The organism is Paenibacillus motobuensis (assembly GCF_039521865.1).
GTDB lineage: Bacteria > Bacillota > Bacilli > Paenibacillales > Paenibacillaceae > Fontibacillus > Fontibacillus motobuensis.
The window spans coordinates 1-115,343 of record NZ_BAAACX010000017.1 but is presented as its reverse complement, the minus strand read 5'-3'; the positions used below and the strand labels follow the sequence as shown (position 1 = coordinate 115,343).

Annotated in this window: 80 protein-coding genes and 1 CRISPR repeat array (1 of these 81 running past the window's edge); of the genes, 63 read left to right on the top strand and 17 right to left on the bottom strand. The window is 44.9% G+C overall.

What is annotated here, in order from left to right; translation table 11 throughout:
* Positions 1 to 724: the 3' end of a glycoside hydrolase family 3 protein gene (locus ABD014_RS19495; protein WP_343863923.1), read on the top strand. The gene continues 2,123 nt to the left of window position 1, outside the view; only the last 724 of its 2,847 coding nucleotides appear in the window; its start codon lies off the left edge, out of view; its stop codon occupies positions 722 to 724.
* Between the two features lie 71 nt (positions 725 to 795).
* On the opposite strand, the gene ABD014_RS19490 is transcribed toward ABD014_RS19495, so the two are convergent.
* Positions 796 to 1,704 carry an AraC family transcriptional regulator gene (locus ABD014_RS19490; RefSeq protein ID WP_343863921.1) on the bottom strand — a complete coding sequence of 303 codons (909 nt, stop codon included), beginning with the start codon at positions 1,702 to 1,704 and terminating at the stop codon, positions 796 to 798.
* 137 nt (positions 1,705 to 1,841) lie between these two features.
* Between ABD014_RS19490 and yicI the strand changes: the two genes are divergently transcribed.
* The 6 genes from yicI (at position 1,842) to ABD014_RS19460 (ending at position 12,559) form a co-directional block, all read left to right on the top strand.
* Positions 1,842 to 4,160 carry an alpha-xylosidase gene (yicI, locus tag ABD014_RS19485; RefSeq protein ID WP_343863919.1) on the top strand — a complete coding sequence of 773 codons (2,319 nt, stop codon included), beginning with the start codon at positions 1,842 to 1,844 and terminating at the stop codon, positions 4,158 to 4,160.
* Positions 4,161 to 4,328: 168 nt separating this feature from the next.
* Positions 4,329 to 6,095, top strand: a complete 1,767-nt coding sequence (locus ABD014_RS19480) for a sensor histidine kinase (protein ID WP_343863958.1) — start codon at positions 4,329 to 4,331, stop codon at positions 6,093 to 6,095.
* 133 nt (positions 6,096 to 6,228) lie between these two features.
* Positions 6,229 to 7,212 (top strand): ABC transporter permease, encoded by a 984-nt coding sequence (locus ABD014_RS19475; RefSeq protein WP_343863917.1) that lies wholly within the window; start codon positions 6,229 to 6,231, stop codon positions 7,210 to 7,212.
* Positions 7,213 to 7,223: 11 nt separating this feature from the next.
* Positions 7,224 to 8,126 (top strand): carbohydrate ABC transporter permease, encoded by a 903-nt coding sequence (locus ABD014_RS19470; RefSeq protein ID WP_343863915.1) that lies wholly within the window; start codon positions 7,224 to 7,226, stop codon positions 8,124 to 8,126.
* An 89-nt stretch (positions 8,127 to 8,215) separates the two neighbouring features.
* Positions 8,216 to 9,961 (top strand): ABC transporter substrate-binding protein, encoded by a 1,746-nt coding sequence (locus ABD014_RS19465; RefSeq protein ID WP_343863913.1) that lies wholly within the window; start codon positions 8,216 to 8,218, stop codon positions 9,959 to 9,961.
* 120 nt (positions 9,962 to 10,081) lie between these two features.
* Positions 10,082 to 12,559, top strand: coding sequence for a glycoside hydrolase family 95 protein (locus ABD014_RS19460; protein ID WP_343863911.1), 2,478 nt, complete (start codon positions 10,082 to 10,084; stop codon positions 12,557 to 12,559).
* Between the two features lie 266 nt (positions 12,560 to 12,825).
* Here ABD014_RS19460 and ABD014_RS19455 read toward each other — a convergent pair whose 3' ends face one another.
* Positions 12,826 to 13,680 carry an AraC family transcriptional regulator gene (locus ABD014_RS19455; protein WP_343863909.1) on the bottom strand — a complete coding sequence of 285 codons (855 nt, stop codon included), beginning with the start codon at positions 13,678 to 13,680 and terminating at the stop codon, positions 12,826 to 12,828.
* 136 nt (positions 13,681 to 13,816) lie between these two features.
* On the opposite strand from ABD014_RS19455, the gene ABD014_RS19450 reads away from it, so the two are divergent.
* The 4 genes from ABD014_RS19450 (at position 13,817) to ABD014_RS19435 (ending at position 21,812) form a co-directional block, all read left to right on the top strand.
* Positions 13,817 to 15,844, top strand: coding sequence for a beta-galactosidase (locus ABD014_RS19450; protein WP_343863907.1), 2,028 nt, complete (start codon positions 13,817 to 13,819; stop codon positions 15,842 to 15,844).
* Between the two features lie 100 nt (positions 15,845 to 15,944).
* Entirely contained in the window at positions 15,945 to 16,913 is a 969-nt protein-coding gene (locus ABD014_RS19445) for a phosphotransferase family protein (protein ID WP_343863905.1), read from the top strand.
* Positions 16,914 to 17,274: 361 nt separating this feature from the next.
* Positions 17,275 to 18,498: an S-layer homology domain-containing protein gene (locus tag ABD014_RS19440; protein WP_343863903.1), complete on the top strand. Its 1,224-nt coding sequence runs from the start codon at positions 17,275 to 17,277 to the stop codon at positions 18,496 to 18,498.
* A gap of 608 nt (positions 18,499 to 19,106) precedes the next feature.
* Positions 19,107 to 21,812 (top strand): DUF5704 domain-containing protein, encoded by a 2,706-nt coding sequence (locus tag ABD014_RS19435; protein ID WP_343863901.1) that lies wholly within the window; start codon positions 19,107 to 19,109, stop codon positions 21,810 to 21,812.
* A gap of 271 nt (positions 21,813 to 22,083) precedes the next feature.
* Positions 22,084 to 22,645: a CRISPR direct-repeat array (repeat unit 32 nt; unit sequence GTCGCATCCTACATGGATGCGTGGATTGAAAG).
* Positions 22,646 to 22,778: 133 nt separating this feature from the next.
* Here ABD014_RS19435 and ABD014_RS19430 read toward each other — a convergent pair.
* A complete protein-coding gene (locus ABD014_RS19430) occupies positions 22,779 to 25,130 on the bottom strand; it encodes a M13-type metalloendopeptidase (RefSeq protein ID WP_343863899.1) in 2,352 nt (783 codons plus the stop codon).
* Between the two features lie 407 nt (positions 25,131 to 25,537).
* Between ABD014_RS19430 and ABD014_RS19425 the strand changes: the two genes are divergently transcribed.
* A complete protein-coding gene (locus tag ABD014_RS19425; RefSeq protein ID WP_343863897.1) occupies positions 25,538 to 28,873 on the top strand; it encodes a family 10 glycosylhydrolase in 3,336 nt (1,111 codons plus the stop codon).
* A 95-nt stretch (positions 28,874 to 28,968) separates the two neighbouring features.
* A complete protein-coding gene (locus ABD014_RS19420; protein ID WP_343863895.1) occupies positions 28,969 to 30,177 on the top strand; it encodes an alpha amylase family protein in 1,209 nt (402 codons plus the stop codon).
* A gap of 626 nt (positions 30,178 to 30,803) precedes the next feature.
* Here the strand turns inward: ABD014_RS19420 and ABD014_RS19415 are convergent.
* Positions 30,804 to 30,947 (bottom strand): hypothetical protein, encoded by a 144-nt coding sequence (locus ABD014_RS19415; protein WP_343863893.1) that lies wholly within the window; start codon positions 30,945 to 30,947, stop codon positions 30,804 to 30,806.
* A gap of 521 nt (positions 30,948 to 31,468) precedes the next feature.
* Between ABD014_RS19415 and ABD014_RS19410 the strand changes: the two genes are divergently transcribed.
* Entirely contained in the window at positions 31,469 to 31,792 is a 324-nt protein-coding gene (locus ABD014_RS19410) for a pyrophosphohydrolase domain-containing protein (protein ID WP_343863891.1), read from the top strand.
* Positions 31,793 to 32,211: 419 nt separating this feature from the next.
* Here the strand turns inward: ABD014_RS19410 and ABD014_RS19405 are convergent, their stop codons facing one another.
* Complete coding sequence (locus ABD014_RS19405; protein WP_343863889.1) at positions 32,212 to 33,078, bottom strand: lipoate--protein ligase family protein; 867 nt, start codon at positions 33,076 to 33,078, stop codon at positions 32,212 to 32,214.
* Positions 33,079 to 33,469: 391 nt separating this feature from the next.
* On the opposite strand from ABD014_RS19405, the gene ABD014_RS19400 reads away from it, so the two are divergent.
* The 14 genes from ABD014_RS19400 to ABD014_RS19335 all read left to right on the top strand — a co-directional run bounded on the left by ABD014_RS19400 (position 33,470) and on the right by ABD014_RS19335 (position 45,089).
* Complete coding sequence (locus ABD014_RS19400; protein WP_343863887.1) at positions 33,470 to 35,659, top strand: ADP-ribosyltransferase family protein; 2,190 nt, start codon at positions 33,470 to 33,472, stop codon at positions 35,657 to 35,659.
* Positions 35,660 to 35,670: 11 nt separating this feature from the next.
* On the top strand, positions 35,671 to 36,285 hold the full coding sequence (locus ABD014_RS19395) for a pentapeptide repeat-containing protein (RefSeq protein ID WP_343863885.1): 615 nt from the start codon (positions 35,671 to 35,673) through the stop codon (positions 36,283 to 36,285).
* Between the two features lie 121 nt (positions 36,286 to 36,406).
* Positions 36,407 to 36,742 (top strand): hypothetical protein, encoded by a 336-nt coding sequence (locus ABD014_RS19390; protein WP_343863883.1) that lies wholly within the window; start codon positions 36,407 to 36,409, stop codon positions 36,740 to 36,742.
* A 20-nt stretch (positions 36,743 to 36,762) separates the two neighbouring features.
* Positions 36,763 to 36,927 (top strand): hypothetical protein, encoded by a 165-nt coding sequence (locus ABD014_RS19385; protein ID WP_343863881.1) that lies wholly within the window; start codon positions 36,763 to 36,765, stop codon positions 36,925 to 36,927.
* Between the two features lie 38 nt (positions 36,928 to 36,965).
* On the top strand, positions 36,966 to 37,331 hold the full coding sequence (locus tag ABD014_RS19380; RefSeq protein WP_343863879.1) for a hypothetical protein: 366 nt from the start codon (positions 36,966 to 36,968) through the stop codon (positions 37,329 to 37,331).
* Between the two features lie 11 nt (positions 37,332 to 37,342).
* On the top strand, positions 37,343 to 37,969 hold the full coding sequence (locus ABD014_RS19375) for a deaminase domain-containing protein (protein WP_343863877.1): 627 nt from the start codon (positions 37,343 to 37,345) through the stop codon (positions 37,967 to 37,969).
* Positions 37,970 to 37,988: 19 nt separating this feature from the next.
* On the top strand, positions 37,989 to 38,363 hold the full coding sequence (locus ABD014_RS19370) for an Imm3 family immunity protein (RefSeq protein WP_343863875.1): 375 nt from the start codon (positions 37,989 to 37,991) through the stop codon (positions 38,361 to 38,363).
* A gap of 899 nt (positions 38,364 to 39,262) precedes the next feature.
* A complete protein-coding gene (locus ABD014_RS19365; RefSeq protein ID WP_343863873.1) occupies positions 39,263 to 39,697 on the top strand; it encodes a hypothetical protein in 435 nt (144 codons plus the stop codon).
* A 504-nt stretch (positions 39,698 to 40,201) separates the two neighbouring features.
* Positions 40,202 to 40,762, top strand: a complete 561-nt coding sequence (locus tag ABD014_RS19360; protein ID WP_343863871.1) for a guanylate kinase — start codon at positions 40,202 to 40,204, stop codon at positions 40,760 to 40,762.
* A complete protein-coding gene (gene dgt / locus ABD014_RS19355) occupies positions 40,749 to 41,210 on the top strand; it encodes a dGTP triphosphohydrolase (protein ID WP_343863869.1) in 462 nt (153 codons plus the stop codon). The genes ABD014_RS19360 and dgt overlap by 14 nt, the downstream gene beginning before the upstream one ends.
* Positions 41,211 to 41,341: 131 nt before the next feature.
* A complete protein-coding gene (locus tag ABD014_RS19350) occupies positions 41,342 to 41,974 on the top strand; it encodes a hypothetical protein (protein ID WP_343863867.1) in 633 nt (210 codons plus the stop codon).
* A 258-nt stretch (positions 41,975 to 42,232) separates the two neighbouring features.
* Positions 42,233 to 43,312: a hypothetical protein gene (locus tag ABD014_RS19345; protein WP_343863865.1), complete on the top strand. Its 1,080-nt coding sequence runs from the start codon at positions 42,233 to 42,235 to the stop codon at positions 43,310 to 43,312.
* 82 nt (positions 43,313 to 43,394) lie between these two features.
* Positions 43,395 to 43,916 carry a hypothetical protein gene (locus ABD014_RS19340; protein WP_343863863.1) on the top strand — a complete coding sequence of 174 codons (522 nt, stop codon included), beginning with the start codon at positions 43,395 to 43,397 and terminating at the stop codon, positions 43,914 to 43,916.
* A gap of 216 nt (positions 43,917 to 44,132) precedes the next feature.
* The gene (locus tag ABD014_RS19335; protein WP_343863861.1) at positions 44,133 to 45,089 is read left to right on the top strand and encodes a helix-turn-helix transcriptional regulator; all 957 of its coding nucleotides are present in this window, start codon (positions 44,133 to 44,135) and stop codon (positions 45,087 to 45,089) included.
* A gap of 12 nt (positions 45,090 to 45,101) precedes the next feature.
* Here ABD014_RS19335 and ABD014_RS19330 read toward each other — a convergent pair whose 3' ends face one another.
* Positions 45,102 to 45,761, bottom strand: coding sequence for a 3'-5' exonuclease (locus ABD014_RS19330; protein WP_343863859.1), 660 nt, complete (start codon positions 45,759 to 45,761; stop codon positions 45,102 to 45,104).
* A gap of 178 nt (positions 45,762 to 45,939) precedes the next feature.
* Between ABD014_RS19330 and ABD014_RS19325 the strand changes: the two genes are divergently transcribed.
* From ABD014_RS19325 to ABD014_RS19280, 10 genes are all read left to right on the top strand, one after another.
* The gene (locus ABD014_RS19325) at positions 45,940 to 48,837 is read left to right on the top strand and encodes a PD-(D/E)XK nuclease family protein (protein WP_343863857.1); all 2,898 of its coding nucleotides are present in this window, start codon (positions 45,940 to 45,942) and stop codon (positions 48,835 to 48,837) included.
* Complete coding sequence (locus ABD014_RS19320) at positions 48,830 to 52,135, top strand: UvrD-helicase domain-containing protein (protein WP_343863855.1); 3,306 nt, start codon at positions 48,830 to 48,832, stop codon at positions 52,133 to 52,135. The genes ABD014_RS19325 and ABD014_RS19320 overlap by 8 nt, the downstream gene beginning before the upstream one ends.
* Before the next feature lie 521 nt (positions 52,136 to 52,656).
* Positions 52,657 to 55,629, top strand: a complete 2,973-nt coding sequence (locus ABD014_RS19315; protein ID WP_343863853.1) for a helicase-related protein — start codon at positions 52,657 to 52,659, stop codon at positions 55,627 to 55,629.
* Positions 55,626 to 56,282, top strand: a complete 657-nt coding sequence (locus tag ABD014_RS19310; protein WP_343863850.1) for a DUF4391 domain-containing protein — start codon at positions 55,626 to 55,628, stop codon at positions 56,280 to 56,282. Before ABD014_RS19315 ends, ABD014_RS19310 begins: the two co-directional genes overlap by 4 nt.
* A gap of 23 nt (positions 56,283 to 56,305) precedes the next feature.
* Positions 56,306 to 58,240, top strand: coding sequence for a site-specific DNA-methyltransferase (locus ABD014_RS19305; RefSeq protein ID WP_343863848.1), 1,935 nt, complete (start codon positions 56,306 to 56,308; stop codon positions 58,238 to 58,240).
* Between the two features lie 15 nt (positions 58,241 to 58,255).
* Complete coding sequence (locus ABD014_RS19300; RefSeq protein WP_343863845.1) at positions 58,256 to 61,309, top strand: type III restriction-modification system endonuclease; 3,054 nt, start codon at positions 58,256 to 58,258, stop codon at positions 61,307 to 61,309.
* A 269-nt stretch (positions 61,310 to 61,578) separates the two neighbouring features.
* The gene (locus ABD014_RS19295) at positions 61,579 to 62,640 is read left to right on the top strand and encodes a restriction endonuclease-related protein (protein WP_343863843.1); all 1,062 of its coding nucleotides are present in this window, start codon (positions 61,579 to 61,581) and stop codon (positions 62,638 to 62,640) included.
* Positions 62,637 to 65,753 carry a pPIWI_RE_Z domain-containing protein gene (locus ABD014_RS19290; RefSeq protein ID WP_343863841.1) on the top strand — a complete coding sequence of 1,039 codons (3,117 nt, stop codon included), beginning with the start codon at positions 62,637 to 62,639 and terminating at the stop codon, positions 65,751 to 65,753. The genes ABD014_RS19295 and ABD014_RS19290 overlap by 4 nt, the downstream gene beginning before the upstream one ends.
* Positions 65,719 to 68,184 carry a pPIWI_RE module domain-containing protein gene (locus ABD014_RS19285; protein ID WP_343863838.1) on the top strand — a complete coding sequence of 822 codons (2,466 nt, stop codon included), beginning with the start codon at positions 65,719 to 65,721 and terminating at the stop codon, positions 68,182 to 68,184. Before ABD014_RS19290 ends, ABD014_RS19285 begins: the two co-directional genes overlap by 35 nt.
* Positions 68,185 to 68,197: 13 nt before the next feature.
* The gene (locus ABD014_RS19280; protein WP_343863836.1) at positions 68,198 to 68,377 is read left to right on the top strand and encodes a hypothetical protein; all 180 of its coding nucleotides are present in this window, start codon (positions 68,198 to 68,200) and stop codon (positions 68,375 to 68,377) included.
* 17 nt (positions 68,378 to 68,394) lie between these two features.
* Here ABD014_RS19280 and ABD014_RS19275 read toward each other — a convergent pair whose 3' ends face one another.
* The gene (locus tag ABD014_RS19275; RefSeq protein ID WP_343863834.1) at positions 68,395 to 68,967 is read right to left on the bottom strand and encodes a Uma2 family endonuclease; all 573 of its coding nucleotides are present in this window, start codon (positions 68,965 to 68,967) and stop codon (positions 68,395 to 68,397) included.
* 197 nt (positions 68,968 to 69,164) lie between these two features.
* Between ABD014_RS19275 and ABD014_RS19270 the strand changes: the two genes are divergently transcribed.
* From ABD014_RS19270 to ABD014_RS19255, 4 genes are all read left to right on the top strand, one after another.
* Positions 69,165 to 75,038 (top strand): anti-phage protein ProA, encoded by a 5,874-nt coding sequence (locus ABD014_RS19270; RefSeq protein WP_343863832.1) that lies wholly within the window; start codon positions 69,165 to 69,167, stop codon positions 75,036 to 75,038.
* Between the two features lie 264 nt (positions 75,039 to 75,302).
* Positions 75,303 to 77,015, top strand: a complete 1,713-nt coding sequence (locus ABD014_RS19265) for a DUF262 domain-containing protein (RefSeq protein ID WP_343863830.1) — start codon at positions 75,303 to 75,305, stop codon at positions 77,013 to 77,015.
* 397 nt (positions 77,016 to 77,412) lie between these two features.
* Complete coding sequence (locus tag ABD014_RS19260) at positions 77,413 to 78,264, top strand: MBL fold metallo-hydrolase (protein WP_343863828.1); 852 nt, start codon at positions 77,413 to 77,415, stop codon at positions 78,262 to 78,264.
* A gap of 164 nt (positions 78,265 to 78,428) precedes the next feature.
* Positions 78,429 to 78,551, top strand: a complete 123-nt coding sequence (locus ABD014_RS19255; RefSeq protein WP_343863826.1) for a YjcZ family sporulation protein — start codon at positions 78,429 to 78,431, stop codon at positions 78,549 to 78,551.
* 152 nt (positions 78,552 to 78,703) lie between these two features.
* Here ABD014_RS19255 and ABD014_RS19250 read toward each other — a convergent pair whose 3' ends face one another.
* The 3 genes from ABD014_RS19250 to ABD014_RS19240 form a co-directional block, all read right to left on the bottom strand.
* Positions 78,704 to 79,930, bottom strand: a complete 1,227-nt coding sequence (locus ABD014_RS19250) for a chromate transporter (protein ID WP_343863824.1) — start codon at positions 79,928 to 79,930, stop codon at positions 78,704 to 78,706.
* A gap of 121 nt (positions 79,931 to 80,051) precedes the next feature.
* Positions 80,052 to 80,672 carry a bis(5'-nucleosyl)-tetraphosphatase (symmetrical) YqeK gene (yqeK, locus tag ABD014_RS19245; protein WP_343863822.1) on the bottom strand — a complete coding sequence of 207 codons (621 nt, stop codon included), beginning with the start codon at positions 80,670 to 80,672 and terminating at the stop codon, positions 80,052 to 80,054.
* 151 nt (positions 80,673 to 80,823) lie between these two features.
* Positions 80,824 to 81,897, bottom strand: a complete 1,074-nt coding sequence (locus tag ABD014_RS19240; RefSeq protein ID WP_343863820.1) for a M42 family metallopeptidase — start codon at positions 81,895 to 81,897, stop codon at positions 80,824 to 80,826.
* 537 nt (positions 81,898 to 82,434) lie between these two features.
* On the opposite strand from ABD014_RS19240, the gene spoVAC reads away from it, so the two are divergent.
* The 15 genes from spoVAC (at position 82,435) to ABD014_RS19165 (ending at position 95,258) form a co-directional block, all read left to right on the top strand.
* Positions 82,435 to 82,935 carry a stage V sporulation protein AC gene (gene spoVAC, locus ABD014_RS19235; RefSeq protein WP_343863817.1) on the top strand — a complete coding sequence of 167 codons (501 nt, stop codon included), beginning with the start codon at positions 82,435 to 82,437 and terminating at the stop codon, positions 82,933 to 82,935.
* Position 82,936: 1 nt separating this feature from the next.
* Complete coding sequence (gene spoVAD, locus ABD014_RS19230) at positions 82,937 to 83,959, top strand: stage V sporulation protein AD (RefSeq protein WP_343863815.1); 1,023 nt, start codon at positions 82,937 to 82,939, stop codon at positions 83,957 to 83,959.
* The gene (gene spoVAE, locus ABD014_RS19225) at positions 83,956 to 84,306 is read left to right on the top strand and encodes a stage V sporulation protein AE (RefSeq protein ID WP_343863812.1); all 351 of its coding nucleotides are present in this window, start codon (positions 83,956 to 83,958) and stop codon (positions 84,304 to 84,306) included. The genes spoVAD and spoVAE overlap by 4 nt, the downstream gene beginning before the upstream one ends.
* Before the next feature lie 157 nt (positions 84,307 to 84,463).
* Positions 84,464 to 85,420 carry an AAA family ATPase gene (locus tag ABD014_RS19220; RefSeq protein WP_343863810.1) on the top strand — a complete coding sequence of 319 codons (957 nt, stop codon included), beginning with the start codon at positions 84,464 to 84,466 and terminating at the stop codon, positions 85,418 to 85,420.
* A gap of 11 nt (positions 85,421 to 85,431) precedes the next feature.
* Entirely contained in the window at positions 85,432 to 86,676 is a 1,245-nt protein-coding gene (locus ABD014_RS19215; protein WP_343863808.1) for a DUF58 domain-containing protein, read from the top strand.
* Positions 86,673 to 88,904 carry a DUF4129 domain-containing transglutaminase family protein gene (locus ABD014_RS19210; RefSeq protein WP_343863806.1) on the top strand — a complete coding sequence of 744 codons (2,232 nt, stop codon included), beginning with the start codon at positions 86,673 to 86,675 and terminating at the stop codon, positions 88,902 to 88,904. The genes ABD014_RS19215 and ABD014_RS19210 overlap by 4 nt, the downstream gene beginning before the upstream one ends.
* A gap of 129 nt (positions 88,905 to 89,033) precedes the next feature.
* Positions 89,034 to 89,561, top strand: a complete 528-nt coding sequence (locus ABD014_RS19205; protein WP_343863804.1) for a YqeG family HAD IIIA-type phosphatase — start codon at positions 89,034 to 89,036, stop codon at positions 89,559 to 89,561.
* Positions 89,558 to 90,685 (top strand): ribosome biogenesis GTPase YqeH, encoded by a 1,128-nt coding sequence (gene yqeH, locus ABD014_RS19200; protein ID WP_343863802.1) that lies wholly within the window; start codon positions 89,558 to 89,560, stop codon positions 90,683 to 90,685. Before ABD014_RS19205 ends, yqeH begins: the two co-directional genes overlap by 4 nt.
* Positions 90,686 to 90,754: 69 nt before the next feature.
* Positions 90,755 to 91,621: a shikimate dehydrogenase gene (gene aroE / locus ABD014_RS19195; RefSeq protein ID WP_343863800.1), complete on the top strand. Its 867-nt coding sequence runs from the start codon at positions 90,755 to 90,757 to the stop codon at positions 91,619 to 91,621.
* Positions 91,622 to 91,683: 62 nt separating this feature from the next.
* Positions 91,684 to 91,974, top strand: coding sequence for a ribosome assembly RNA-binding protein YhbY (gene yhbY, locus ABD014_RS19190; RefSeq protein WP_068782179.1), 291 nt, complete (start codon positions 91,684 to 91,686; stop codon positions 91,972 to 91,974).
* 20 nt (positions 91,975 to 91,994) lie between these two features.
* Entirely contained in the window at positions 91,995 to 92,591 is a 597-nt protein-coding gene (locus tag ABD014_RS19185) for a nicotinate-nucleotide adenylyltransferase (protein WP_343863796.1), read from the top strand.
* The gene (gene yqeK / locus ABD014_RS19180) at positions 92,572 to 93,153 is read left to right on the top strand and encodes a bis(5'-nucleosyl)-tetraphosphatase (symmetrical) YqeK (RefSeq protein WP_343863794.1); all 582 of its coding nucleotides are present in this window, start codon (positions 92,572 to 92,574) and stop codon (positions 93,151 to 93,153) included. The genes ABD014_RS19185 and yqeK (ABD014_RS19180) overlap by 20 nt, the downstream gene beginning before the upstream one ends.
* A 35-nt stretch (positions 93,154 to 93,188) precedes the next feature.
* Positions 93,189 to 93,536 (top strand): ribosome silencing factor, encoded by a 348-nt coding sequence (rsfS, locus tag ABD014_RS19175; protein ID WP_343863791.1) that lies wholly within the window; start codon positions 93,189 to 93,191, stop codon positions 93,534 to 93,536.
* Positions 93,533 to 94,435 (top strand): CvfB family protein, encoded by a 903-nt coding sequence (locus ABD014_RS19170; protein ID WP_343863789.1) that lies wholly within the window; start codon positions 93,533 to 93,535, stop codon positions 94,433 to 94,435. Before rsfS ends, ABD014_RS19170 begins: the two co-directional genes overlap by 4 nt.
* A gap of 49 nt (positions 94,436 to 94,484) precedes the next feature.
* Entirely contained in the window at positions 94,485 to 95,258 is a 774-nt protein-coding gene (locus ABD014_RS19165) for a class I SAM-dependent DNA methyltransferase (RefSeq protein ID WP_343863956.1), read from the top strand.
* A gap of 116 nt (positions 95,259 to 95,374) precedes the next feature.
* On the opposite strand, the gene ABD014_RS19160 is transcribed toward ABD014_RS19165, so the two are convergent.
* Positions 95,375 to 98,173 carry a glycoside hydrolase family 3 C-terminal domain-containing protein gene (locus tag ABD014_RS19160; protein ID WP_343863787.1) on the bottom strand — a complete coding sequence of 933 codons (2,799 nt, stop codon included), beginning with the start codon at positions 98,171 to 98,173 and terminating at the stop codon, positions 95,375 to 95,377.
* A 307-nt stretch (positions 98,174 to 98,480) separates the two neighbouring features.
* Between ABD014_RS19160 and ABD014_RS19155 the strand changes: the two genes are divergently transcribed.
* Together ABD014_RS19155 and ABD014_RS19150 are read left to right on the top strand one after the other, a co-directional pair.
* Positions 98,481 to 100,187, top strand: coding sequence for a ribonuclease J (locus ABD014_RS19155; RefSeq protein ID WP_343863785.1), 1,707 nt, complete (start codon positions 98,481 to 98,483; stop codon positions 100,185 to 100,187).
* Between the two features lie 490 nt (positions 100,188 to 100,677).
* On the top strand, positions 100,678 to 101,640 hold the full coding sequence (locus ABD014_RS19150) for a sugar kinase (protein WP_343863783.1): 963 nt from the start codon (positions 100,678 to 100,680) through the stop codon (positions 101,638 to 101,640).
* Between the two features lie 667 nt (positions 101,641 to 102,307).
* On the opposite strand, the gene ABD014_RS19145 is transcribed toward ABD014_RS19150, so the two are convergent.
* The 6 genes from ABD014_RS19145 to ABD014_RS19120 all read right to left on the bottom strand — a co-directional run bounded on the left by ABD014_RS19145 (position 102,308) and on the right by ABD014_RS19120 (position 108,875).
* Positions 102,308 to 104,035, bottom strand: a complete 1,728-nt coding sequence (locus tag ABD014_RS19145) for an adenine deaminase C-terminal domain-containing protein (RefSeq protein WP_343863781.1) — start codon at positions 104,033 to 104,035, stop codon at positions 102,308 to 102,310.
* Positions 104,036 to 104,052: 17 nt separating this feature from the next.
* Positions 104,053 to 105,108 (bottom strand): ABC transporter ATP-binding protein, encoded by a 1,056-nt coding sequence (locus ABD014_RS19140; protein WP_343863779.1) that lies wholly within the window; start codon positions 105,106 to 105,108, stop codon positions 104,053 to 104,055.
* Between the two features lie 16 nt (positions 105,109 to 105,124).
* Positions 105,125 to 105,913 (bottom strand): ABC transporter permease, encoded by a 789-nt coding sequence (locus ABD014_RS19135; RefSeq protein ID WP_343863777.1) that lies wholly within the window; start codon positions 105,911 to 105,913, stop codon positions 105,125 to 105,127.
* Between the two features lie 4 nt (positions 105,914 to 105,917).
* On the bottom strand, positions 105,918 to 106,739 hold the full coding sequence (locus ABD014_RS19130) for an ABC transporter permease (RefSeq protein WP_343863775.1): 822 nt from the start codon (positions 106,737 to 106,739) through the stop codon (positions 105,918 to 105,920).
* A 341-nt stretch (positions 106,740 to 107,080) separates the two neighbouring features.
* Entirely contained in the window at positions 107,081 to 108,157 is a 1,077-nt protein-coding gene (locus tag ABD014_RS19125) for an ABC transporter substrate-binding protein (protein WP_343863773.1), read from the bottom strand.
* A 367-nt stretch (positions 108,158 to 108,524) separates the two neighbouring features.
* Complete coding sequence (locus ABD014_RS19120; RefSeq protein WP_343863771.1) at positions 108,525 to 108,875, bottom strand: DUF2294 domain-containing protein; 351 nt, start codon at positions 108,873 to 108,875, stop codon at positions 108,525 to 108,527.
* A gap of 302 nt (positions 108,876 to 109,177) precedes the next feature.
* Here ABD014_RS19120 and ABD014_RS19115 point away from each other — a divergent pair, with 302 nt between their 5' ends.
* From ABD014_RS19115 to ABD014_RS19100, 4 genes are all read left to right on the top strand, one after another.
* Complete coding sequence (locus ABD014_RS19115) at positions 109,178 to 110,110, top strand: ABC transporter permease (RefSeq protein ID WP_343863769.1); 933 nt, start codon at positions 109,178 to 109,180, stop codon at positions 110,108 to 110,110.
* 11 nt (positions 110,111 to 110,121) lie between these two features.
* Positions 110,122 to 111,030 (top strand): carbohydrate ABC transporter permease, encoded by a 909-nt coding sequence (locus tag ABD014_RS19110; protein ID WP_343863767.1) that lies wholly within the window; start codon positions 110,122 to 110,124, stop codon positions 111,028 to 111,030.
* Positions 111,031 to 111,206: 176 nt separating this feature from the next.
* Positions 111,207 to 112,841, top strand: coding sequence for an extracellular solute-binding protein (locus ABD014_RS19105; protein WP_343863765.1), 1,635 nt, complete (start codon positions 111,207 to 111,209; stop codon positions 112,839 to 112,841).
* Between the two features lie 107 nt (positions 112,842 to 112,948).
* Positions 112,949 to 115,186, top strand: a complete 2,238-nt coding sequence (locus ABD014_RS19100; protein WP_343863763.1) for a helix-turn-helix transcriptional regulator — start codon at positions 112,949 to 112,951, stop codon at positions 115,184 to 115,186.
* The last annotated feature ends 157 nt before the right edge of the window (positions 115,187 to 115,343 follow it).

Sequence of the window (115,343 nt, the reverse complement as noted above, 5' to 3'; positions counted from 1 at the left end):
CCTGGATCAGATGACGATTCAAGCAGACGATGCTGTGTGCATATCTGTGAGGATCAGGAATACGGGAGAATGGGCCGGGGATGAAGTAGTTCAGCTCTATGTTAGAGCGAATGATTCTCGCGTGGTTCGTCCGCTTAAGACACTCAAGGGCTTTCGGCGAATCCATCTTGAAGCTGGAGCCTCGCAGACTGTTCGCTTCGAATTGAAGGCGGAAGATCTGGCTTTCTGGGACGTCACGCGCGATTGTTACTGTGTGGAGAGTGGTGAATATACGATTGGAATTGGCCCTTCCTCGCAAGATATGAAGCTGTCTACCCAACTGAGAGTAGAGGGAGATACCATTCCGCCCCGTTCGCTTCGCGAGCCGGTCAGAGCAGTTAATTATGATGATTATAACGGCGTCTATATCGATGAATGCCGCGAGGGGGGAGAGAGCCTTGCTCTTCGGCAAGAAGAGGGCTGGATTGCATTTTACGATGTAGATCTAGGATCAGGGGCTTCCTTATTAGAAGCGAGAGTATCAGGAAATATCAAGGGCGGAGAGATCATCCTGACACTGGAACGCCCTGGCGGATCAGCCGTAGGCAGCGGCAAGGTGGTAGCTACAGGCGGTCGTCAGGCATGGACAACAGTGACGATTCCTATAGAACAATGCAGCGGCCGACATAATGTTTATCTGACACTAAGGGGTGAGGTCCAGTTAAGCTGGTTCCGGCTAGTTTAGCATAGGGCCTTCATCGGGTCATAGATCCCGCTTAGCATACTATAGAAGCTTGGCTATGGAGGGGAGGATCGTTACACTGGCCCCTCCATCGAGTCTTGCAGCTTCTTGCGGAATTCGGAAGGGGAGCAGTTCATTGTCTTCCGGAATACACGAATGAAATAGCTGATATTGTCATAACCGACCTCCAGCGCGATATCGGATATTTTCCGATCGGTCCGTCTAAGCAGTTCGACCGCCTGACGAATCCGGTAGGAGTTAATGTAATCAACCGGCGTCTGCCTCGTCATCGATTTGAAGAAACGGCAAAATTGCCCTTCGCTCATCGGAATCAGCGCCGCCAACTCGGATAGTCGGATCGGCTGCCCATAATGGTCCTGAATATATTGAATGACCGTTTTCAATCTTTCGATTTTGGAAGATTCACTGCGATTGCTGCTCGTCCGGCTGCAAGCCCGGTTTCTGCTGTGCAATCCAGACAGCATTAGATAGAGATGTCCTTTGACAGCCCCTTCATATCCGGTCCGTCGATCTTCACAGCATTTCTTAATCGCAGTAATGTGGTCAAGCAGCTCAAGCTCGTAATCTTCTTGCGGCTTAATCCATCGCGGCAGCGTCGCTCTTCGCTCCTGCAGAGGGATAATGATATTCTCCTGAACCGCGTCATATTGGGCACTAGCCAGTAGATTCGTATTAAAGACGAAGGAGAAGAAGCTGCAGCCTTCATCACCGTAAGCATGTGCTGCATGGATATCTCCAGCGTCGATATAGACGGCTTCCCCAGCTTGGACCAGAAAATAGTCAGTGTCGACCTGGAACAATGTACAGCCCTGAGCACAATAGAAAATCTCGGCTTCATCATGCCAGTGACAGTCTATCACATGCTCGCCGGGCCCATAGCTGTACCAGTAAGTGCCGAAAGGAAGCAGTTCACTTCCGTGTGTCCTGACCTCTTTGAGAGAACGGCGTAGTGCTTGATCCATGATTCCTCACCTCATCAATATAGTGTTATATATGAAGCGGATTATATAAGTTTATTTCTATTGATATCAGTATAATGCAACTAGAATCTTATTTGAAGCATCTAACGATGCTATGGACAGAAAGGCGGGCAAACTTTATGAAATTTACAGATGGCAATTGGTTGATCCGCAAGGAGTATACGCTGGATCCAGCCGTACAGGCTCATGATTTTATAGTGGATGAGGATAGATTAACGGCTTACGCATCGACAACGCCGATTCGCGGGCGCGGAGATATGATTAACACTACGCTGCTAACTGTGCAGTTTCACTCTCCCCAGCCGGGAGTGATCGGCGTTAAGCTGGTTCATTTTGCCGGCACAGTAGACCATGGTCCTCATTTTGAGCTGATGCAGGGCGCCAAGCATAGCATGATTACGGAGACGAATGAATACGCCGAATTAAAGAGCGGAAATTTAAGTGTACGGATTGGCAAAGGGGATGAATGGTCCGTTGATTTCTACCGGGATACGCAGCGGATCACAGGCAGCCGCTCCAAATCGATGGCGCATATTACGGAGAATGGTGGACAGACCTATATGCGCGAGGAACTGGATTTATCGGTAGGCGAACTCGTATATGGGCTTGGTGAACGGTTTACGGCTTTTGTGAAGAATGGTCAGGCCGTTGATATTTGGAATAAGGACGGCGGCACAAGCTCTGAGCAGGCTTATAAGAACATCCCCTTCTATATCACGAATAAAGGATATGGCGTCTTTGTCAATGACCCGGGCGCAGTCTCGTTCGAAGTCGCCTCGGAGAAAGTAAAAAAGGTGCAGTTCAGCGTTCCCGGTGAATCGCTGGAGTACTTCATTATCGACGGGCCTGATCCTAAGGGCGTGCTCAGCAAATATACGTCATTGACTGGGCGACCGGCGCTGCCTCCGGCCTGGACATTCGGGCTTTGGCTGACGACCTCTTTTACGACGAATTATGATGAGGCGACCGTCAATTCCTTCGTGGATGGTATGGCGGAGCGGAATTTGCCGCTGCATGTATTCCATTTCGACTGTTTCTGGATGCGAGGCTTTAACTGGACGGATTTCAAATGGGATGAGGACGTATTTCCCGATCCAGCCGGGATGCTTGGGCGCTTGAAGGAGAAGGGATTGAAAATTTGCGTCTGGATCAATTCCTATATCGCCCAGCGCTCCCGCTTGTTCGAGGAAGGCAGAGAACGAGGTTATCTCGTCAGGAAAGCGAATGGCGATGTGTGGCAGTGGAACCTGTGGCAGCCGGGCATGGCGCTGGTTGATTTTACAAACCCGGACGCTTGTGAATGGTATAAGGGCTACTTGCGCGAGTTGATCGATATGGGCGTGGACAGCTTCAAGACCGACTTCGGTGAACGGATTCCGACGGATGTTGTCTATTACGACGGCTCTGACCCTGTGAAAATGCACAATTATTATACTTATCTGTACAATAAAGTAGTATTTGAAGTGCTGGAGGAGAAGCTAGGTAAGAATGAGGCCGCATTGTTCGCCCGTTCAGCGACAGCCGGGGGACAGCAGTTCCCAGTCCATTGGGGCGGCGACTGCTATGCCGACTACGAGTCGATGGCGGAGACACTGCGCGGCGGTCTGTCCTTGGGCTTATCGGGCTTCGGCTTCTGGAGCCATGACATTGGCGGCTTTGAGAATACTGCTCCGGCCCATGTGTTTAAGCGCTGGCTCGCCTTCGGGCTACTGTCCAGTCACAGCCGACTGCATGGCAGCAGTTCTTACCGCGTGCCTTGGGCGTACGATGAGGAAGCGGTGAACGTAACAAGACATTTCACCCAATTGAAATGCCGTTTGATGCCGTACCTGTACGATACAGCGATGCAAGCGACAGAACAGGGACTTCCATCGATGCGCGCCATGCTGCTGGAGTTCCCGGATGATCCGGCGGCTGAAGTGCTGGACCGCCAGTATATGCTTGGCGATTCTCTACTGGTAGCTCCTGTATTTAGCGAAGAGGGCGAAGCATCTTATTATTTGCCGGAAGGCAAATGGACCCATTTCCTGACAGGCCAGACTGCGGAAGGTGGTAAATGGCGCAAGGAAACTTACGATTTCTTCAGCTTGCCGCTGTATGTGCGTCCCAATTCGATCCTGCCTATTGGCGCTAACGATGCTCGTCCGGACTATGATTTTGCAGATGGCGTAGAGCTCGGGATTTATCAGTTGGAGGATCATGCGACGGTTACGAGGACTGTAAGAAATAGGAATGGCAAGACTGAGCTGTCTGTGAGTGTTGCACGTACAGGCGCTACTGTGTTGCTGCAGGCTGAAGGAGCAGGTAAAGCCTTTAAAATATCTCTACATGGAGTAGGTGAAGTTGCAGAAGTACGAGGTGCCCATTGGAACGGGCAGGGCATCATTGAAGTTCCTGCTTACTCCGGGAAGGTCGAAGTCTCTATACAATTAAAATAATGGACATCGCTCACGGCGGTGCAGTAATCTTGAAGTATATACACAATTTCTAAAATACGCTAGTGTAAGCCCTGACTAGTTCAGGCCCGAAATATCCCCTCTTCGAAGAAGACAGGGGATATTCGGCTTTTTAGGAGGCGATGATTTGTGTTAAGCAAGGCGATTCGTATGACCAATAATTTGAAGCTGAAGCATAAGCTGATTATTTCATACCTTGTCGTCGTCATGATTCCTGTGCTGCTGGTAGGCGGTGGGGTCGTTAGTTATTTCAGGGCCCAGGCGATGGATCGGGCGATTGCCCAGACGACCAACAATGTTCAGAAGATCAAGACTCAGCTCAGCAATATGATGCGCATGCCGAATGATGTATCGAATACGCTGCTCCTGGACGAATCGTTGGAGAAGGTCGCCTCTACACATTACCCTAGTGTGCTCGAATTGACGAAGGCCTATCTCTCTTTTGACAGCTTCCACCGTTACATTAACATGTATCGCGAGATTGCCGAGATTCGCTTCTATTATAGGAATCCGACCTTAATCAACAATCTGGAGCTTGTTCCAGTCGATGCTCAGATTGAAGCTACGAATTGGTACAGGGAAGCGATGGAGAGCCGAAGAGCAATCTGGCAATACATCGATGATGAGGAAGAAATTCCGATCCGCAAGCTCAGCCTGGTTAGGCAGGTGAACTTCCCTGAGACTCATACCAGCGGTGTACTTATTGTCTCGTTGGATCAAGAGGAATTGAACCGGATGCTGCGTCAGGAGCCGTTCGAGACACTGATTGCTGATGAGCGGGGATATATTGTCGCTGCCAAGAACCCGGCACTGGTCGGCTCAACTCTGAATGATCTGGATTATGGAGTGAATTTGAATGAACAGGGGAAGGGGGCTCACAAGCTAGATATTCATGGTGAATCCTCCTATATGATCGTAGATCAGCTTATGCCTGAAGCAGGGACGAGCATTCTGAAAATCGTCTCTATCTTCGATACGGCTTCCATTATGGAGGATGCCAACAAAGTCAGCATCATCGGCCTGCTGATCATTTTTCTCGTCCTTATTATAGCCTTGTTCTTCGTCTATATCGTATCCTTCTTGACGACGAATCGGCTGCTCCAGTTAAGCCGCCAGTTCAACCGTCTGGCACTGGGGAATATGAACGTCGTATCCAGAATCGATGGCAATGATGAGATCGGGCAATTATCCCGTCAGTTCAACTACATGGTCGACAGCATCCGGCAGCTGATGGACCAGATCGTAGAGAAGACGGAGCAGAATAATGCGCTGGAGCTGGCACAGCGGGAGATTAAGCTGAAAATGATGGCCAGCCAGATCAATCCGCATTTCCTGTTCAACGCGCTTGAATCGATCCGCATGAACGCCCATATGAAGGGGGACAAGGAGATCGCCAATGTCGTCCGTCTATTAGGGAAGCTGATGCGCAAAAATCTGGAGGTCGGCAGGGAGCAGACCCCATTGAAGGAAGAGATCGAAATGGTTCGCTCCTATTTGGAGATCCAAAAATTCAGATATGAGGACCGACTCAGCTTCGAGGTGAAGGTGGACCCGGCGGCAAGTAACATGATGATTCCTCCACTAGTGATTCAGCCGCTCGTTGAGAACGCGGTCGTTCACGGTGTCGAAGGCAAGATAGAGGGCGTTCACGTCCAGCTTACTGTTGAGCTGTGCGATCAAGCTGTGCGTGTAACGGTCCAGGATGACGGACTGGGGATGACCCCGGAACGGCTGGCGGAAGTAATCCAATCGACGGTGAATCCCGAGGAATCGGAGCAGAAGCGAATTGGCCTGCGGAATGTGCATCAGCGACTGGTCCTGTCTTTCGGCGAAGATCATGGCCTAGTGATTTCTAGCGAGCATGGAAAGGGGACGCAGATTACATTCACGGTACCGCTGTTGAACGATGCAGTATAGGCCATTTGAAGGGAAATATCTTAGAGGATTAATTGGGATGTCTAATTATTATATGGTTTTGTCTGAAATCTATCGGGTATTTCCTCTCTGGTCGGTATATTATCATTGGCTTATACAGAGGAGGAATGGATAGATGGAAACGCTGTCAGCTAGAGTGGATACGGAAAAAGAGAAGTCAATTACCACTCCTAAGCCGCCCCGAAAACGGATGAAAAGTGTATGGCAGAGCATCGTTCAACAGAAATATTTATACCTGATGTCCATGCCGTTCATCGTCTGGGTATTTGTGTTCAGCTATTTGCCCGTATGGGGGTGGACGATGGCTTTTCAGAATTATAAGCCAGCGAAGTCTTTCTCCCAGCAGAAGTGGGTCGGCTTCAAAAATTTCGTAGAGCTATTCCATGACGAGAGATTCTATTTGGTATTAAGGAATACTTTGGCGATGAGCCTGATGGGTCTAGTAGCCGGCTTCATTATTCCGATTCTGTTCGCAGTGCTGTTGAATGAATTGCGCGGCAAATATTTCAAGCGAACTGTACAGACAGTTTCTTACTTGCCTCACTTCGTCTCCTGGGTCGTTGTGGCCGGAATCATTACGAAGATGCTATCGATGGACGGCATCGTGAATGAGCTTCTCATTCAGCTTCATGTGATAGATGGCCCGATTCAGTTTATGGCTGAGGGCAAATATTTCTGGGGAATTGTAACCGCTTCCGATGTGTGGAAGGAGACCGGCTGGAACGCGATCATTTATTTGGCGGCCATTACGGGTATAGACAGGGAGCTCTATGAAGCTGCACGGGTTGATGGGGCGGGCCGGTTCCGACAAATCTGGAATATTACGCTGCCAGGCATTCGCACGACGATCTCAGTGCTCCTGATCATGTCGATCGGCCATTTGATTGGCATCGGCTTCGAGAAGCAATTCCAGCTGAGCAACTCGCTTGTCACGGATTACTCTGAGGTGCTGGATTTATACGCTCTGAAATACGGCATTCAGATCAGCCGATTCTCCTACGGTACCGCGATCAGTATGTTTACTTCGGTGGTGAGCATTATTCTGCTGCTTACGGCTAACGGGATCATGAAGAAAACGACGAAAGAAAGCATCATGTAGGGGGGAGCAGAATGGCTGCGACAAGAGCATTTAATTCCACAAGATCAGATAAAACCTTCGACATTATTAACGTAGTTCTTCTCAGTCTCGTGTTGATTATTACGTTATATCCATTTCTGAATGTGCTTGCTGTTTCACTAAATGATTCTACAGACACCGTTCGGGGCGGGATCTATATATGGCCACGGGAATTTACGCTAGAGAATTATCGCACGATATTCAGCTACTCCAGCTTGCAGCAAGGCTTCCTGATTACGATATTGAGAACATTATCAGGCACGCTGCTCGGACTGATCAGCTCTTCTATGCTGGCTTACACGCTGAGTCGTCCTGACTTCAAGGCACGTAGATTCGTCTCGGTCTTCCTGGCTCTGACGATGTATTTCTCCGGCGGCATGGTTCCGACCTATATGCTAATGCGTCATCTGCATCTGATCGGGACGTTCTGGATCTATATCCTGCCCGGGATCGTTAGTGCATTTAACGTATTCATCATCCGTTCTTTCATCGATGGTCTACCTTATGCATTGCAAGAATCAGCCAAATTGGATGGGGCTAATGACTTTAAAATTTATTACAAGGTCATCCTCCCGTTATGCAAGCCGGTATTAGCAACGATCTCACTGTTCTTGGCTGTAGGCCAATGGAACTCCTGGTTCGATACTTATCTGTACAACGGAAATAAGCCTCATCTAACAACGCTGCAATATGAGCTGATGAAGATTCTGCAGAGCACCAATCAGGGGGCGAGCATGGTTAATGCCAATGATCTCGCCAATCAGATGGCCCAGGTATCGCCTGAATCGATCAAGATGGCGATTACGATTGTCGTTACCGTTCCGATTCTGGTCGTATATCCGTTTCTGCAGCGTTATTTTGTAGATGGTATGACATTAGGTGCGGTTAAGGCTTGATTCGTGATAGTGGAGCGGTAGAACGGTATTTGCAGGCTGAAGCCTGTTATACGATATAACTTCTAATTTCCAAGAGGGGGATTGCAGAAATGAGATGGAGAAGTCCTAAAATGTTCGCGGCGCTTCTGCTGGCGACGACGCTGCTGATTGGAGGCTGCGGTAATTCTGGAAGCAATAACAATAGCAAAGCGCCTGATAATGCAGGAAATAATGGGGGAGCAAATGCAGCGCAAAACACCGAAAGTGCCATGGACACCAGTCCGATTACCTTCACGTTCTTCGGTGCCGATGCCAGCCCGAACTGGAACAATATGCAGGATGATGTCGGCAAATTGATTACGGAGAAGACCGGGGTTACGATCAATGCCGAGTACGATGTAGGCAGCGGCGGTGGAGATCAGAAAGTTGCGATGATGGCGGCGAGTGGCGAGGTACCAGATATTATTTTTGCCAAGGGCAGCTTGTCCAAGTTGGTGGATGCGGGTCTCATTATTGATCTAACGAATTTAATTGATCAGCATGCGCCGAATATTAAGAAGATTTTCAGTGAAAATATGAACCGTTTGAAATACAGCAATGAAGATCAAGCGATCTATGAGCTTCCTACGAATGTCGGTGTGGATCAGCAGTACTTCGATGCCGGCGGCGGATTCGAAATTCAGCAGCGCGTGCTTAAAGAACTCGGTTATCCGCAGGTCCGTACGGTTCAGGATTTTGAGAATGTACTGAAGCAGTATGTGGAGAAGAACCCAACGACAGACGGTCAGCCGACGATTCCGCTCACGTTGAATGCCGATGATTGGCGAATTATGATCAGCGTGACGAACCCGGCATTCCTGGCTACAGGCGCACCGGATGACGGCGAGTACTATGTCAACCCTGAAACCTATGAAGCAATGCTTCACTACAAGCGTCCGGAGGAGAAGGAATATTTCCGTTGGCTGAACCATATGTACAATGAAGGATTGCTGGATAAGGATACGTTTGTGCAAAAGGATGATCAGTACAAAGCGAAAATCGCCAGCGGACGCGTACTCGGTCTGATCGACCAGGAATGGGGCTATCAGGATGCAGAGAATGCGCTCAAGACAGCGGGCAAGGATGCATACACTTATGCGCACTTTCCGGTCACACTGACGGAAGAGTATAAGGATCATTCCTTCCAGTCCGCTGGAGTTGACGGCTACGGAATTGCGATTACAACGGCCTGCAAGGATCCCGTCAGGGCGATTCAGTTCCTTGACTGGATGTCTTCTGATGAAGGTCAGGTGCTTCGGAACTGGGGGATTGAAGGCAAGCATTATACGGTTGATGGGAATGGAACGCGTGAGATTCCGTCGGAAATTCAAGAACGCAAAGTGAATGATTCGACGAACTTTACGAAGGAGTCGGGGATCAGTTTATACTTGACCTTGGGTGCACGTTATGGCGACGGGGTGAAGGATTCAACCGGCAATTATTATACCACCAACTTCCCGGAACAGATTATCGCTGGATATACTGCAGCTGAGAAGGAGACTCTGGCCGCTTATCAAGCAACAACCTGGAAGGATCTCTTCCCGCAGGAGAGTGACTTCCCAGCCAAGGAATGGGGCGCTCTGTACAATATGCCGGTTCCTACGGATGGCGACTATCAAGTCATCTACCAGAAGACGCAGGATATTATCCGTAAGAAAATCCCGGAGGCTGTTCTGGCTAAGACAACGGACTTCGATAAGATCTACGATGATTTCCTTGCCGATTTAGATAAGGCGGGAGCAGAGAAGATGGAGGCCGAATATACGGAGCTTGTAAAAGCACGGGTTGCACTCTTTACAGGTAAAGATATTCAATAGTAGTTCGGGCGGCCTATATAATGCGAGTAAGGACCTCAAATTCCACGTTTTTGTGGAGGATGAGGTCTTTTCTACAGGGATCAGTGATGGCATGAAGAATTAAATATGGATTAGCTGTTGATGAAAACAATGAGGGCGGTGACCGTGTTGACGATAAACAGTGACAGAGAGACTTCATGGAAATTATGGTATAAGCAGCCGGCTTCCTGTTGGGAGGAAGCTTTGCCGGTTGGAAATGGCCGGATCGGTGGTATGGTCCATGGCGGGGGGCAAAGTGAGCTTATTTGTTTGAATGAGGACACGTTATGGTCCGGATATCCGCGTGATCCGCAAAATTATGAGGCACTGCGGCATTTGCAGCCGGTCAGGGAGCTTATATTTTCCGGGAAATATAAAGAAGCTGAGGCTTTGGTGGAGAAAGGCATGCTCGGCCCACGCTCGGAAGCCTATTTACCGCTCGGAAATCTGCATATCGATCATCTTGGCATTGGAGAAGTGACAGACTATGAGCGTGAATTGAATCTGGATACGGGAATGGCCTCCGTTCGCTTTCGAAGCGGGGGAACAACGATGACTCGTGAAGTGTATGTCAGCGCCGTTGATCAGGTGTTGGTGGTACATATATACTCCGAAGATCACTCTCCACTCTCGATGACCGTATCGTTGGACTCACCGCTTAAGCATTTAACAGAAGCAACAGAGAAAGATGGATATCTTATGATGCGCGGCTCATGTCCAAGCCATATTGCAGACAATCATAGGGGAGACCATCCGCAGTCTGTTCTATATGAGGAAGGTCGTGGATTAAGCTTCGCGGCACAGGTCAGTGTCAGGCATGAAGCAGGCAGACTTATGGCTACAGATGACCATAAACTGCGAATAGAGGATGCGCGGAGCATTACGCTTCTATTGGCAGCATCTACTGATTTTCAAGGTTATGATGTGATGCCTGGACAGGGGCAAGGAGTATGCTCAACACCGGAGGAGTGTTGTAAATCTGTGATGCAATCGGCATTAGCTCTCCATGATGCTGATCTGCGCAGTAGGCATATCGAGGAGCATCGAGGGTTGTTCCGCCGGGTGGAGCTGGAATTAGGGAAGGATCAGGAGTCAGCGTTACTGGCTGAGGATGCTTCGGATACAGAGTCTATTCCAGTAGTGGATAAGGATATGATGGCATTAGCCGCATCCAAACCAACAGATGAACGGCTGATTGCGTACCAGGCAGGAGCGAGTGACCCGGAGCTTGAGGCGCTATATTTTCATTATGGACGTTATTTATTGATGGCTAGCTCCAGGCCGGGGACGCAGCCGGCTAATCTGCAGGGGATCTGGAATCCACATATGCAGCCGCCCTGGAACAGCAATTATACGACGAATATTAATACGGAAATGAACTATTGGCCTGCTGAAGTATGCAATTTGAGCGAATGCCATGAACCATTGATCAATATGGTGCAGGAGATCAGCGAAGCTGGCGCCCGAACTGCAAGAATACACTATGGCTGCAATGGTTGGGCGGCTCACCATAATGTGGATCTATGGCGGGTAACGACGCCTTCGGATGGAAGTGCAAGCTGGGCCTGCTGGCCGATGGGTGGAGTATGGCTTAGCCGTCATTTGTGGGAGCACTATGCTTATACATTGGATAAAGTCTATCTGAAGGAAACGGCCTATCCTGTACTAAAAGGAGCTGCCGAATTCTGTATCGATTGGCTCGTTCCAGGACCGGACGGTACGCTGGTTACGGCCCCTTCGACTTCTCCCGAGAATATGTTCCTGACGGAGAGCGGGGAGCCTTGCAGTGTCTCGTATGCGTCAACGATGGATCTGTTCTTGATTCGCGAGCTGTTCGGGCATTGCATCGAGGCCGCGCAGCTTCTTGAAGTGGATGAAGCGTGGGTGGAGCTTCTTAAAGATACGATGGAGAGAATGGCTGAGCCACAGATCGGGGCAGATGGGCGATTGCTCGAATGGATCAGTCCTTATGCCGAGAGTGAACTGGGGCATCGGCATGTATCTCATCTGTATGGTCTATACCCTGGTTCAGCAATAACTCCGGAGGGCACTCCGGAATGGGCTGAAGCAGCACGTCGCTCACTTGATTACCGCATTGCGAATGGAGGCGGCCATACCGGATGGAGCTGTGCCTGGTTGATTAACCTATACGCCAGGTTAAGAGACGGGAATGAGGCCTATCATTATGTCAGGACATTACTGTCACGCTCGACCTATCCTAATTTATTCGATGCCCATCCTCCATTTCAAATCGATGGCAACTTTGGAGGAACGGCTGGCATTGCCGAGATGCTGCTGCAAAGTCATCAGGGAAGCATAGATTTGCTGCCGGCGCTGCCCGCGGCTTGGTCTTCAGGGCGTGTGACAGGCCTTAAAGCGAGAGGAAACTTCACGGTTGATATTGCTTGGGAGAATGGCATGTTAAGCATTGCCTCCATCCTTGCGGCCGAATCGGGTTGGTGCAAGGTAAGCTATGCCGAGCGTTTGAGCATTTCAAGTTTGGATGGAGAGGCGAGGATTGACGGCGAGCGTGTTTGGTTTGAAGCGGGCACGCGTTATTTGGTGAAGTGTGGTAATTAATTGTAAATACTACAGTTATTTCGCTAGTCTATTCAGAACGGGAAAAACAGTTGTAAAAACTACAGTTAAATTCGCTGAATTGATCTTTTCAGGGTAGCGTCGAGAAATTAACTGTACAAAATGCGTCTACTTGTTCCAGAAAAATTGAAATTTAACTGTAGGAAATACAGTTTGTTCTGTTATGGCGTTCTTCTAAGAAAAGAGTAAAGGCAGAGTAAGGCAGGATAAAGCTCATAGGATTATCCTGCCTTTTTGCATCAATGGGGTTAGTGGAGCTTGCGAAAATGCTGTGGTGTCATGCCGGTGTGCTTGCGAAATGTAGCGATAAAATGGCTCGCATCGCGGAATCCGGTATGATGAGCGATTTCTGCGACGGTTTGCATGGAATCCGCTGCCAGCTTTTCTTTGGCTTTATGAATTCTCATTTGCACTAAATAGGCGTAAGGCGAGAGATCAAAAGTATTTTGGAACAGCTGACTTAAATGCCGCCCTGACACATCCAGCACATGGGCCAGATCATTCAGCCCAATATCGGCATTGTTATAATTGCTCTCCATCCATCTGAGCAGAGGGGCCAGCTTCTCCATATTTCGCGTCACAGACGAATTGCTGACTTGTCCAAATTTACTGAGCAGGCCGAGGAAACGATATGCATTCACGGAAGCCTCCAGACCGAATAAATCAGGACCTGTCCCAGTATTCTCGATCATTTCACCGAGAAAATAGGCCAGGGGGGAATCCTTCTCCCAACGAAAAAAGTTCGATTCACGAATGCCGAAGGCGGATAGGATCGCTCCGGCTGCTTCTCCGCCGAAAGTTAAGTAGAAGGTGGCCCATTTAGCATCACCAATCGATTCATAGGCATGGGGAATGCCGGGCGGAAGCAAGACGCCGCTGCCGCGAGTTAGCGTGAAGCTACCTTGGCCATAAGATAGTATGCCTTCGCCTGCCTCTGTTTGCAGCCAATGATAGCAAGGGTAGCCTTCCGGCCGATTGATTTTCTCTTGATTCGGATTGCATCCGACGCTCTCGACTTGGAGCGGAAGCTGCAGATTTCCAGATGGGGCGAAGACAAACCTCCGCCAAGCAGGTTCATCAGCAAGCCATGCAGGTCTATTCATAAAGTCACCTCACTTTAACAAACTCTTGTAGTTCCATATTATTATATTTAGTTACAATTATATTATATATAAAGCGGAAAGTAATAACGGTACAATTGAAATATAATTATATTTCTGGATAAAGGATGTGCTTGCAATGATCAATAACAAACTTCCGAAGATTTGGTACGGTGGAGATTATAATCCTGAGCAATGGGACCCGGAGACCTGGAAAGAGGACGAGCGCATGTTCAAGCTGGCCGGGATCGATGTAGCCACCATCAATGTATTCTCATGGGCGATGCTTCAACCGGACGAAATCACCTATGATTTCTCAGCCCTTGATGCAACAATAGATCGCTTGTACAAGAGCGGGGTATATGTATGTCTGGCAACGAGCACCGCTGCTCATCCGGCATGGATGGCCAAGAAGTATCCAGATGTAACAAGAGTAGATGTGCAGGGGAGAAAACGCAGCTTTGGTGGACGCCACAATTCCTGCCCCAACTCGCCTAGTTATCGCAAATATGCAGCCCTTATGGCTGGGAAGTTGGCAGAGCGTTATAAGGATCACCCGGGACTGCTCGTGTGGCATGTCTCTAATGAATATGGCGGCTACTGCTATTGCGATAACTGTGCAAAGGCCTTCCGCGTCTGGCTCAAAGAGCGTTATGGAACGATGGATCGATTGAATCATGCCTGGAATACCCGGTTCTGGGGACACACCTTCTATGATTGGGATGAAGTCGTTCCACCGAACGAACTGAGTGAGGAATGGGATGGCAACCGCACAAATTTCCAAGGGATTTCACTGGATTACCGGCGTTTCCAATCGGATAGTCTGCTGGATGCCTATAGGCTGGAGTATGAAGAAATCAAGAAATATACACAGGATATTCCGGTAACGACGAACATGATGGGATTGTATCCTGAGCTTGATTATTTTAAATGGGCCGAGTATCTGGATGTCATCTCTTGGGATAACTACCCTGCTCTTGATACTCCAGTCAGCTATACGGCGATGACGCATGATTTGATGCGCGGATTGAAGAGCGGCCAGCCGTTCATGCTGATGGAACAGACGCCAAGTCAACAGAACTGGCAGGCGTACAACTCTCTGAAGCGGCCTGGCGTAATGCGTCTCTGGAGCTATCAGGCTGTCGCGCACGGTGCGGATACAGTGATGTTCTTCCAGCTGCGCCGCTCGATAGGGGCCTGCGAGAAATACCATGGAGCGGTCATTGAGCATGTCGGTCATGAGCACACCCGCGTCTTCAGAGAGTGCTCAGAGCTTGGGCAGGAATTGCATGTGTTGTCTGATAAGCTGCTGGATGCTCGGGCTCATGCCAAGGTTGCGATTCTGTTCGATTGGGAGAACCGTTGGGCGGTCGGGTTGTCTAGCGGGCCATCCGTAGCTCTCGATTACGTGAAGGAAGTCCATAAGTATTATGACGCTCTTTTTGAGATGAATATTGAAGTAGATATGGCAGGTGTTAATGAAGATCTGAGCAAGTACGATATCGTTATCGCCCCAGTGATGTATATGGTGAAAGAAGATTTTGCGAAGAAAATAGAGGATTATGTAGCCGCCGGGGGGACCTTCGTAACTACATTCTTCAGCGGGATCGTGAACGAGAATGATCTGGTTACGCTTGGTGGTTATCCGGGAGAACTGCGTCCTCTACTCGGTATTTGGGCAGAAGAGATTGATGCTTTGTTCCCGGATCAGCATAATCAGATCGTGATGAAGCAGACTTGGGGAGAACTGCAGGGGGAGTATGAATGCGGCTTGCTCTGTGACTTGATTCATTCAGAGGGGGCCGAGGTCTTGGCCGAGTATGGTTCGGACTTCTATCAAGGCATGCCGGTTCTGACCGTGAATAAATATGGCAAGGGCAAAGCTTATTATGTGGCAAGCAGTCCGGAAGCTGCGTTTCTTAAAGGATTCCTGGCTAATCTGTGTGCGGAGAAGAACATTGAGCCGCTTCTGAATGCCCCGGCAGGAGTTGAGATCACCCGCCGTGTGAAGGATGGCACCTCTTATCTGTTCTTGTTGAACCATAACGCATCGGATGTCGAGGTGGATCTTGGCAATAAGGAAGCTGTGGATCTACTAACTACTGAGAGAGTAAGCGGCAGGATTGTTGTTCCAGGCCGAGGGGTCAGAATATTGGAGCAACACTAAAATATATTGAAAAATCTATTAGAAAGAAGTATTATCCGTATACACCGATAAGCCACTCGTCATCCTGCGAGTGGCTTCATCTATATGGGGAGGAATGAAGTTGGAGAATGCAATTCGGAGAACTATGGCGCGAAGTGAACTTAATCAGGCTATCAGAACAGCATTTGCAGGGACAAAAAGTATAGCTTATGCGGAAGAGTTGACGGATGGAATGTATAATACGGCGTACACATTAACCTTGAGCGATGGAATGAAGGTTGTACTCAAGCTTGCCCCCGATTCTTCCATACCGTCGATGCGCTATGAAAAAGGAATGATGCAATGTGAGGTGGAGGTGCTTCGCCTTTTGCGGGAGCGGGGAGATATTCCGGTTCCCGAGGTGTATTACTACAGTGGCGATCAGACGAATCTGGAGTATTTTATTATGGAATATATGTCCGGCGAAACCTTCGTTAAGGTGAAGAAATCCCTGCCTCAGGAAGAGAGGGAAGCGATTGAGGCTGAACTGGGCCGTCTTAATCGCTTAATTAACGATATCGAGGGGGAACGATTCGGCTACTATGCTCTGCGAGAGCAGCAGGGGACGGAATGGCCGGATGTGTTAAGATCCATGTTCGATGGAATTCTAGCGGACGCCCGTGATGCTGGGGTGATCTTGCCCATGACAGAGGATGAAATCTGGACAGTGCTTGATCAAGCGCAGGCCAGTTTGGCAGAGGTTAAGACGCCTTGTCTAGTGCACTGGGATTTGTGGGATGGCAATGTATTTGTCCAGGACGGCTGCATTACAGGCTTGATTGATTGTGAGCGGGCACTCTGGGGTGACTATTTGCTGGAATATAACTTTCGAGCAGTATCGGGCCAATCCGCAGCTTTTTTACGGGGCTACGGTATTGAGCAATTAACCCCGTCCGAGAAGACTCGGAGCCAAATCTATGATTTGTATTTGGTTCTCATTCTACATATTGAATGTGCTTATCGAAAATACGAGGATCAGAGGCATATCGAATGGGTTGCTAATCTTCTGCAGACGACCTGGGATGGATTCACTAGAAGCGAAGACAAGTAGTTTTAGTTAAGTTTTCTATTTACTAAATACCCATAACTGTTATATACTGGAATCAGTGAGGCACACTTCTACTTATTGTTTTAATAATAGGAGTGTGCTTTTTTGTTACATAAATAGGCCCTGGACGGGTTTATTAAGTTAGGCATTCATAGAAGCTTGTTCAAAAAGACCAGTTTTCAGCACCGAGAAGTTTGGATGAAGTTAGGGCGTGAGGAGCAGAGCGTACGTAGTTTGTACGTGAGCACCGGAAGGCCCGGCTGAATTCAAGATTCGACGCCGAGATTATTTCTTGGTTCACTTCGTGATCAAAAGTGGACTTTTTGAACTACCTCTAAAAAGAAGATTAGGAGAGTGATTAGTGATGAAGAAATGGTTACCCATTCTGTTGAGTGGAGCAATTGGATTAGGGGCAATCAGTGTGCCTGCGTCGGTTAATGCAGCTGGCGGCTTCATGGATGTTAAAGCAGATCATTGGGCAAGAAGTGCAATAGAATCCGCAGCGAGTAAAGGATATTTCAAAGGATATGCCGACGGTACATTTAAACCGAACGCTACTCTGACCCGTGCTGAATTTGCCGCGACATTAGCACGGCTTTCAAAGGTAGGGGCTACGGACACAACAGAGAAAGTCTTCGCGGATCTATCTGGACATTGGAGTGAAACTGAGGTTAATCGCGCGGTAACGTTAGGATTTATCGATCCTAAGGATTATCCAAATGGATTCAAACCGAATACTCCGATTACACGCTTTGAAATTGCCAAATGGATGACCTCCGGTCTGGCTGCTATAGATGGGGATTATAAGCAGGCATTGGAAGATACAAAGACAACAGTAATTCCAGTAAAAGAATATTTTACGCCTGGCATTCCTGAATCAAAGGCCCCTTATGTAGCGGTGGCTATGGGAACGAAACTGCTCGGGGGTTATCCCGATGGGACATTTGGGCTTAATAGCAATGCAACCCGCGCAGAAGCTTCTACGATTCTATTAAGATATGAGTCTGTTAGTGGCAAAAAGGCGGATGAATTCTTGGGGTTAAAAGAGCTGCGCCAAGTCGGCACGGAGCGGACGAATATGGAGACGATTAGTCCGTTTACTACTAAACATAATTCTTTTAATAATGTAGTGGAAAAGAATTATACGCTCCGTAATAATGCTGGAAGTCTAAAGTTGCATAATTATATTGTAATTGATACACAGGATTTCAAGAATATTGAAAGTATTTATGCTCAGTTATTTATTGGTAAGAATAGTAAAGTAGCTTGGATCGATAAGAAAGGAATGTATACAGTATTATTTCAAATAACGATTTACCCTAAAACTAATAATTTTGGAATTGGTCATTATATAAATGGTGTTAAGGATAGTCTTATACTTGGATCTAGGATGAATAGCGCAAGTTTATCGAATAAATATGGATATCTTACTTTACCAAATGAGAACATAGAACAGTTTTTTCGTGATCATCAAGATCGCGATGGTGGAGTTACTGTGTGGGCTCAAAGATATATAGATTACGATAATGTAATTGGTCAACTGACCACGGATGATAATTCATTTATTAGTATCTTTACTAAAGAGTAAATGGAGTATTCAAAATGTTAAAAAGATGGATTAGTAGTTTGGTTATAATCTTGTTACTATTTAATATTTTTCCCATTTCTATCTACTCAGCTTGGAGTAATGGTTATCCAACATCGGGATATAAGATAAGTTCACCATCCTATATGCAAACTTTGGAAGTTGAAGTAGCGGGTGAAGCACCAGCTACTCCCAAAGTGGTTTGGGTACAGTCTGATTCGGAAAAGTGGAGTGCTAATTTTAATAATGGAGCAACAATGATATACACGACAACTGTCTACACAGACCCTAAAGACCCAAGAACCGCAGTGCCTAAATCCGAAAAAACTTCAGAAGTAATAGATATGACTGTATATGCACCAGCTTCAATGATAGATACTGCTGGAAATGCGTATATGAAACAATATATTAAGGGTTTAGGTATACAAGATATGACGTGGGATAACAGCAATGAGTATGCGCCTGTTGATAAAAAGCCTGATTTCAAAGTGGGAGCTAAAACTGCAACTATAAGGGTTATAACTGGTAACGAACAGAGTTATCATGAAAAACCTCAATATTCAAATAAACCAAATGGAGACCCTAAGTTTACAGCTCATTATTGGATTTATATGAGTGTAAAATTCCAAGGTACTATTGTCGAAAAGAAGCAAATCCGTGTACTAGAGTCTGCGGCTTTGAAGGTGAATGAGACGAAGGATATGATCGCTCAAGTCAGAACCATGGAGTATACCATGTCCGATTGGAATGATAAATGGGTTAACGTATCCTCAGCTTCTGAGACCAAGTGGGAGTCCAGTGATCCGGGTGTTGCCACCATTGACGCTAAAGGTAAAGTTACTGCGAAGAAGCCCGGGAAGACTACAATTAGCGCGGAATGGAAAAAAGGACCCTACCAATTAAAGTCCACGGCTATCATTACAGTGGGTGATGAACCGAATCCATGTCTAGTAGATCCGAAGGCTCCTGGATGTGGTGACGGTGGAAATGGGGGCGGCGGTGACGGTGGAAGTGTAGATTGCTCAACTCCAGATCCTGGTCAGTCCATGTCCGGTGAAGACTTTTATCCTAATGTGAGTGCAGTTATTAAAGCGGACAGCCGCGGAAACGAACATTTCAATGTTCTTGACGGCATTCCAACAACAGAAAGTTTATACGGTAATGTGTGGACGAAAGACTATCTAAGTAAATTTGAGTATCAACAAATGATAGGTAAGTGTACTTTTGAAGTGAATGTGACGGTTATGCCTCCACCTCCTGATCCGAGTGAACCAGCTCCTGCACCTGGGGCAGATCCAGGGGAAGGTGGCGAAGAGTCAGGGACTACTGTTCAGGTCACTGTTGAAAAAGACTATTCTTACTGGACGATTCAAGACATCAAGGTTTATCAAATTAAGGAATCCGCGCTCTGGAACTATGCCTTTGATAATAGCGGCATTAGGATTCAGCCAAGCGGGTACAATGCTCCGTATTATTCAACAGCGAAGACTGCAGGTTATGAACCGTCTTCCGTTCCTGAAGATATAACGGTCAATTTCGATGCAGATCCTCAGGTCGCAGCAGAATCGGCTGTGTATGTTAATGTGAGCAATGATACTTTCACATTTTATAATCAGACATTGATGAGCGGATCAACCACAAGTAGTCACGGGTCAACACCTAGATCGATTCCCATAGCTCCCATGACAGGAGACAATGTTCTCTATAGCCCTAATAACGTAATTCCAATGAGCAAGACAAATAAAGCTAATGAACCTAGTTCAGGGACCATTTTTTATGAGAAAGTTAATGGGTCTGATACGATGAACTTTGCCATCTATGGTATTAATCCGGTTACCGTACATACACCGGTCGTCATTTATCCGGGAGTATCGGATGATCAGGCTCATAACCAGAAGACGAATCCGGCTTTGAACCGTTCGGCGATCATTCTGGAGCGTCCCTTTACGGTACAGATGCCGAATAGCGGGCAGCATGCCAATTATCTGGGGTATGGGGATCGCAATTATTTAAAATACATAGGAAGTAAACAGATTCGTTTTCCATTTGATGTGTACAACGAGGCGAAGACGAAGTTTTATCCGAAGAACACCTGGATTGAGGTGGAAAAGTCCCAAGAGTCCTTTACCTTTTATTTGCCGGTATGGGTGGATGAAGGTTTCTACGATGTGGAGTTTCGAACGATTGCCCATAACGCTCCATTCGGGGCCACTCATGAGACGAATGCGAACCTGAATTTATCGCATCATATCGCCTATGCTACGGTACCTGTAGATGCAATTGGGCGCGTGTACGATTTTCATGTTACGGACATTGCCGATTACAACTGGGAAAGTGTCTTTCGGACGGAGATAGGAAAAGCTGAGCCTACAGGGACCTCCTACTGGGTCGGACTTAACGGCATAGATGGGGCATCGCGTGGCAATACGGAGAGGTATACGCTGCCGATTCGCCCTGGAAGCCATCCTATTTATAAAAATGCGGTGATTAAACCAGGTTATCATTTCAAGTTTGATTTGAAGACGAAGGGCAATATGTTCGGCACTCAGGATCAGATCACCATTACTCCAACTTTCTATTTCATTAGTGCCCAGGATGGAAGGCGGACCTTAGTGGACTTGTATTATCATACCGGACGCAGTAGCTACGTGAAGATCGGCTCGCCGCTGGATGAGGTGGAGCGCTATGTCATCTTGAATGAGCGGCTACGGAATGTTCCAGATGAGGAATTAACAGATACGGCGCTCTATAAGTATGATCACGAGTATACGTTTGGGCAGATCGCCAATATTGGGCGCGCTCAGTACGTTCAGTACTATAAGGAGAAGATGACAAAGCAGAAAACAATGATCGGTCGTCTTAGTCTGTTACAGCTTCCTGCGAACGTTCGTACCTTGCTTGGACCGAAGAGCGGCCTGCCGGAAGGCGTGGACGCAGCACGGTCTAATGCATCGATTCAGCGATGGTATGGGGAGTATAGCCTACCTGCTGAGCTGTTTGCGGTAAAGTCAGGAACAAATGTGGCGGAATACGGACGGACGCATCAAGGGTTAACGGATAAATCTCCGATTTTTCTAAGGGATGGGTATATCGTCGTGAATTTTAACATAGAGACGGTGCGTGATGGGCAGACAGACAAGCCGTATCTGCAATATATACACGCGCCGCTGATGAACCAGTGGCAGCAGATGGAAGGGTTCAGGCGCAAGATTACGGACCCGTATGGTCGCACCTTTACTCTGATGGATGGGGATGTGGTATTCTATCAGGCAGACCAGTCTAGTCGAGATGATTTTCAATCGATGGTAACACATTGAACAGGATGATATACTTCTTCATTACTACTAATATGGTGAATTAGAGGAGAATCGAGTTGTTTGGTTGAATATTGTTCTAAATACTGTGTAGTGATTTTGCATAATAATTTGGTGCGAACCCCAAGTGAACATGAAAACCCCGGGGGATTCGCACCATGAATCTCTTGATTCACATCCAATAATGGATGCGAATGGGTATTTCTCAAAACGTTACAGATCTAATTTCAGTAAGAAAGTACCGACTTTTGGACGTTTTCTCCCGAAAATCGGAGTCGCATCCTACATGGATGCGTGGATTGAAAGAACCGCATTAAGTAAGTTCTCATACCCGTCTCTTGTCGCATCCTACATGGATGCGTGGATTGAAAGATGACCATCCCAAGGCCCTAGAAGCCGAGCGTAGGTCGCATCCTACATGGATGCGTGGATTGAAAGCCCTCTTTCATAACTCGTGAAACCTCAGTCTCAGTCGCATCCTACATGGATGCGTGGATTGAAAGAAGGGGTACGAGGAAAGTGGAGTAGTCGCAACAGTCGCATCCTACATGGATGCGTGGATTGAAAGTACATCGGTAAAGTTGATAACAATGATGACGGTCGGTCGCATCCTACATGGATGCGTGGATTGAAAGGGGTGTGATTTCATCTTGGAAAATCCAACGAGACAGTCGCATCCTACACGGATGCGTGGATTGAAAGTTTCAGGCTGGCCAGTGTATCGGTCTCTGCCTTTGTCGCATCCTACGTGGATGCGTGGATTGAAAGCGCGATAACCTGGCGTTTGTGATCGTCCTGTGCGCCGTCGCATCCTACGCGGATGCGTGGATTGAAAGTAGTGTCAATGTCCGTCCCGATCCTACACGATGTTGATTACCCAGCCACTTCAAACAACAAAAAAGCTAACGTCCGTAATATACGACGATAGCCTTTTTATTGTTTACAATCGAAACTTGATTTCGTCTAGAATTACCAGATGCTCACGCGATTCTCAGGAGCAACATACATAGCATCTTTCTCGGTTACTTCATAGGCTTTATAGAACTCTGGGAAGTTCGAGACGGTGCGGTTCACACGTACTTTGTTCGCAGAATGTGTGTCAACGGTTGACATATATGCAGCGATCTCTTTATTCATTGTGGTACGCCAGATTGTTGCATAGCCTTCAAAATAAGCTTTGTAATCCGGATTTTTCATTTTGGACAACACTTGAAGTGAAGCAGCCATACCACCGAGGTCGGCAATATTTTCGCTTACGGTCAGTTTACCATTGTTGTATACGCCTGGAACGACTTCAACGCCGTCGTAATAAGCGATGACTTGCTCACATTTTTCCTGGAATTTCTTATAATCCTCTGGTGTCCACCAGTCGACTGCATTTCCGTTCTCATCATAAGCGGAGCCTAGATTATCAAAAGCATGGCTGATCTCATGCGCAATGACCATGCCGATCGCACCCAGATTTGTCTCATGCTCAGCCTTCAGATCATAGAATGGAGCCTGCAAGATTCCTGCCGGGAACACGATTTCGTTGTTCAACGGGTTGTAATAAGCATTTACGTCGTAGACGCTCATCATCCAGCTATTCTTGTCAACAGGCTGGCCGAGTGAGGCAACCGCACGTGCTTTGCTAGCCTTGGAGATGGCAACGATATTTTCGAACAACGATCCGCCATCCTCGTAGGATTTAATAGTTACGTTATTCAGCGAGTCGTCCCATTTATCCGGATAACCGATTTTGATCGTCATTTTATCCAGCTTCTTAATGGCTTTGGCTTTGGTTGTCTCGGACATCCAGTCCAGAGCCTGAATCCGTTCTTTATAAACTTCAATAAACTGTTTGACCATTTGCTCGACATCTTGTTTAGCTTCTTTGCTGAAGTAGCGTTCTGCGAACTCTTGGCTAAGATAATCGCTCATCACCCCTTGAGTGATCATCAGGGCGATTTCCTCATTTGTTTTTTCGCCTTCTACACCGAACATTTCAGACTGGAACTCTTGGCTGATTTTAATGAAATCTTCTGACAGCATACTGCCTGTATTCATCAATAATAATGCTTTGGTATAGGTTTTGAGCGTGTCGAGATTTTTGTCAGTTAATATTTCAGCTGATTTATTCACCAATCCGATGTCAGTTACAATCACTTTATCCGTGTTGTCAAGGTGAAGCTCTTTCATCAATTTAGCCATATCAAATGACTTGAAGAGTGCAACAAACTTGTCTTTGCTGTAAGCATTGTAGAAGTTATTTACGTTTCCTTGATCCTGAATGTCCATGGTCGCTGTGGCCAACTCTTTTTCGAAGGAATACATTGCTTCAGCCTGCGCTTTTGCAGATTTCTCATCTACTCCAGACAGCTTGAACAATTTCGTTAAATAACCAGTATACACATTCTTGGTCCGCTCATCTCCGGAAACATAACTGTTCTTATCGAGTACGGTGCCTAAGCCCGAGAAATACAAAGTGTTAACATTGCTGTCCTTGGCATCTCCCATAACGGCAAAAGAAAGCAGGGAACCGTTCGACATAGCACTTTCAATTTCTAAAGTTGTATCGAGCAATTGTTGAATGGAAGAAGCTTTATCAATGGCTGCCAAATAAGGAGCAATCGGCTTGATTCCCTGTTGGTTACGATGCTCTACATCGAGCGCGGTTTTGTAAAAATCGGCAATTTTCTGCTCTTTGGAGCCTGTTTGCTGCGGTTTCTTCACGATTTCATCAATGATTGTTTTGACTCGTTCCTCGTTCAAGGTTGCCAGTTCATTAAATACACCGTTGGTCATCTCTCCAGCTGGGATGGTAGATTTATTCAGCCAGGTTTTATTCACGAATTCATAATAATCATCGCGTGGATTCGATCCTTTGAGGGCCATCAAACGTTTCGTTAAAGTGCTTAATTGCTCCATGGTAATGTGGTCGGAGGCTCCCAGCTTTCCGCCCGGATAACCGTTAATGATGCCCGTTGCTGTTAGCTTGGCGACTTCCTTCTCTGCCCATTTTGGGATATCCGTGAACTCAGCTGAGTTGTTGGAAATACGCAGATCATTGCCTTTTGGCTCAGGCAGTTCTGAGAACGCCCGACTCAGCATAATTAATGCTTCAATTCGGGATACATCCTGATCTTCCTTCGCATCTCCTTTGCCATAGCCTCTCAGAATATCTTCCTTCTTGACACCAGGGTTGTAATCATCGGCAGCATTCAATAGGTAATTCACAACTTCTCCCCGTGTTACATTAGGCTCTGCTGCTTGGGCCAGTCCAGTTGGAAGTGTGCTTAATAAAATGGATGAAGATAGTAATACTGCTGCAAGTTTTTTCACGCTTTCTCCTCCTATAGGTTCATGCAAACTATGTAATTCGAGTGAATAAGTAAACAGGATACGAGCTCCTGTAAGGGATTATTCTCCTTATTATATACGAAATAGATGCTTGGAGGATTCAAGAAATGAAAATTATCATAAATTTTCGGTAATATTTCTGAAAATAGATATTCCTTTTTCTATGTCTAAAAAACCTTGTTAGATTTAGGCATATGATTTATGATATCTCGTAAAGGAGGAATATTCCACCGAAAACATAATATAAAGAGGAATATTCCATAATTACAGTGGGAGGTGATGCTTGTAAGAAATATTCGGCAAAAAAGAGAATTGTAGACTAGATAAGTTATATAAGAGGGAGTGCTTGGGAAGCTGTTTTTTCATGAACAATTTGGGGAGGTACGATAATGAGATTAAAGAATACGCTGTCTTTCATCTTATGTTTTGCTCTCATTTTTTCAGGAATGACGTTGGGGGTGTCGGCCGATGGAGCCATCACGGCGAAAGCTTCAAATGGCAACACCATCAGCATTACAGCAGTGAATCGAGCCATCGGAGCTTCAGATGAAATGATTTTGTTTACAAGGGAAAACAGTAGTAAGCTCACCGATTCGAACCCTTACGCAGCTGCTGCAGTCGTGGACTACCATGAAGGTACTTACAGCGTTACAGACGTCACTTATCGTGAAGGAGCTGTACAAATACCGACGAATGGCTTTGTACTATTTGGTCACGGATCGAGTGAACAGTGGATTAAAGACAATATGAGTCCGGGAGACCCGGTTGAGATTGTTGGCTACACGCTACCTGATCCAATAGTCGGAGGCCCACAGCTCATCACAGAGCAGGGCATTATACCGATCGACGTTGTAGATGAAGATCAACCGACCAATACGATCGCAGTCTATACACGCCATTTTGGTGAGATGACAAGCCCATTCTCTGAAGATACCGTTCAATATATCATCACCAATGATGTGGTGGTTGTGAAAAGCACCTATGATGTTCATGGTCAGAGTGCAACCTACATTCCTGCGAACGGTTATGTTATATCGGCTTCTGGCAACGCTTCGTCATCCTTGAATTTGGTCGTGGGGCAGTCCGTACAAGCGATTAATGTAGATATTCCTATTCTGCCTAGCAAATATTTGAAAGTGAATGGTATTGCGGTAGGCATCGATAAAATAAATGGACCGCGTGGAGAGCGAGAAGTGGTGTTATACCAGCCTGCTTATGGCGCAACCACTAATCAGAATGCTTGGGGAATGGAGCTTACAGTTGTTGGCAATAAGGTAACGGGCGTTGTGGAGATTGCATACGATCCCAACACTGGGGCTTATCTTGATAACAACTCTTCCATTCCATCGGATGGATATGTACTGTCGATTCAAGCGTCAAGTCCATTCTATAACCAACTAGCAGGACATGTGAGCATCGGCACAGAGGTTGAGCTCGTGACGGATAGTTTAATTTACCAGGCCGCTAGAACCTCTTTTGATGCATTTAATCCGAAAGTAAAAGAAGATAATCCCGCAGGCTGGGACAATGTTGGCAATGTGCCTTATCCAGGCTTTCGTGGAGCGGATCAGTTGATCGTCTATGATCGTAATTATGGCGTGGAGACGGGCACAAACCCATGGGGCAATGAAATCATTGTTAATGCGGACGGATATGTGACCAACAACGGCGGGAACAACAGTAAAATTCCTGAAGGTGGCTATGTATTATCCGGTCATGGGGTTAAAAATACATGGTTAAAGAACAACGCACTAGTCGGAGCCAAATTGAGTCTGGATTTTGCTAAAAAAGAAGTGCTGGTTATTTTTACGCCGGAATCTTACTTAGATAAAGCATCGATAAGTATCGATAGCGCAGAGAAGGCGCTCCAGTTATCCAAGAATCAATTTATGGATGTGCCTTATGCCGATATTGAACAGAAGATTGTAGAAGCGAAGGCCGTTTATGAATTGGCCAAACAACGCCTGAATGAAAGCGGTACCAATGGGTTAATGGATTTACTGAATGACTTGGATCAGAAAGTTACGGAAGCAAGTTACATGAATTTTGAGTCTCCGAGAGTACAGACTCGAGGTCTCTGGATGAGGCCGAAGGAAAAGAACCTGGAGCAGGTTCGAGAACATGTGAAGAAAATCAAAGAGACCGGGATCAATGCCATCTATCTGGAAACGTGGTGGAATGGATATACGACTTGGCCAACGTCTTTGCCAGATAGTGAATTAAATCCTTTGTATGAAGGCTTTGATGTACTTGGAGCATTCATCGATGAAGGTAAGAAACAGGGGATTGAAATTCATGCCTGGGTGGAGAACTTCTTTGTCGGCGGACCAGTTGTGGTGAATCATCCGGATTGGCGTATGATCAGCAGACAAGGTATTGATTATGAAGTGGGCATTAACAATGCCAAGTGGTATTGGCTTAATCCAGCGCTCCCGCAGGCTAGAGATTTCGTTGCCTCTGTATACAATGAGCTCATCACAAAATATGACATTGCATCACTGCATTTGGATTATGCGAGGTATCCAGATTCCAAGGATTACACGAATGACTTTGGTTATGACACGTATACCCGCAATTTGTTCAGCGAGAAATATGGCGTTGATCCGCTTGACCTTCATCCAGGAGATCGCTACTGGGATGAATGGCTGCAATTCCGTGCGGATATTATCAATACCTGGGTCGTTCGGGTAGTAGACGAGGCGCATCAAATCAAACCAAAGCTACAAATTACAGCAGCGGTATGGCCGAATTATGAAGAAGCACCGAAATCGCACGCACAAGAAACGAAATACTGGTTAGATCATAATTTAATCGATCACTTGTACCATATGTCTTATGCGCCGGGTTCGGAATTAACGGTAGCTGACTTGAGAAACTCGATGGCATTAGCAGGGGACAATGCATTCGTCTCATCGGGTCTAGATACGTTCCAAGGCAATCCTACATCGACGGTTGTGGATCAAATTATCGAAGCAACAAAGAATGATGGAGCTGGAGCCGCATTATTTGAATTCGAAGGACTATTTAATTATAAGTATGACAAGGTGCTGAAGATTGGGGTGTATCGCAATCAAGCCATTTTGCCTCAATATGATACGACCAAGCCTCTAGCGACCGTGATGGAAGAAATGATCCGTAAAATCAATGAGATTTACGTTCCCTTCCAAGGGATGAGCCATAAAGAGGGCGAGAAACTAATACAGAAACTTGAATCCGCTATAAAGGTTCTAAATGTGAATCCCAATATGACGGATGAGACTGCAAGTGACATCAAACAGAAGATCGACAGCATAAGCAAACTTCTTGCAAGCAACTCGATCAATACAGAAGTGAAGAATCGAATGAAGCATGATTTGGACTATGGCAGCAAAATGATAGACATCTATTTCTCCAAAACAGCGAAAACGCAATTAAGTAATTTGACGGTGAACTCGGGGAAGAAGTTAATGAAGTTAACGCCTTCCTTCTCACCATCGACGTATGATTACAGTGTAAAGGTCGGTCATTCGTTTACACAAGTAGACATTACGGCGAGTACAAGTAATCAGAATTCAGTGATTTCCGTAGGGGGCAAGCTTGTTGAGAATGATTCGGTCATTCCCGTACAACTTCGAGTAGGATTGAATCTGGTTACTTTACAAGTGAAGTCCGAAGATGGATTAACGAAGAACTACACGGTGACGATTCACCGCGCTGGAAATGAGAAAGAGAACCACGAAGAATGACGATAGGCTCTATCCATTCCTAATGAATTCACGGGGTGCCGTAGATCAATTTGGCACCCCGAATTATAAAACTTATATAGTTGAGGTGACCCATTATGAGTATTTCCATGGAAAAAGGTGCAAATGTGTTGTGGGTTGATTTTATCGCGAATGGGGTTCGACTAGCGGATCGTGCAGAGAGGCAGCGCCTTGTGAATAGTGCGAAACAAGCAGGAGTAACCCACTTGGTGGTGGATGCCAAAATCCCCTATGGACATACGACATTTCCGAGTTCTTATGCATATCATGTAAGCCGCTGGTCAGACGGACGTTATGACGTATGGGAAGGAAGAGACTTTCTTGCGGAAATGATAGAGGAAGCGAGTGCTGTCGGGCTGCAAGTCATTGCCAATATGGATGTATTCGCGGAAGGTACGACGCATTCAAGAGACGGTATCGCTTATGACAAGAAGGATTGGCAGGTCATGCTGTATAATCCGAGCCTTGCTTCAGAATCGGTAGCAGCTGAAAATGCGGATGATGATACGATCTTTGTGAATCCGATTCATGAAGAAGTTCAACTGCACGAGCTTGGGATTCTGAAGGAGATTGCCTCGAACTATAAAATTAGTGGTATTGTGCTGGACCGCTGCCGCTATCCGAATGTCTATGGTGATTTTAGCGAGTTAAGCAGGAGAGCATTCGAACAATATATTGGGCAGCCAGTAGCACAATGGCCACAGGACATTTTCACCTTACAAGAAGGTACGAAACAAATCGAGTATGGGCACTGGTTCGCGAAATGGACGGAATGGCGTGCGCTGAACATTAAGAAATTCGTGCAATCTGCTAAGCAAGTGGTTAAATCCACTAATCCAAGTCTGTCCTTCAGCATTTATGTCGGATCATGGTATCCGTTATATTACAACGAAGGTGTCAATTGGGCCAGTGAAACCTATCGTTCGAACTTGCCATGGGCATCAGAAGAATATCATATTTCCGCGTATGCCGATGAATTGGATTTCATTATGACAGGTTGTTATTATCCCGAAGTGCGAATTGAAGAAGCTGTACATAACGGTAGGCCTGCGGAATGGTACAGCGTAGAAGGCGCGATCCAAATGAGCCTAGAGGCCATTAACGGGCAGATCCCAGTCATCGCGAGCTTATATTTGAAGGATTACGAAGGAAACATTGATCAATTTGAAAAAGCGGTCCGGATGTGCCAAGAACGTACGCACGGTGTCATGTTGTTCGATGCGAGCCATTTGGAAGACTATAGTTGGTGGGAGCAGCTGGATTCTGTGTTGTCTGTGAAGTCTTAATGGGTGGGAAGAAATGAGCTTGATAAACCTTCATGTACGGATTTAACATGTAGGGCTACCCAGTGCTGAATGAACCCATCATTCAACAAATATCACACATAACTTATGTAATACCATATGAGGATTTCTTCCTTTTGATTGCTTTGAATTCTGAAATTATAAGAATCGACAGTCGGTTGTTCACTCAGAATTAACGAAGGTTCACCTGAACCAATATATAACGTACGATTGCTTGAATCATAATTTATGTCATAAGCTCTCCGAGTAAAAAAGCCCCTCGATAATCGAGAGGCTTCTTCGGCAGCGTGACGCAGCTGCTATTTTGGTAAAGAGTTTTACTTTGATTTTCTCTTATGAAATTCCCATCTGATTACGTTTGTAATGGCGTATACGATATACATTCCTATAAATACGGATAGAATAACATGCCATCCTGATTTAATACCTTTCACAAATAACTCATTCGCGAATATTGATCCATAATCTAACCTCATGAACAGGTATTGAAAGCCGATTATAAGAATGGTTGAAGCCCCTGAGGACAGCAAAGGCTGAATCACAAAATTGTGGGTTCTACCTTTCGATTTCATATGGTTAAATGAGTTATTTCCTGTTCCCATGATATTCTAATTCCATGAGCTTTGTCTTAAGAACTCAGTAAAATCGAAAATAAAACCTAATTTCCCAGCGCCAGTGAGTAATTGAGTTGATTCTCCTGGGCAATTGACAACATCTTCTTCAATAAGATCGTCTATTTGAAATCCTGTCATTCTTACACACTCCTAATCATTTTTTTAGTTTACCTAACTGAAAGTAGAATCCCCTTTCTGCTTAGTTAGAAAAAGAATAAAACCATTTTTCCATTAAATGTAGTTTCACCCTTTATTAAAATCATTGGGTACCACTTAAATCTGCTAATACTCTACCATTGATTCCATATTTTATGAATATTTATAGACTAGTTTAATAGATACATTTTTAGTTTGATCGGATATTTTCTATTATTGTGAAATCGCTGGCTAGTATATGGGGGGATTTCCACTGACGGTATTTGGATGCAGGATGTTTATGAACCTAAGTGGTATTTTGCCATGTATCCAGATGAGGAGATTCAACGTATCATCAAGTGTCATTTTCAAATTGAAGACTTTCATACAAGAGACATGGGTGAAGGAAATCCCCATTTTCAGGCGATGCTGATCAGAAACAATTAGGTTTAGTCACGGTAAAATCTAGACATATGAGGAGCCTAAGAAATACTTCTATAATAGGAGAGGAGAATAACAACATCATGCCAGTATATAACAAGCTTGTCCGGGATTTAATCCCGAATATCATCGGAGCACAGGGAAAGAAGTATACCATTAAGACATTGGACATGGAGACATATATTATAGAACTTAGAAAAAAACTGCAGGAGGAGCATCAGGAATACATATCAGCGGAAACGGATCAGGAGGCTTCCGAAGAACTTGCGGATATGCTTGAAGTTATTTATGCTTTGGCAACCGTTCATGGAGTTACAGAGCAAGAATTGAATCAGTTGCGTAGTGAAAAAGCGCAGAAACGGGGTAGATTTAAGGAACGTATCATATTAATTGAGGCGGAAGTATAAATGCCGGATATTCGACTAGTCACGGAGAATTTGGCGGCAAAGATGTCTCAAATGGAAGAGGCGGAGCTAACCCCTTTTTCCGGAGACGAATAGAATGGTTATTTGGATGATACACCACTGGAGAGTATCGCTCTAAAGGCCCGCGCTGCACAAGAAATTGGGAGAAAGAAAAAGATCGGTTAAACAAGTATACATATGATCTAGATGACCTTTGATTAGTTCTGATACCAATGCGTCGGGTGAACAGCTCCTTTCACAAACAACGACTACTCTTTGTACTGGTCGAGGCAGATACGCCCGAAAAGCTGGAGCGTTTAGGAACTTTGCTACTAATCATGTATTTCTGGTGATCCATGCGGATGACTGCCCCGTGGCTACAAGCAAATGAAATCAAAAGGGTACTATTCACCTATTCATCCTCACGCTTTGATTCCGTAACGTTCACGCAGTGTATGGATGAAGGCATGCACTTGTTCTGGCTCTGGGAGCCATAATCCTGAGGCAGCCTGTTCGAGACAAAGTTTGGATTGGCGCTCCCGGATCACTTGTTTTATAGACTCTGTGAATACCTGCGCCGCACCGCTGCCAACACTGCTGCCGAGCGAAGCTAGTTCTTCCAGACTGCCCGTCTTATCTTCGGTGACGATTGGATGATTCGCTTGCACCACGCCTAACGCAGCACGATCATAGAAGGAGCGGACGAGCTCGGCGCTCTCTTTGCCCGAACCTTCGCATATGACGAAAGCCTGTACGACAAAGGCATGAGCTTGACGACGCTGCGCAATGCCGCAAAATTTGATGCCACCTATGCTGAGGTCATAATCGCCAGGGCAGTATGCTCCATCAATTTCACCTTTGTCGACCGTGTAGCTCGTATTCTGCAGGGCAAGTTTGATTAGCTGATACATACGCTCATAGTCCGAGCGGAAGCATTTGTCGCCAAGACCTTCCTTCGGAAGGATTAAGGAAATATTCACAACACCTAAATCGAGCGGTACGGCAGCCCCGCCCGTGCTACGGACAGCCGTCGAGTAGCCAAGCGATTCCAGCCATTTCTGCGCCTCTGCTGCATGCGGCAGTCTGCTGTCACGAAGTCCCATCACGAAGGCTCTCGGATGGCGCCATAGATGACATACAGCGGGACCTCCCTTGCCTGTATGTCTGCACAACAGCTCATCCAATGCAAAAGGATACAGAATATCAGGCTCCTCCAGACGTTGCGTGCGATCTAGCACTATGATATTGTCTAGTCCTTCCAAATGAAATGAAGTCGTACATTCCGCCAATTTGCATCCCCCTTATAAATCATAAAACATAAATCCAATCTATACGTATCTTAACACGGATAAGTTCGTTACGGAAAACAAGAGACTCATCGTAAAGTCCTCTGGCGACATTGATTAATATCTCGTTTTTATATTTTTGAAGTAGTGTTGTAGGGGGGATATCCTGTTCAGGGAAATATTGTAAGATTAAATACTTATTGATAGAATAGATGTAATATAACTCCTTTTAATCCTCGTATAGCCATCACCTTTAACCTACTTTCTTTTACATCATGTGAATCCAGAAAATATGGAGTAATTGTGAGTGTAATGGAGGTGTCTTTCAATTCAAAAAATAGACCTTGATCGACTCGAGAATTTGGCTAGAGTAGTGGAGCATTTGCGACAGACCATGGAACAAGAAATTAGCGGAATGGCTAAAGATGTGAACCGTTTGCTCCAAAATACAGAAGCGAATTATTCCGAGTATTATGTTCGCACTGCCACTCAAGAAACTGCAAGCCGTCTTCGCGAGATCGAAATCCTAGCTAGGCAACTTGATGAGCAGTTGAGAGAGAAGGTAAGCGGTCTAAAATATGCTGCGAACCAATACGCAGACACTGACAAGCAAGTGGAAAAATTAGCTCAAACTCAGCCGCCTTCGTTCATGTTCGATCATAAAACTCCGCTTCTAGCCAGGCAGTGGGCTGATATTACAGGAAATCGTTTGTATGGTCCCGCGAAGTCCTATGCATCAGAGTCACCCGAGTTTCCTAACATTTTCGAACAACTTCAAGCCTTTCAGCAGCAAGGCATTATCGATCGTCTAGCTCCCTTCCAAGAAGACCCGCGTATTGCCAGCCTTATACTAACAATGCAAAACAAAGACTCCTTTGCCCACAAACTAGCCCAAGAAGAATTAAAGAAAATCGCTGAGGCATTTACAGAAATCGCCCGCAGTCAGAAGGCTTACGCTGTCTATCAGGCCTATGGCCAACATGAATATATGGAAGCGGCACATAAATACGCCGAAGCCCAGCGAAAAAAGCTCGAAAAAATGGGCGTCTCGGACGAATGGTTTAAGGAAGGAATCGACCTGGCGTATTTTTATCAAGGCGGATACCTGGAGGCGTGTAAATATAATCCGTTAAAAAATGACCGATCGCTATTACTGGACGATGAAGAGATTAGATCCCTGCTAGAGGAAGGTTTGCGGGGAGAAAAAAATCTGAATGAACTCCGTCAGAAATATGACGAACTGGAAGTGAAGGTTCTTCGTCGGATGCAGCTAGAGCAGCAGTTAAAAGAATACGATCAATTAGTTGCTGAGGAAGATATCCGAAAGATGCAGCAGCTTCTTAAAGATATGAATCTGTATCACGGGGAAATTACCGGGAAATACGATCAAGATTTACTAGTTGCTGTAGCGGGATATCAGTATATCGCTAATAACTACAGTACGATGTTCGCCGTCTGGCGAGAATTAAGTGGGTATCATAACGGTAAGGAATTTGAAGTCGATGGATTGATCACGAAGGAGCTTCTGGAGCTGGCGAATTCGGAAAGAGGGTTGGGATATTGGAATAATCCAAATGTGAAAGCAGGCGGATTAGGGATAGCGATGACATCGGTAGGAGTCGGGGATGGAATCGTAAGTCAGATTTGGGATGAAGGAAGTGGGCTTTTGAAGCAGGCCTGGTCCGTAAATCCGACTAATCCGAAGTTCTGGACAGAGACGCTGCCAGGATATTATGATTTAGCCAAGGCGATCACGAGTGGAGATATTACCCTAGAAGATATCAAGGAAGTGCTGAAGGAAGGAGCCGCAGAAGAGTTCGTCGTTCCATTCCAGGATATCTGGGATTTACAGGGGAAAGTACTTAGTGGAAAAGCCAGCTATGAAGAGAGCCAACGTTATGGACGAGCCTTGGTGAAGGCTTTTCTGGCGCTGACACTAGTGGAAGGAGCAGTTAAGTCAGGTGTCAAGATATCTGGCAAACTGAGCAGGCAGCTCTCCGAGCTTCTGCCTAAGCTAAATGGCGGAGCCGTGGCGGTTACTGAGAGTGGAATGAAAATTCAGGTTCCGAACAATTATCGTATCGAGACTCCGGAGAATCCAAATATTCAGAGAAGGCAAAATGAGGTCGAAAAAGGTATTGAGGGGACGCCAAAAGCTCAGACTGGTTACACTGGAGGAAGAACTCAAAAGGAACTGGACGATTTAGCAGGCGACCCTTCACATGGTGGTAAAATTAGGGATCAAGGTTTGAAAGAAAGAGAGATAGGACTAGATTTGGAACAACAAGGAAAACTAGGGAAGATAGTACGTGACCCACAAGGAAACGGAGGATCTGAATTTATTGATACAACAAATAACGTTAAATGGGACGTTAAAAGTTTCGTATCTTATCCAAATGGTCATACTTCACCCAAAAAAGGCGCATTCACAGTAAGCAACGGGATGAAGGCAATTAATAAAGAACTAGATAAAAATTACAATGTAATAGTGGATAAAAGAGACATGATTCCTGAACATGTTGAACAGTTAAAAGAGGCAATTGAAAAAGCTGGGATATCAGATAGGGTTATTTGGTATCCATAGGAGGGTTGGGTATGACAACTGATATCAAAGAAATTATGACTCAATTAGAATCACACCGTCTTTGGATTGAAACTGTTGGAGAACAAGGCGAAAAACTAGGTATAGATGAAATTGATTTGCGAAATGTGGATTTGTCACAATACCCATTAGACCAAGCATATATAACAGCTTGTATCTTTGATGGCATGAACTTAAATCACAAAGATTTCTCTTCATCCTTACTAAGTTCATCAACTTTTGTATCTACAAATTTAGAAGGGGCAGACTTTTGTAAATCTAATGTTTCGTATGTGGACTTCACAAATGCCAATGTTAAAGCTGCTAGACTTGCTGATAGTGAATGTATTGAGACGGTGTTTGTTCAAGCTGATTTATCAGATGCTAATTTAGTAGCTGGTCTTTTTGATGAGACGGATTTTCGTAATGCAATATTATTTAATGCTGATGTGCGGTTAGCTACGTTTGAAAGAGTATTGCTAGAAGGAGCTAAATTAACTGGGGTTCGGGGGCTAGAAGAGGCTTTTATAAAAAGCATCAATATTGGGACGCCAGAACAACCAAATATTGTAGTAGGTGAAGAAGCTAGACAGTGGCTCATAATCAACTCGAAGGTTAACTTGAAATAATGAGACTAGAACTGATAGATCGTTATTATTTTACTATTGGAGATGGGAACTTTCTTTAATTTAATACCCTAAATATCACTTTCCCTTACATCTAACAGGTCGAATATGGTCAGATAGCGCCATGATCGACCTGTTTTTTCTTGAGGACATCCGTTTCCTGACATTGCAAGGTAAGGAGTTTGAACAACGACAAAGCGGCGGTATTCTGTACAAGAAACAAGAACTGTTAGAGCTGTCTGCTGTACCTGTATCGGCAAATCCAGAAGTTCTACAACTCGCCAAGATTAAAGGATTTGTTACGAGTGCAACAGAGAAGTTCTTTGGTGACGACGAAATCGTAATTGAAATCGTGGATGAGGAAATTGAAATTCAAGGAATCGGCTCTAGAGAAGAGTTGGTATCTACCATTCAAAACGCAGTACAGGAAACGCTCAACAGAGCTACAGGAAAAGTGTAACCCAAAGAGGGATGAACGTTATGGTGAAATTAAGCCCGGAAGCATTGGAAGCACGTCGGGAATATAGAAGACAGTATGAGCGTGAGTATCAGCGCAGATGGCGGCAGAAGCCTGAGAATAAAGAGAAGCAGATAGAATACGAACGTAGATATTGGGAGCGCAAGGCACAGCAGGCTAAGGAATAATCCATGCAGCCCGACGCTCTTGGGTGACGCACCCATGATTGATCACGAAGGAGCTTCTGGAACTGGCGAATTCGGAAAGAGGGTTGGGATATTGGAATAATCCAAATGTGAAAGCAGGCGGATTAGGGATAGCGATGACATCGGTAGGAGTCGGGGATGGAATCGTAAGTCAGATTTGGGATGAAGGAAGTGGGCTTTTGAAGCAGGCCTGGTCCGTAAATCCGACTAATCCGAAGTTCTGGACAGAGACGCTGCCAGGATATTATGATTTAGCCAAGGCGATCACGAGTGGAGATATTACCCTGGAAGATATCAAGGAAGTGCTGAAGGAAGGAGCCGCAGAAGAGTTCGTCGTTCCATTCCAGGATATCTGGGATCTACAGCCGAGCTTCTGCCTAAGCTGAATGGTGGGGTATTGGCGGCTACTGAGAATGGAATGAAAATTCAGATTCCAAATACTTATCGTATCGAAACTCCGGAGAATCCGAATATTCAAAGGAAACATAATGAGTTTCAGGATAAAAAAGAATTTGTAGAAACTAAGGGGACGGGTAGACGTACAACTAGAGTCCTTGACGAGTCAGTTGATGCGACACTTATTAGTAGAGTTAAAAACATAAGAAATAGCTTACCAAGTGATCTTAGCCGTAGTGGAAATGTTGGCTTGGCTGAAGTTGATATACCCGGATTAAAAAAAGAATTCTATGCTCATAGTGGTATAGATGTTCTATCGGATGCTAGGTCATCGACGAGTATAGTATCAGATATTTCGTTGAAGCCGACAAACCCAACATTTAAAGCTTCGACTGATATAACAATTGATGGTAGGGATTTACTTAGAGATATTGACACAGAATATAAAATACTGAATGATGTGGCTAGTCAGTTAGGGAGTAAATTTGATATAAAGGGAAATCTGACCTTATTCACAGAAAAACCACCATGTGCAAGTTGTAGTAAAGTGATTGATGAGTTTATGACGAGATACAAAAACATTACCATTGAAGTTGTGCACAATAACCACCAAAGAATATTGCCATAAAAGTATACGGAGGGGTAAAATGAGAGATTTTACAGTAATGGAGGTATCTGAATTTGTCGGTGACTTTTTTGAAAAAGTACGAACAAGAGATTACAATAGTAGCTCCATTGAAGCAGCCACGAGATGTTTTTATGAGTACGAACCTATTATGGACGATGGCATTACCGAAAAAATCGTGTTCACTTTATACATTATGGAATCAATGTTAAAGGTAGATAGAAGAATCTATATAGGTCAACATGATTTAATTTCTGATGCGATAGAAAAGGTACTAGGCGGTGGGGTTGAGTTAGATTTAAGTGTAGAAGAGAAAGAGAAAATCATACTATTGGCAAACAAATTAAAAGAGCAGCTGTCACAAATGGAAATCATATATGACCCAAATGAGAGGTAGACCGGTACTAGCCATAATAAGAAAATCTAGTGCCAAAAGAGCTCATTATTCAATTACTACATATATAACTCACGTTATATCCGTATAAAGATTTCTCTATTAAGTTTATACTACATCAATGCTTGAATTTTATACTCTAAATAACGCTTTACCGTTAAATCGAACAGGTCGGTATGGTCAAATACCACCATAATTGACCTGTTTTTTCTGGAGAACATTTTCCTGGCTTAGGTCTGTCAGTACTTTTATATTTACCAGTATTATGCAGTGGTTAGAGTAAGGAACTGAATAATCTTATATACAGATCTACCTACGAACGACGATGACTGATGCGTTAAATCCTAAATTTATGGGAAGTGAGATTTAATGGCGGTTTTTGTGATAATGCTTAAGGATTATGAGGACGAGGAAAGAGTTGTATACTGTTAAGACCAAATGAAGAAATAATGGGTAAAATTGAATATGATAAAAAAATGGTGTTATAAATCAACTATTTCCAATTGATTCTGACAATTATCCAGATGATTTCTTTTTTTAAAGAGCTGGAAGAAGACTGGCGAGAATGATTATTAAAGAAAATAACAACTTTGTTGAGAGAACAACTATTGAATCTTAGATAGTGTAAATGAAATTCCTCTTGACCAACACGCTTAGACTAACTATTAAAGACTTATTCCAACTTGAACGTAAGGAGGAATAAGCCTTTTTTGCGATTTGAAGAAGCGAGAACGTATTGCTGGAGAACGCAGTGCAAACTCCGTTCAGATTACTACTGAACGATATGCCCTTGGCGATGGTCTACTGACATTAAAGCAGTGGAAATACCAACTTTAGATGAGCTAATTATTATTAAAGATGGACAAATAACAAGATTAAACCGTAGACAAGGAGAAAAAATCATGTTTTGTAATTTTTATTTTGGAGGTTATTCTGATTTCAGTGAAGTAAAGTTTTCAGTAACAAGACTATTGCAAGATGTTGAGATAACTGAAACTGATGATAATCTCACAGTCTCTAGTGATGGATTTACGCTATCCATTAATGAGGGTGGGCATAGTGCAATGTTTGCGAGTGAGGATTATGATATTGAATTAAAGTTTAGTTGCTACATTGATATTATAGTTTCCCATACTAATTGGGCGTATGAGCTAATGGTCTTCATTGGAAAATTACTTAATAATATGGACGGAGACTGCATTCTTGAGCTAAATGATAAGCCAATATTATTACGAAAGAATAATGTAATAACTGTTGACGATAAGAAGTTGAGTGGAGCAGTGGAGTTTCCTTTTTATGGGTTGGGACTAGACTATCAGGTTGGAGATATAGTTTGAGGAATCTGTTGGTTTGTGTTGCTCGAAAGTATTTTGTAAGGCTATCCCGTGCCGAATGAACCCATTATCAAACTTTTTTAGTTTTTTCATTAAACAACTCAAACACTTGATATACTTTGAAAAGCTCTTCCCACTTGAATGATAAGTAGGTGTGAGCTTTTCTTACATGTCCAAAATCAAAGGAGGATATAATGAATGGCAAAATAATTGCAAGCAGTGGATATTTAAGCGGAAGCAGGGGGTATCAGGTAATCGTAGAGGAAGTGAGAGATAACCAGAAAGTACGAGAGTTATGGCATTAGACTGACGAGCACGGGGATTTGGAAGATAGAAATGAATGGACTATGAATTGATTTTAGGATTTAGTTTAGTGCTTATTCCATAGGCACTAGAAACTAGTAGTTTCTATAGTAAACTCTAAGACATTGATGAAGTATAAATACATTTAAGGTATATTAATTTTAGGATTGTATGCATGACTGGAATTGTGGGGTGAAGGATATTATGTCAATATTGTTAGTCGTTCTTCAAGGACCAAGTGCGTCAGGGAAAAGTACAATTCAGAGTAAATTGGGACTTCCCCGCGTTGTGACTTGGACTTCACGTCTGCCGCGCGAAGGTGAGATTGACGGAGTTGATTATTTTTTTAGAACAAAAGAAGAAATGCAGCGACTGTATGAACAAGGTCAAATGATAGAAATGACACGCTATCACGGGAATTTTTACGGTACTCCAATACAGTTGCTTGAAGATATTTTCCACAAGTCGGAGCGAAGATCAGTTATTTTGGATGAGGCCGGAGCTAAAAAGATTAAACAGTTTTTCAATGACAAAATACTGATTATAGGGGTAAAGGCAGAACGACATGAATGTGCGCAGCGTCTTGAAGCTCGTGGCCATAGTACCTCGGATATAAATGCACGTCTCGAAACATTCGAAGTAGAAATCGATGCGTTGTCGCACTGTGATCTCGTTTTGAACAATACATATTGGAATAGGGAAAAGATTGATCAAATTGTTCAATATCTTAAAGAAGGGTTGGAGAAACAACATGGCACATTATGATGAATTAACTATAGATTTTGTTAAGCAGTGGAACGAGAAATTAGATGGAATGGATTTTCGGCTGAATGAGGTGGATGGAGACGATCGTGGACGCGATGCCTATGCACGGGATTATGCTCGTATTTTGTACTCATCTTCTTTTCGTCGTCTTCAAGGTAAGATGCAACTACTTGGTATAGAACGATATAACTTTATACGAAACCGTTTGACTCATAGTATGGAGGTTGCGCAAATCGCTCGCGGCATTGCTTCTGATATGGGGGTAGAGCATACTTTTGTTGTTGAGGCTAGCGCTTTAGCACACGATTTGGGTAATCCACCAATCGGTCATCATGGTGAAACGATATTGAATGAACTCGTACAGGATATCGGTGGATTTGAAGGCAATGCTCAAACCTTGCGTATATTGAGAAAGCTGGAGAAAAAGCACCACGCCTTCCGGGATTGAATTTAACGTTTCGTACACAACTCGGAGTGGTAAAATATTTTCGCAAGTATGAAAATGGTAAAAACAAAAAATTTATTTACGACGAGGACTATCAAGAAATTTATAATGTGCTCGAGGAGCATAAAATTGACTTGCCCGAAGTAGCTACTATTGATATGCAAATTATGGATTTAGCTGATGAAATTGCTTATGCCGCTCATGACTTGGAAGATTGCCTCAGTCAAAACTTATTCACCATAGACGATTTGCTATATGAGTTTCAAATTAATGTGAAATATGGAGAGGCATATGACGAACTTAATGCAATTGTGAATCAGTGTAGGGATTTTGCGAAGAAGGGGGCTTATTTCCAATCTTCGGAGGAGTATTCGTTCCTCTTTCGGAAGGAACTGACATCAAAGATTGTCAATCGATTAATCCGTGATATATTTTACGATCAAGAGAAAAACAGATTATTCTACAGAGAACACAATAAATTGGCGGAAGGCTTAAAAATGCTCGTATTCTCTCTTATTATGCGGCGTCCGTCCATTCAATTGTATGAGAAAAAAGGGGAGAAAGTACTCCGGGGGCTCTACGAGGTGTATAAGGATGAACACTTAAACGAAGACTTGAAGTTACTACCACCTGAGTACCGTATTTTTAAGGACGATACTGAGCGCAGACGTAATATTATTGATTTTATCTCTGGTATGATGGATCAATTTGCAATGCATGAGTATGAAAAATATTTTGGGACTGGGGAAATAAAAAAATTAAGGTAAATCAGATTTATTTAGGGCGAGTTATTGTTTTGTCCCTATACGACGTGAATTGATTTGATAATGTATAAAGTCAAATTAGTTCACGTTTTTTGTTATGGAACAAAAATTCACGTTATATCACGTTGTATAGTGACTATCTTAAATTTCCACTTAAGGTTCTCTTTAGAATTCTACTAAATGCCTGTGTATATATAAAACATAGAGGGAGGAAAAAGTTTCATAAAAGGTTTTTCGTCGAAGAATAGGAGGTTGAAATGCATGAAGTATAAGTGGCTTATTGGAACTTGGATTATTTTAATTATTTTAACAGGATGTGAGGCTGATAATTCATTCGAGGATACAACTCTCGTTCCTGATCAGATTCAGGAATCACAATTGAATGAGGATAATAACTTCAAGCCATTAGATTCTGAGACAACAAATGTTGCCTCAACTGTTGTCACTGAAGAAAATGAACAGAATAATTCTAAGCTGCCTGAAGATTTATTAATTGAAGGGTGGAAGGTAGGTGTGCCATTCTCTGAAGTTGTTGGAAACCTACCGGAAGATTTAGAAATCGATGATAGTTATATGCGATATAGATTCAAGTCGAAGGATTTTGATCTATATTTTACAGGAGGAGGTGTTCTGGACTATATCGTAACCGATGAGTCAGGTAAAGGATTGAATGTAAACTTACATGTTGGAGATGATGAGCAGAAGATTGAGAATGTTCTTGGAAGAACCGTAAAAAAGGAAAGTGTAAAGGATGGTTACTTAGGTTATACATTTTCTTTTGATGATTATGACATTATCATTTTCACTAGAGATAATACAGTTCAAGGTATTGGAATGCAACTTACTGGAAGTCCAACAATCTATGAGCCAGAGGAAATCAGCAACTATTATAGTAATTATATCGATACTATGAATAACAATACATCACAAACCAACTCAAATGCGCCCCAGAAGGAAACGGTGCAGTATACTACCCGTGAGGAACTGATCGCGTTGCGAGATGATTTTTTTAATCGTTATAAGAATTTGCTTGAGGTTTTAAGTAACGATTCTTCTAATAGTAAAAAAATAGATGCTATTTTTTCAGATATTGATTTTAACCAGGTTGAACTAGATTTGGAAAAAGCATCGACTTATTGGTCTAGTAAAGACAAGATGCTAGCACAATTGATAACTGAATTTGTTGAATCGGTGCTTGATATTTACCAATGGCAAATGATCGAGAACAACTCTGACGACGATCAAATCAGGTCAGCTGCCGCATATCAAATAAGGGATTCAGCTGTAAAGGCACAAAAAACAAATCAGAAAATTCTGATTATGATTAATTACAAAGAATAAATATTGTTACGGTAAATGTTAGCTATAAAGAGATCGGAATGTCAAATTTGAAAGCTTTAATTTAATGAAGGAGATGTTCTCAATGCAAACTGTTAAATTGACCGATAAAGTGCTGAAATCCCAAGGATGGGCATACCAATTTGATTTAACCATATTAGCTAATCAAAGTGATGAATCGATTAACGAACATATCCGAAATGTATATTTATCAGCGATTGATACACTTTCCAAGCAGAGATCCCCAAAAATATTGATAGGCCCCTTTTACCTTTGGATTTGCCAGAAAAAGCTGTTAAGCAATAATTATCAATGGGTTGATGGTTTTGCACTAATTGTTACACCTCTATTTCAAAAGGTTGTAGGTAGAGATGTAAACCCGATCGTGGAGTCGATGTGGCAGCATAAAGGATATCTCAGAACGGAGACTGCGGTTCCTATACTAGAAGGAGCCATTCCTGCTTGTATTTTTAAGGATGGACAGGCCGTTCCGATTGAGTTGGATGATGAGTTGCTAACTAGATTATCGGACATGTTTGAAGAACATCAATACATGTTGTCGATTATGAATCCAGGAATGAGTCTTAGATCTAATCCTTATAAATAGGTTCTTCTTTGGTCTAAAGGATCTAATTTTGATACTAGATTTTTATGAATACTGAGCTGTTGAGCGTTGGGGATGTTCCATCAGCGCTCTTTTTTTATTTCGGATCTGAATATAAATCTATTATTGACTAATGATCTCCAGTACTTTGGAAGGACATATATAGTAATCGTCGAAGTATGTATATAATAACGAAACTCGAAATAGGAGATTTGAACTATGTCAGACAAATTGTTCAGATGGTTTAAGATAATTTACGCTATTCAAGCAAGGCCTGGAATTAATGCCAAGGAACTAGCGGACAGATGTGAGACGGATGAGAGGACGATCTATCGGGATCTGCGTTCACTCGATGTTCTAGCACCAATTACGAATAACGGATATGGAAAGGGATATACATTCGCAGGGGATTTTGCCTTATTTCCGTTTAACTGGACACAGCAGGAGGCGATGGTGTTTTCTTTGCTGCCTTCTTTTGTTGATCAGAGTAATATGCCGCCTGGATTCGATACAGCTTATGACAAGGTGATGGCGGCTCATCTTCGACAGAAGAGCAGAGACCGGGAAATTTTACAGCAAGTTACAGACATTATTCAGATGGGTTCTCCGGCATATCGGGAAGATGCGCCCAATTATCTCTTTCAAGTGATCCAAGCGATTGTCGAGGAGAAGACCATTACGGCTATTTACCATACGCAGAGCCGAAATGAGCAAACTGAACGTGAAATTGATCCATACTACCTTGTTCCAAGAGAACAGCGCTTCTATTTAATAGGGTATTGTCATCAGGCGGAGAATATCCGTACATTTCGACTAAGCAGAATTCGTTCTATGGAGATCACCAGTCGCAAATTTAATCGTGGAGATTTCAATATTAAGAGTTATCTGAAGAATACTTGGTCGATTGAACGTAGGGATCAGAATATCCAATTCAAAGTGAAATTCTCACCGAATGTAGCACGTTACATAAAAGAAGAGGAAATGTTCGTACGACCAAGAATGACAGATTTACCGGATGGAAGCCTTCTGTTCGAGGTGACATTGAATCATGACCGGGAGTTTATCAATTGGGTCAGCCAGTACGGGCCAGATGCTGAGATATTGGCGCCAACGTCCTACAGGAAGTTTATGAAGGAACGGTTGAGCCAATGGGGGAAGTTATATGAGCAAGAATAAGGAATGACGCTATCACGCCATTCCTAGCAGCTTAGCCAGTTGACTGAATGGAAGGTTCTCCTCCTGGCCCGTTGAATACACCAGTTCCGAGACGTACAGTTGTTCTTTCGCAGCATTGTTCTCAACTATGATGATATTAGGAAAGATTGAAGAGAAGATGACTGCTGTATTAAAGGCATCATTCAATGCACGGTGGGGTTCTCCGACAAATGGAAGTTGCAGTAGATCCAGAGCTCTCTTCAGTCCGAACCTCTGTCTATGATCGGGACTGTGAAGCCGAGTGAATGCGAGCTGAATGTCGTTATATTTTTGTAGACAATCCAAGGGGATATTGTGATAACGGCAATGCTGGATCATCTGGTATTTATCGTCTGGTCCCCATGCACAGAGATAATAGACGTCGTCCCCAATCCATTCTAGAAAGGCTTCCAACATTTCAGGAAAAGAGGGGGCTTGATCCACCTGCTCCTGAGTAATTCCTGTAAACGGTGTGGTCTCCGGTGTTAACTTATATTGCCGGGATGGCTTTACATAAGATTGAAATCTGTCGGTTATAACGGGCGTGCCATCTCGTTCTCTACACTTGATTGCCCCGATTTCAATAATATCTGCTAGATGATGATGGTTGCGAACGACCGTAAATTCTAAATCGAATATGATGTACGTTGACATATGGGGTACTCCTCTCATGATTTATTAAGGGCAGCTTAACAAAGAGGAGTGTAAGAGGGTTGTCAGAGAATGGGTGTTCGTCTTGAGCACAACTCCTTCTAGAACGTACATTCGCTGACACGTTACTGCCAATAGGAAGCTGTAACATAAGACTATGTTAATCATAGGGGGAACAGATATGGATTTGATAGATCGGTTGTATCAGAAGATCAACGAAGACAGATGGTCCCAGGTGGTTCTGTTAGTTAGCTCTTATGCGCAGGGACATCAGTTGCTTGAACGTGTATGCAAACGCTACGGAGCTATTTTTAATGTGAATGTTCAGACCCTTCAAGGTATTGTCACTGATAAAGTCAAACTGGAGTTATTCCGCAGAAAAATTAGTCTGCTCGAAGAAGGAGAGAAATTTTGGGTTATACGTCGCTTGATGAAGCAATTGACTGTAGAAGAGCCAGCGGGTTACATCACAGAATCCATGTTGAAGCCCGGCATTGTGAATCATGTATTTCGTGCAATTTCAGAATTGAGAATGGCGGGCATTCGATCTGAGGACATGACCAGGGAGAGCTTCATGAATTCCGATAAAGGAGAGTATTTGAAGCATTTGCTCGCACGGTATGAATCATATCTTCATGAACATTACCGGGCAGACTTTGCTGGGGTTATAGAATATTTGAACCCTGTAGTTGAGAATACAGTTTATTTGGCATTAAATCCAACAGGGTGGACATATGTAGAATCTAAAATGGTTCAAAAGTTATCAGGTGGTCGTGTAGTCTTGCTTGATTTAGATTCTCCTTTCTATGTGAGTGAACATTTCCAGGATAATCAGTTCACTATGTTCCGTGCTACCGGGAGTTTTGCAGAAATTCGGGAGGGATTACGTAGAATCCTGTCGGAACCCGAATCTCTGGACAGAACAGAGATTATTCTATCCGATTATGAGCGCTATGCCCCTGTTGTGTATTCACTTACTGAGACACTTGGAATCGATTGTACGCTCTCAAACGGGTTGCCACTGACTTTCTCTGTTGCGGGAAAAGTAGTTATGGGCATGCTTGACTGGCTGGCAGAAGACTTCCCGGTGAATAAGCTTGCTGAAATGTATCGACATGGTTATTTGGAGTTCCCTGACGATCGCTGGTCTCGGGCAGAGTGGGTTCAAATCTTGGAGAAGTCTGGTATTGGTTGGGGCAAGGAGAGATATTATACAGCCCTTAGTCCAGAGAAGCTGAGCGAGAAACTACGGGACCAAGGTGCTATTTTATTTACATATATAAATGAATGGTTTAAGGGGTTGCCCGATAGAAATGAGTGGAATCCGTTATTTCTGCTAGGCTGGTTATCGAATTTTCTTCAGAAGTATGTACCAATACGGTCGCAAGATGATGCAAATGTCAAGAGTATGCTACAAGAGATGGCGAATCGATGCGACGCTAGTCTGTCTGAACCGATGTCCATTGATTTAGCTATTCGGTATGTTCAAGAGATGATCAGTGAAGTACGGATAAACTTCTCCGCAACACCGAGACCAGGTGCAGTTCATATTAGTTCAATGCAGAATGGGGGATGGAGCGGGAGAAATCGAACCTGGATTGCAGGGATGGACGAGAGGGCTTGGAGCATACCTGCAGTGCAAGACCCCCTTCTACTGGATACGGAACGTCATGCATTATCAGAGCATTTGGAGCCTGCCTTCGAACGTGCAAAGAGGGTAAGGAGTGAACGGGAATCCCGATTGTCGCAAATGAAGGGAGAATTGTGGCTAAGCTACTCTTCTTACGATATAGGGGAGCAGAAGAACCAAAGTCCTGCTTATGAGATGCTTCAAGTTCTGCGATTACAGACAGGGGAAATGGGCCTGGATTTTGGGGATTTGGAGCATTTATTAGGTGAGCCCTTCGGCGTTATAGATGTCATGCATATAGTCAAGCAACCTGTTCCACTTGATGGGATCGACACTTGGTCTAGATTGCTACAGGATACGAATGGTAAACGTAGAGATGGATGGCGAGCGATGCTTCAAACTTATCCTGATCTGGCCCAAGGTGATCAAGCTCGGAAGCTTCGTTTGGAAGCAGAGCTCTCCGCTTACGATGGTTGGCTCGACGTAGATATTTTCTTGAATTCTAATGATTCAAGTGAGGTTTTGAACAAGCATTTTATCAGTGCAAGTCAATTGGAGAAGTATGCGAGTTGCGGAATGTACTACTATTTCTATTATGTCTTGAAGCTTCAGTCGAAGGATATAGTTAAATTTGATTCTACTCGATGGTTACAAGCAAGTGAACGGGGATCTTTGCTGCATGATATTTTTAGAAGGTATATGGAGGAAGCTACTAATCAGGGGAGGAAACAAGCAGATCATAATAGAGAACGATTGTTTGAAATTACGGAGACAGTGATCAAGGAGAATGCGACATCTATTCCGGTTCCTAATCTTCATGTCTTTGAAAAGGAATGTGAAGAGGTCAGACGCGATGTAGAAATCTTCTATCACCATGAAAGACTCAACGTGGACCAGCCGTGCTTCTTCGAATTAGATCTGACTTTAGCTAATGGAGAACCTATGAATGTCGATCTATTCGGCGGCATGAGCATAAGATTGAAAGGATTCGTTGATAGAGTAGATCGGATTGGCCCTCATGAGTATCGGATTCTCGATTACAAGACAGGAAATACGAGAAAATACAAGGCCTTGGAGTATTTTAGCGGAGGAACACAACTTCAGCATGCACTGTATTCTGTTGCGGTAGAACAATGGCTTCGCAAGACAGGAATGGACTCTGAAGCCAGAGTAGTTGAAGCTGTGTATTATTTTCCAACGGAACGAGGTCGAGGGGAGTCTGTGAAGCGGGTTCAGGATCGAAGGGAAGAACTGGCCGGCATTGTCGCACAACTGCTTGAGTCCCGGGATCGTGGCATCTATATTCCGACCAAAGATTCGAAGCTATGTGAGAAGTGTGATTATCAAGCAGTGTGCCAGTCTCACCCGGAATCGATGGCTAGAAAACGGAAGTCACCAGATAATGCTCATATCCTAAGTAAGTTGCTGGAGGTGGAGGGAATTGAGTGAACATGATATGTTGACGGTGCTTACAGATCAGGCGGAGCGCGATCGGATACTTTCGGATTTGGATACGACGCTACTCATCGAGGCAGGGGCGGGATCTGGAAAGACAACTAGCTTAGTAGGGAGGCTTCTTGCGCTGATTGAATCTGGAATTAGGGTTGACCAGATTGCTGCTATAACATTCACGAATAAAGCAGCGGATGAGATGAAGGGACGTTTTCAACTGGCATTAGAAGAGGCTTGTAGGAAATCTTCAGATTCGTTGATAGGCGAGCGACTCTCTTTGGCGCTGAGCAATCTTGATCTGATGTTCATTGGGACAATCCACTCGTTCTGTGGCTCAATTTTACGCGAGCGTCCGATCGAGGCAGGGCTTGATCCTTCATTTGAAGAAATGGATGAAGAGACCGATGCAATGTTCCGGGTAAATTGCTGGGATCAATATTTGGCTGAAATGAGCGAGAATACACGGCAACAATTCGAACAACTGATGTCGCTTGGTGTAGATGTTAATACTCTTCGAGGCGTATATGATCGAGTGTCTTTGTTTACGGATGTCAAGCTTCCTTGCGAAGAACGCGAGTGGCCTAATTTTGACCGAATTCGAGAAACTCTGTTCCCTCTACTCGATATTGCTGCCCTGTATATACCGTCGTCTGAACCAGAAAAAGGATGGGATACAGTACAAAGGCTTGTCCGACAGACGCGTCAGAAGATGCGTTATATAGATCTGTCGGATGATATGCGAATTCTCGAGATAGCCAAGGATTTTAATCGTAAACTTGATGTTACGCTTAATAGATGGACATCCAAAGAACAAGCAAGTGAGATGAAGAAACGTTTCCCTGAATGGCAGATTAATGTGCTAACCCCGTTCCTTCAAGAGTGGTATGAATATATGTACCCGAAGCTGATACAGTTCGTACAGCCGGCGCTTGTCTTTTATGAAGATCGGCGGCATGCTGTGGGGAAACTGAATTTCCAGGACCTGCTTATGCAGGCCACCAGACTAGTACGAGAAAATGCTGAAGTAAGAGACTATTTTGCTGAGCGGTATCAGAAGCTACTTGTCGATGAATTTCAGGATACTGACCCGATTCAGGCCGAATTGATGTTCCTGCTCACAGGTGATTCAGAGGACGGGGATTACCAAAGAGATTGGCGCCAGCTTACGCCTAGACCAGGCTCCTTATTCGTGGTAGGTGACCCTAAGCAGTCGATTTATCGCTTCAGAAGAGCGGATATTTCAATCTATAACGAAGTAAAGAACCGGATTCAAGCATGCGGCGCTGTGCTGCAGTTAAAGGCTAATTTCCGCTCAGTACACTCTATCGGTGATTTCATTAATGATCAATTTAACGGTAAACTGCCGCCAACAGAGACGGAGGTTCAGGCTGCATTCGTGACGATGGAGACACACAGACCTACCCCTGCGGAATCCATTCATACGCCACATGGTATCTTCGAGCTTAATTATCCTAAGATGCCGGGAGGTAAGGCTGTAGCCGCTCAAACGGATGCCGAGCAGATTGCCAGATATATCTCTTGGGCGTGTCAACGCGGAAATTTGAAAATTGCAGAGCGTGACGGTGGGACTCGAGACGCGGTTCCGGGCGATTTTCTGATATTAACGAAGACACGTGAATTCATCCATCTATATGCGGAGCAGTTAGATCTCTACGGTGTTCCTACAGATACTTCAGGAAGTACAACTGTCTATGAAGAACAACGGGCACTATGGCAGTTAGCGCGCTGCTTGGAAGACTCTGCGGATAAACCAGCTTTGCTTGCAGTTATGAGGGGAATGCTATTTGGCTTGAGCGACCGCCAGTTGTGGGCCTATAAGCAAGAGGGATTTCGGTTCTCATTATTTGATTTGCCATCGTTAGACGAATGTAGTGATGAGGCTAGGTCGGTTGCCAAGGTACTGCAAAGGCTTAAGAAATATAAAATGTGGGTTCGCACACTAAGCGCGGCGGCTGCGATTGGTAGAATTGTGGAAGATCTCGGCATATTGTCGTATGTATCAACACTGTCAGCCGGGTCTGTTCGTGCAGGGACGCTGGTGAGAATGCTGCAGCTATTACATGCAGATCCAATATTGAGCTCAAATTGGTCGGAATTATGCCGATCTATTGAGCGAATGCTTGCTGATCGAGGGATGGAAACATCAAGTCTGTATGCTGGAGGTAATCAAGCTGTACGGATTATGAACTTGCACAAGGCTAAAGGATTGGAAGCACCGATTGTATTCCTGGCTTGTCCTTGCGGGGAAGCTGACCATGATGCAACACAATATATTGACCGCTCCTCGGATCCGGCCGCAGGTTACTTTACGATCAGTAAGGCAACAGGAGAGTACAGCAGAGAGATGATTGCCCAACCTGTCGGTTGGAGTGTGATGAATGAGCGAGAGCGTGCTTTCTCCAACGCGGAGAAGGATCGGCTGCTATATGTCGCCGCGACCCGTCCGAAGCAAATGCTGGTAATCAGCCTGTATCCAGAGCAGCCAGCAAAGTGCCCTTGGACATCGCTTGTGGAGGGAATGGAATCCGTACGTGAACTGGAAGTGCCGGAGATTCAGCCAGAAAAGAAGGACGAGTTGACCACGGGACCGGATCTGTCAAGAGAGGCTGAAGCCCGGCAACAAATTCTGGATAAGATTAGTAAGCCAACCTATGCCGTAATATCAGTTACAGGTCAGACCAAAGCCATCGGCGTTAAGCCAGAGTGGTCCGCAGAAGGCAAAGGCATAGCCTTTGGCAGTGTTGTTCACAGAGCGATAGAGATGGTGGGAAAAGGCCTGCCGGAAGCGGAACTAGAGGAGGCAATTTCCTTGTTATCCTCAGAAGAAGGTTTGGCAAATGAACATATACAAGCTGCAACTGGGCTTATACGGAATTTGCTGGCCAGCGATCTGTGGCAACGCAGCTTGCGTGCCCGTCGCCGCTTGTTCGAAGTGCCGATGATGATCCGTAAAAGGGCTGATGAAGTTAGTATGTTTAGTGATGCTGGAGATGCCAAACAAGAAGCTGCGGCCACAGCGGAGGATACATGTTCCTTAGAGCATGTCTACGTTCGTGGAGTGATCGACTTCCTGTTCGAGGAAGAGGACGGCTGGGTGATCGTCGATTTCAAGACGGATAGTGTAACGAAGGAGAATTTGCTGCAGTTTATTGATTTCTACCGGCCTCAGGTTGAGGCTTATGCGACAGAGTGGGAACGCTCTTTTGGCTTCAAGGTGAAAGAGGCTGGGTTGTATTTTGTTCAGTTGGGGAGTTGGGAGACGAGCAATGACTAGTACTGAGGGAATGTGATAGACTTTAAAAATAGGAGGGATTCCAGAATGGAATTCCTATTTTCACTCATTTTATCTTGTACCCTGAATTTTGCATTCACAATTCAACAGTAGCAATTAGCTATATTACATATGTGCATTGTTATGTAATATAGGATCATAGACCTATTTATACAGGGATCCCGGATATCATGTCGAACTAAAAATGAATGCAGCCGTTGCAAAGATAAGAGGTGAGAATTACGGAAGTCATTAATAATATCGATAAGCTCCTTGGGGATGATCTGAAACACTCAATTAAAAAAGGGTCAAAGTTATCAATAGCGGCTTCATGTTTTTCAATATATGCGTATGAGGCTTTATTAAAAGAGTTGAGTCACGTAGATGAAGTACGGTTCATTTTCACTTCGCCTTCGTTTGTTGCTGATAGCTTCAACAAGGAACAACGTGAGTTTTACATACCTAAGCGTAGCCGCGAAAAAAGTTTGTACGGAACAGATTTCGAAATACGACTTAGGAATGAAATGACGTTGAAATCTATTGCAAAGGAGTGCGGCGACTGGATTCGGAGGAAAGTTACATTCAAATCTAACCGTACGTCGGGAACCATGCAGGGGATGGTAAATCTACAAGTTGTAGACGAATCGATAACTTACATGCCGTTAGATGGATTTACCACGGTTGACCTTGGCTATGAGAAAGGTAATGCTCTTTCAAAGATGGTCAATAAGGTAAACGAGGCTCCATTTACAAAAATGTACTTTGAATTATTCGATCAGGTTTGGAACGATAAGAGTAAGCTTGAAGACGTTACAGATCAGGTAGCAGAGCATATTTCATCTGTGTATAGAGAGAACTCTCCTGAGTTTATTTATTATGTCATTCTATATAATATCTTTAATGAATTCTTGTCAGACATTACAGAAGATATACTGCCAAACGAAGCAACCGGCTTCAAGGAAACGGAAATTTGGAAACGTCTCTACCACTTCCAGAAAGACGCTGTACTTGGTGCGATCAATAAGCTGGAAAAATATAATGGATGCATTCTTGCCGATAGCGTAGGTTTAGGTAAAACATTCTCTGCTCTTGGGATCATCAAATACTATGAACTTCGTAACAAATCAGTCTTATTACTGTGTCCGAAGAAGCTTGCCGATAACTGGCTCACTTATAAACAGAACGTGACCAATAATATTTTGTACGCTGACCGACTAAGATACGATGTACTTTATCATACAGACATTTCCCGTGAGAGAGGCAAATCTAACGACATTCCACTAGACAGGCTGAACTGGGGTAACTATGATCTGCTCGTGATAGACGAATCACACAATTTCCGCAATAACGAAGCGAAGAAAGACAAGGAGACAAGGTATCAGAAGCTGATGCGGAAAGTACTGAAGAGCGGCGTCAAGACTAAAGTATTGATGTTGTCGGCAACCCCGGTGAACAATAAGTTCATGGATCTCCGCAATCAGCTCGCTTTGGCATACGAGGGGAATCCTGAAGAAATCAATAATAAACTGGGCACTGAGAGAGGCATCAATGACATCTTTAAGCGGGCCCAATCGGCCTTTAACCAATGGTCCAAGCTGGATGCAACCGAACGGACGACAGAGACGCTGCTTGGTATGTTGGATTTCGACTTCTTCGAGCTGTTGGACAGTCTGACTATCGCTCGTTCTCGCAAGCATATTCAGAAGTATTACAAATCAGAGGAGATTGGTGAATTCCCTAAGAGGCTGCCGCCTATATCCAAGTTTTGTGATCTGACCGACAGAACGGATGTAATAGGTTATAATGATATCTTTATGGAGTTGTCCAGAATTAATCTCGGCATCTATGCTCCGTTCAAGTATATTCAACCAAGTCGCTTGCGAAAGTATGAAGAACTATACGATACAAGTGTTAAGGGTGGAAGCGGGAGCTTCAAGCAGTTGGATCGGGAAGGCAGCTTGCAGCTTCTAATGAGGATCAACTTGCTTAAACGGCTAGAAAGCTCAGTAGAGTCGTTTCGGTTGACGCTGTCCAAGATTATTTCCAAGCTGGGTCAGACACTGGAGAGAATTGAGGCTTATGAGCAAAGTGGAAAATCAGATCCAGTTGAATACACTGAAATAGAAGATGCTAGTCTCGATGATGACGACTGGCTTGATGATGACTTTTCCATCGGAGATACGATTAAGATTAATCTTTCCGATATGGACGTGCTTCGATGGAAAGAAGACTTGGCGAGCGACTACAATATTCTGTCTAACCTTCACGAAGAAATGCAGAAAATAACGCCTGAACATGATGAGAAATTGAATACTTTGAAACAAGTCATCGATCAAAAAATCAGTGAGCCAATCAATTCGAACAATCGAAAGGTCATCATATTTAGTGCTTTCACCGATACAGTGGGATACTTGTACACCCATTTATCCAAATACATGAAATTAAAATACAATATGGATACCGCCAAAATTGTCGGGAGCGATGAGAATAAGAATACCGCTGGGTTGCGAAATGACATCAGTACCTTGCTTACCTGCTTCTCGCCGCGATCTAAGGAAAAGAAACTGATAATGCCTGATGTAAAAGGAGAAATCGATCTACTTATTGCGTCCGATTGCATCTCTGAGGGGCAAAACTTGCAGGATTGCGATTTTCTCATCAATTATGATATCCACTGGAATCCGGTACGAATTATCCAGCGGTTTGGGCGAATTGATCGGATTGGCTCCCAAAATAAATCTATTCAGTTGGTGAACTTTTGGCCCAACATGACGCTGGATGAATACATTCAATTGAAAGAACGTGTTGAGAATCGTATGGTGATCATGGATATGACAGCAACTGGCGACGATAACGTCTTGTTTAATCAGTCCAGCGATCTAGAATACCGGAAGCAGCAGCTTAATCGCTTGCAGAAGGAAGTTGTCGATCTGGATGACATGAATACGGGAGTATCCATAACGGACTTAGGGCTTAATGATTTCCGTATGGATTTGGTGAACTACGTTAAAGAGAATGGTGAACTCGATACCGTGCCAAGCGGATTGCATACCGTTGTTTCTGCTGATGAAGATAAAGGTGTTAAACCTGGCGTCATATTCGTTCTTCGCAATGTGAATGAAGAATTGAACCCGGACAAGCAGAATCGTCTGCACCCCTTCTATCTGGTCTACATGAGTGATGATAGTGAAGTCGTAATTAATCATATGGATGTCAAAAAGACACTCGATGTCTTGCGTGCTCTATGTAGAGGACAAGCAGAACCCGTTCTAGATGCATGCCGTAGCTTCAATCAAGCGACCAAAGACGGTAGGAGGATGGATGCCTACTCCATGCTGCTGGAGGAAGCAATTCGCTCCATTGTTCAGGTGAAGGAAGAAGGCGATCTGGATAGCTTGTTCAGCTCAGGAGGCACAACAGCATTAATCGATTCGGTCAAAGGGCTTGAAGATTTTGAACTCATTACTTTTGTTGTCATTCGGCAGGTGAATGCATGATGCTTCAATTACCAACAAGTACACTTGTGAATCGTAAGATTCCGAAGAACAAATTCTATGAGAAGCTCCATGCGAATCAGCACCTGAAGGAACTGTTTACTGAGCAAGTCGAATCGATCATCTGGAAGCACAAACTATCTAAAGAAACGATCCGTCTGGAACCGAAAGATGACATTGAGGAAGTTCAGGTGTTTGAGATTCACTTGAAGGAGCGAACATACTCACTTGATCTGTTGCGGAGCATCGATAAGGCGATCCCATATCCCATTCTGCATGTCATTATTTACGAGGATCAGGTAAAACTCGCTATCGCCTACAAGGAACGGAATCAAACCGACGATAATCGATTTGTTGTACGTTCCTATCATGAATCAGAGTGGCAGCCAGAAGAAGATGTTAAGCTGAACATTGTTCAAGGACTTGATTTAAAGACGGTCTACGAAAATATCATCCGTCAACTGCTGCCGATTAACTCGAAGCCGGAAATTGATCTTACAACTGTTCTGGAGCGACAAGCCAGCATAGATAAGCTAACGCTAGAATGTCAACGGCTAGAATCCAGGATTCGCAGTGAAAAGCAGTTCAATCGAAAGGTCGAAATGAATATGGAACTGCAACAAAAACGTAAACAACTGAATCAACTTCTCGACTAAGTAACTGGAGGTTTAATTGAATAATGAATAAATTGACAATGAAATCTACTGATTTGACTCAGGTCAATATCGATAAGATTGCAGAGCTATTCCCTAACGTAATCACTGAGGCAAGGGATGAACAAGGAAAAATCAAACGAGCGGTTGATTTTGATTTGTTGAGACAGGAATTGTCCGACTACCTTGTTGAAGGTGAAAAAGAACGGTATCAATTGACGTGGCCTGGGAAGAAAGAGGCTATCATTTTGGCCAATACCTCTATTGATAAAACGCTACGACCTGTCAAAGAAAATAGTGTCAACTGGGAGAATACACAAAATCTTTACCTCGAAGGCGATAACCTTGAAGTACTTAAGTTACTGCAAGAATCTTATTTAAATAAAATCAAACTAGTATATATTGATCCTCCATATAATACTGGAAAGGATTTTATTTACAAGGACGATTACAAAGAGTCCGCAGAAGAGTATCTTGAAGAATCCGGACAAATTGATGATGAAGGTAATAAGCTTTTTCAAAATACTGAATCTAATGGCCGCTTTCATAGTGATTGGCTGACGATGATGTATTCGAGACTCAAGATAGCAAGGAACTTACTAAGTGAAGATGGTGCCATATTTATTAGTATAGATGACAATGAAATAATAAATGTCAGAAGACTATGTGATCATGTGTTTGGTGAAAGCAACTTTTTTGCACAAGTCATAGTACAATCGAATAAGCGGGGTCATACTTACAAGCAAATTTCAAAAACTCATGAATATCTACTGATATACACGAAAAATCCGGATACTGAATTCAATGAACTTGAGAAAACTGACGAGAATTTCGACTTGAATTATGAAGATGAATTAGGGAAATTTAATATCAGAGAACTCAGGAATAGGAACCCCAAATTTGGTAAGTTTAATAGACCGAATTTGTTTTATTCCGTATATGTTAATGAAAGTATTGTAGATAGCGATGGATTCTCTCCCGTTTCATTAAATTGCGATGAGCATTTCACTATAGGTGTGACACCATTGAACTCAATTGGTGGAGAAAGTTGCTGGCGTTGGGGCAAGCAGTTATTATTGAAAAATTCAAATGTTGATACTAAAAAAAGTAATGTAGTTGCAAAGAAGAAGAGGGACGGAGGTTTTAATATATATGAAAAATATAGAAAAAGCACCTATACACCCAAATCTATTTGGACAGAGACGGAGTTCATAACTGAAAAAGGTACAGTAGAATTAGGTGAGTTAGGATTATCCAAATACTTTGACTTTCCTAAACCAACGCATCTTATTCGCCAGATAATTGAACTATCTTGTGGTAAAGAGGACATTGTACTTGATTTCTTTTCGGGTTCGGCAACTACCGCCGATGCAGTAATGAAACTGAATGCAGAGGACGAAGGTAATAGAAAGTATATAATGATTCAAGTCCCTCAGAAAACAAATGAGAACTCAGACGCATTTAAAGATGGCTATCTTAATATATGTGAAATTGGAAAGGAACGCATCCGCCGTGCTGCTAAGAAAATAAAAGAAGAAACAGGAGCAGACATTGACTACGGATTCCGTGTATATCGAGTGGACTCTAGCAACATGAAGGATGTGTACTACACGCCGGACAGTTTGGGCCAATTGAATCTGGACGATGTGGCATCGAATATCAAGGAAGATCGTACTGGCGAGGACTTGCTCATACAAGTGATTCTGGAGTGCGGACTAGAGCTTTCACTACCTATGGAATCCAAAGAAATTCAAGGTAAAACCGTCCATTATGTTGCAGGCAACTCCTTGATTGCTTGCTTCGATGATGAGGTATCGGAGTCAGTCATCAAAAAAATCGCTGAGGATCAACCTCTTCGCGTTGTATTCCGTGATAGTTCTTTCAGTGATGATTCTGCTCGTATCAATGTTGAAGAACTGTTCAAGCTACTCTCCCCAAGCACTGAAATTCAAGTGTTGTAAGGAGGATGAACAGCGATGAAAATTAAATTTAAACATCAGCAGTTTCAATTGGATGCGGTGAAGAGCATTGTTGACGTATTTCAAGGACAACCCAACGAATCTTCTCGTTTTACGCTTGATAAAGGTCGGCGACAGAAGAGTGTGGAAATGGGAGATCTATTTCAACAAACAACAGGCAATGAATCCGAATATGGATTCAAAAACAATCCTATCAAGTTGATTGATCAAGAAGTCTTGCATAATATCCAATCGACACAACGTAATAATGGATTGAAATTGTCTGAACGACTTGAAGGCAAATTTAATTTGACGGTTGAAATGGAAACTGGTACGGGTAAGACATACACCTATATCCGTACCATGTTCGAGTTATATAAGAAGTACGGTTGGAGCAAATTCATCATTGTAGTGCCTTCTATCGCTATTCGCGAAGGGGTACTTAAGACATTTCAGATCACTGAAGATCACTTCATGGCGGAGTATGGCTCCAAAGCTCGATATTTTGTTTACAACTCGAAGCAGTTGCATCACATTGAGAAGTTTGCCAGCGATGCTGGGATCAACGTCATGATTATTAACTCTCAGGCATTTAATGCGAGAGGTAAGGATGCAAGAAGAATATCCATGGAACTAGATGACTTTAACTCCCGGCGTCCAATTGATGTTATTGCGAGCACCAACCCGATTCTGATCATCGATGAGCCTCAATCTGTAGAAGGTCAGAAAACAAAAGAGGCTTTGAAAGATTTCAAACCGTTGTTCACGCTTCGATATTCGGCAACTCATCGGGAAGATTACAACAAAGTATATCGTCTTGATGCTTTGGATGCATACAACATGAAGCTGGTCAAGAAGATTAGCGTAAAAGGCATCTCGGTCAAAGGTACAAGTGGAACGAACAGTTACGTATACCTTGAAGGCATTGATGTCAGTGACAAGCATGCTCCTGTAGCACGTCTTGAATATGAAAAACGTACCAAAACTGGATTAACCAAAGTGTCAAGAAAGATTAAAACGGGCGATAGACTCTACGATTTATCCGACAATTTAGAGCAGTATAAAGGCTACCAAGTATCCGAAATCAACGGACAGAATAACAGCATCAGCTTCACTAATGGTGTTTCCTTGTATGCTGGAGAAGCGCAGGGCGATGTCAGTGAACTTCATTTCCGTCGAATCCAGATTCGGGAGACACTGAAGTCTCATTTCGAGAAAGAGCGGGTATTGTTCCATAAAGGGATTAAAGTGCTCTCATTATTCTTCATCGACGAAGTTGCCAAGTATCGGCAGTATGATAAAGACGGCAACGAACAAAACGGTGATTATGCAGATATCTTTGAAGAAGAATACATGGAACTCCTGAATGAACAATTGTCACTGTTTGCGGATGATCCTTATATTCAATATTTGAATGCAATCCGAGTGAAGGATACGCACAAGGGATACTTTTCGATCGATAAAAAAAGCAGTCGGTTTATAGATTCTAAAGTATCAGCCAGAGAAACCGATTCTGATGATGTAGATGCGTACGACCTGATCATGCGGGACAAGGAACGTCTTCTCAGCTTCGAGGAACCGACACGGTTTATTTTCTCTCACTCGGCATTGAAAGAAGGCTGGGACAACCCGAACGTATTTCAGATTTGCACGCTCAAGTATAGCGATTCCACGATCAAGAAGCGTCAAGAGGTTGGACGTGGACTGCGATTATGCGTGAATCAGTATGGTGAACGGATTGATTCCAGTATTCCGGGTATTGATGTTCATGAGATCAATGCTTTGACTGTTGTAGCCAGTGAATCCTATGAGCAATTTGCCAAGCAACTTCAAAGTGAGATTGCTGCTATATTATCGGATCGCCCACGCAAGGCGGACAATGGCTTCTTCTTGGAAAAAGTCCTTGTGAATGCCCGCGGTGAACAACTGAAGATTGACGATAGACTCGCGACCAAGCTGCAAAATGCATTCATTCGTAACGGCTATACCGATGATGACTACAATCTGACGGATGCCTACTTTGCTGCCGTAGAAGAACAAACTATTAAACTACCCGATGAGTTGAATGCATATCAAGAGCAGCTAATCGAACTTGTCAAATCGATCTATGTTGAAGGTAAATCGGATATGACGAACGACGATCGAAAAGATACGATTCCATCCATCACAGTGAACAGCAACTTCTACAAGAAGGAGTTCAAGGAATTATGGAACCGGATCAATAAGAGATCGGTATATACGGTTCAGTTCGACACAGAAGAGTTGGTACGGAAGTGTGTCATGGCGATTGATATGAGCTTGGACGTTCCCTCCATACGTTATTCCATCAAGCACGGGGAAATGAACGAGATCGAATCCGGTGATCAACTGAAGCAAGGTGGAGCGTTCATACAGCGGGAGACGCAGACAGAATATGTTCACGGACCTGCGATATCTAAGATTAAGTACGACTTGATCGGTAAGATGATGGATGAAACGAAGCTCACTAGGAAAACGATCGCTGCTATCTTGAAAGGCATCACACAGGCTAAATTTATGTTATTCCAGAAGAATCCTGAGGAGTTTATTATTCGGGCATCCAGACTGATCAATGAGCAGAAAGCGACGACCATTATTGAATCCATCACTTACGATGTGATCAATGATACGTTCTCTACGGATGTGTTCACGAAGAACACACTGAAGGGACAGCTTGGTCAAAATTCGATAGCTGTTGATAAGCACATCTACGACTATGTGGTGACAGATTCCAAGATCGAGCGAGCTTTCGCGAAAGAGCTGGATACAAGCAAGGAAGTAAACATATATGCCAAGCTGCCGAGAGGCTTCTACATCCCGACTCCAGTCGGCGACTACAATCCAGACTGGGCAATCGTGTTCAAAGAAGGCGACGTCAAGCACATTTACTTTATTGCTGAGACGAAAGGTTCTTTAGACTCCATGGAGCTACGTGAAGTCGAGAAGGCAAAGATCGAATGTGCTCGGCGGCATTTTGCTAAGCTGAATTCGGATCAGTTGAAGTACGATGTGGTTAATAGTTATGAGAAGTTAATGGAGATCGTAAAAGGATAATGTACATCTACACAATGCCGAGCTTTTTTATTTGATCCTCGGCTTATCTTCGAATTAACATTCGTTTAGGGGAGAAATATATATAATGTTGAACTAATATTGATCGATAGGTTTTTCAAGTGAGTACATTGACTAAAATACGAGAATTAATTTGACAATGTTAAAGTCAATTAATTCTCGTTTTTCATATAGAACATACATTCTATGACAACTTGTTGTCTAATCATTGAGTTACAATGCTGGATAAGTACCTTTGAGGAGCGTGTCCAATGAATAAAATTCAAGATATGCTATATTACCTTATCATCGGATTACAAAAATGGTCAGATCAGTATTCACAGATCCCGGAGGAACTGCATAAGGGGATGCTAATGTTCATAGAAGAAGCTGCAAGATCAGGAGGCAAAATTCCAACTGATTTGCATAGTCTGCTTCAAATTCTGCATGAGCCGTCAAGAGAGTGGGGAATTGAGGGGTTAGTAGAATACTATCCAGAAGAAGCTTCGCTGGTTGAGGAATTCATCGGTATTACCCCTGATGCAGAGGATTTTATCAATACATATATATCACCTGATGAAGCGCAGCAAAGAAATATGTATACCATCTTAAAATTTTGTAGAGATGAGAGTCGGAATTTACAGACGGAGTATACGCAGATCCGTACATTTTTGTCTCAACCAATGAATGCTGTGTTATCCGCATTTCAACTTGCTCAATTCGCTGAATCTTTTCGAGATCGTGAACTAAGTATACTTATACGTCATTGCTATGAGGAAATAACTTCAGACTTAGCTAATTACCGTAAGTGTCCACATTGTGGCTGGACGCTTGAATATAAGCAAGGTCAATGGCGATGTAACAAAGAAGATATATGTCATGCATTAGCTGATTTTGAAAGACTAACTCAATATGACTATAGAGATGAACGTGTCTATCGATTACTTCCAGGTATTCAGAGGTATGTCCTATTGCCTGGACTCTCTGAATTGAAGCTCGCCGATTCCTTACAACGGAAAGGGTACGAAGTGGCACTGTATCCCAACATTGATGAATATGATCTGGCAGTTTCACAGGATAATCATAGGATACTGCTTGATGTTAAAGATTTTAAGAGTCCATGGATGTTGGCAAATTATTTTAACCAGAAACAATTGTCTTATTTGGAAAAGTATGAGGAACAAGTCTTTGTTGTTGTACCTAAATATCGGGAGGTTGTGTACCCTTCATACGGTAAGAGAACATCTGGTTTCCTTAAAGAAAGTACGAGAAAATTCATCAGGATCATTATGGAACATGAAGTGGAAGATAAGTTAAAGGAGGCGTTCTTTTGAGAAGAAATTTTTGGGACCTAACGGATGAAATAAATAAAGAGTTTCTCTCACTTGAGCTTCCTAAATCTGAAATTTGGACATTGATAAGTTTGGAACTTTTTATTACGGGTTGTGGCATGATTGATTCTTCTCTGCGTGTCGATCAAGCTTGGTCAGTATTAACCGGTTATAATGAGCCAGTATTAAGGAACATTGATCGTAAGGATACTGCAGTTCGTCTTAGAATATTATTTCCTGAGTTGAAGAGTAAGAAGATATTAAACCGAAGAATTCAAGTTTATCGGACTATAGAATCGAAATACCGTTTGTTTGATATCGATGAAGAAGGCAATGCCGAGAAAAAAGTACCGCGAGTTTTGATTAACAGACAGTCCATTTACAAACAAATTTTAAATAAACCGATTCCGCGAGAGTTTAATGATACTCCATTTGCAATTCACGGAAAATATGAATATTCAAGAGTGGTTAGAGGAGGAGTGCTCCAGAAGTTTTCCGGAAGTATACCTGAATCATTAATGGATATAGAGCAACGTTTATTACCTTCCTATCGTGAGAAAAAGGACCTTAGTCTAAAACTGCCTTTTGAGGGAACCTCATTAGCTATGGAAATGGACAGAGAGATCGGCAACTCCTCAACTTGGTTGAACAGAGCTAGTTCGGTTGTGCTAGAGTCTATGGACGGAATTGAAGAATTCCATTATAGAGGGAATCAGCATATTGGCGGCGCATTGGGAGCAGGGAAATCAACCTTCATGCTTATGGAGACATATCGTCTTGTGAAGCAGGAAGGTGCCAGGATTGGATTTATCGAAGGCAGTGTGTCGCAAGTGATAGAGCGTGTCAAAGTTCTTCGTGAGCTAGGTATCAATGCGATCCCGATCATTGGCAGGTCGTCAAGAAGGCATCATCAGGAGAACTATTTATTCGCTAATTCTGGGGAAATTTCTGAAATTAGCGATTGGTCTAAGGATAAATATGAAGATCTCCAGCATCTGTCAGATGTTTGTATTATCAAGGCATTTTCCGAGGATTACGAGCGAAACAATAGTTATCCCTGTACTCAACTTAAGCAAGGCAGCAGAGCCGTAAAATGCCCGCTTGTGAGTCAATGTGGTGTGTATCGCGATCTCTCAAGACTAGAAGATGCAGATGTATGGGTGGCTACGTCAGCAAGTGTTCTCAAGACAAGAATACCTGCCATGATAGATCCTCTTGAGAGAACGGTTTATGAAGCCATGTACGACTTGATGGATATTATATTCGTAGACGAGGCAGATGAAGTTCAGAAACAATTCGAAGATACATTTTTATCAGAATATAATGTGTTCGGCAATGTAGAAGATATTTTCGAACAGTTACTATTTGAGACAAACCAATTGACTAGCGGAAAGTATAGCCAGTTCGCTGGTGATCCAGTAGTAAATGAATGGAAGGATAAGCTTCGTCAATTGGATCAAATGATTTGGAGGATTTACTATAAATTAAATTATTCTTTAACATTGCGCAAAAATATTAGCCATAAGCTTATTCGAGTTGGAGCGTTGGTGGATTCATTAAGCAAGAAAATTTCTAGCAACACGAAAATGCAGCAGAAAATTCAAAAACTTCTGACTGATTATGCGAGTGATCCGTATAAAGACCATGTTCTATCAAGTATTGTTGATGAACTCATTGAGACGGATATACCAGAAGAGAAGCAAAATCTGCTTGTTAAGATTGTAGACAAGAAGCTAAAGGGGAGTATTCAGCCCCGGGTTAACCAGAATTTATTTTACGCGCAGTTAGAGTTCTTCATCTATTTATGCAGAGCGGAAGAATGCATTAAATTTATCCTGACTTCGTTTGCAATGGTTCAACCAAAGTTAGGGATATCTGCAGATTTTTCTCCATTGTTTACAATGCAGAAAGATTATCAACCATTTATGAAGGAAGCTATGACAGGCACCATGATAGGCTATAAATATGATTTGAAAGATGGGGACACGACCGGAGCATTTAAATTGATTGAATATACAGGGGTAGGCAGATTATTGTTGTATGACTGGCATCGTGTATACGAGGACTCTGATCAGAAGCAAGGACCGTCGGTTATTTTTCTATCTGGAACAAGTCATGCTCCTGAGTCTGCGCATTATCACTTGAATACTGGGGCAAATTGGATGCTCAGGGCAGATCGAAATCCATCGAAAGTGAATATGACATTCCAGCCACTATATAGCATCCGTCAAAATGGTTTTCTAGAGATTTCGGGAATTCGAGATGAAGAAACAAGGAACGGACATCTATATGAAATGGTTCAATTGCTTAAATCCGACATTCAATACGAATTGAACTATTGGAAGCAAATGGGGAGCGCTAGAAGAGTGCTATTAGTTGTAAACTCTTATGATGATGTGGCAACTGTCGGTAGGGCACTTCGTAGTGACCATCATTGGGAACAAAGGTACAAGTTGCTCACCAGAGACAGAAGCCAAGAAGCGGACCAATATCCAAGATCGATGATTGAGTTATTCCATAAAGATAAGGCAGAACTGCTAGTTGTTCCGCTCCATTCGGTCGGTAGAGGATATAATATATTGAATCAAAATGGAGAAGCATTATTCGGATCTGTTTTTTTCTTGATACGTCCATATCCTATCCCTAATGATATGAATTATTTGGTTCAGAGTTTGCATGCCTATCTACCAAGCTATTTACAGCAAATAACACAGCAAGGTATCAATTACGATAAAGCGATGTCTAAATTACGGCAAATTAGTAATACCAAGTTTGAAGCCATGTATAAGAAACCGGACTTTTGGTCGATTCTAAGTGATTTTGAGAGAGAGGTTATGGCATGGTTTACATTTATACCTATTTGGCAAATGATAGGACGATTATTGCGCGGCGGTAAGGATGCTAGGGTATTCTACTGTGATTCGAAATTTAATGCTAAGCCTGCTGGAAAGCAGGAAGGAATGTCCATGCTAGATAGCTGGGCGGCAATCATGAAGAAACATAAAAGCGATCCTTTATTTAATAGTTTGTACAGTCCTTTTATTCATGGAATAAATCAAATGATTCGGGAGGTTCATAACGATGAAGAAGATGGAACTATTTGCTCTGGAAATTGATGAATCATTATTTTATGACGAAGCGATTTATTATATGAAAATGCCTGAAAGCTGGCGTAAGTTTTTTAGTAATGAGCGCTCTGATAATCATTATAAACTTGCATATAAAGTAGAGCCTTTAGGAAAGAAACTTAAAAGCATATTTCCTGAGATTATTAGTGTTCATTCGAACCATAAGGTGCTCCGTTATGATCACCCATGGTTAGTTTCGACTAAACCTATCTCCGAGTTGTATATTAAACAATTAACTCTGGGATGGCTGGCTCATCTAAAAGGATATTCAATAAGTGAGTTACCTCAGGATATAAGGGACTCAAAACCTGCTTGGGTTTCTGGTACTTTTGGTGATATACACGAATTTGTGGATAACTTCCAATGGGTTCCTGGGATGGCAGCAATTAAGTTCTGCCAAGATCCCAAAATTTTTGATCTAGGAGATGAACTCCGCGAGGAGTTGAAGTTCTATCATATTATATTTAACGGCAAACATGAATGCATCTCAAATCCATTGCAGAAATCTAATCGTCATGATCCGTTCTCATATGTGATTCGGTTCGATTTAAAGACTCGTGGTGGAGATGCTGGAAGATATTTATTAACGATTTCATTAGGAACAAGAAGATATTTGAGTAAAGAGCAAATTGAAGATGGAAAATGCTTTATGCGATCAGGACATGCTTGTTCGGTACTTGTTTCTGTCAAAAATCCATATGTTACCAGTTCGGATAAATCATTTTCCCAATTAAAATTTGAAAGAAAATTTGGAGGGGGCTCTTCCTTTACTAGATGGGAAACTGCCTTGGATGAATTGTATTGGGATGTATTAAATGGGAAGACCTTTGAATCGGACGCTTTACTCGTAGATACAAGGGTTTTGTTTGAGGGGACACAAGAAATTACGGCATATGTGGTAAATAATAATCTATTCCATGGAAATAGTGTAAAGGCAGGGATCGGACTCTCTGAAAAGCGAGGGCTGTATAATTTAGCAAAGAGTTTCTTAGTAGAATTCGGTGCCAAGGAGCTTCCACTTATCCCTGATATTTCTCGCAGAGGTATGAATGACAGTCGTTTTCCCATAGTTGCCGTGAAGGAAGAGCGAATAACTATCGAGATCTATAGTTCTGAACAGATGTTCGAGACTGTCAGAAAAGTATTGACTACCGCCCAGAAATCAATTGAGGATGTTGTTATCCTTGAACAACGATCGGATTCTCTTTTCAAACTGAATTGTGATAAAGAAGTTATTGTTGAACTCGTCCATTGTAATCCTGAGGGGATTGTTGCTGAATTGGAAATAGATAGATATAAGGATAAATCACTTGCACAGAATAAACGTATCAATCAGATTTTCAAGCAATTAACCAATGGAGAACAACGAGAAAATTCGGTTATAGCACTTGTAGAAATCGATGAAAAAGATAAATGGAGAGAGGGGGCTGATCCAAAGAGAGCTATTAGAGAAGGAATGAAAAGAGCAGGACGGCTTTCCCAATTTATTTATCCATTAACTGATGATGAGACCTATGATCTGTCGCGGATTATTAATGCTGTACTGGATCTCCTTAATGACTATGGCTTATTCAGTGGTAACATCCGTAAAATCTATGTGCCTGGAACGTTGTTATCCGTTACTATATTGAAAGCAGATAATAGATATTTACCCGCTATCTCAAGGTTAGCCGGAACGGACCTAAGCATAAAGTTGCTAGGAATCGATGGATGGATGTCCTTACAAGAAGCTGCTTTGAGGATGGATAGTGCTAAGTTTCTTGATTATCCACAGAAAGGAAATCGAAGTGCCGAAGTATTTGAAGCATTTATTACGCAAGAAATTCAAAATGAGCTAGACAGGTGCAAAGAACAACTTATAGTCTTAGTGAACGCTACTCTCAGATACAAGTGGATGAAATCCATTGGCAATGCCCAAATAAAAAGGGATCAGACGCCTATTTTCAATGAACGGTTATCCGCTGAGCCGAGATTAAAGTTTATTCGTATTAATGCAACAGACGATGTTCCTCAATATCGTATCATTGATCGGAAGGAGTTTAATAAATCCTCAGGAATATTTAAAGATCCTATTGGTGTTTATTATGGTGTGGGTGGAAGGCCAAGGGCGTGGAGTGGTATCAATAACGCCGCAACCAAGTTTTCATCCCCATCGAAGCAATTGCTCCAGCAAAGGGCAGTAGAGTACATTCCTTTAGGAGCAAAAGATGAAGATGAAATGGACGAACTTGCGATATTCGTGGATCATTTAAGACGGATAGGATTAACGTATGATAAACACACTATTTTTCCATATACGACGCGTGTTCTGAATTCATTGTCGAAGTATATTACCGGTAATGAGGACGATTACGACGTTGATGCTGAGTTTGACGAAGAGGTAGAAGTGGAGTTGGAGGAGAAAATTACAATTTTTTAAGGGGGATATAGATATGAAAACCAGAAAACAAGGCTCTACACGTATAAGTCTATCTATCGTTATGTTTGTTATCGCCTCATTCATGCCTAATGTGTGGTCAATCTCTTTGGTAATGTTCGTTGCTGCTTATTCATTGATATCAGGAATTGTATGGTTAAGAAGAGAGAAAAGGGAAACGTCGATAGAGCAGTAATGGGGTGATGCCCACCCCTACCCAAACCGATTCGCCACCTCAAACATCCTGCTAAGCTCTATCGAAAGACAAGCCAACTGCGGCGATTCGATCCTCCCCAAGCTGTCGTAAGTTGCGGCCAGTTGATATTTGCCGTCAACAAGCATAAACTGATCAACCGTGGCATAGTGCGGATCAACAATCCAGTACTCTTGTACTCCAAATCGTTCATATACGGATTTTTTCTTGATCTTGTCCATGGCCCCGGAGCTTGGAGATAGGATTTCAATCAGTAGGTCGGGAGCACCTTTTATGTACCCGTCTTTGATAATATGAAGGTTCTCGTTCCGGATGAAGATGATGTCAGGCTGCAGAATATTAGCCTCATTCAAGTGAACATCAAGGGGAGCAAATAGAATTAAACCTTCGGTATGGCATGTTTTATTGATCGAGGTGCTTAGTTCAGAGACGAGGATCTGGTGATTGATCTTGGGAGATGACAATAAGTCGTAACGGAGGCCTTCAATTATTTCGTACCTATCTTCTATGATATAGTTGTTCTGGCTTTCCTTGATCTTCATGGTGTATTTATCGTTCTTCTCATTTCCCATCTTTCCAATCCCCCTTATCCTGATATTCCCATTATAGTGGTTCAACGAAGATGATTCATCCCCGAATCGTCCTTTTTTCTTCCAAATGCTTTGTCGAAAATAGCAGATATATCCATAATTTAGTGGTAATATAGATCTAATTGGAATTCGATACAGGTCCTAAGATGGAATGTTATGAGGGATGGGAGGGCTTTAAGGTGGATAGGAAATTAAACTGCGAATGGACGTTTAGCGAGACGGTCAATTATGCAATGCAGCAGAATCAAGTTCCTGTGGTCAAGGGGATAGTGCTTACGAATACGACGGATGAAGATATTAGGGATATTACGGTCAAGTTGGTGTCAGAGCCGCAATTCGCATACGAATGGGAGAAGAAGTATGATGTGATTCCAGCCAATCAGTCCATGAATCTTGGGGCGATTGATTTGCAAATGTCTGCTTCTTTTCTGGGGGATTTGTCGGAACGGTTAACGGGTTCTTTAACATTAATAGTGTCGCAAGATGAAACGGAGTTATTCCAGGAACGGAACTCCATATCTGTATTAGCCTTTGATGAATGGGGCGGCCTGGCTGTATTGCCAGAGATGGTTGCTGCATTCGTAACACCGAATCATATTCAAGTGAGTGAAGTCATTCGGAAGGCAGGGGACATCCTAAATGGGTGGAGCGGAAGTCCTTCTTTTACAGCTTATCAGAGTAAGGATCCTAACCAGGTCCGTCTACAGGTAGCGGCTGTATATGCTGCTCTACAGAGCTTCGCTATTGTATATTGTGTTGCACCTCCCAGTTTTGAGCAGATTGGACAGCGCGTCCGCTTACCGGAGACGATCTTTACACACGGAATGGGGAATTGTCTAGATCTGTCACTCTTGTATGCAGCTTGTATAGAAGCGATCGGACTTCATCCATTACTAGTATTTACAAAAGGGCATGCGTTCGTGGGGGCTTGGCTCGTGGAAGAAACCTTCTCAGAGACGGTCCAGGATGATATTTCGGTGTTAACGAAGAGACTTGCTCCAGGTATTAATGAATTATGTGTTGTGGAAGCAACAGCTTTTGTAAAAGGGGAGCAGATTTCCTTCGATCAGGCGGCTGCAATTGCAGAGACTCATTTAACAGATACCGATCAATTTGATTGTCTAGTGGATGTCAGGAGAGCACGTTCTGCCTCGATCCGGCCATTGCCTCTACGAATGAAGGCGGCGAATGGATGGGTCATAGAAGAAGCAATTGAGCCGGAGGTAAACTTTAATACCATTGCTCCAGAAATGCTTGAAGTGCTGGATAGACCCTTGGAGGTCGAGAGGCTAGAACCTACCACCCGGCAGAAACAATGGGAACGCAGGTTACTAGATATGACCCTTCGTAATTCACTTCTGAACTTTAGGCTGACCCGATCTTCTATTCCTATCATTTCCATGCAATTAGGAGACTTGGAGGATGCACTGGCTGATGGTGATGAATTTCAGATGTTGGCTAGACCAAGTGACTGGGAGGATAGCGAACGCAATGCCAATCTATATCAAAGCATCAATGCAGCTCATCCGTTAGCTGGGCTGCTGCAAGAGGAATTTAATCGTAAACGCTTGAGAGCTGATCTTAGTACAGAGGACTTAGAAAGAAGGAGTGTGCATATTTATCGGTCTGCTCGAACCGCGTTGGAAGAGAATGGGGCGAATACTTTATTCTTAGCCCTGGGATTGTTGAAGTGGTATGAGACACCGGTTAGCGAGCTACCGCGCTATGCGCCGATTGTACTGCTCCCTGTTGATATTTTACGGAAGTCCTCTCGCCAAGGATTCGTGATCCGAACGAGAGATGAAGAGCCTCAGATTAATATTACATTATTGGAAATGCTGAAGCAGGATTTCGGTATTGGCATTGATGGTCTTGACCCGCTACCGAGGGATGAGAAGGGAATCGCACTTAAGCAAGTCTTCAATGTCTTTCGCCATGCCTTGATTCAAGTCTCCAGATGGGATGTTGAAGAGACAGCTTATTTAGGACTTTTCTCTTTTGGACAATTTGTGATGTGGAATGATATTCGCACACGGGCGGATCAATTAGCTGAGAATCAAGTAGTAGGTAGTCTAATTAAGGGGCAATTGCAATGGAAGGAGCTGGAGCAAGAGGAGAAGCCGCTTGATGAAGAAAATCCAGCTAAGTGGGCTGTACCGATAAGCGCAGATTCATCGCAGTTATCAGCGGTCCGTGCGGCCGTGGCGGGCCAGAGCTTCGTATTGCATGGTCCCCCGGGGACGGGCAAGTCCCAGACCATTACGAATATGATTGCCAGCGCTCTAGCTAGTGGTAAGAAAGTTTTATTTGTAGCTGAAAAGATGGCTGCTCTCTCCGTCGTACAACGAAGACTTGAACAGATCGGCTTAGGTCCATATTGCTTAGAGCTTCACTCCAATAAGAGTACGAAAAGAGCAGTTCTTGACCAGTTGAGTAAGACAATTGAAGCGCAGCGACTTCAATCCAATGAGACATGGGGGAAGCAAGCAGAACGGCTCTATCAGTTGAGATCTACTTTGAACGGATATGTAGAAGCATTACATCGAAAGCATTCTTTTGGGCTAACGTTGTATGAAGCGATGTCAAGATACGAGCAAGCTGGACTTGCACCTGACGTGGTTCACTTCAAAGATGAAGCAATAGAAGCATTGAATCCAGATACTCTGATCCAGTGGAATGACACGGTTGCAGAATTGATCGCGGCAGGAGCAAACTGTGGCGATCCGTATGATCACCCTTGGAGTGACTCCAAGTTGATCTCTTATTCCCAAGATGTTAAAGCAAATGCGGAACTACTACTCTCTAAATATATTTCAGGTCTGAAGGAACAGCGGGAAGCGATGTATAAGGTAGCTGAGCAACTCAAGCTTACATCTATACCATTAAGTCATGCCAAAATTACTATTTTGATTGAGATGTGTGAACTTGCTTGCCGTACTCCTGATCTGAAACCTGCAGTATTATTGGAGAATAATATTGAAGAAGCTACAGAAATGCTGAGGAGTTCAGCTAACCAAGGCAGAAGACGTGACCAGGCCAGAGCTAAAGTACATGAGCGCTTTAACGCTGAAGTTCTTCATTTTGACGCAAGTACGGCTTTGTCTACTTGGGACAGCCTGGAGCTCAAATGGTTCCTGCCGAAATGGGCGGGCCAGAATCGTATATTTAATCGACTTCGAAAAATGGCGACTTCGTCTCAGCTTGTGAACAAGACTGAAGTAAGGAACAGCTTGATTGAAATAATTACACTTCAGAAAGAGGAAGAGAAACTAAGTTCGGCTAGAGACATATCTGTGTCTTTCTTAGGCTCCTCGTTGATATGGAATGAAGAAGGCCGTTGGGATGAAATTACAAATGCCTGCGACTGGCTAGATCAGTTGCAGAAGCAGCTAAATCTCTGGTTCTCGGACGTATCAGCATCTGCTCAAGCTAGGAAGCAAATGGCGGAATTCCTAATCGGTATTAGGCAAAATACAGCTCTAATAGACTCTTTTACGGAATTGATAACACAATATCGTCAAGTCCTCGAACAAGAAAATGCATTAAAGCAGCTGCTTCAGTTCGAATCTGCACAATTCGTGCATCAATCCGGGGATAAAGACTGGCATGATTTTATATTGGATAAAGCGAATCGCTGGATTACAAATCTGGACCGACTAAGAGACTGGTCTATATGGCGTAGAGTAAGGTCACAAGCAGAGCAAATTGGTCTTCTCCCGCTAGTTACCCCGTATGACGAGGGCAGTCTAGCCAATGAACAATTGAAGGCTGCTTATGAACGGGGACTTTATAAAAAGATTGCGAATTACATCATTACACATGATGAGCAGTTAAAGACATTCTCCGGTCACTTATTTGAGGAAACACTGCTTCGCTTCAAAGAAGCGGATGAGCAGTATACGATCCTGACTCAGCAGGAGATTGTTGCTCGACTCTCCTCGCAGGTTCCGCACATGACACAGGAGGCGTCTCAAAGCTCAGAAGCAGGCATACTTCAACGGGCAATCCGTAGTGGAGGAAGAAATATTTCGATTCGAAAATTGTTCGAACAGATTCCTAACTTGCTTCCAAGATTAGCACCTTGTATGCTGATGAGTCCGATTTCTGTGGCACAGTATCTGGATCCAGAGCGTTTCCAGTTTGATATCGTTATTTTTGACGAAGCATCACAGGTTCCAACTGCGCAAGCTATCGGAGCACTGGCGAGAGGACGGCAGTCTATTATTGTTGGGGATCCAAAGCAGCTTCCTCCAACAAGCTTCTTCTCCAAGAACAATCTGGAATCTGAAGATGAAGATCCAGCATTACAGGATATGGAGAGTATACTGGATGATTGCCTGACCCTAGGAATGCCGGAGCGGCATTTAACCTGGCATTATCGAAGCCGTCATGAGAGCTTGATTGCCTTCAGTAATGCTCATTACTATGAGAATAAGCTAATGACATTCCCTTCACCGGACGAGCCCATATCTAATGTAAAATGGTGCCCTGTAGAAGGCTTCTATGATCGAGGACGCACCAAGCAAAACCGAGCTGAGGGGGAAGCCGTTGTTGCTGAGATTATCCGCCGAATTAAAGACCCAATGCTGCGTCAGCAAAGTATAGGCGTTGTTACATTTAGTTCGATCCAGCAGACATTGATCGAGGATATGTTAGAGGATTCGCTTAAGCAAGAGGCAGATCTAGAGCTCTTACTTACACAGCTGCCAGAGCCGTTATTCATCAAAAATTTAGAGAATGTCCAAGGCGACGAACGTGACGTGATTCTATTCTCTGTAGGATATGGACCGGATGCATCCGGCCAGGTAAGTCTTAATTTTGGTCCGCTAAATCGTCAGGGAGGATGGAGACGGTTAAATGTAGCGGTATCTAGAGCCAGGTATGAGATGCAGGTATTCTCAACTTTACAATCACGTCACTTGAATGCAAGCAGAATCAGTGCTGAAGGTGTGCTGGGTCTAAGAGCATTTCTTGAATATGCGGAGAAAGGGCAACGTGTTCTACCAGCGGGAGAAGCTGCACAGACTGCGTTAGCTCCTTCCTATGTGCATCGCAGTATAGCCACAGAGTTGAAGGCACGTGGATACAATGCTGATTTGTATGTTGGAGCATCGGGCTACCGGGTGGATCTGGGAGTATTGGACCCAGAATCGGATCAATATATTGCAGGGGTTCTGCTAGACGGACCGATGTATCAGAATGCGGGAACTGCTCGTGATCGAAATATTCTCCGTGAGCAAGTACTTGCACAGCTTGGATGGAATCTGTGCAGAGTATGGAGCCCAGAGTGGTGGGAGAATAGAGAGGCTGTAATTAACCGAATTCTGGAGAGTATTGAACTCGGCAAAGAGGTTAAGAAACAGCAGGTTCAATATGAAGCTGAGGCAGCTGCTAGTATCGAGCAGATAGTAACGGAACAGCCGCAGCAGTCTCTTTTTCAAAATGATGTTGTAGGCTCGCAAATTCTGCCTAAGGATCCAGAGGAACTTCGGAAATACTCAATTTGCGATCTGGAGAATGTATCATTAGGCTCTGATCTGTTCCATTCACCGGAATATACTGAACTAATCCTGGGGCAAATGAAACAAGTTATTGAAGTAGAGGGACCGATCAGTCGTACACTACTTGCTCGGCGAATTCTACAGGCCTGGGGCATTACCCGGTTAGGGGCTAGGTTAGATCAGCGGTTCTCGGAACTGTTAATGAAGATACAGCCAAATGCTACAGAATCGGAAGGAATGGTTTTCTACTGGCCGGAAGCAGTAGTTCCTACTGAATACGGAGTATACAGAGTTGCTTCTGACGAATCGCAGCGGCGTAATGCCGAGGATTTGCCACCTGAGGAAGTAGCGGTTGCGGTTAAGTCCGTCCTGACTTCTCAGATTAGTCTTCCTTATGATGAGCTAATCAAGCAGGTAGTAAAAGCGCTTGGATATGCCAGATCAGGGAGCGCTCTAGACAAGGCTATTACGACTGGGATCCAAAAGGCTATTGAACTGGGCTATGCCTATCAAGATGAGAATGGGCGTGTTGTAGTAGGGCAGCATAAATAAACCATTTTGAAGTACGCTTGTTAATTAACAAGAAACTTTAACTCCAGAATCCATGAAAACAGTGTATCTCTCCTTTAGAATAGAGAGTTTAATAAGCCATACCTGGAAGATTGTTAAGTAGTAGTAACGTAAATTTGAATAAATAACATCTTCTGATGTGAGGGAACAGGCGATTTCCGGCGTCATAAAAGGCTTTTAAGAGCACATGGGCAGTAACTGAACAAGCAGATAAAATAATGCTGTATTTTATAGGAGGGTTTAATTATGGACGCAGGAAAACGCACAATAAACGAAATTTTCAATGGAAGCCGCATACTTGAGATTCCGTTTTTCCAGCGCGCTTATGTCTGGGGCGAGGCCCAATGGGAGCGGATTCTCGAAGATGTCGAAAATGTAAGTCGGACGCGTACTCCGTATTTTATGGGATCTGTCATCTTAAAACAGCAACTGACGGATACATCAAGTACCGTCGGCGATATTCGGACTGTTATTGACGGTCAACAGCGGCTTACTACGCTGAGTATCATGTTGAAAGTGTTGTGTCTGAAAAACGACAGCTTACGGAAATTTGATAAGCGATTTCGGCTCGATGACGATAGCACCGTCCTTAAGCATAACCATAACGACATTGAGGCATACAACGAAGTTATGGAGTTAGAGGATATCAAGCCGACGACCCGCAAGGACAATATCTCCCGTGCCTATCAGTATTTCGTGAACAATCTTGACTCTAGCAAGGTAGACTTCGATACGATATGCCACGCTATCCTTTTCGTTGGTATTGATCTTAATATTGAGGAGGACGAGCAACAGATTTTCGATACTATCAATTCACTTGGCATTCGCTTAACCACCGCCGAACTCTTGAAGAATTACTTCTTTGGTCGCAATGATATTACCAAGTATAATCAATATTGGCGCGATGTATTTGAGAAAGATGAGGAAACAAAGGAATATTGGGACAGGGAGATCACAACCGGCAGAATGAAAAGAACTTTCATTGACCTATTCTTCTTTTCGTACTTGCAGATAAAAATACAGGACGACGCACTCAATGTAAACACCGAAGATAAGCTTGCTTTTTCCAAGGTCGAGAAGCTGTTTGAATCGTACAAGAAGTTCATCAAGGATTACTTGGGCGGTGATAAGCATGCTATTCTTGAAGAAATACGCGATTATGCTGTATTGTTCAAGAAAACGATTGATTCCAATATTATTGATAATGAACTTCCTGCGTCGGCCGGAATTGAGCGTCTTAACGCTGTGGTATTTGCATTGGATACCACCACGCTGATTCCATATCTTCTCTTTGTCGAGCGTAATGTGCAGGATACATCGGAGCGGAATGATTTGTACGCTTATCTGGAGTCGTACATTATGCGTCGCCTTGTTACCCGTGCTACGACAAAGAACTACAATCAGCTATTTGCTGACCGTCTGATATTGAATCGGGTGCTGTCAAAGGATGGGTTAATCGACTACCTTGGAGGTCAGGCCGACAAAATCAATCGTATGCCTTCTGACGATGATGTTAAAAAAGCATTCAACGATGCGTGTCTTACCAACAAGTACGCAGCAGGTGTTCTTTACCTGATTGAGTCTAAGATTCGCAATCGTAATCTTCACTCCACGCAGCTCTTGGGTATTAGCAAATATAGCCTTGAGCATATAATGCCAAAAAAGTGGAGAAATCACTGGACATTTGCTGGTGATAAGGTAGACGTTGACCTCCGCGACTACAAGCTACTGACTCTTGGAAATTTAACAATTATTACTCAATCACTGAATTCTTCTATTCGTGACGCTAAATGGATGACTAAAAAAGCAGGACAGGGCAACAAGGGCGGTTTGCAGAAATACGCTGAAGGCATAGAAACACTTTCTGCTTTTCTCGATACCAGTGTTTGGGATGAAACCGCTATACAGGATAGAGCCGATTATCTTGCGACGAAAGCTCTTGAAACGTGGGGTATATAGCTAAGTCAGGGATAATCATCATTGTCATAATTTGCGAGAATTCAAAATAAATCAGCATAGCTGGCGACGATTGCCAAAGGCTCCGATCTAAGCAAGCTGAATACTTAGCGATATATTATATAAGTACGATAAAACTAACCGTATAATCATCAAACAGGATTTGATCGAATAAAATAAACGGATTTTCCCAACTGCGGGGAAGATCCGTTTTATTTATTCTATCCATATGAAAATGCTCGCTAATATGATATTTTAATTTGGAAATATATGCATCTAAATTCAATCCATTGAGGTGAATCCAATGGTAAAAAAATAAAATGAGAATATCTATATGAAAATTAAAAATAGGCATGTAGATGTTCTCTTCAAAATGAAAAAATTATAGAGGAGAATGGACATGCTAAATAAATTAAGCGAATCTAACTATTATTTATCTAACCAAAATGATAAAGAAAGACCGACATTAGGGTTAGTTTGCGGGGATAAATATAGTCTAGTCATAGACGGTGGAAATTCGGTTCAACATGCTAATGATTTTTTACGTGAGATTGAGAAATTAGATGTACCACCGATCAAATATTTGGTCATAACACATGCACATTGGGATCATTTCTTAGGGATGAATGAATATAAAGCCACGATCATTGTTAATAGTCTGACAAATGAAATCATGAATAACTGGCGGAGCTATTCTTATGATGATCATTCTCTCGAAGAGTATAAGAATGCCAAGAAGATGAGTTCCTTGTGTGTGGACATCATTAAGAATGAAATACCAGACAGAGATTCATTTCAATTAAACTATCCGGATATTATTTTTGAAGAGTCTCTTCAGCTGGATTTGGGGAATAAGGTATGTATTCTAGAGAGAATAAGAAGTACTCATACGGAAGACTCAACAGTTGTCTATATTCCGGATGAAAGAACCATCTTTCTAGGAGATAGCGTCTATGGCACAACTACAAATTCTTTATTTCATTTTAAACAATCTCAGCTATTACCTATGATTGAAGATATCCAGAAATATGATGCGCTTCATTTTATCCTTGGACATGAATCGATTTGTGACTTAGATGAAATGGATACCTATTGGAAAGATCTCATAACAACTAGTAAAGCCGTAAAATCCACATCATTAGAGAGGGCTTTAGAGTCTTTTGAGATAGATAATAAACGGAAGCCGATTGGAGATGAACTCTTCTTCTTAGAAGCGTTTGTCAATGATCAGATATTAAAGTCGCAGTTATAGAAGTAATCTCACACAATTTGACCCCCACCTATGATATGAGCTATCAAAGTTTATTTAGTCAAGTATCTGATAAATAGACCTTTTTATAGGGAAAGATGCCCAAACTGTTTTACTGAAAGTGGAATAGGATGGTGTGTGTTTTAAATACAAGGAGGGATACACACGTGAGTGAAGTATTTGGCGGTGTTGGCGGTTTTAGCTGTGGCGGTGGATTTGGGACTTCAACTGCAGCGATTCTGGTTCTGTTCATTCTGCTCGTAATCATTTCAATGGCCTTTATTTTTTAATTACTTTAGCTATTAGTTTGTTTGGTTCTAAAATTTGGTATTTTTGTAATGCGTTAGCGGAAACACCGCAGCGTAATCCCAAAGCATCGGTTCGCAAAATCCCACTTACCTTAATTGGTAGGTGGGATTATATCTGTATATACTTCTTACGATTATAGAGAAATCAATGCACCACCAACTACCGAGAATAGTACAACCACCCACGGTGGAACCTTCCAAAGCATAAGAAGCGCGAAGGCAGCAAGTGCTAGACAGAAGTCGTAGGGGGTATGAATTGCTTTAATCCACACCGGATCATACAGGGCGGCAAGTAGAATGCCGACCACAGCAGCGTTAATTCCTTTGAAGACGGATTGGAAATTGGGGCGGCGGCGAATCGTATCCCAGTAAGGCAAAGTACCGATCACCAATAGAAAAGAAGGCAGAAACATCGCGAATAAAGCGACCACGGCACCAGCCCATCCGTTCATTACAGTTCCCAAATAAGCCGAGAAAGTGAATAAGGGACCAGGTACAGCTTGAGCTGCTCCGTAACCTGCTAGAAATTGGGCGTCCGTCAGCCAGCCTGATGGAACCATCTCTGCTTGAAGTATGGGAAGGACGACATGGCCTCCACCAAAGACCAGCGAGCCTGCCCGATAAAAGGTGTCGAACAATGCTAGCCAACGTGAATGAACGATTGTTCGTAATAGTGGCAATCCGATTAACAATCCGAAAAATATGATCCAGGCGATGACAGCCGTTCGACGACTAAGTGATGTATCTATCTGGGGACGGGACGTTTCTATATTTCCGGACTTCGCCAGAAAGAACCGCCCGACCAGCCCGGCAACAGCAATGAGTATAAGCTGAGTGTAAGCTGAAGGCCATAATAAGGTGATAATGGCAACGAGTATGGCGATTGTACCCCGAGTACGATCAGGGGCGAGGCTCCGCGCCATTCCCCAGACGGCTTGGGCGACAATGGCTACAGCGGCAATCATGAGTCCGTGCAGCCACCCTGCGCCTCCAATGTTGTTATTCTTTAATGTGAAGGCGAAGATCGCCAGTATCAGAGCTGATGGGAGGGTAAAGCCAATCCAAGAAGCAATCCCACCAAGCAGTCCGCCACGCATCATGCCGATGGAAATCCCGACTTGGCTGCTTGCAGGTCCCGGGAGGAACTGGCATAGAGCGACTAGATCGGCATAGCTTTTTTCATCCAGCCATTTTCTCCGTGTCACATACTCCTCGCGAAAATACCCCAAATGGGCGATAGGCCCGCCAAAGGATGTCATCCCGAGCTTCGTAGATGCGCCGAGTATTTCGAGAATCGTACCTTTTCTATGCTCTCCTGTTGGAGTTTTAGATTGCGATGTTCCCTTTGTTTGTATGGTCATCTCTAATTCTCGACCTCATCTCAAAAGATTGTGGAATTTCAAGTATTGCTCCTGTGAATTATAAAGCAACACTATTCCGTGATTGTTAAATGAAGTAATCGGTTTTGTAAAAAAATTGTTATCATTCTTTGAATTGTTCTTTGAGTTCTTTATACGCAGATTCTAAAAAAGGATGTACAACTTTAAGATTATGTTTGTTGTCAAATAAGTATTTGATATAGGCGTATGAAGCAGCGTCTATGGATTCCTTTAAGGAATGTTCAATTTGATTTATATACGGTGGACAACCATCCTGATCCCACTCGATTTTATCTGCTACAAATAGTACCTTGTCTATCTTTGAAGCATTCGATTTTAGCGTCGTATGGCAAGCTATAGCGCTTATAATCTCTTTATCATGTATATCAAATATTTCTGCAGCCATTACTCCAGATATTTTTTGGTGAATGATCATGGGGAAAATCTCTTCTTCTTTCAATATGTCTAATCCCAAAGCCTTTGCTACAACAATTCGCTTAGAGTTTGGAAAAATCGCACTAACATCATGAAGATATCCAGCTATTTTTGCTTTGTATGGGTCGACGCCATAAATTTTGGCCAGTTGCTCTGCTTTTCTTCCTACTTTCAAACAGTGCTCTGCTGTCTTCTGATGCCCATTTACTAGAAGAAAATGATAAAAGTCAGTTTCAATATCTCCGGTCATTGAGACATTCAACATAAACTCATTGAATAATGAATTCATATCTTCACACCCTCTTTTGTATCAAAATTAACATAAAAAGCCCCCATCCAGCACGAGTAAGGAACAATCAAGTCCTCTGGTATCTTGCTGAATGAGGGAAAGAGCGGCTATTAAGCCTGTAACATTTCGCTAAAGAGGAGATTTTGTACTATTAACTATTCTCCAGAATCGTGTTCAGCGTCGTACGGTCAAGACCTTTGACGAGCTTGGTCAACAATTCTTTGGCAGCATCGTAATCATCCGTGTGGATGATGGATGACGAGGTATGGATGTAGCGGGAGCAAATACCGATAACCGTTGAAGGTACGCCGCTGCCGCTCAGGTGGACTTGACCGGCATCTGTTCCGCCTGGGGAGACGAAATATTGATATTTGATCTTATTCGTATCTGCCGTGTCCTGAATATATTCGACCATACCGCGATGGGTGAGCATCGTTGGATCGTAAATTCGCAGCAAGGCGCCTCCGCCTAGCTGTCCGAACGCTTTCTTGTCTCCGGTCGTGTCGTTGGCCGCACTGGCGTCGAGACCGAAGAAAATGTCAGGCTGGATCATATTGGCTGAAGTGCGTGCTCCGCGCAGACCCAACTCCTCTTGAACCGTAGTACCGCAGTATAATGTGTTCGGCAATTTCTCCCTATGTAGAGCCTCTATTAGCTCGATTGCCAAACCTACACCGTAACGGTTATCCCATGCTTTGGCCATAATTTTCTTCGGATTAACCATTGGTGTAAATTCGCAGATCGGTACGATTTGCTGGCCTGGGCGAACCCCTGCTGCTTCAGCCTGCTCACGACTATCTGCACCGATATCCAGATACATCGTCTTTAAGTCCACCGGCTTGCTGCGATCCGCTTCACTTAGCAGGTGAGTTGGCGTTGAGCCGACGACGCCGATAATCCGGCCTTGTGGGGTAATAATCTGCAGTCGCTGTGCCAATACGGCTTGGCTCCACCAGCCTCCAAGCGGTTGGAAGGAGACCATCCCGTGATCGCTAATTCCCGTAGTCATGAAGCCGACTTCGTCCAAATGTCCGGCTACCATTACTTTAGGGCCGTTATCGTCTCCGCGAAGCACCCCAAATATACTACCCAGCCGATCCTGCAGAAATTCTGAGGTATAGGCTGACATTTTTTCTTTTACAAAGGCACGCAGTTCACGTTCAAAGCCCGGTGCCGCAGGAAATTCGGTGAGTTGCTTGAATAGCTCTAGCGTTTTGTTATCCATAATACGTATCTCTCCTTGCAGATGATTTAAATGTGAAGTCCGCTACCTGATTTACTTCATGACCATTGCGGACTTGTTGAACAACCTCTTTAAGTATGTGTTTAAAAAGTCCGACTTGTTGTACAACCTCTTTAAGTATGTACCATCTTGTTAGTATTGTCTATTTGCAGACAGGATAAGCCCAAGACTAGGCGAATATCGCACATTGGAAGTGTCTGGAGCATATACTGCGGATAGGTTAAGGAAATGATTGGGAGGCTAACGAAGATGGAGCGTTACTCCAGGGACTGGATTTTAATTTTCCTGCTCTTTATTTTGCTCGTCATTATTTTGCAGTGTTTGTATTTGTAGTGGCAGAAGGTCTTACTTTTTGCGAACTTATCAGACAAACAGTGTTTCTCAGGGTAACTGGGGGACACTGTTTTCTTGTTGTTCAGCCGGATATGGATGATTTACCAAACATAACAAGCCGTCTAGTGGCAAATAATGAATATGAGCGTCAGGAGAGGAATCAATTCGCAAGAAGGAGGGACAATAGTGCCAACGAAGACAAAATCAGGCGCCCGGTTCAGGTTGAACTCTATCTCGTTGACTGAAGAGGACTATAAGCAAATTGCTGATTCCCATAAGCCGAAGTCGAATATCTTCAAGAATTGCTTGAAGGCCTTCCTGGTTGGAGGCTTCATCTGCTTCATCGGCCAGTGCATCCAGCAGCTCTTCATGACCTTTGCCGGAATGTCCGCGAAGGAAGCAAGCAGCCCGACCGTAGCTGTATTGATCATCATATCCGTTATTCTGACATCGCTTGGTGTTTACGACAAGATCGCACAGTGGGCAGGCGCCGGATCAGCTGTTCCGGTTACCGGATTTGCCAACTCAATGTGTTCCTCGGCGATAGAATCAAAAGCGGAAGGACTGGTACTCGGCGTAGGTGCCAGCATGTTTAAATTAGCAGGCTCAGTCATTGTCTTCGGCGTGGTAGCCGCTTTTGTTGTAGGGATTATACATGTGATCTTTGGCCTAGGGGGGACACATTAGGATGCTGACTGGTGCACAAACCTGGGAGTTCCGCAGCAAACCGACGATCATTGGGGCGGCGACCGTGGTTGGCCCAGAAGAGGGGAACGGGCCGCTCTCTTCAAGTTTTGACTTTATCTACGATAACCTGGAGATTGATGAGAAGACCTGGGAGAAAGCGGAGCGTAAGCTGCTCCAACACGCGTCTTCGCTAGCTCTTATACATGCAGGCATCACTAAGGAGCAGCTCCAGTTCTTTATTGGCGGCGATCTGATGAATCAGATTATTAGTGCGACCTTTGCTGCCCGAGATATTGCCGCCCCTTACCTCGGCGTATTCGGTGCCTGCTCAACCTCGATGGAGAGCCTTGCCATCGCGGCCATGATTGTAGATGCCGGGGGCGCCAAATATGTGATGGCCGGGACGGCCAGTCATAATTGCACAGTGGAGAAGCAGTTCCGCTATCCAACGGAATACGGTTCACAGAAGCCGGCAACAGCTCAATATACGATTACAGGCTCTGGCTGCGCCGTAGTCTCCTCATCCGGGACCGGGCCTCGGATCACACATGCTACGATTGGACGCATTCAGGATATGGGGATCAAGGACCCTTTTAATATGGGGGCCGCAATGGCTCCAGCTGCAGCCGATACGATCGTAACTCATTTCCGTGATACAGGGCGAGGTCCGGAGGACTATGACTTAATCGTAACTGGCGATCTGGCCTCGGTGGGACATGCTATCGTTAAGGATGTTCTAAGTAGGGACGGACTATCCATGGATAAGACCGAATTCAATGATTGTGGGTTGATGATCTTTGATCGGGACAGACAGAATTTTGTCATGGCTGGAGGCAGTGGCTGCGGATGCTCCGCGGTTGTTACTTATGGACATATTATGAAGAAAATGAGACAAAGAGAGCTGAATCGTGTGTTGGTCGTTGCAACGGGTGCGCTGTTATCCCCGCTATCTTACCAGCAGGGAGAGAGTATCCCATGCATCGCTCATGCGGTGGCTCTGGAAAGAGAGGCAGGTTCAGCATGATTTTTCTGTGGGCTTTTATCGTTGGAGGACTGTTCTGTGTAGTCGGGCAAATCATGTTCGATGTGTTCAAACTTACTCCTGCACATACGATGAGTACCCTTGTTGTTATCGGTGCAGTGATGGATGCATTCGGACTATATGATCCACTTGTTAAATTCGCCGGGGCGGGAGCGTCGGTTCCAATCACAAGCTTTGGCAACTCGCTGGTTCACGGCGCACTCTCCGAGCTGCAGCGAGATGGCTGGATTGGCGTCATTACCGGGATTTTCGAGGTCACCAGCGCCGGCATTTCAGCAGCGATCATTTTCTCCTTCCTTGCCGCACTTGTAGTACGGCCGAAGGGATAAGGTAAGCAGGGACACTAAAGAGCGACTCGAAGCCATTCGGCGAGAGGTACGCTCTTTTTTTGAACTACCTCTATGAACTTAAGTGTACTTTGTCTAGCGATATCATGTAAAATAGGGAGATACTAGGATATACGATGATTGGGAGGGGAACAAGCTTATGCCTGTAAATGAACCAATTATTACGGCACTATCTGCCATTCGTGATAATCTGCAGAATTGTATACTAGGCAAATCATTCGAGATCGAGCTTCTATTAACGACGCTGCTAGCCGGCGGGCATGTTCTGATTGAGGATGTTCCCGGAACTGGCAAGACACAGCTGATCAAGGCTCTGAGTAAATCAATCAATGGAGAATATCGCAGAATACAGTGTAATCCTGATATTTTGCCTAGCGACATTACGGGCGTCTCTGTGTTCCATCCTCATGAGGAGCGCTTTGTGTTCCGACCAGGGCCAGTTATGACAAACATTTTGCTGGTCGATGAGATTAACCGGGCAACCACGAAGACACAATCGGCATTGCTGGAAGTGATGGAGGAGCGCAGCGTTACCGCAGATGGTGTAACCTATGATCTTCCGCATCCATTCATGCTCTGCGCTACCCAGAATCCGATCGATTTCGAAGGGACCTATCATCTTCCGGAGGCCCAGCTCGATCGCTTTATGATGAAGATTCAGATCGGTTATCCTGATGCAGAGACAGAGAAGAATATGCTGTATGCCCACCGGCAAGGCCAGCCAGTAGATCAATTGAGACCGGTGACGACCATGGAAGAGATCGGGCAAATGCAGCAGCAAATTCGCGGCGTTCATGCGAGTGATATCGTGACCGACTATCTGCTTGAGATCGTACGGCGCACGAGAGAGCATGCAGACGTCCTGCTCGGCGCTTCGCCTCGGGCCTCGATTGCTTTTCTCACCGCGGTGAAGGCATTCGCATTCCTACAAGGTCGTGATTATGTCTTGCCAGATGATATCAAAATTTTAGCTCCCTATGTCCTGGGACATCGGATTTTACTTCGGCCAGAATCCAGACTCGGCAACATGAACGGAAATCAAGTGCTCTTCCAGATCCTGCGCCAGACTCATGTGCCTGTAGCTGTGGGGAGATAACGATGCGGGTCATGATGAGTGCATTAAAATCTGGTCTTGCTTCCCGCAATTTTTGGAAAGCGGCTTCTTTATGGTTCATTTGTTTGTTGTACGTATTGTTTCAGGGTGGTAAGACATCGTTCATGTTGTTCACAATGATCAATGTGCTGGCCCTGTATTGGTTCATTTGTAGTCTTGCGGGTGTGAAGCAGGTCAGGGCAGAGCGCAGTTTATCACTGAATGGCGAATTAGCGGGGAAGCAGGCTATTCAAGCCGGGAGCCAGGTTGAGGTGAAGCTTAGGTTACAGCTACCCACCTTCGTTATAACTCCTTATTTGATAGTCAATGAACAGCTACAGCGGCATAACGGCGATTCCTGGAAGTATGAAGATAGCATTGTCCCGCGTGTAGGGAGCCATGCAGAGCTCGTCTACCAGACGCCCCCGCTGGAACGGGGCAAATACAGCTTTCGAGCGACGGAATGCCGCTCTAAGGATATTTTCGGCCTGCTGGAGCACGAAGGAACATTTCAGCCGGAAGGGGAGTTCTATGTACTCCCCCGAACGATCTTCATTCCCCGCTGGCAATTATTTAGCCGTAACTCCCGCTATTCTGGGCCGGAGACTACGATACTGCAATCGCGTCGCGAGACGACGCAAATAAACGGGGTAAGAGATTATATTTACGGAGACCGAATCTCGAGAATCCACTGGAACGCCACGGCGAAGACAGGCTCCTGGAAATCGAAGGAATTCGAACGTGAATCAATTCCGAAGACAATGATTATACTGGATGCCCATGCCGCCAATTATGTAGAACGGGATCGGTTTGAATTAGCTGTGTCAACAGTTGCTTCCTTACTAGAGTTTGGAGGCCGAGAGAGAATTAACATGGGACTGTGTATTCTTGGCCGAGAGGTTTGGGGCAGTGCCCCGACGGAGAGTCAGTTCGAGCGCCAGCAAATGCTGCATCAATTAGTAGATATTAGTCCGGAAGGTACCGGTGATTATAAGGCTCAGCTTGAACAGCGTAAGGAATTGTTCCCTTCCGGGGCGTTCTTTATTATAGTAACTCCGCTAGCTGATGAGCTTCTGTTCGATATGCTGCGCTGGGCCAAGAGAAGCCAAATGATACCATTTCATATCCATATCGGCAGCGCTAGGAATGTAGATTCACGTACACGTCCTGGATCTCTATATAACCGTCAGGAAATCGCTGGTATACAGTTATCCTCTCTAACCGATTTGCCTGTATTGTTAGGGGGTGGCTACGGTTGAAGCGTTCCGATGAACCGATTTATTGGTATCGTGTCTCTAGGATGATCTGGGTTGTCATACTGGGTATGCAGTGGGTTAGATTCACAGAGCCCATCTGGTTTCAGCAGACAACCGATATTGTGACATGGACTCTGATCATTGTGGCGGCGATTGATCTTCTGCCTATAGCTTCCCTAGTACGAAATATCGGGAAGTTGCTCTCTGTTGCTATCATTTGTCGGGTAATGCTGATCAAATATGGGATTTATATGCCGTACGGACGGCTCTTCCCCGATCAGATTTTGCAAATGCTCATGGAATTTATTCCATATATTTGGTTCGCCTTAATCACCTGGCTTGTCCTGGAGCTTATATCTAGACTGCTGCTTACGAGAAAATATATTTTACTGTTTCTGGCAGCGGATTTGATCGCTTTTGCAATCCTGGATTCTTTTACACCATATCAATTATGGCAAAATGTAGCCTGGACGGTATTTGCCGGCCTCGGCTGGCTCGTCTGCCTTCATTTGAGGGATTACCAGTTATCTTACCCCCATGGCTGGCGAAGGCTGCAGCAGTATCCATTCGAGATTATCTTCAATATTCTGCTTATTTTCGCCGGGGTACTATTAATCGGGACGAGCGTACCTTCCGTGTCTCCTATACTGACCGACCCTTATACGGCATGGAAGGGGAGAGGCGGAGGGCAGGGGACTGGTAGCGAAGTACAGTCTGCTATTTCAAGCGCGATAAAGGATAAGGATCCGGATGCCCAAGGAGTTCTCTCCGGCTATAGTCGAGATGATACCGAGCTTGGCGGAGGGTTCGAATTCAATTACAGTCCGGTGATGTCGATAGACTCGCCGCTACGCACTTATTGGCGCGGTGAGACGAGACACATCTATACGGGGAACGGTTGGGCTGACTTTGATAAGGAGAAGCGGGATTATGAAGTCTTCCGCGGATTGACTACACCTGCGGGCCTTACCCATGAGCAGGCTGGAAATATTGAAATGAGGGAAGTAGAGCAGACCATTACGATGCAGTCGGACGAAACTTATCCGGTTCTGTTCGGTGGTTACTTCATTACCAAGGTATCTCTGCTTGACGAGGGACGTGGTGGAAATCCTAAGCTAAGCTGGGCCGCCAAGGAGGGGGAACTGCGCTGGGGCGGAGGTTTCCGAGGCTCACAGCCGGACTATCCGGTTAAGTATAAGGTGACATCAGAAATTCCTGTCATTCCGTTAACTGAACTGCGCGGAGCCAGCTATAAGCATCTATATGCGGCTCCAATCGATGAAGTTTACTTGCAGGTTCCATCTTCATTGTCTGGGCGGGTTAAGGATTTGGCGGAAGAGATTACTGCTGATGCGGATACTCCGTTCAAGAAAATGGAGCTTCTCCAGGAATATTTGCGGATGAACTACGTGTATACGAATAAACCGGATATTTCACTGCGCCGGAGCAAGGATTTCGTGGATAGCTTCTTATTTGAAGTGAAGGAAGGCTACTGCGACTATTTCTCGACCGCGATGGTCATGATGGCGCGCTCGCAAGGAATTCCGGCTCGCTGGGTGAAAGGGTATGGCCCGGGGAGGCTGCCAGATTCCGAGGATATGAGGGGGAGACCGGCCTTAGTGACAACAACAGCGTACCAGGTGAACAATTCTGATGCGCATTCCTGGGCTGAACTGTACTTTGGAGAATACGGTTGGATTCCGTTTGAAGCTACGCCGGGCTTTACTGCTCCGTTGCTATATGCGGATGAGTCACCAGAGGAAGCCGCAGCGGATGAATCGGAGCCTCAGGAACCTGTTGAGGACAACGTTGTTGAGGAAGAGCCTTCATGGTTATCTTCGAACTCCACAGCGATACGCTATGTATCATTGAGTATTATATTGGTTGCGCTCGCCTGGCTTCTGTATCAATTACGAGAGCGTATCTATTATGGCTTCGTTCGCCTGCGCCTCGGTAGGTCGCTGACCTATGCAGATAAGATCGCTTATGGAACTTTGCGCACCGTAAAGAAGCTGCAGCGGCAAGGGTTTGAACGTCATGGACATGAGACAGTTCGCGAAGCGTTCGAACGGATCAGGGAGGAGCAGCCAGAGCTCTCGGTGATTCTCGACCATTTGTTACAGAAATATGAAAGTGCTATTTACAGTCCGAATACGGCTACGAATAAGGATTGGCTCAGTGTCCAACAGCTGTGTCACAGGCTGTCCCGCATCAATCATGACAAAAAATAAACATCCGTCACATGTTTGCATTAGACTTGTCCCTGGACGCTTGCGCCGGGGGCATTTTCTTTTTTAAAATATAAGGAAGTTGGGGAAAGATTATGGTATAGTGTGTCGTATGAAACCGAGGTGAACTAATTGTTTGAGAAGTTTTTGCCTGATTTGCGGGTAGACAGTGTGTTTGACATCGATTTGGATAAGCTATATGCCGATGGGTACCGCGGGATTATTACCGATTTGGATAATACCCTCGTAGGAGCGAAGGTGCCTTCGGCGACCCCAGAGTTGACCGAGTGGTTTGAGAAGGTGAAGCAAGCCGGGTTGAAGCTGGTGATTGTGTCGAACAACAACTTTGACAGGGTGTCCATATTCGCATCCCCTTTAAATATTGAATTCGTGCATAAGGCGAGAAAACCGTTCGGGACGCCGTTCCACAGAGCGATGCAAATCATGGGACTGGCTCCGGAGCAGACGATCGTGGTCGGGGACCAACTCATGACGGATGTGTTCGGGGGGAACCGACAGGGCTTATATACTGTTCTGGTGCTGCCGATTTCTATAGCCGATGAAGGTCTCGGTACTCGGATTAACCGCAGAATGGAACGCATCGTGAGACGACGTCTAGGCAAGACGGGATTATGGCTTGAGGAGGACAAGAGAAAATGACAGAAGCCCAGGTAAGAGAAGACGCTCTTCATTGCAGCGGCTGTGGAGTGAAGCTGCAGGGTGAAGATCCGTCCAAACCGGGATATATTCCGACACAAGCGCTGGAGAGAGAGCCAATCATATGCCAGCGCTGTTTTCGGATTAAGAACTATAATGAAGCATCATCCGTTACGGTAGAACAGAGCGAATTCTTAAGACTGCTTGGACAAATTGCCGAGAAGAAGGCGCTTGTGGTTCATATCGTCGATTTATTTGATTTTCAAGGGAGCGTTATTTCAGGTTTGCAGCGGTTCATCGGCAACAATCCGGTACTGCTGGCTGTGAACAAGACCGACCTGCTGCCAAAGGTGTCGAATTGGAACAAGATTCGCAACTGGGTGCAGAAGGAAGCCAAGGATATGGGGCTGAAAATAGAGGATATAATCCTCTGCAGCGCCAAGCAGAACAGCGGCTTTGATCGTCTTCTTGATGCTGTAGTGCGGCATCGGGGCAATCGTGACGTATATGTCGTCGGGGCAACCAATGTAGGCAAATCTACACTGATCAATCGCCTGATCCGTGAATACAGCGACTTGGATCAGGAATTGACAGTATCCCGCTATCCTGGAACAACGCTCGACATGGTGCATATTCCGCTTGATGATGGTGGAGCGATTATTGATACGCCAGGGATTGTGTACCCTTCAAGATATAGTGAACTGGTGAGTGCGCAGGATCTTGGCATCATTATGCCGGACAAGTCGCTTAAACCGGCTGTATATCAATTGAATGAAGGTCAGACGATCTTCTTCAGCGGCTTTGGCCGCTTCGACTTTATTCAAGGGGAACGCCAGTCGTTCACCTGCTTCAACAGCTCGCGGATCAAGCTGCACCGGACGAAGCTGGAGCGGGCGGATGAGTTGTTCGCAGATCATGCCGGCGAATTGCTCTCACCGCCAAGCCGCGACAATCTGGAGAAGCTGCCGGAATGGACGAGACATGAGTTCAAAATTGCCAAGGGTCAGAAGGCTGATGTTTTCATCTCCGGTCTGGGCTGGGTTAAGGTGAATAACGACATGGGTGCGGTCATCGCAGTGCATGTGCCAAAAGGGATCAAGGTCATGCTGCGGCCATCGCTGATCTAAGACAGTGATAGGGCACCACATCCATCGTTGGATTTCACACGTCTGGTTAAATTGATAGGAGGGGACATCATGGAGGAGACGAATCTGATACGGGAAAATAACGGTTTGCCACTTTTGCTGGGCGTAATGGGTGACCCGATACTCCATTCCAAATCTCCAGCGATGCATATGTCGGCTCTGCAAGCAACTGGCTTGCAGGGCTCCTATCTTCCGTTTCATGTGAAGCGGGGGGATTTGCGCCATGCTATTCAGGGGATTAGGGCGCTCGGCTTCCGCGGCGTGAATGTGACTGTCCCGCACAAAGTAGAGGTTATGGATTATCTAGATGAGATTGATGAAGGGGCGCGCTATATTGGCGCAGTCAATACCATTGTCAATGATGAAGGCCGACTGAAGGGCTATAATACAGATGGGATCGGCTATATTCGTTCCCTGAAGGAAGAAGCTGTCTCCGATCTGTCCGGACGGAAGGTGCTTGTCATCGGTGCGGGTGGAGCAGCCCGGGGAATTATTTATGCCTTATTACTGGAGCGGCCAGCGCAGGTGATTGTCGCCAATCGGACGAAGGAGTCGGCGTTGCAGCTTGCAGCGGAATGGGCCCACCTCGGCAATATCACGGGCTGCGGGCTGGAGCAGATGGGTCAGTATATCTCGGAAGTCGATATTTTAATTAATACAACCTCCGTTGGAATGTACCCGAAGATCAGTGATATCCCGCTTAACCCAGAGATGATCCCGGAGGGGATCATAGTAAGCGATCTGATCTATAATCCGCTTCAGACAGAGTTGCTGCGGCAGGCACAGCAGAAGGGCTGTACCATTCACAATGGATTTGGTATGTTTGTATATCAAGGCGCATATGCCTTTGAATACTGGACAGGAAGGCCAGCTCCAATCGAGGCGATGAAGTCGGCTGTATTGGCAAGTCTGGGCTAATGGACAGAATAATGATTAGATTTTCAATACTATTCAATAACTATAAGGGGTTTTGATTCTAGATGTTAAGTGGAAAGCAAAAGCGTTATTTACGGGGATTGGCTCATAGCCTTCAACCTATTTTTCAAGTCGGCAAAGGAGGAACGAATGATCAGTTGATCCGTCATATCTCGGAGGCGCTGGAGCGCCGCGAGCTGATCAAAGTTTCGGTCCTGAACAACAATCTGGACGATCCACGGGAGATCGCAGAGGAACTGGCAGCTGGCGCAGGGGCAGAACTTGTACAACTGATTGGGCGAACGATTATTTTGTACAAGGAATCGACCGAGTATAAGCAGATCGAGCTGCCCTAGAGCTGCAGGAGGAAGACCAGATGAGAAAAGTTGGTATCATGGGAGGGGCATTTGACCCGATACATCTTGGACATTTATTAGCGGCTGAAGCCGCCCGGGAGCAGTACGCCCTGGACGAGGTCTGGTTCATGCCTTCCCATATTCCCCCGCATAAGAGCAAATCCGGGGTTAGCGGTGAGGAACGGCTTGAAATGGTGGCAGCGGCGATCCGCAGTCATGCCGATTTCAAGACACTGGATATCGAGCTTAAGCGCGGTGGCGTATCCTACACGATAGACACAATCAGAGAGCTAAAGCAGCTGCACCCTGAGTTAGAATTTTATTTCATTATTGGTGCGGATATGGTGAATTATTTACCGAAATGGGAGGGGATCGAGGAACTGGCTTCGATGCTGCATTTTATCGGACTGCAAAGGCCGGGCAGCTTCCTGGAGCTTGACCTTATGCCCTCTTTCATTCAGGATGCGGTACTCCTTGCGGATATGCCACTAGTGGATATATCGTCAAGCTTGATCCGCAAACGGAGAGCTTCGGGGCAATCGGTTCGCTACATGGTGACGGAAGAGGTATATGAATATATCGTAAGGAGCGGTTTGTATGCGGTACACTCGAGATGAGCTGTTGGACATGGTATCCGCACAAATGCCAGCAAGACGCTGGACGCATGTGGAAGGCGTAATGGCAACCTCCGTGAGCCTGGCAGAGCGCTATGGTGCAGATCCGGTCAAGGCCGATTTAGCTGCGTTACTACACGACCTGGCCAAGTTCTGGCCGATCGAGCAACAGGAATCGGTAATGCTTGAGCATGGACTGAATCCGGAACTGCTGGAATATGATAAGCAGCTATTGCATGCCGAGGTAGCGGCCTTTGTGGCAGAGCAGGAGTACGGGATCAATGATCCGGAGGTATTGGATGCGATCCGTTACCATACATCGGGAAGAGTCGGTATGACGTTGCTGGATAAGATTGTCTGCTTGGCGGATTATATAGAGCCTGGACGCAATTTTCCAGGTGTTGACCGCATACGCGAGCTGGCTGAGCACAATCTGGAGCAGGCGCTGGTGGCCGGATTCGATTCGACGATTACGTTCCTGATTGAGAAGCAGAAGGTTATTTTTCCGTTAACGGTACTGGCTCGCAATGATATAGTTAGAAGACTTGGTTATGATGATAAGTAGAAGATGGGAATAAATAATTGCAGGAGGTAGATTGGATGGCAGTATCACCTATGGAATTGATGAACGCAGCCTATAAGGCGGCGGAAGATAAGAAAGCAATGAATATCGTAGTATTGGATCTGAAAGAAGTATCCCTGATCGCCGACTATTTCATTATTTGCCACGGCAACTCGGATACCCAGGTACAGGCAATCGCAACCGAGGTGCGCAAACGCGCCCAGGATCTTGGAGCTAATATTCGGGGGATTGAAGGGGTCGATTCGGCGCGCTGGGTACTCATGGATCTTGGCGATGTCGTCGTTCATGTCTTCCATCGTGATGAGCGGGAATATTACAATATCGAACGTCTTTGGTCCGATGCCAAGGTAGTGGAGAACGTATGAGTCTGATTGCAGGTACGATCTTAACGCATCCGATTGATCGGGAAGTGTCTCCTTTTGGCTATTTTCTAAAGGTCGGGGATCGGGATGTGCTGCTCCATTATTCGGAAATCACGCATCCGGTAAAACCGGGAGATATTGTTGATGTATTTCTGTTCTTTGATACGGAGGATCGGCTAGCAGCGACAATGAAACGTCCGATGCTGACGCTCGGCGAGCTGGCTCTTCTGGAAGTGGCCGATGTGCACCCGCGGCTTGGCTGCTTCCTCGAGATGGGACTGGGGCGCCAGCTGCTTCTACCGATCCGCGAGCTGCCGGAGCTTCGTGAACTGCATCCGCAAGTAGGGGATAAGGTCTACGTCATTATGGAGCATGACAAGCAGGGCAGACTGAAGGCGAAGCTCGCTGGAGAGCAAGAGCTTGCGCCGCATACATTCCATGCTCCGACAAGCTGGAACAATCAATGGCAGGAGGCCATCGTCTATAAGCCGCTGCAAATGGGTACCTTCGTCATCGTGGACGGCGGGGTGCTTGGATTTGGAGCGATCGGGATGATTCATTCCTCGGAGAGAGCACGGTTGCTCCGTCTTGGGGAACGAGTTCAAGTTCGCGTAACGCATGTGCGCGAGGATGGAAGGGTCAATCTGTCCATGTCAGCACGCAAAGAGATCGGTCGCAATGAAGATGCTGATAAAATACTAGCCTATCTGGAGAGTCGTTCGACCGGAGGCATGCCTTATTCCGATTCGACGCCGCCTGATTTGATTAAGCAGAAATTCGGCATCAGCAAGGCGGCTTTCAAGCGCGCGATTGGTAAGCTGATGAAGGAAGGCAAGGTAACCCAGAAAGAGAACTGGACTTATCTGAAGTCTGCGGAGCAGGAACAAGCTGATCAAGAGTAAGAGTACGTGTTCAGACCTCTAGGAGAGTCAGGTGGGAAGTATGGGGAGTTTGACTTCATATCAAAAATTTGCTTACGTATACGATGAATTGATGGCGGATATGCCCTACTCTGATTGGCTCTCGTTCGCGCATACAGCCTGGGAGCATTACGGCAAGCCTGAGACGGTCGTTGATCTGGGCTGCGGGACGGGGAGTATGACGATTCCGCTGGTGAATTCGGGTCTGACGGTGACAGGCATTGATCTGTCCTCGGACATGCTGTCTGTCGCTAGACAGCGCATGGAGACAACCCCACAAGGCGCTCGCCTCTATCAAGATGGCAGAGTGAACTGGGTACAGCAGAATATGACGGAATGGGAACTGCCGGAGCCAGTCGATTCTGTGATCTCCTTCTGCGACTGCATTAATTATTTGCTGGAAGAGGAAGAGGTCGTTCAGACCTTTCGCAGAACCTATGAAGGACTGAAGCCGGGCGGGACATTCCTGTTCGATGTTCATCATCCGAATACACTGCGGCAGTATGACGAAGAGCAGCCGTTCATATTAGATGAGTCTTCTATTTCATATATATGGACTTGCGAGTTCGATGACGAGAGATGCGAGATTGAGCATCATTTGACGATCTTCGCACATGAAGCGGAGCTGGGCGGGGATCTATACCGCCGCTTTGAGGAGTACCATACTCAGCGGGCCTATGATCCGGCCTGGGTGGAGCGTGAGCTGCTGCAATGCGGCTTTCGTGAGGTTCATTGCTACGGCGACTTCAAATGGGGAGAATCGGCCGAGGGGGCAGCTAGACTGTTCTATGTGGCCGTGAAATAATACATGATTTGATGCCGTCAAAAAAGACGCTGCCTCAGGCTGTTATTAACAGCGGGGCAGCGTCTTTCTATATTTATTCAGCTAGCGTGTTGCCAGACAGGACAAGAGGCGAAGGATTAATGGATGAGCTCGATCCAGCCAATTTCCATGCCTGGCTTCACAAAGTCTATTTTCAGCTCATAGAAGCCTTTCTCTAGCTCAAATCTGGACAGCTTCTGGGTAATCCAGTTGCCGTCAGTACCATTCGTCTGAACGGTTGTCAGAATCTCACCGTTGAGGACGAGATTACATGCAGATTGCGACAGATTGGTAGCCTTATAGCACATATTGACGACGACTCCATATACTCCCGGTTCATCGACCTTGAGATAAACAGGTTGATCCTTAGCATCGATGCGGACATTCGTCTCTTTTGACAGTTCTTGAACAGTTTGGCTAGATTCAGCCTCAGGAGCGTTCGCCTTGGCTTTGAACAGAATGATTTCTTCAGCCGGTTTAGGCTCTCTTGCAGATACAGGTGCATTCATAATGAATTTACAAATGTTGATGGCGCATCTTTGCAGTTCCCCGACCGTCAATGTTCCATTCTTCAGCGCTTCAATCGTGTTATCCTCTCTGGAGTTGATCTCTGCTCCATTGTTATTCACGACCATGTACAGATCATTCTGAGCTCGCACCATGAACGAAGTATATTTCCAGCTCGGTTCTCCGCCGTCTACTACATCATTCATGATCGCCCACCAGTCTGTCATGACAATGCCATCATAGCCCCATTCATTTCTGAGAATGGTCGTATTCAGATCATAGTTGGAAGCAGCCCAGTGTCCATTGACTGGATTATACGAAGTCATGATGGAAGTGGCTTCTCCCAATTTGACAGTCATTTCGAAGCCCTTCAGGTAGATTTCTCTCAGCGCTCTCTCAGATACGATGGAATCTGCCTTGGAACGAGCCTTCTCTTGGTTGTTGCATGCGAAGTGCTTTACCGTTGCGCTGGAGCCACCCTTCTTGATGCCGCGAGTAACAGCGGCCCCGAAGCATCCCGTCAAGTACGGGTCCTCCGAGAAATATTCGAAGTTCCGGCCATTCAGCGGATTACGGTGAATATTAATACCTGGTCCTAATAAGGTATCGATTTCATTTCGCAGCAGCTCTTGTCCTTCCATAACATACAATGATTCCACCAGTTCTACGTTCCAGCTAGAAGCAAGCAATGTACCGATCGGCAGCTGGGTTGCTTTCAAGCCGCTATCCATACGGATACCGGAAGGACCGTCAGCCGCGCAGGCTACAGGAATGCCATAATCGAGAAGATGATCGCCAACTCCGCCGAAGGCGGCTGCTGTTCCGGAAGTGACCTTTGGACTGCTCATTCCTTCGCCTCTGACGATTGTAGCCAGTTCCTCATTCGTCAACTGGGCTACAAATTGTTCCAGGTTGGCTTTGCCAGCCTGTACATCCTTCAGAAGGATGCCTTGATTTCCGGTCTGCGGATAGGTTTGCGGCAAGCGCGCCTCAATTCTGTCTTTCATCGATACCGTGCGTTTAGGAACCTCTTCGAAATCGATTTCATAAATGCCATTACTTTTTGGTTTTCCAGGCTTAATGCGAGTGTAGCTCTCTACGGGAGCCATTGCTTCCTCGAGTTGCTCAACGACGATAAGTTCTTCTGCAATGAATGCAGCTTTGTCATGGATACGTACTTTCTCCACATTTCTTACGCTGTTGCCAACGTACAACTCGTAAGGGCCTGCTTCAAGCACATAGCAAGATTTATGCCCGGTTGCTCCGCCATCATCATAAGAGGCCATGGAACGTACGGGGAGAGTGATTGTAAGCGTCTCTGTCTCACCAGGCCGTAGAGTGTTGGTCTTGGCAAAAGCGCCCAAGGCTCTGACAGGCTTGCCAAGCACGCCTTGTGGTGCTTCGTAGTATACCTGAACTACTTCTTTGCCGGCATATGTATCGCCGATATTCTTCACAGCAACGTCCAATTGCAATTCTGTATCCAGACCTGAACCAATCTGTCTGGCTCCTGTTATTTGCATGTCAAACTCGGTATAGGAGAGACCATAGCCGAATTCAAACTGTACTTTCTCAGGACAGAAGGTCTCGAAATACCGGTATCCGACATAGATATCTTCCTGGTACAAGTTCTTGATCTCGTTGCCAAAGTTTTGAGTTGAAGGGTAATCATCGATGCTGTAGGCAATTGTATCGGTTAATTTACCGCTTGGAGATACGTCTCCGGAGAGCAAATCAGCGACGGCATGTCCCCCGATCATTCCACCTTGCCATACGTAGATGACGGATTTGATATGATCCTCGTATACTTTGTCCTCGATCCAGCTTAAATCGATAATGTTGGATACATTCAATACAATGGCTACTTGGTCAAAATGTTTGCAGACCATCTTCAGTGCTTCCTGCTCTTCAGCTGTCAGGCGGTAACTGCCTTCTGCATCGGCATTGTCCTTATCTTCGCCAGCGGTGCGCCCGATAATGAAGATCGCTTTGTCGGAAGCTTGCTTTGCTTCTGCCACCAATTCCTCGGATAACGGCATTTCCTTCTGGCACCATGGCTCTGCAGCCCAGCCGCCTCCGCCGTTGTCGAACGGGTTCTCAGCGATCCAGTTCTGATATTGCTCTGCCAGATGCTCATTAATAGTTACTTTAGGATTGCTGCGAAGCGCATCCAATACATTAATGACATATTCCACATTCACAGCGCCGCCTGATCCTGTGCCGCTCCGGTAATAATTAATCTGGCATCTGCCGAACACGGACACGACTTCTGTTTCCTTAATCGGAAGCATCTTGTCCTCATTTTTAAGCAGTACTCCTCCTTCTACAGCAGCAATTCTGCTATATTCGGCAAATCCTTCTAGAGGAATACCAATCTTACTTGTGCTCATTCCTTCTGTTCCTCCCCAAATATATGAAATATATATCTATGATCATATAATATCCCATTTACACGATCTTTGATATCTGTTTAGTGTCTGTTCAGTTGTTATTTTGCAATCTGAGGTCAAATATCGCTGAATCTCATCGAAACAAGTTGAATTTGTGACAGAAAAAAAGAGCATTTGGATGCTTGACCTGATGCATTCCCGGATAGGTTTCCTATGTTCTCGTAAAAATTAAATAGTTATTACAGCTATATTTCAGTATAATTAAATTAGCCCCGTCTGCATTTTTCTAGAGAGGATTAATCACATAATGAATGAAGTTGTCCCAAAACCGGTGAAAAATTACCGGCGTTCTAAGCCTTCCCAACCGCCTGTACGCATTTACTCGCTTGGCGGGCTCGGGGAAATCGGAAAGAACATGTACGGTATAGAATTTAGAAATGAGATCATTATTATCGACGCTGGGCTGAAATTTCCCGATTCCAAGCTGTCGGGAATCGATTATATTATTCCAGATGTCAGTTATTTAGTGAAGAATCAGCATAAAATTAAAGGTTTATTTCTGACGCACGGACATGAGGATCATATTGGGGCCCTGCCTTTTGTGCTCCGCCAGCTGAAGGTTCCTGTGTACGGGGGACCGTTAACGATCGGACTGGTGCGGGCGAAGCTTGAGGAATATCGGATGCTCGAACAGACGGAATTGCATGTTTTTCAAGAGAATGACAGATTTGCCTACAAGCATCTCGCCGTTCATTTCTTCCGCACTACACACAGTATTCCGGATGCATTCGGGATCGTCGTTGATACTCCATACGGAGCAGTCGTCCATACGGGCGACTTCAAATTCGATTTCACGCCGGAAGATCATCCGGCTAATATCGCTAAGATGGCTAGTGTTGGCAGTGAGGGTGTACTCGCCCTGCTTGCGGATAGCACGAACAGTGAGAAGGATGGATTCACCCCTTCAGAGCATCGTGTAGGCAACGCTATCCTTGAGACCTTCCATAATTGCCATGGCCGAATTCTGTTCGCCATGTTTGCCTCTAATGTGAACCGTCTACAGCAGGTTGTCGATGCCGCCGTTATGAGCAACCGCAAAATCGCCGTCATTGGACGAAGCATGGAGCGCGTATTTGCGATCGGTCAGGACCTGGGATATATCCGTGTTCCTGATGGAATGTTAATCGATATTAAGCAAATTGATAAATATGAAGACAATCGGATCTTGATTATTTGTACGGGCAGCCAAGGCGAACCGAACGCGGCACTGAGCCGGATCGCTTCTGGTGCGCATCGTTCAGTGTCCATTTATCCAGGAGATTCGGTTGTGTTCTCATCATCGCCAATTCCGGGCAATGGCCCGAATATCAATCGCTGTATCGATTTGCTGATGCGGGCTGGTGCCAATGTCATTTATGGCTCCGTATTCGGTATTCATGCTTCGGGACACGGTTGCCGAGAAGATTTGAAGCTGATGCTGAGATTCATTCAGCCGAAATATTTTATACCGATTCATGGGGAATACCGGATGCTGTTAGCACATAAAAAATTAGCAATGCAAACGGGGATGAACGAGGAGCAAGTGTTCCTGATGAATCTCGGAGATACGTTATCGGTATACCGCAATCGCGCCAAGCGCGGTCGCAGCATTCCTGCGGGAGAGGTCATCGTCAGCAATGGCGAGATCCGAACCTTTGAAGAAGAATTAGTAGAAGAGAGAGAAGAGCTTGCTCAGGAGGGTATTGTCATCGTCGTCATGACGGTGGATGTGGCAACACGCCAACTTCTCGCTGGGCCGGATATTGTAACGAGAGGCTTTGTATACATGCAGGACGCCAGACCTTTACTCAGACGGGCGGAGATGGCACTGCGGCGAAGCTTGAAGAAGCTAGGCGAACAAGGGCCATATGACAGCAAGGCCTGGGTGAAGACAACCAATCGGGTATTGCGCAGATTCTTTATCAGAGAGGTTGGACGGACCCCGCATATTATGCCTTCGATTCTGGAGGTTTAAGCGAGTGTTCAAGTAGTCCGATATTCAGCACCGAAGCTTATGCTTCCGATGTGCGTTTTTTCAAAACGCTTCAGTTGGATGAAGCTATGACGGACCTTTTTAAGTGAATAAAGCGCCAGGGGAGAGTGCATTTCAGTTCCCTTTTGGCGCTTTAGGTGTGTTTAGGTTCATTTTTTCTTGAAAAAGTTAATATATGCATAGTCTAATCTGGCAGGGAATGAGATAATGTAGGAAAGCAACTGTCTATTATAGGTTGAACTAAAGAAAGAGCAGAGATAGGCAAGAGTGTGAAATGATTCTGAAGAAGCGAAGCGTTCGCCTTTGTGACCGGATTTCTACCTAATATGAATTTATTAAATCAAGAAATCTAGGAGCAACAGCGATCGTAAGAACATTTCACATGGCTGCCCTGATTGGTATAATCAATAGTTCAGCTTAGTATAGCAGTAGCAGCGTAATATGACAGATTGAAAGAGATGGTGAAGACGAAATGCATTACCCCAATTCACATCCGGAAGTGATCACCTTCGGAGAGAGCATGGCCCTGTTGATCGCTGAAGGAGGCAAAGGTCTTGAATACACTTCTAATCTGACCCCGTCATTTGGCGGAGCCGAGACGAATGTAGCGATTGGATTGTCCCGGCTTGGACATTCCGTTGGCTGGTGCGGGCGCCTTGGTGATGATCCATTCGGACATCGCATCTATAAAATGGTTCGCGGAGAAGGCGTTGACGTATCACATGCCTCGTTCACAGAAGAAGCTCCGACTGGGCTTATGGTCCGCGAAAATGTAGCTGGAAGAAGCTCTGTGTACTATTATCGCAAGCTGTCGGCGGCCAGCAAGATGACTCCCGAGCATTTGGATGAGGAATATATCGCCGGGGCGAAGATTCTTCATATTACCGGAATTACTCCTGCGCTAAGTCCGTCCTGTGCGGAGACGGCTGCAGCGGCGATGGATATGGCAAGACGCCATGGGGTCAAGGTAAGCTTCGATCCGAATCTACGCTTGAAGCTATGGAGTGTGGAAGAGGCTAGAAAGGTGCTTCTACCGCTAGCGATGAAAGCGGATTATTTCTTGCCAGGGCTGGATGAATTGAAGCTGCTCTATGAGACAGATTCGATGGATGAGATCATTTCCAAGCTTGGTGAATTATCTGCGGTAAGCATTATTAAAGGCGGCGATGATGAGACTTACATTCTCGAGAATGGCAAGCTGTCTGCAGTTCCATATTATAAGGTGGAGCATGTAATCGATACCGTAGGAGCGGGTGACGGCTTCTGCGCCGGGTTTTTGGCCGGCCTCTTGAAGGAATACAGTCTCGAGGAAGCGGTTCGTCTCGGAAATCTGATCGGTTCCCGGGTAATACAAGCAATCGGGGATTGGGAAGGCTTGCCGAGTGCGACGGAAATCGAGCGATTGCTTGCCGGAAAGGCGCATGTTGAGCGGTAAGAGAGTGCGTTAGACTGACCATTCTTTGTCCCCATATTGTTCTTATCGGTCACTCGACAGGAATAATTGCAGAAATACACTTATTGAGTGGAAATTCTCGTAAAACCAGAGAATAGCTGCGTTTTTGCAGCTATTTTCTATTTGAAGCTCTATTTTGAAGGAAACTCATCCTAATAAGTGTATAAAAGCAGTTATTTTGCAAGATTGTGCTCATAGATGGCAGGTTAGTTGTAAAAAAGCACTTATTTACTGCTGAGGTACTACTGTGGCATATCGTTTATAACAGCGTGCGAATGGGAGAACTACGCTGGGAGTTGATAGTCACATATTTAGTTGTACTTTTTTGCAATTAGTGAGCACTTTACGGATTTTGGGCATTGTACAGCATGTAGCACGTATTTAAAGACTATATAGAAAATAAAGAAAGAACCTAGAAATGCAGGTTCTTTCTGTTGAACAAGGCCATGCGAACAAGTCTAGCAAATTCTAACGAAACACCATATCGTTATTGGCTCCAAAACCACGGCAAATAAAATCTAACGAAACACCATATCGCTATTCGGGTGAAAATGGGGCTTTGAGCAGCAATTCCACTCAAATAGCGATCCCCAGTTTCGTTACAATTTTCAGAGGTCCATTTTAGCCTAAATAGCGATACCACGTTTCGTTAGAAGGCTATCTTCTCCACAATCAATGGCACAACCGTGCCGCTGTTTACATCAATCAGACCATGGTCGGTGATTTTCAAATAAGGGCTGACTGGCAGGGAGTGGGTGGCGATCGACATGATCGGGTTGTAATGATCATAGCCAAGCGATTGCATCGCTTCGCGCAGCTGTTTGACCGCTTCAGCGGCTGTATCCAGCGGATCTTCCGTTAGAATACCGCCGACTGGCAGATGCATGTTGGCCTTAATCTCTCCGTCCAGTGCGACGCAGAAGCCGCCCTGTTGCTTGATGGCCGTATTCGCAACCAGCAGCATATCCTGTACATTATGGCCGACCACCAGCAGATTGTGATTGTCATGCGAGTAGGTCGTAGCGATGGCTCCTTTTTTAATCGTATCCCCGGTTATAAGTCCAAATGCTTTGCCGCCATGCTTGCCGTAGCGCTCGAAGGTGGCGATCATTCCGCAGCCGCTATTTTCCCATTGGAGCAGACCTTCTTCAGCCGTCAATTCAACCAGAGTTTCCTTGGTGAATGTCGAGCCGTCTGCAACGGTCATCACTCTGCAGCGATAGGTGCCGTCTTCTACGTCAACTGTAGCCGCGAAGTCCGCCTCGGTAAGCTCAGAGAGCTTCACACTATGGTAGAAGTGATCCGGGAAACGGTACGCTGGGGCAGCTTGCAAGGAGGTAACCGGCCCCGTGGCGGAATAAGCTTCCGAGCCCTTCTTGTATACGGACTCGAGCGCTAGCTCGCCCAGATTGGATACAAGCTGGAAGTCCGCGATTTTGCCTGGCGCGATCGCACCCCGGTCATGCAGCTTCATCCGGCGGGAAGGGGAGAGGGTGGCCGCATAGATCGCTTTTTCCGGTGCCATACCCATCTGGATCGCCTTGCGTACGATCTGATTCAAGTGTCCGCGCTCACGGAATGAATCGGCCATCACATCATCGGTAACGAAGCAGAAATGTTCGGATACATCATGCTGAATGAGATAGTCCATCACCTCAGGGGTCATCGATTTCTCCTGAATCTCAATGAACATGCCCGCGCCAATCCGGGCTTCTAGTCCTTCGACCGTTTGATGCGTATGATCGGAATCAACCCCGGCATAGATGATCCGAGCAAGATCCAGATCGAGCAGCTTCGGTACATGGCCTTCGATGACTAGATCCGGATAACGCTCCCGCATATGCTTGAGAATTTGATTGGTCTTGCATTCCGGATCGCGAATGACATCTACGTAGTTCATGATTTCGCCTAAGCAGATCACATCACCAGTAGCCAGCAAGGCATCCATATCTCCGATCTCAATCGAACCGCCGGTCGTCTCCATTGAAGTAGCCGGCACGGAGCTTGGAATGGCGTAGAACATATCTACGGTACAGCTCCGGCTCGCATGAATCATCTCCAGAACCCCTTCAAGGCCAAACACATTGGCTATTTCATGCGGCTCCGGTACGATAGTCGTTACACCATTGCGAAGTAATCCCTGTGAGAATGATTCCGGGGTAACCATCGTACTCTCGATATGCAGATGGATGTCCACAAAGCCGGGAATCATGTACAGGCCGCGGGCATCTACCACTTTCTCCGCTTGGAACGTATCTTCGCCGCGCGGGCCGACATATAGGAATCTTCCATCCTTAATAGCGACATTTTGCTGAGTCCATTGCTTAAAATAGCTGTTATACACATTAGGTTGTAATAATAGCAAATCTGCTTGCATGTCTGTTCCCCCTATTGTTATTCGACAAGTACGAGTTTCTCCGATGGAAACAACAGACGGATTTCTTGCCCACTCAAATAGGGCTGCTGCATCTCCTTGTTCACGGTAAATTCGCCGAGTGGTGTGACCACGACATATTGATAACTACGGCCCAGATAAGTGCTTACCTTGATCTTGCCTGTCAACACATTATCGCCGATCTGAATTTCTTGGAGCGTTCCGGCGATGATATCATCTGGACGGATTGCTCCTTTCATAGACACGGGCATTCCCGGTGCTTTGGCGGCATGAAAATGATAATCTCCGCTGCGCAGGCTATAGAATGAGCCCTCGTCTTCGCGCTCCTGGAAGTCGATGAAGTTGTTGAAGCCGATAAAGCGGGCAACGAACTCCGATTTCGGGTATTGGAAGATGACCGAAGGCTTGTCGAGCTGTTCGATGATGCCTTTGTTCATGACCGCGACCCGGTCGGAGATGGAGAAGCATTCTTCCTGGTCATGCGACACGTAGACGGTCGTAATCCCCAGTTCCTGCTGAATCCGGCGGATTTCTACACGCATGTTGACTCTGAGGTTAGCGTCCAGATTGGACAGCGGCTCGTCGAATAGCAGCAGGTCGGGTTCGATAACGAGTGCGCGCGCAATCGCGACGCGCTGTCTTTGTCCGCCGGAGAGCGCCTGAGGGAAGCGTTTCTCAAATCCACTGAGGCTGACGACATCCAGCATGTTCATGACCCGCTTCTTGATCTCATCTTCCTTGACCTTGCGCTGCCGCAAGCCAAAGGCAATATTGTCGAACACGGACATATGCGGGAATAAGGCATAGCTCTGGAACACAAAGCCGAAGTTGCGTTTATTAATCGGAACGCGGGTATAGTCTTGACCGCCAAAGGAGAACTTGCCGTCCGTGGCCTCAAGGAAACCTGCGATTAGCCGGAGTGTTGTTGTCTTTCCACAACCACTGGGACCCAACAGGGAGATGAGGTGGCCTTTCTCGATGGAAAGGTTGAAGTCCTTCAAAATATATTGCTGATCATAGGCGACCGATACGTTTTCCAGTTGCAATAAATCCATCAATGTATGCCTCCATTTATTGTTTAGTGAAGTAGGTGAGTCCGAGCAGTCTTTCGATCAAAAACATAAATCCTGCGGTGATCAGCATCAGCAGCACCGAGATCGCCGCGATGGTCGGGTCAAAATAATTCTCCACGTAAGTCAGCATTTGAATCGGCAGTGTACTAACACCAGGGCCGGTCATAAATAATGAAATGTCCACGTTGTTGAAAGACTCCAGGAAGGCCAGCAGCACCGAGGCAATAATGCCGGATTTAATGTTTGGCAGCACAACCTTGAAGAAGGTGGACAGTCGGCTGGAGCCAAGACTAAGCGCCGCTTCTTCAACAGCGAAATCGAAGCTGGCCAGGCTTGAACCGATGACGCGGATAATAAATGGCAGCATAATGACGGTGTGTCCAATTAATAGCGCTGTATAGACCGGAATGTGAAAGGCGATAACTACGTATTTCAGCAAGGTAAAACCAAGTACGATCCCTGGAATCAATAGGGGAGACAGGAACAGTGCGTTCAGCGTCTCCTTGCCTTTGAAGGATGCACGATTTAAAGCGTAAGCTGCAGGGATCCCTAACAGAATAGCGATCAGATTGCCTAGCAGCGAGACAAGAATCGAAGTTTTGAAGGTGCTCATAAACATATCAACTTCAAAAATATTTTTATACCAGCGCAGTGAGAATCCGGTTGGCGGGAATTTCAGTACGGTTCCAGGCTCAAAGGAGGTCACTGCGATAATCACAAGCGGCCCGAGCAGAAATAAATATACGATAAAGGTGAACAGGGCAAGCCCAGGGTTTTTGTTCTTCATATCTCTACTCCTTCGGTTTGAATTTGGCCGCAGCCTTATTCATCAGCCCAATGACGATAAAGGTAATAATCATCATGATGGTGGCAATAGCCGATGCCGCCTGCCAATCGTTCAGTGTAATGGCATTCTGGTACAGGAATGTAGCTACGACGCGCTTTTTACCACCCAGGAGAGCGGGTGTCGTATAGGCCGTCAGACTGCCGACAAAGACCAGGATGCTGCCGACGATCAATCCCGGAATGCTGAGCGGGAAGATGATCTTACGGAAAGCGGTCAGCTTGGAAGCTCCCAGGCTTTGCGCTGCTTGGACCAAATCATGATCGATGGACTCCATCACGCCAACCAGCGTAATCAGAATCAAAGGCAGAAACAGATGAACAAGTCCAATAATCATCGCTGTAGGCGTATATAAAATGCTGATCGGCTCCTTAACGAGGCCTAAGGACGTCAGCAGATTGTTGATTAGTCCATTCTTGCCGAGTATGATCATCCAGCTGAAGGAGCGGACGACCGAGCTTGTAAGTAGTGGAAAGATGGCCAGCGCAAGCATAATGCCTTTTCTGCGCGCCGGTTGCTTGGATAAATAATAGGCGACCGGAAAACCGATCAAAATGCACAGCAAGGTTGTCACGACGCTGACAAGTAGGGTCGTACCCAGAATATCCAGGAAATACGCGTCTTTGAAAAATTGTGTGTAAATTCCGATCGAGAAACCGCCATCCTTGAATACAGTCGAGCCGACCGTAAGGATCAGCGGAATGATCATGAACAATGTCAGGAACAGAAAACCTGGTGCAAGAAGCAGGTACAAGTATCGCTTTTTCATGAATGGCAATCTCCTGTTTTTAGAGGTAGTTCAAAAAGTCACGCTTTTTGAACACGTGCTTTTAATAAATTGCAAAATGTAAAAAGGTGAGATACCTCTCTAGTTCGCGCCGCGCAGGCCGGAGATAAATCGGTGAATAAATTTCTCCGAGTCGACCCTCAGGCTGACATCTGCGTTAGGCTCATGCTGAAGGCGGTTGTCAGCCTTTCAAGGTAATCAATGATGACCCTGATCTGATCTAAGTCTCGTTGAGTAATAAATAAAAGCAGGGACTAGGGCAGCCCCTGCTTCATGGAATGCATACAAGGCTGCCTAAGATGCCCGGAATATTATAATAGCGATTAACGGGTGACTTCACGGTTGAAGCGATCTGTCCAAGCCTTCAGGTGGCTATTAACATACGCCATGTCTAGTATCTGAAGATTTTCAACGACATCTGCTCCATAAGTGACGCCAGCGGCTTCTTCATCTGTCAGTTTAACGTCTTTGTTCGCAGGGGAATCCACTTTGGCTTTTGCGGCTTTCTCTTGAACCTCTTGGCTCAGCTGCCAATCGATAAATTGTTCAGCCAGCTCTTTGTTCTTGCTTCCTTTTACTACGTTAAGCGTATTGATGATGGCGTAGGCGCCTTCCTTTGGCGTTACGAACTCAATACCAGGAACCGCCTTTTGCAGATCGTTCAGATACATTTGCATGATCGGTCCGGCTGCTGCTTCACCTTGGGTGAACATGTTTACGAATTCAGAGGTTTTACTGTAATATTTCACAACGCTTGGGTTCAGCGCCGCTAATTGTTCAAAAGCTTTATCTTCGTTAAATTCTGTGCTTCCCGTGATTATCGATGCGGCATCCACCATCATCGGACCGCTGGTCGAGGTGATGCTTGGCATCGTCAGCTTGCCTTTCAGCTCCGGATTCCACAGGTCGCTCCAGGATTCAATGGTCGTTCCGGCTGCTTGCGGGTCATAAGCAATACCTAGTTGGCCAATGGTATAGGCAGGGCCATAGTCTTCGCCGTTAGGAGCTTGGGCGATATCATAAATATGGTCCAGGTTCTTGAAATGGCTGCGATCAATTTTCTCGAAGACACCAGCCTCAATGCCCTGCTGCGCGTAATAATCGGACAGATAGATCACATCGACGTCGGAGCTTCCTTGCATGATCTTGCTCAGACGGTCAGCGTTGTTGCCTGTTTCAAGCACAATTTTGACATTATGCGCCTTTTCGAACGGTTCGTAGACCTCTTTATTATAGAAGTCCTCTGCGAAGCCCCAGGTCGAGATGACCAGCTTCTGCGGTTTGCCACCTGCAGTATTACCGCTGGCACCGTTTCCGTCACCGCTGTTGCTTCCGCATCCGGCCAATACAATTGCGGCAAGACTGCAAGCCAGAAGACCTTTAACCCATGTTTTTTTCACAATAATTCACTCCTATGAAAAGTTTTTCTACATCTATTTCTATTTCGTTTTGAAAAAAAGAAAAGCGCTCTAGGTAGAAGAAAATCTCTAACTAGAGCACTTATTCATTGTAAACAAAGAATAACCGCATCTGCTTGTGGTACTGGTGCGGACAGTCCTTAAGATGCAATCAAAAGGAAAGCGCCGCTAGGTGAATCATCTTTAGTGATGTTCAAAAAGGCCGGTTTTCAGCACCAAGAAGGTTGGATGAAGCTAGGGCCTGAGGAGCAGAGCGTACGTTTTGGGTACGTGAGCACCGGAAGGCCCGGCTGAATTCAAGATTCGATGCCGAGTTACTACTTGATTCACTCCGTGATCAAAAGCGGACTTATTGAACTACCTCTTGCAAAATAATGTTTGTGACAGCCCACTGCGTAGCGGGATCATAGTCCCGAAGCAGCACTTCGATCCGAAGTCCAAGCTCCTCTTCAAGCCGGGATTTCAGCTTCTTCTTGTAAATCATCGACATATAGAAGTCGACTTCATATTTCAAAGCCGGAATCTCGCCCTCCAGAGCCGTAGAGCGGGGGGAACGACGATGTCTGGCATATAATACGATTCCTTCGGGATGTACGCTTGTCTTCAATAATGAAGTACCGAAGCCAAACAACTCCTTGGACACCTCATTATATACCTGGCTCAACTTTTGTTTAAATTCATTGGAATCGTAATGAACCATTGGTCACCTCAAACTTATGATGATTTTGATGATGGGAAGTTCACGCAAGAATTATAATACATAAAAAACATAGACTTTGCAAGTTATCGTTCGGATTTTGAGGAATATTTAATGTTATTTTTCTTTTTTACCGTTCAACATACAGTTAATTCACGAACTTTACAGGAGATGGGAGCTTCCCCGCGAAAATATTGCGAACCCGAGAAAAATATGTTGCTTGCCTTTCAAATCAGGGCGCGACTATATTGAAAATGCGGAACGGGCCCAAAAATGACCGCAATCGTAAGTGAAAGGGGAAGATCATGAAAGCAATCAGTCAACCGGGAAAGCGCCGATCATTTCACCTTCGTGACCATGTTCAGCTTTACCTGATAATGCTTCCCGTTCTAGTTCATCTTTTTATTTTCAGCTATATTCCGATGTATGGCATAGTGATCGCGTTTCAGGATTATTACCCGGGAAAACCTTTCTTATCATTTACAGATGCGAACTGGGTAGGACTCAAGCATTTTATCAATTTTTTTAATGGACCTTACTTTGGAAGACTGATGCGCAACACGTTCTTGCTTAGTTTTTATTTTCTTGTGTTCGGCTTTTGGGTGCCTATTGTATTCTCCTTATTGCTGAATGAACTGAAGCATGGCGTCTTTAAAAAGTTTGTACAGACGGCTAGTTATCTGCCGCATTTTATTTCCAATGTGGTTGTGGCGGGGATGGTATTGTCCTTCATCAATGTGGACGGGATTATGAATGTTATCATCCAGATGTTCGGCGGAACACCAATTGCATTAAATACTGAACCAGCCTACTTTCCGGCGATTTATACGATTACGAGCATATGGAAGTCGTTTGGCTGGAGTAGTATTTTGTATTTGGCAGCCATGTCCTCTGTAGACCCGAATTTGTATGAAGCAGCAAAAATGGATGGAGCAAACCGATTCAAGCAAATGTTGCATATTTCGCTGCCATCGATTCGTCCGACCATCTTCATTTTGCTTATCTTCGCGATTGGCAGTCTGCTATCGGCGAACAGCGAATTTATTTTGTTGATTTACAATCCGATGGTGTATGAAACGGCGGATGTCATAGGGACCTATTTGTACCGCGACGGCCTGCTTGGCGGCAATTTTAGCATGGGGACGGCGGTAGGATTGTTCATATCATTAATTAATTTTACGCTGTTGTATGTTGCTAACTCGCTAAGCCGTAAATATTCAGACTATGCCTTGTGGTAAGGAGGAGTAAGATGGTCTCGGCCCGTAGAAATCCAAACCAGATCAAAGAAGGTTCTATCGTCGTTGACATTATCCTATATGCGATCGCATTCATTATCTGTTTGATCACTCTGTATCCATTTTACTTTGTCATCATCATGTCCATCAGTTCACCGCAAGAAGTAGCTGCCATGAATGTTTTCTGGTATCCGAAAGGCTTCAACCTTAGCTCGTATGAGCTTATTATAAGAGATGCGAAAATGTGGTGGGCTTACTCCAACACACTGATTTATGTTAGTGTCGGTACCTTATTGAACTGCCTAATGGCTGTATTGGGAGCTTACCCGTTAACGGTGCGAAATCTGAAGGGGAGAAAATGGGTGGTCGCGTATCTGCTGATCCCCATGTATTTCGGGGGCGGACTCATTCCTTCTTATCTGCTCGTAAATAAGCTCGGGTTATACAATACGATGTTTGCGGTCATTATCCCAGGGATGGTCAGTATCTGGAACATCATCCTGGTTCGGACCTTCTTTACGACAATTCCGGATGGGTTGAAGGAATCCGCCTTTATCGACGGTGCTTCCCATCTGCAGCTGCTGTTCAAGATTATCATTCCGATTTCCAAGCCGATCCTTGCAGTTATCGCCATTTATTCGATTGTTGGCATCTGGAACAGCTGGTTCGATGCGCTGGTGTATTTGCCAAATGAGAAACTTCATCCGCTGCAAATGTACCTGTATCGGGTTGTTGTTCAGCAATCTGTTGATCTGAAAATGCTGTCTCTGGATGATGCCAAGAATGCAGTGGCCACGATGCTGTCCAATATCCAATTGAAGTACGCCATCATCGTGTTTACTACTTTGCCAGTTATTTTTACCTACCCGTTTTTTCAAAAGTATTTCATCAAGGGAGCGCTGCTGGGTTCCTTGAAAGAATAGCTTTAAGCAGCTTTTCGGGAAAGGGAAAAAAGGTTCATCCTCGGATCTGTAGACATGAATAGAATTGTTACAGTAATATGTAAGCGATTTCTTCATTGACAGAAATGAACTGGCAAGCAGATCCGATAGCAATAGAAACTTTTCGTTATCAAACATTTCTAGGGGGAATGTAAAACATGAAGCGTTGGAGAAGATCATTGATGTCTTTGGTGGCGGCCATTCTCGTGTTCGGGACGATCACAGCCTGCGGCGGCGAAGAGGTGAAAAAAGAGGAGGGAGGCAGCTCTTCGGCGGCAGAGAAAAGCGTCAACAAACTGAAATTGCTTGGGCCAACCGGCTCTAATAAGTACATTAAGTTCGAGGATAGAGATAAATATCCGGTATGGACGGAAGTCGATAAAATGATACAGGAAGCTGGACTAGAGCTGGAATATGAGCTGGTTCCGAACGAGCAATATAAAGTGGTCATTCAGACTAGAATGGCTTCAGGCTCCTCTCTCCCTGACATTGTGAATATTTCGCAGCTGGATAATACGACGGTTCTGAACCTGGCTAAGCAGGGTGTGCTGCTTGATTTGAATCCGCTGATCGAGAAATACAGCAATGGCAATATTAAGAAGATGTATGATCAAGAATTCCCCTATGCCAAAAAAACGACGACATCCCCTGACGGAAAAATGTACTGGTTCAGCGATCTGCACAAAAAAACGTATCAGGAGAAGGACCCGGCTCCAGTGGCCTTGAGCATGCTGATCCGCAAAGACTGGCTGGATAAGCTGAATCTTCCGGTTCCAACCAATGCCCAGGAATATTTGGACACGTTGAAGGCGATCAGAGACAAGGACGCCAACGGCAACGGCAAGCCGGACGAGGTTCTCGTCTACGATACGAGCAAATTTGAGGGCGCTATCGCTCAATGGTTCGGACTTGGCACCGACATTACGGCGGTGGACGTAGAGAATAAAAAAGTAGTATCCCCCTGGTATCAAGAAGGCATCAAGGACTATTTCCGCTATCTGCAGCAGCTTATTAAGGAAGGGGTGCTCGATACAAGCCTGATCGGGGCTACGGGAGAGCAGAAGCAGCAGAAGATGACCGAAAACCAGGTGGCATCCATCAGCGACTACAATCTGGAAACCTATCTGGAGCCAACGATCAATGGCGGCGGTGATTTCCTCCCGTTGATGCCGCTCCAAGCCGTTGAGAACATAGCTCCGGCTGCGCAATTGGAGCCTCCGTTTCTGGTATGGCAAAAATATGCGATTACCAAAGACTGCAAAGACGTGGAAGCGGCTATCCGATTTTTCGATATGATCTACTCTGAGCAATATGCGGACCTGCTGTACTGGGGCATCGAAGGGCAGACCTACAAGAGGGACGACAATGGAGCGAAAGTATATATCAACAACGGATCGGATGAAGAACTGGCGAAATCAGGACAGGTTACTGGGCGTCCGCTATTTGGGGATACCGTATTCCCTCGCGTCCAATTCGCCAATCTGGAATTCGAGCTGTCCGGCGTATCCAAGGAAAAAGCCGACCATGAGCTGAATATGCTTAATTACAAGCCGTATTTCGTCAACATGAACGCCAACTACCTGGCGATTCCGGATGATCAGCAGCTTGAGACGAAGACGAAAATTTTAACGAATCTCAGAACCTATTCGGAAGAGCTTGCTACCAAGCTGGCTTTGGGCCAGAAATCTCTCGATAACTGGGATGAATATATTTCCGAGTTAAAGAAGCTAGGGCTTGATCAGTTGATCGAAATCGATCAGCAACTGCTTGATAGATATAACAGCATCGAATAACGATTATACAACCGGGAAAACAGGCGTCCTCTCCGCCAGCAAGGGGAGTTCGCCGTTTTCCTCCTTCTGCTTCATGATGGATTCATAACCGGGGGAGGGGACGGCCTTTGCGACATGGAAGCTTCGGAAGCGTCACGTTTCGAAAAATCTTTTTATCCTATACCGTGATCCTGATTATTCCGATCATTGTGTTCAGCAGCTTGAATGTCCAGCGGAACATCACGGAGGAGAGGCAGCGGCTGCATGACAAGCATATCTCGGATGCCAATCGGATTGCGGTCGTCGTGGATGATAAACTGAAGGAGCTCAAAAATTTAGGCAAACTGATGAGCGAAGAGTCTTGGGTCCGGAAAATGATGCAGAATACAGACGTGTACGAGAATGAATTTGATTTCCTGAAGATGCTTGAAATTCGTAGAAACTTCGAGAATTCCATCAACTCCTTGAATATTCTCTCCTTCGGAATGATTGTTTTTCCGGAGAAAGAGCAGATTTTTTCTGCTTGGGGGACTTATGCGGAGGATGACTTTTTTTCTGGTGTAGCGGTATTCGATGATGAAACGCGGCAGCGGATCGAGAACAATGTTCTTGAACAACAATATTTCAAGGTGCTTCCGCCGGAAACGGTAAAGCTATGGGGGAACAGCAAGCGTGTCATCCCGGTCTTTCAAAGCCTGGAGGTGGTAAATCAGCCGCGAGGAGTCCTTATATTATTTATTGATAGCGCTTACTTTGCGGACTATATGCATCGGTTCGGCAGTATCGAGTCCAAGGATATGTTAATAACGACCCAAGGACAGCCGATTTACAGGCAGACCCAGGCAGGGTCTGATGGGGAGCACAAGAGCCAACACAGCTACGAGCTTGTCGTGCCCTCGCTGGAGAGCGATCTGAGATATAGAATTTCTTATCTCGATAGCAGTGTGATCGGGATCAATAATCTGTTCAGTTCGCTGCTGGCTATTTTGATATCTTCCGCGCTTGGCGCTTTAACGGCCTTCCTGTTGGCCAAGATTAGTTACCGTCCGTTAGGGGCGTTGCTAAGCAAGCTTTCCGCAGCGATCCGTTATGATGACGTCAGGCATAGTCTCGTCTCCGGCTCCGAATATAATTACATTGAAGAATCCTTTGACCGGCTGCTGCACGAAAATGAGAAGCTTCAACGATCGATGCAGGACTATGAAAAAGCGGCCAAATCGAATTTGTTCCAGCGGCTACTCAAAGGATATTTTACGGATGAACAGCAAATGAATGGACTAAAAAAAATCGGCATCGGCTATACCGATGAAATGCATTACTGTACGGTACTGATCAGCTTCCATGCGATCCGCGACGTTTCAGACTTCGACCAGATCCGCAAAATCGAATTGATGACGATTGTGATTGTTGAGAAGGTGATGGAGCTTCATGGTCTGGATTATGAATTATTCGAAGTGACCCATGCAGATAAGGCGCTGATTTTGTCCTCTGACTATATTTTTGGACAGGAGGGGATGATCGAGCAAATTGCTCTTAGTATCACAGAAGAGATAGAACAGGCCTGCGGTTTTCATCCTTATGTCCTGCCCGGGACAGTAGAGAAGGGACTAGTCGGCATCAGTAAATCGTATTATGCGGCCAACGAAAGCCTTCAATATATTTTGTTCTCGCGTGATCATCAGGCCGACTTACAGGAAGAATCCGTTCAAACCATCGTTGAATATTATTATCCGACTGATTGGGAAGTGCAACTGATCAATAACCTGAAGATCGGGAACCTGGATACGTCTATACAAATTTTACATGAAATCAGTACGGAAAACGGGAAGCGCTGTTTGTCCGAAACGAGTACAATTCGGCTGGTCTCGCTGTTGATGGAGACGATGCTGCGAGTGCTGCATGAACTGAATCTGGATACAGGCATTTACGTAAAGCAATTCGCCAATAAAGCCGAAGGGGCGGATATCGGGGAGATGTGGGGCTATGTATATGAAGTCGTAACCTTGATCTGTGAACGAAACCGTTATTCGAACTCAATGACGACGATCGAAGTAGGTAGCCAACTGGTGCAGTATGTCAGCGAGAATTACACCAGCGCCGACGTCTCATTAAAGCGGCTTGCCGAGATATTTCAAATGTCGGTCTCCAAGGTGTCGAAAATCTTCAAGGAAATTACCGGAATCAATTTCTATGACTATTTATGCCGGCTTCGTATGGAAATGGCCAAGGAGCTTCTGCGGGAAAGAAAATGCGGCATCGATGATATCGCCCATCGCGTGGGCTACGAAAATGTATATTCCTTCAAACGCGCATTTATCCGATATGAAGGCATCAAACCCGATGAGTATGTGGATATAGCGATGTGAAAGGATGGTTATGCAATTAAAAATTACGTTTAATTGTAGAAATACACTTATTCCTAGAAAATTACCTTGAAATCAGGAAATAGCTGCGCATACGGTTCGGCCCCTTAAATCTGGAGTCTGACCCGAGTAAAATACTGTATTCGCAGTCTAACGCTAT

Bases quoted from the DNA above. Each gene is read 5' to 3' on its own strand.
- ABD014_RS19145 (WP_343863781.1), bottom strand. From the start codon at position 104,035: ATGCAAGCAGATTTGCTATTATTACAACCTAATGTGTATAACAGCTAT.
- ABD014_RS19440 (WP_343863903.1), top strand. From the start codon at position 17,275: ATGAAGAAATGGTTACCCATTCTGTTGAGTGGAGCAATTGGATTAGGG.
- ABD014_RS19310 (WP_343863850.1), top strand. From the start codon at position 55,626: ATGATGCTTCAATTACCAACAAGTACACTTGTGAATCGTAAGATTCCG.
- ABD014_RS19300 (WP_343863845.1), top strand. From the start codon at position 58,256: ATGAAAATTAAATTTAAACATCAGCAGTTTCAATTGGATGCGGTGAAG.
- ABD014_RS19410 (WP_343863891.1), top strand. From the start codon at position 31,469: ATGCCAGTATATAACAAGCTTGTCCGGGATTTAATCCCGAATATCATC.
- ABD014_RS19105 (WP_343863765.1), top strand. From the start codon at position 111,207: ATGAAGCGTTGGAGAAGATCATTGATGTCTTTGGTGGCGGCCATTCTC.
- rsfS (WP_343863791.1), top strand. From the start codon at position 93,189: ATGGCAGTATCACCTATGGAATTGATGAACGCAGCCTATAAGGCGGCG.
- ABD014_RS19315 (WP_343863853.1), top strand. From the start codon at position 52,657: ATGACGTTGAAATCTATTGCAAAGGAGTGCGGCGACTGGATTCGGAGG.
- ABD014_RS19170 (WP_343863789.1), top strand. From the start codon at position 93,533: ATGAGTCTGATTGCAGGTACGATCTTAACGCATCCGATTGATCGGGAA.
- ABD014_RS19455 (WP_343863909.1), bottom strand. From the start codon at position 13,680: ATGAATAGACCTGCATGGCTTGCTGATGAACCTGCTTGGCGGAGGTTT.
- ABD014_RS19345 (WP_343863865.1), top strand. From the start codon at position 42,233: ATGAAGTATAAGTGGCTTATTGGAACTTGGATTATTTTAATTATTTTA.
- ABD014_RS19135 (WP_343863777.1), bottom strand. From the start codon at position 105,913: ATGAAGAACAAAAACCCTGGGCTTGCCCTGTTCACCTTTATCGTATAT.
- yhbY (WP_068782179.1), top strand. From the start codon at position 91,684: ATGTTAAGTGGAAAGCAAAAGCGTTATTTACGGGGATTGGCTCATAGC.
- ABD014_RS19490 (WP_343863921.1), bottom strand. From the start codon at position 1,704: ATGGATCAAGCACTACGCCGTTCTCTCAAAGAGGTCAGGACACACGGA.
- yqeH (WP_343863802.1), top strand. From the start codon at position 89,558: ATGACAGAAGCCCAGGTAAGAGAAGACGCTCTTCATTGCAGCGGCTGT.
- ABD014_RS19130 (WP_343863775.1), bottom strand. From the start codon at position 106,739: ATGAAAAAGCGATACTTGTACCTGCTTCTTGCACCAGGTTTTCTGTTC.
- ABD014_RS19390 (WP_343863883.1), top strand. From the start codon at position 36,407: ATGATCGACCTGTTTTTTCTTGAGGACATCCGTTTCCTGACATTGCAA.
- ABD014_RS19470 (WP_343863915.1), top strand. From the start codon at position 7,224: ATGGCTGCGACAAGAGCATTTAATTCCACAAGATCAGATAAAACCTTC.
- ABD014_RS19420 (WP_343863895.1), top strand. From the start codon at position 28,969: ATGAGTATTTCCATGGAAAAAGGTGCAAATGTGTTGTGGGTTGATTTT.
- ABD014_RS19330 (WP_343863859.1), bottom strand. From the start codon at position 45,761: ATGTCAACGTACATCATATTCGATTTAGAATTTACGGTCGTTCGCAAC.
- ABD014_RS19450 (WP_343863907.1), top strand. From the start codon at position 13,817: ATGATCAATAACAAACTTCCGAAGATTTGGTACGGTGGAGATTATAAT.
- yqeK (WP_343863794.1), top strand. From the start codon at position 92,572: ATGCGGTACACTCGAGATGAGCTGTTGGACATGGTATCCGCACAAATG.
- ABD014_RS19475 (WP_343863917.1), top strand. From the start codon at position 6,229: ATGGAAACGCTGTCAGCTAGAGTGGATACGGAAAAAGAGAAGTCAATT.
- ABD014_RS19215 (WP_343863808.1), top strand. From the start codon at position 85,432: ATGATGAGTGCATTAAAATCTGGTCTTGCTTCCCGCAATTTTTGGAAA.
- ABD014_RS19280 (WP_343863836.1), top strand. From the start codon at position 68,198: ATGAAAACCAGAAAACAAGGCTCTACACGTATAAGTCTATCTATCGTT.
- ABD014_RS19325 (WP_343863857.1), top strand. From the start codon at position 45,940: ATGGATTTGATAGATCGGTTGTATCAGAAGATCAACGAAGACAGATGG.
- ABD014_RS19435 (WP_343863901.1), top strand. From the start codon at position 19,107: ATGAGTGTAAAATTCCAAGGTACTATTGTCGAAAAGAAGCAAATCCGT.
- ABD014_RS19370 (WP_343863875.1), top strand. From the start codon at position 37,989: ATGAGAGATTTTACAGTAATGGAGGTATCTGAATTTGTCGGTGACTTT.
- ABD014_RS19160 (WP_343863787.1), bottom strand. From the start codon at position 98,173: ATGAGCACAAGTAAGATTGGTATTCCTCTAGAAGGATTTGCCGAATAT.
- ABD014_RS19240 (WP_343863820.1), bottom strand. From the start codon at position 81,897: ATGGATAACAAAACGCTAGAGCTATTCAAGCAACTCACCGAATTTCCT.
- aroE (WP_343863800.1), top strand. From the start codon at position 90,755: ATGGAGGAGACGAATCTGATACGGGAAAATAACGGTTTGCCACTTTTG.
- ABD014_RS19340 (WP_343863863.1), top strand. From the start codon at position 43,395: ATGCAAACTGTTAAATTGACCGATAAAGTGCTGAAATCCCAAGGATGG.
- ABD014_RS19250 (WP_343863824.1), bottom strand. From the start codon at position 79,930: ATGACCATACAAACAAAGGGAACATCGCAATCTAAAACTCCAACAGGA.
- ABD014_RS19265 (WP_343863830.1), top strand. From the start codon at position 75,303: ATGGACGCAGGAAAACGCACAATAAACGAAATTTTCAATGGAAGCCGC.
- ABD014_RS19425 (WP_343863897.1), top strand. From the start codon at position 25,538: ATGAGATTAAAGAATACGCTGTCTTTCATCTTATGTTTTGCTCTCATT.
- ABD014_RS19155 (WP_343863785.1), top strand. From the start codon at position 98,481: ATGAATGAAGTTGTCCCAAAACCGGTGAAAAATTACCGGCGTTCTAAG.
- ABD014_RS19120 (WP_343863771.1), bottom strand. From the start codon at position 108,875: ATGGTTCATTACGATTCCAATGAATTTAAACAAAAGTTGAGCCAGGTA.
- ABD014_RS19480 (WP_343863958.1), top strand. From the start codon at position 4,329: ATGACCAATAATTTGAAGCTGAAGCATAAGCTGATTATTTCATACCTT.
- yicI (WP_343863919.1), top strand. From the start codon at position 1,842: ATGAAATTTACAGATGGCAATTGGTTGATCCGCAAGGAGTATACGCTG.
- ABD014_RS19140 (WP_343863779.1), bottom strand. From the start codon at position 105,108: ATGGATTTATTGCAACTGGAAAACGTATCGGTCGCCTATGATCAGCAA.
- dgt (WP_343863869.1), top strand. From the start codon at position 40,749: ATGGCACATTATGATGAATTAACTATAGATTTTGTTAAGCAGTGGAAC.
- ABD014_RS19465 (WP_343863913.1), top strand. From the start codon at position 8,216: ATGAGATGGAGAAGTCCTAAAATGTTCGCGGCGCTTCTGCTGGCGACG.
- ABD014_RS19460 (WP_343863911.1), top strand. From the start codon at position 10,082: ATGAAAACAATGAGGGCGGTGACCGTGTTGACGATAAACAGTGACAGA.
- ABD014_RS19185 (WP_343863796.1), top strand. From the start codon at position 91,995: ATGAGAAAAGTTGGTATCATGGGAGGGGCATTTGACCCGATACATCTT.
- ABD014_RS19115 (WP_343863769.1), top strand. From the start codon at position 109,178: ATGAAAGCAATCAGTCAACCGGGAAAGCGCCGATCATTTCACCTTCGT.
- ABD014_RS19220 (WP_343863810.1), top strand. From the start codon at position 84,464: ATGCCTGTAAATGAACCAATTATTACGGCACTATCTGCCATTCGTGAT.
- ABD014_RS19260 (WP_343863828.1), top strand. From the start codon at position 77,413: ATGCTAAATAAATTAAGCGAATCTAACTATTATTTATCTAACCAAAAT.
- ABD014_RS19275 (WP_343863834.1), bottom strand. From the start codon at position 68,967: ATGGGAAATGAGAAGAACGATAAATACACCATGAAGATCAAGGAAAGC.
- ABD014_RS19295 (WP_343863843.1), top strand. From the start codon at position 61,579: ATGAATAAAATTCAAGATATGCTATATTACCTTATCATCGGATTACAA.
- spoVAD (WP_343863815.1), top strand. From the start codon at position 82,937: ATGCTGACTGGTGCACAAACCTGGGAGTTCCGCAGCAAACCGACGATC.
- ABD014_RS19305 (WP_343863848.1), top strand. From the start codon at position 56,306: ATGAATAAATTGACAATGAAATCTACTGATTTGACTCAGGTCAATATC.
- ABD014_RS19400 (WP_343863887.1), top strand. From the start codon at position 33,470: ATGGAACAAGAAATTAGCGGAATGGCTAAAGATGTGAACCGTTTGCTC.
- ABD014_RS19415 (WP_343863893.1), bottom strand. From the start codon at position 30,947: ATGACAGGATTTCAAATAGACGATCTTATTGAAGAAGATGTTGTCAAT.
- ABD014_RS19395 (WP_343863885.1), top strand. From the start codon at position 35,671: ATGACAACTGATATCAAAGAAATTATGACTCAATTAGAATCACACCGT.
- ABD014_RS19365 (WP_343863873.1), top strand. From the start codon at position 39,263: ATGTTTTGTAATTTTTATTTTGGAGGTTATTCTGATTTCAGTGAAGTA.
- ABD014_RS19360 (WP_343863871.1), top strand. From the start codon at position 40,202: ATGTCAATATTGTTAGTCGTTCTTCAAGGACCAAGTGCGTCAGGGAAA.
- ABD014_RS19110 (WP_343863767.1), top strand. From the start codon at position 110,122: ATGGTCTCGGCCCGTAGAAATCCAAACCAGATCAAAGAAGGTTCTATC.
- ABD014_RS19285 (WP_343863838.1), top strand. From the start codon at position 65,719: ATGAAGAAGATGGAACTATTTGCTCTGGAAATTGATGAATCATTATTT.
- ABD014_RS19385 (WP_343863881.1), top strand. From the start codon at position 36,763: ATGGTGAAATTAAGCCCGGAAGCATTGGAAGCACGTCGGGAATATAGA.
- ABD014_RS19335 (WP_343863861.1), top strand. From the start codon at position 44,133: ATGTCAGACAAATTGTTCAGATGGTTTAAGATAATTTACGCTATTCAA.
- yqeK (WP_343863822.1), bottom strand. From the start codon at position 80,672: ATGAATTCATTATTCAATGAGTTTATGTTGAATGTCTCAATGACCGGA.
- spoVAE (WP_343863812.1), top strand. From the start codon at position 83,956: ATGATTTTTCTGTGGGCTTTTATCGTTGGAGGACTGTTCTGTGTAGTC.
- ABD014_RS19150 (WP_343863783.1), top strand. From the start codon at position 100,678: ATGCATTACCCCAATTCACATCCGGAAGTGATCACCTTCGGAGAGAGC.